Genomic DNA, 114,311 nt, shown 5'->3' on the forward strand with positions numbered 1-114,311 from the left:
CGCTGCACATCGTCTGGTGTGCTTGGTTGCGGGGGTAGGATTTGAACCTACGACCTTCGGGTTATGAGCCCGACGAGCTGCCAGACTGCTCCACCCCGCGTCAGAGAAATAAATTATAGGGTGAGGGAGTACTTACGTCAACACTTTTGTCACAATTTCTTCTCCCCTCCCCGATCCAGCGATGCGCGACACCTTCGCCGCGTCGCGCATCGCGCGCGTTCGCGCCGCGTGCTCGCGGTAAGATGGCGGCCTTCGCATTCACCCCGCAGGCCCATTCCCGTTCATGAAAATCGCCACCTGGAACGTCAACTCGCTCAACGTCCGCAAGCAGCACGTGCTCGACTGGCTCGCGCAAAGCGGCACCGACGTGCTGTGCCTGCAGGAACTGAAGCTGCCGGACGAGAAATTTCCGCGCGCCGATCTCGAAGCAATCGGCTACCGCAGCTGGTTCACGGGCCAGAGGACCTACAACGGCGTCGCGATCCTCGCGCGCGACACGCTGTCCGTCGACGAATCGGACATCGTGCGCAACATCCCCGGCTTCGACGATCCGCAGCAGCGCGTGGTCGCCGCGACGATCGACGGCGTGCGCATCGTGTCCGCCTATTTTCCGAACGGCCAGGCGCCCGACTCCGACAAGTTCGTCTACAAGATGCAGTGGCTCGACGCGCTGCACGCATGGCTGAGCACCGAGCTGCAGCGCCACCCGAAGCTCGCGCTGCTCGGCGACTACAACATCGCGCCGGAAGACCGCGACGTGCACGATCCCGCGAAATGGGAAGGCCAGAACCTCGTGTCGCCGCAGGAACGCGCGCACTTCGCGAAGCTGATCGAGCTCGGCTTCGTCGATGCGTTCCGCCGCTTCGAACAGCCCGAGAAGACCTTCACGTGGTGGGACTACCGGATGATGGCGTTCCGCCGCAACGCAGGGCTGCGCATCGATCACATCCTGCTGTCGCCGGCGCTCGCCGCAACCTGCACGTCCTGCGAGGTCGACCGCACGCCGCGCACGTGGGAACAGCCGTCCGACCACACGCCCGTCGTCGCGGTCGTCGGCTGATCGCGCAATAGCCCGCGCGCGTTCAGCGCCGCGCGGGCGCCGGCCCGAGATGGGCCCACAGGAACCCGAATTCGGCCGCGTCGGATTCGGCGCGTTCCAGATCGTCGGCGCTGCCGTGGCCGCCGTCGGTGTTCTCCCAGTACCACACCCGTTCGTGACCGAGCGCATGCATGCGCGCGGCCATCTTGCGCGCATGCGCGGGATGCACGCGATCGTCGCGCGTCGACGTCGTCAACAGCAGCGGTGGATACGCGACACCTTCGCGCACGCGGTGATACGGCGAATACGCGGCCAGCGCCGCGCCCTCGCGCGGATCGTCCGGGTCGCCGTATTCGTCGAGCCACGCGGCGCCCGCGTGCAGCTTCGGATAGCGGCGCATGTCGAGCAGCGGCACGCGACACAGCACCGCGCCGAATAGCTCCGGCCGCTGCGCCATGCACGCGGCGACCAGCAGCCCGCCGTTGCTGCCGCCCTCGATCCCGAGCTGCGCGGCGGTCGTCACGCCGGTGGCAGCCAGATCCTCGGCCACCGCGATGAAGTCGTCGAACGAACGCTGCCGGTGTTCGCGCTGCGCGTCGACGTGCCAGCGCGGCCCGAACTCGCCGCCGCCGCGGATGTGCGCGAACGCCAAAACGCCGCCGCGCTCGAGCCACCCGATGCCGAACGCATCGCTATAGCCCGGCAGGTTCGGGATCGCGAAGCCGCCATAACCCGACAGCAGGCACGGCCGCGCGACGCGCGCGGCGCCGCCGGGTGCATCGAGTGCGTCCAGCGCATCGCGCGGCCCGATCAGCGTGTACGGCACCAGCGTGCCGTCGCGCGAGCGCGCGCTTGCACGACGCACGACGAGCCCGGCCGCATCGAACTGCACCGGCGGCCGGTCGAGCAGCACGCGGCGCGACGGCGCATCGGCCGCACGATCGGCAAGATCGGCCAGCCAGCATTCGGGCGGATCGAGATAGGTGTCGACGTCCACGTAGACCTCGTCGTTCAGCGTCGACTCGACGGGCTCGACGTCGATCTGCGCGTCGCCCGGCCAGTCGAACGGCCGCGCGTCCCACGTCCACGTGCCGTCGTCGGCCTGCCGCGGCTGCCACAGCATCGTGCGGTTGTGCACGTCGTCGAGCCAGCTCGCGATCAGCATCGTGCGCGTGTGCGTCCACGTGCAGGCGGACGTCGACGGTTGCGGCGCGAACAGCGTCGTGAGCTCGCGCGACCCGGCCAGGAACGCCTGCTCGCGGATCGCGAGCAGCGAGCCGCCCACATGGCGCACGCCGCCGCAATCCCAGTCAAGGCGCGGCTCCAGCACGAGCCAGCCTTCCCAGAACCCGACCTCGACATGCGTCGGCACGTCGTAGCGCGCCCACTCGCCCGCGTCCGTCAGCCGGTACGCATGCGCATCGAAGAAATCGACGCTGCGCCACGCGACGTGGCGATTGTCGATCGGATCGAACCCCGCGCCCGCGCTGATATCGTCGGGTTCGCCGCGGAATACGACGGGCGCGTCGGAAAGCGGCGTGCCGCGCACCCAACGCCGCGCTTCATACGGATAACCGGCCGCGGTCGCATGCGCTTCGCCGCGATCCCAGCTCACGTAGACGGTATCGCGGTCGATCCAGCCGATCGTGTGATGCCCCGGCTCGTCGATCGTGAAACCGCCGTCGACGAAACGGCGCTCGACGAGATCGAATTCGCGCACGACGACCGCGTCGGCGCCGCCCGGCGACAGCGACAGCAGCGCGCGATCGCCGTCCGGATACAGGATCGCGTCCTGCTCGAACACCCACGACTCGCCCTCCTCGGCACCGAGCGCGTCGACGTCGAGCAGCGTTTCCCACGCCGGCCGGCCGGCGCGCCAGTCGTCCCAGCGCGTGCGGCGCCACAGCCCCTTCGGATGGAGATCGTCCTGCCACAGGTCGTAGGCCCAGTCGCGCCAGCGGGTCGGAATCACCGGGCGTTCGCGCGGCAGATACGCTTTCGCGAGACGCGCCGTGAGCGCGCGAAACGCGTCGTCGTCGCGCAGCGCGGCGCGCGTGCGCGCATTCTGCTCGTCGACCCACGTGCGGGCGCGCTTGCTGTCGAGCGCTTCGAGGAAACGGAACGGGTCGGCCCCGGCGGGCCAGCGGAAGGAATCGGACATTGCGGATCGGCGGATTGGGAAACTGCGTACAAACCGCGATTATGTCCGATCGCGGCATGCGCGACGCCCGCGCATGCCGCGAATCGTGCTCAGGGCTCCAGGTGCAGTTCCTGGATCTTGCGCGTGATCGTGTTGCGGCCGATGCCGAGCCGCTCCGCGGCCTCGACCTTGCGGCCGCGCGTGAAGTCGAGCGCCTCGCGGATCACGGCCGCCTCGAAGCGGCGCGCGAGCTCGTCCATCACGTCGGCCGAGTTCTCGCGCAACAGCCGCGCGACTTCTGTGCGCAGGCCATGCTCCCACACCGGATAGCCCGCCGGCGCGCCGCCGCTGGGCGCGGCCGCGACAGGCGCGGACACCACCGGCGCCGCACCGAGCATCGGTTGCGCGAGCGCGGCATCGCCGCCGCTGCCGCGCGCATCCGCGCCGTCGCCCGTCGCGACGACCGGAGCACCGGCCGGCACGAGGTCGGGCGGCAGGTCCTTGATCTCGACCGTCTGCGCGGGCGCCATCACGGTGAGCCAGTTCGCGAGGTTCTCGAGCTGCCGCACGTTGCCGGGAAACGCCAGCGACGTCAGGTACGCGAGCGCATCGTCGGACACGCGCTTCGGCTCGACGCCGAGATCGCGCGCGCTCTTCTGCAGGAAGTGGCGCGTGAGCAGCGCGATGTCCTCGCTGCGTTCGCGCAGCGGCGGCAGGCGCAGCCGGATCACGTTGAGCCGGTGGTAAAGATCCTCGCGGAACAGCCCCTGCCGCACGCGCGATTCGAGATTCTGGTGCGTCGCGGCGATCACGCGCACGTTCGCGCGCAGCGGATTGTGCCCGCCGACCCGATAGAACTGCCCGTCCGACAGCACGCGCAGCAGGCGCGTCTGCAGGTCGAACGGCATGTCGCCGATTTCGTCGAGGAACAGCGTGCCGTTCTCGGCCTGCTCGAAGCGGCCCTGCCGCGTCGTCTGCGCGCCGGTGAACGCGCCGCGCTCATGGCCGAACAGTTCGGATTCGAGCAGGTCCTTCGGAATCGCCGCGGTGTTCAGCGCGATGAACGGCCCGTTCGCGCGCGGGCTGTGACGGTGCAGCGCACGCGCGACGAGCTCCTTGCCGGTGCCCGACTCGCCGGTGATCAGCACGGTCGCGGCCGAATGCGACAGGCGGCCGATCGCGCGGAACATGTCCTGCATCGCGGGCGCCTGGCCGAGCATCTCGGGCGCCTCGGCGACGCGCTCGTCCTGCGGCGCGCCGCCGCGCAGGCTTTCCTCGACCGCGCGGCGAATCAGCTCGACCGCCTTGTCGACGTCGAACGGCTTCGCGAGATATTCGAACGCGCCGCCCTGGAACGCCGCGACGGCACTGTCGAGATCGGAGAACGCCGTCATGATGATGACGGGCAGGCCCGGCAGCCGCTCGTGCATCGCCTGCAGCAGCTCGAGGCCCGAGCCGCCCGGCATCCGGATGTCGGACACGAGCACTTGCGGCGTCTCGTGGTCGAGCGCGGCCAGCGCGTCGCGCACGTTCGCGAAGCTCTTCGTCGCGAAGCTGTCCCGGGCGAGTGCCTTTTCAAGCACCCAGCGGATAGATTGGTCGTCGTCTACTATCCAGATCGGCTTCATAGGTCGGTCAGGTATGGGTGAATCCGGTGAATCGTGCTGTCGCCGCTCAATGATCGAGCGGCAGCAGAATCTGAAATTCGGTACGTCCGGGCCGGCTCTCGACCTCGATCATCCCGTCGTGCTGCTGCACGAACGTCTGCGCGAGCGTGAGGCCGAGGCCGCTGCCGTCGTCGCGCCCGGACACGAGCGGGTAGAAGATCCGGTCGCGGATCTCTTCCGGAATGCCGGGCCCGTTGTCGATCACGTGCAAGTCCAGTGCCAGCTTGTACAGGCGCTTGGCGATCGTGATCTTGCGCGCGATGCGGGTGCGCAGCTCGATCTTCGCGTCGCCCTGCGCGATCCGTTCGCGCAGCGCCTGCGCGGCGTTGCGCACGATGTTGAGCAGCGCCTGGATCAGTTGCTCCTTGTCGCCGCGCAGATCCGGCACGCTCACGTCGTAGTCGCGCTCGATCGTGAGCCCGCGCGGGAATTCCGCGAGCATCACCGCGCGCACGCGTTCGCACACTTCATGAATGTTCACGTCGCCGACGATGTGCGGATGCCGGTGCGGCTCCAGCAACCGGTCGACGAGCGTCTGCAGGCGGTCGGACTCCTTGATGATCACCTGCGTGTATTCGCGCAGCTCGCCGCGCTCGCGCTCGCCGAGCTCGAATTCGAGCAGCTGGGCTGCGCCGCGAATTCCGCCGAGCGGGTTCTTGATCTCGTGCGCGAGGTTGCGGATCAACTGCTTGTTGACCGCGGTCAGGTCGTGAATGCGCTCCTCGCGATCGGTGCGCGACTGCCGCTCGTTCTCGAACAGCTCGACGAGCACGAAATCGGGCGCGGTCTCGAGGAAGCCGACGATCGCGTGCACGTGCAGCGGTTCGCGGCCGGGCCGGTCGAGCACGGTATCGAGGTGCGTCGCGTGAAAGCGCTCCTCGCCGATCGCGGTGATCGTCGACGCGAGCTCGTTCGCGTTCGGAAAAATCTCGCCCCACGGCCGCTGCGCGAGCTGCCTGCGCGAGATGTCGAGCATCGCCTCCGCCGACGGGTTCGCGAACGCAATCCGCAGCGTCTTGCGGTCGAGCACGATCACGACCGTCGGCAGCGCTTCCAGCCCCGCAAGCAGGCCCGAACGCGCAAGCCGCTCGTCGTCCGTCAGCCGCTCGGGCTGCCCCGTCTTCGCCTTGATCAGATTCTTCAGAACCATCTGCGTGCTTGTCGCGCCTCAACGGGCCAGAAAATGAAAATCGTCGGAACAAAAAAGGGACGGCTGGATGCCGCCCCTTTCAGACTCCGCCGTTCCCGCCGCAGGCTGCGCGACGGGAACGAACCGGCGTGACGGCGCTGAATCGAAGCGCCATCGCCGATTACAGCGAGTAGTACATCTCGAACTCGATCGGGTGCGTCGTCATGCGGAACTTCGCCAGCTCCTGCTCCTTCAGCGCGAGGTACGCATCGATCATGCCGTCCGTGAACACGCCGCCGCGCGTCAGGAACTCGCGGTCCTTGTCGAGCGCTTCGAGTGCCTGGTCGAGGCCCGCGCAGACGGTCGGGATCTTTGCATCCTCTTCCGGCGGCAGGTCGTACAGGTTCTTGTCCGCTGCTTCGCCCGGATGGATCTTGTTCTGGATCCCGTCGAGGCCGGCCATCATCAGCGCCGTGAAGCACAGGTACGGGTTCGCCATCGGATCCGGGAAGCGCGTTTCGATGCGGCGGCCCTTCGGGTTCGACACGTGCGGAATGCGGATCGATGCCGAACGGTTGCGTGCCGAGTAGGCCAGCTTGACCGGTGCCTCGAAGTGCGGGACCAGACGCTTGTACGAGTTCGTCGTCGGGTTCGTGATCGCGTTCAGCGCACGGGCGTGCTTGATGATGCCGCCGATGTAGAACAGCGCCAGTTCCGACAGGCCGGCGTAGCCGTTGCCCGCGAACAGGTTCTGGCCGTCCTTCCAGATCGACTGGTGAACGTGCATGCCCGAACCGTTGTCGCCGACGACCGGCTTCGGCATGAACGTCGCCGTCTTGCCGTACGAGTGCGCGACGTTATGGATGATGTACTTCGACCATTGCGTCCAGTCCGCACGCTGCACGAGCGTCGAGAACTTCGTGCCGATTTCGTTCTGGCCCTGGCCCGCCACTTCGTGGTGGTGCACTTCGACCGGGATGCCGAGCTGTTCGAGCAGCAGGCACATTTCCGAACGCATGTCCTGGAACGTGTCGACCGGCGCGACCGGGAAGTAGCCGCCCTTCGTGCCCGGACGGTGGCCCGTGTTGCCGCCTTCGAATTCCTTGCCCGACGACCACGGCGCTTCTTCCGAGTTGATCTTCACGAAGCAGCCCGACATGTCCGTGTTCCACTGGACCGAGTCGAAAATGAAGAATTCCGGTTCCGGACCGAAGTAGGCCGTGTCGCCGATGCCCGTGCTCTTCAGGTACGCTTCGCCGCGCTTCGCGAGCGAACGCGGATCGCGCTCGTAGCCCTTGCCGTCGGCCGGCTCGACCACGTCGCAGGTCAGCACGAGGGTCGACTCTTCATAGAACGGGTCGACGAATGCGGCGCTCGGGTCCGGCATGAGCAGCATGTCCGACGCCTCGATGCCCTTCCAGCCCGCGATCGACGAACCGTCGAATGCATGACCGCTTTCGAACTTGTCTTCGTCAAACGCCGAAACCGGCACCGACACGTGCTGTTCCTTGCCGCGCGTATCCGTGAAGCGGAAATCGACAAACTTGACGTCCTCGTCCTTCACGAGCTGCATGACGTCGGCGACGGTTTTACTCATAACCTCTTCTCCTGATTGAACAATTCCGGCGGACTGGGAACCGCCTCGTTTATCGAGCTGATCGGGGTCTTGCTTTGGCGCAGCGCGCCCCGATTCGACCGAATTCTATAAAGCAGCTTCCGTGCCACCCATGCGCAAGACTGGCACCAATCGCGCCGGCGCTCGCCGCGACGGGGCTGCGCTGCGCGATTCCGGGGCCTGGCGCCGCACCGGCCATCAACCGGAAGCACCCGGATGGTGCAATCGCCGCGATGCGCCGCTCCCGCCGAATCATTCTGGTGCATGCGCGCCATTCTGCACTCTTTTGGTGAACACGTGTGCGGTGCGTCCACCTTACCGCATACGGCCGTGCGGGCTGCGTCGCCGCGCTAAAATGTTCGTTTGACCGATCAGGAGACTCCCACCATGAGTACGCTCGACCAGCTTTACGCGAAGGCCGACGAACGCCGCGCACAAGGCGCGCTCAACTACGCCGGCGCGCTGCTGCCGGTCGAGGCATTCGAACTGCTGCAGCTCGACCCGTCGGCGCGCCTCGTCGACGTGCGCACCCGTGCCGAGCTCGACTGGATCGGCCGTCCGCTCGTCGGCGACGGCCAGTACCTGCACCTCGAATGGACGCGCTACCCGGGCGGCGTGCCGAACGCCGAGTTCGTCAACGAACTGAAGGCGGCCATCGCGCCCGATACGCCCGTGCTGTTCCTGTGCCGCAGCGCCACGCGCTCGAAGCTCGCCGCGGTCGCGTCGTCGCAGGCCGGCTTCACGAAGGCGTTCGACCTGCTCGAAGGCTTCGAGGGTGCCAAGGACGCCGAAGGCCACCGCAAGACGGTCGACGGCTGGTGCTTCCGCAAACTGCCGTGGATCGGCGCCTGACGGCGCGCGTGCCCGACCGGTTGCGACAGCCTCATCGTCGAGCCGGGCGATGACATGCCGATGACGGGCCGCGTTGCGCGGCCCGTCGCCTTTTGTACGCGCGCTCCCGATCAGGCGCGCGACGCGTCGGGCTCGACGACGTCGCCGCCGAGCAGGTGCACGCCTTCGCGCAGCTTCACGAACGCGGCCGCGACCGCTTCCGGCTCCCCTTTCACGCCGAGGTCGATGTGACGGCGCGCGTAGATGCCGCCGCGCTCCGCATCGCCGACGCTCGGCAGGCTGAACACGCGCACGCCCGGGAAGTCGCGCTCGATGCGCTCCATCAGCGGCGTGAGCGTCGATTCCGGCAGCTCGAACACGTACAGCGAGCGCTCCGCGTGCGGCGTCGCGTGATGCAGGTGCGCGTATTTCGTATCGAGCACCCATTCGATCATCGGCCAGGCCATCACCGGGAAGCCCGGCACGAAATGCAGATCGCCGACCGAGAAGCCGGGAATCCGGTTATAGCCGTTCGGGATGATCGTCGCACCCACCGGAAACACGCCCATGTTGAAGCGGTGCTGGTTCTCCGGCGAGTCGAAGTCGACCGGTTTGGCCGGATCGCCATGCGTTTCCCGGATCCGCTCCGAGATCAGCACCTTCGCTTCCGGATGCAGTTCGAGCGGCACGCCGAGCGCGGCGGCCGCGCACTGGCGCGTGTGGTCGTCCGGCGTCGCGCCGATGCCGCCCGTCGAGAATACGATGTCGCCCGACGCGATCGCGCGTGCGAGCGTCGCCGTGATCCGCGCCGGATCGTCGCCGACATATTCGGCCCAGTCGAGCGCGAGGCCACGCGAGCCGAGCAGCTCGATGACCTTCGCCAGATGCTTGTCCTGCCGTCGGCCCGAAAGGATTTCGTCGCCGATGATGATGATGCCGATGCTCATGCCTGCCCCATGTCGATTGCGGTGGCGCGCGCGCTCGCGCGCAGGTCCTCCAGCGCGCGCAGGCAATAGTGCCCGAACCACAGCGCCGAGAAGACGAGGATGAAAGCGTAAACCCAGATCATGGCCGCCGCGACGAACGGGAACAGCACCATCATCCAGACCGACGATACCCACACGAAGGTCGGCACGGTGCCGAGCAGCCCGGTCGCGACGCCGATGCCGATCAGCGGCCAGCGATGCTGCCGCACGAGCGCGCGGCGCTCGTCGCGGCTCGCGTGCAGCGCGAGCGCGTCGTAGGTCATCACGCGGTACGTGAGCCAGCCCCAGATCACCGGCGGCAGCAGCGCGAAGAACGGCGGGATCAGCCACAGCGGGATCGTGACGACGAGCACGACGACGCCGGCCAGCGCCGCCCACAGCGAATTGAACACGCTGCCGAAGAAGGTGCCGCCCCGCTTCGGCTCGAGCGCCGCGAACTGCCGGTTCGACAGGTGCTTGATCACGACCGGCATCGAAATCGTCGCGATCAGCAGCAGCACGGTCAGCACGATCAGCGGGATCGCAAGCGATACGACCACGAACGGCGCGACGACCGCATGCAGCTGCGACATGCCGATCATGTCGAACGCGCGATACAGCGCGGCCGTCAGCACGAAGCCGTCGAGCGCGCCGCGCGCGAGGTCCAGCAGCGTCTGCCACGAGAACCACAACAAGACGCCCCACAGGACGGCGGAGACGAGAAACGGCATCAGGGTGAGCCAGAGCATGCGCGGGTGCAATGCGCTCGCCAATGCCCGGACGAAGGAACGCAGCAAATCGTTCATGCGAGCCTGTATCGACGGAGAAAAACGGGGAAAGGATAAACCACGCGGCCCGCATGCGCCAAAGCGCATGCGGGCCGCGTGGGAGAGCCGCTCAACGGGAGTGTGGCCGGATCAGGCCGACGCCGCGCCGCGCTTCGCGGGGAACAGGCGCCGGAAGATCCGCACGAACGCGAGGCCGTGCTGCGCCCAGAAGCCTTCGCCGTAGGACACGCCGTCGACCTGTTCGCGAATGCCGGTCGGTTCGACCGTGCGGTTCCACGACGCGGTGCCGAACATCATGTCCCACCACGGGAACAGCACGCCGAAGTTGCAGCCGTACTTGGTGCCTTCGTGGCCGTAGCCGACCGCATGGTGGCGCCGGTGGAAAATCGGGCTCACGAGCAGGCGCTCGCCGAGCCGGCCGAACGACAGCCGCGCATTCGTATGCTGGATGCTCTGCATGAAGTTCGTCAACGCGGTCAGCACGACGAACTGCGACGGCGTCACGCCGATCACGAGCGCGATCGCCGCGAAAAAGCACGACTGGATCACGTCGTCGAGCAGGTGGTTGCGGTCGTCGCACCACAGCGACATCTGCCGCTGGCTGTGGTGCACGGCGTGCAGCTCCCACCAGATGCCGAACTTGTGCTGCCAGCGGTGATACCAGTAGCCGGCGAAGTCGAGCACGACGAGATAGATCGCGAATGCGACGATCGGCTGCGAGGTCACGCCCGGCCACAGATAGTCGAGGTTGATGTTCGCGACGCCGTGCAGGCGCAGCCATGCCTGGAAGCTGTCGAATACCGGCTGCAGCGCGAAGAAGAAGAACAGCGTGTAGATGCCGAGCTTCGAGATCGCCGTGTAGATCACGTCGACCCGCACGGCGCGGCGGTTCTTCCAGCGTTCGACCGGCAGCAGCGCCTCGAGCGGGCGCAGCAGCGCGAACATCAGCACCATCTGCAGCGCGCCGATGATCACCCAGTACAGCGCGTCGTAGGTGTCCTCGTCATAGTCCATCAGGTTGAACTTGAAGAGGAGCGGCTGCACGACGTCGACGTACAGCCAGGTCTGGATGTCCGACACGAACGCATCGATCAGGTGCAGCATCGTTCGCCCCCGCCCGTTACGCGCCGTTCGCCGCCTTCCACGGCGCGCGGTCGTAGAAGTAGATGCCGTGCGGCGAGCGGCCGACGGCGATCGTCTGCACCAGCTTGCGCGACGCCAGGTCGATGATCCCGACCTTCTTCGCGAAGCGGAACGTCACCCACAGCGTTTTCTTGTCAGCGGACAGCTCCATGTCGTCGGGGCCCGGCAGCAGGCCGGTGATGTCGCCGACGTTGGTGAGCGTGTTCTCGTCGATGATGCTGATCGTGTTCGCGACCCGGTTCGTCACCGCGACGTGCGTGCCGTCGGCGAGCGAGCGGAAGTTGTGCGCGCCCTTGCCGGTGTAGATCTGCTTGACGACCTTCTGGTTGCGCCAGTCGACCACCGCGACGTAATCCGCACCGGTCATCCCGACGAGCAGGAATTTGTCGTCCGGCGTGAGCCACAGGCCGGCCGGCACGTTGCCGACCTTCATCTTCCACTTGACCGTCTGGGTCGGCAGGTCGATCGCCGCGATCTCGCCGGACACCTGCAGCGACACGAGCAGCGTCTTGCTGTCCTTCGTGAACGCGAGGTGGCTCGGCATCACCGCGAGCGGCACGCGCTTCGCGAGGTGCAGGTTCTGGCCGTCGTAGCCGTAGATGTCGACACGGTCGAGCCGCAGACCTGCCGCCGCGAACCACTTGCGGTCGGGCGAGAAGCCGAGCTGGTAAGGATCGTCGATCCCTTCGACGGTGCGCTGCAGCTTGCCCGTCTTCGGATCGAGGAACATCAGGCTGTTCGAGATCGAATTCGCGACGATCAGCGACGAATTGTCGGGCGCCGCCATCAGGTGGTGCGGCTCCTTGCCGGTCGGCATCGTGCCGACGACCTCGCGGGTCTGCTGATCGATCAGGGAAAGCGTCGCTTCGGCCGAATTGAGGACGATCACGTTATTCGCGTGTGCGGCGGGCGCCAGTACGGCGGCGGCCAGCGCGAGCGTGCGGCCGAGGGAAAGGAAAGTGGGCATGAAGACTCACGTCGTGGAACAACCGTCATTGTAAAACGCTCAACCGGCCTCGCCGGTTGACGGAAATCGGCGTTGCGCCACTTCGACGCATGCCGCGGCGGCCAGACAGGCCGGCGCGGCATGCTCCGTACGGGCGGCCGGGGCCGGCCGCCGGTGCGGGCCCGGAAAACCGATGTTGCACTAGCGCTGCATCGACTCCCAGACCTTGTGCAGACGCTTGACAGAGACCGGCATCGGCGTGCGCAGTTCCTGCGCGAACAGCGAAATTCGCAGTTCCTCGAGCAGCCAGCGGAATTCCGCGAGCCGTGGATCGGCGACGCCGCCGCGCTGCGACACCGCGCGCTGGTACTGCTGGGCGAGCGGCAGCAGGTCGGCTGACTGCTTCGCGTCGCGCGCCGGATCGGCCTTCAGCTTGTCGATCCGCAGCGCGATGCCCTTCAGGTAGCGCGGGAAGTGCGCAAGCTGCACGTAAGGCGTGTCGATCACGAAGCGCTTGCCGACCAGCGCGGCGAGCTGCTGCTGCAGATCCGCGTGGGCCTGCGCGAACGGCTTCGCCTGCGCGAGTTTCTTCACGAGCCCCGCATATTCGGCGAGGATCTGCCCGACGAGCCGCGCGATTTCCTGCGCGAGCAGGTTCAGGCGGCTGCGGCCTTCGTCGCGCCGCGCGTGGAAGCTCGCGTCGTCATCGGGCAGCGGATCCTGCAGGCACGCGCGGTCGAGCGCCGTGTCGATCAGCTGGTCGCGCAGCTCGTCCTGCGTGCCGAGCGACATGTACTGCATCGCCATCTCGCGCAGGCCCGGCAGGTTCTTCTCCAGGAACTTGATCGGCTCCTTCAGCTGCAGCGCGAACAGCCGCCGCAAGCCGGCCCGGTGGATGCGCGCGGCCTCCTCCGGCGAATCGAACACCTCGACGTCGCAATGCGTGCCGCGATCGACGAGCGCCGGGTAGCCGTACAGCGTCTGGCCGCGCCGGCGGATCTCCAGCAGCTCGGGGAGCTTGCCGAAATTCCACGTCGTCAGGTTCTCGTACAGCGCCGTCGCGCCGGCTTCCGCCGCAGCCGCCGTCTGCGGCGCCGCGGTCTGGCCGGCCTTCGCGCCGCGGCCAGCGGCACCGGCCGTGGCGGCAGGCGCCGCGGTCTGGCCGGCTGCCGGACCGGCATCGGCCTCGCCGCCGGTCGAGATCGTCGACGCCGCGGCGATCTTCTGGAACTGCTGCTGCGCCTGCGCACCGAGCTCCTGGCGAAGCTGCGCGAGATTGCGCCCCATCGCGAGCTGACGGCCGTGCTCGTCGATCACCTTGAAGTTCATGAACAGGTGCGCGGGCAGCGTTTCGAGCTTGAAGTCGGCCGTCTTCATCGCGACCTGCGTCTCGCCGCGCACGTCGGCGATCAGTGCATCGACGAGCCCGCCCGCGCCGAAGCGCTCGCGGCCCATCCGCTCGACGAAACCGGCCGCGTACTCGGGCAGCGGCACGCAATGCCGGCGCAGCTTCTGCGGCAGCGACTTCAGCAGCAACTGCACCTTTTCCTTCAGCATCCCCGGCACGAGCCACTCGCAGCGGCGCGCGTCGACCTGGTTCAGCGCATACAGCGGCACCGCCAGCGTCACGCCGTCGCGCGGCGTGCCGGGTTCGAAGTGGTACGTGAGCGCCATCTCGACGCCGGCCATCGTCGCGCGCTTCGGGAACAGCTCGGTCGTCACGCCGGCCGCCTCGTGGCGCATCAGGTCGTCGCGCGACAGGTACAGCAGCCGCAGCTTGTCCTCGGGCTGGCCGCCCTGCTTCACCTCGTCGCGATACCAGCGCTCGAACGCGACGCCCGTGTGGATCCCTTCCGGGATCGCCTGGTCGTAGAACGCGTAGATCAGCTCGTCGTCGACCAGCACGTCCTGCCGGCGCGACTTGTGCTCGAGCTGCTCGATGTCGGCGAGCAGCTTGCGGTTGTGCGCGAAGAACGCGAGCTTCGTGTCGAACTCGCCTTCGACCAGCGCGCCGCGGATGAACAGCTCGCGCGCGCGCGCCGGATCCTGCCTGCCGAACGCGACGCGCCGGCGGTGGTAGATCGGCAGCCCGTACAGCGTCGCGCGCTCGTACGCGCTGACCTGCGCCGGGCGCTTTTCCCAGTGCGGCTCCGACAGCGATTTCTTCAGCAGGTGCGCGCCGATCTTCTCGACCCATTCGGGCTCGATCTTCGCGAGGCAGCGCGCGTACAGCCGGCTCGTCTCGACGAGCTCGGCCGCCATCACCCAGCGGCCGGCCTTCTTCGCGAGCACGGAGCCCGGCCACAGGTAGAACTTGATCCCGCGCGCGCCGAGATAGTGCGGATCGTCGTCGGCCTTCAGGCCGAGGTTGCCGAGCAGGCCCGTCAACAGGGCCAGATGAACCTGTTCGTAGGTCGCCTCGACTTCGTTGAGCCGCCAGCCGTGCTCGCGCACGACGGTCAGCAACTGCGAATGGACGTCGCGCCACTCGCGCAGCCGCAGGTGCGACAGGAAGTTCTGCCGGCACGCGTCGACCAGTTGGCGGTTCGACTTCTTGTGCGCGACGGCCTCTTCGAACCACGCCCAGATCTTCAGCCACTGCAGGAATTCGGAACGCTCGTCGGCAAACCGGCGGTGCGCCTGGTCCGCCTGCTCCTGCGCTTCGATCGGCCGATCGCGCGGATCCTGCACGGACAGCGCGCTCGCGATGATCAGCACCTCGCGCAGCGATTGCTGGTCGCGCGCGGCGAGAATCATCCGGCCGACGCGCGGGTCGAGCGGCAGCCGCGCGAGTTCGCGGCCGAGCGGCGTCAGCGCGTTGTCGTCGTCGACCGCGCCGAGCTCGTTGAGCAACTGGTAGCCGTCCGCGATCGCGCGGCCGGGCGGCGGCTCGAGAAACGGGAACGATTCGATCGCCGTCAGGTGCAGCGATTTCATCCGCAGGATCACCGACGCGAGCGACGAGCGCAGGATTTCCGGATCGGTGAAGCGCGCACGCGCCTGGTAGTCGCTTTCCTCGTACAAGCGGATGCAGACGCCGTCGGCCACGCGGCCGCAGCGGCCCGCGCGCTGGTTCGCGGCGGCCTGCGAGATCGACTCGACCTGCAGCTGCTCGACCTTGTTCCGGTACGAATAGCGCTTTACACGTGCAAGACCGGTGTCGACGACGTAGCGGATGCCCGGCACCGTCAGCGACGTTTCGGCGACGTTGGTCGCGAGCACGATGCGGCGCGCGTTCGACGCCTTGAACACCTTGTCCTGGTCGGCCGCCGAGAGCCGCGCGAACAGCGGCAGGATCTCGGTGTGCGGCGGATGGTGCTTGCGCAGCGCCTCGGCCGCCTCGCGGATCTCGCGCTCGCCGGGCAGGAACACCAGCACGTCGCCTGGGCCTTCGCGACACAACTCGTCGACCGCGTCGACGATCGCGTCCATCAGGTCGCGCTCGGCCTCGCGCGCGGTCTTCACGCGGTCGCGGCCGGCCGTGCCTTCGGCATGCTTCACGGCCGGGCGATCCTCGGCCACCGGGCGGTAGCGCATCTCGACCGGATACAGCCGCCCGCTCACCTCGATCACGGGCGCCGGGCGCTCGTCGGTGCCGAAATGGCGCGCGAAGCGATCGGCGTCGATCGTCGCGGACGTGACGATCAGCTTCAGGTCCGGCCGCCTCGGCAGGATTTCCTTCAGGTAGCCGAGCAGGAAGTCGATGTTCAGGCTGCGCTCGTGCGCCTCGTCGATGATCAGCGTGTCGTACGCCTTCAGCAGCGGGTCGGTCTGCGTCTCCGCGAGCAGGATGCCGTCCGTCATCAGCTTCACGGATGCGCCCGGCGCGAGGTTGTCGGTAAAGCGCACCTTGTAGCCGACCACCTCGCCGAACGGCGTGCCGAGTTCCTCGGCGATCCGGCGGCCGGTCGACGACGCGGCGAGCCGGCGCGGCTGCGTATGGCCGATCAGGCCCGTGCCGCCGGCGCCGAGGCCGCGGCCGAGATCGAGACAGATCTTCGGCAACTGCGTGGTCTTGCCCGAGCCCGTTTCGCCGCAGACGATGACGACCTGATGACCGGCGATCGCGCGTGCGATTTCGTCGCGCTTGCCCGACACGGGCAGGCTTTCGGGGTAGGTGATCGGCGGGACGGGATTGGGCGCGACGGCGGCGCGCGGCGGACGCTCGCGGCGCGGGGAGCGAGCATCCGCTGCGCGGGGCGCATCCGCCGCCGCGGCCGGCTGGCGCGCATCGCCGCGGCGTTCGTCGCCGCGCGGCCCGCGCGACGGTTGGCCCGCCTGCTTTTCCTGCTGCTGGCGCGGCGGCCGGCCCTGCTGCTCGCGCGCATCGGCCGCACCATCCGGGTGCCGGGCCGACGGCGCTTTGGCCCGCGTCGGCGCGGGACTTTTAGGTACATTCGACATGGGGGCGCATTATAATCCCGCCCATGAATTCCCAAACCGACCTCCCTCCCGCCCAGACCGGCGCCGCGACGCCGCCGGCCGCCGACGATTCGGCCGCCAGCCACGCGCAGTTCGTCGACTGGATGCGCTCCGTCGCGCCCTATATCCACAAGTTCCGCAACAGCACGTTCGTCGTGGGGTTCGGCGGCGAGGTGGTGCAGCAGGGGCTGCTGAACGCGCTCGTGTCCGACATCGCGCTGCTGCAGGCGATGGGCATCCAGATCGTGCTCGTGCACGGCTCGCGCCCGCAGGTCGAGGAGCAGTTGAGCCTGCACGGTGTCGAATCCGAGTTTTCGCACGGCCTGCGCATCACCGATGCGCGCGCGCTCGAATCCGCGAAGGAAGCGGCCGGCGAAGTGCGTCTCGACATCGAGGCCGCGATCAGCCAGGGTCTGCCGAACTCGCCGATGGCACACGCGCACATCAGCGTCGTGTCGGGCAACTTCGTGACCGCGCGGCCGGTGGGGATTCTCGACGGGGTCGATTTCGCGCATACGGGCATCGTGCGCAAGATCGACGCCGAATCGATCCGCCATTCGCTCGCGAGCCGCAAGCTCGTGCTGCTGTCGCCGCTTGGTTTCTCGCCGACCGGCGAGGCGTTCAACCTGTCGATGGAAGACGTCGCGTCGGCCGCCGCGATCGCGCTGCGCGCCGACAAGATCGTGTTCCTGACCGACGGCCCCGGCATCGTCGACGACGAAGGCGGGCTGATCCGCGAAATGTCGCTCGACGCGGCGGCCGAGCTGCTCGACTCCGGCAACATCCAGGGCGACGACGCGTTCTTCCTGAAGCACTCGATCCGCGCGTGCCGCGGCGGCGTGACGCGTGCGCACCTGATTCCGCAATCGCTCGACGGCAGCATGCTGCTCGAACTGTTCCTGCACGACGGCGTCGGCACGATGATCTCGTACGAGAACCTCGAAAGCCTGCGCGAAGCGACGCCGGACGACGTCGGCGGCATCCTGTCGCTGATCGAGCCGCTCGAGACGGACGGCACGCTGGTGCGGCGCGGCCGCCACCAGATCGAACGCGACATCGACCACTTCTCGGTGATCGAGCACGATGGCGTGCTGTTCGGCTGCGCGGCGCTGTATCCGTATCAGCAGGAGAAGATCGGCGAGATGGCGTGCCTGACGGTCGCGCCGGAAGCGCAGGGCTCGGGCGACGGCGAACGCCTGCTCAAGCGCATCGAGCAGCGCGCACGCGCGCGCGGCCTCACGCACATCTTCGTGCTCACGACGCGCACCGAGCACTGGTTTCTCAAGCGCGGCTTCGTCAAGGTCAGCGTCGACGACCTGCCGGAAGACCGCCGCAAACTCTATAACTGGCAGCGCAAGTCGCTCGTGCTGATGAAACAGCTCTGAGCGGCGCAAGACGCCCGCCCTCCCCCAGTCCGATTACAGGAGAAGTACACGATGGCCCGTATGATTCAATGCGCGAAGCTCGGCAAGGAAGCCGAAGGTCTCGATTTCCCGCCGCTGCCGGGCGAACTCGGCAAGCGCATCTATGAAAGCGTCTCGAAGGAAGCCTGGCAGGGCTGGCTCAAGCAGCAGACGATGCTGATCAACGAAAACCGCCTGAACATGGCCGACCCGCGGGCACGCCAGTACCTGATGAAGCAGACCGAGAAGTACTTCTTCGGCGACGGCGCGGACCAGGCGTCCGGCTACGTGCCGCCGACGGAAGGCTGACGGCGTGACACGCGGAATCGGCAGCCTGCCGGCCGCCTGATCCGAAAAAAAGACGGCACCGTGTATCGCACGGTGCCGTTTTCCTTTTGGGGTTACGCGATCGACGCGACTCAACCGGCCGGTTTCAGCGCGCCGCCATCTCCCGGCTGCTGCGGCCCGCCGCTCGCGCTTTCGGCGCTTCCGCCTTCGGTACCCCATTCGGCCGCATCGCTGCGCTCGGCGGTCGACAGCTCGTCGGCGCGATACCCGGTGCGGTTCAGCAGCGCCAGCATGCAGGCGAGCGACACGAGCGCGTAAAGACCCGACGCGACCGCGACGCCGACGATGCTGCCCGTCGCGTTGAGAATCGCCTGCGCGAGCACGGGCGTGCCGCCGCCGACGACGAGCGCGCTCAGTTGATACGCGAGCGACAGGCCCGTGTAGCGGATGTTCGCCGGAAATATGCGCGCGAGCACGCCGCCGACCGCGCCGTAGAACATCGCGGACGGAATCGTCGAGATGCACATGCCCGCGACCGCCACCCAGTACGAGCGCGTCGCGAGCGCATGGAACATCACGGGCATCAGCACGATTTCCGGAATCAGGATCCAGCACATCGCACGACGCATGTCGATCTTCGACACGAACCACGCGCCGACCGGCTGCATCAGGAACTGCACGACGAGCGAGATCGACAGGATGCCGAGGAACGTGCCCTGCGCGTAGCCGAGTTCCTTGGTCGCCCACGACAGCGCGAACGTGCTGCGGAAATACGTGACGTTGATCACCGGCAGCGTGCCGGCCGCGAGCAGCACGACCACCCAGTGATCGCGCACGACGTCGCGCAGCGGCAGCTTCACCGTGCGCTTGCGCGCGAGCACGCGCTGCATGTCGGCCGATTCCTCGAGCTTCAGCCGGATCACCATGCCGATGATCACGAGCACCGCCGACAGCAGGAACGGAATGCGCCAGCCCCACATCAGGAAGGACGGCGTCGGCAGCGCGCTCAGCGCGAAGAACGCGGCCGTCGCGAGCAGGTTGCCGGTGGGCGAGCCCTGCTGCGCGAACGCCGCGTACAGGATGCTGCGGTGCTTCGGCGCGTTCTCGCTCGCGATCAGCACCGCGCCGCCCCACTCGCCGCCGACCGCGATGCCCTGCAGCACGCGCAGCACGACGAGGCCGGCCGGTGCCCATACGCCGACCTGCGCATAGCCGGGCAGCAGGCCGATGCCGGTCGTCGCGAGGCCCATCATCACCAGCGTGATCACGAGCGCGGTCTTGCGGCCGACGCGATCGCCGAGATGCCCGAACACGATCCCGCCGAGCGGCCGCGCGGCGAAGCCGGCCCAGAACGTGACGAACGCGAGGAGCGTCGCGACGCCGGGGTCCATCGTGCTCGAAAAGAACACCTTGCCGAACACGAGCGCCGCGGCCGTGCCGTAGATGTAGAAGTCGTACCACTCGATCGTGGTGCCGACGAACGCCGCGAAGGCGGCGCGGCCGGGCCGCGGCTGCGGCCGAACGGCGGGCGGGGATTGCGGACGGCTCATCGATGTCTCCAGGTTTGGGTTCGGGGGCGCGACTGTCGCGCGCCTTTCCCGGGTGGCCGGCATTGCGCCGCCGGCCGGCAGCGTTGTGTCGGTCGGGGGCGCCTAGTCGCGTGCCTGGTCGGGTGTCGTTTTCAGCACGCCGGCCTCGAGCAGTTGCTGCTGCAGCGCGCGATCGACGCCGAGCCGATCGAGCACCGCGCGCGTGTCGCGGCCGAGCGCGGGCGGCGGCGTTCGATAGGTGGCCGGCGTGCGCGACAGCTTCACCGGCGACGCGGTGCCGCGATACGCGCCGATCTCGACGAACAGGTTCCGGTGCAGCGCATGCGGATCGTGCGCGACGTCGGCCACCGTTCGCACCGGCCCGCACGGCACGCCGGCCGCCATCAGGTCGCGCGCGAGCGGCTCGCACGCGTGCGCGGCGAGCCGGGCTTCCAGTTCGGCCTTCAGCTCGGGCCGGTGCGCGCAGCGGCTGCGGTTGTCGACGAAGCGCGGATCGCCCGCGAGTGCCGGCGCGCCGAGATGCGCGACGAGCCGCGCGAACTGCCGGTCGTTGCCGACCGCGAGAAAGATCGGCACGGTCGCCGTGCGATAGCTGTCGTACGGCGCGATGTTCGGATGCGCGTTGCCGCTGCGCGCCGGCACGCGCCCCGAGCCGAAGAAGTTCGGCAGGTGCGGATGCAGCAGCGACACGCCGCAGTCGTACAGCGCGATGTCGATCGACTGCCCGCGCCCGCTCTTCTCGCGCTCCGCGAGCGCCAGCAGGATGCCCGCGAGCGCGTTGAGCCCCGTGACCATGTCGACGATCGGCAAGCCGATGCGCGTCGCGTCGCCGTCGCGCTCGCCGTTGACGCTCATCAGCCCCGCCATCGCCTGGATCACCGCGTCGTAGCCGGGCAGCCCGCCGAGCGGACCGTCCGCGCCGAAGCCCGTCACCGCGCAATGGATCAGGCGCGGAAAGCGCGGCTGCAGGTCGCGCGCATAGTCCATCCCCCAGCGCGCGAGCGTGCCGGGCTTGAAGTTCTCGACGAGCACGTCGGCGTCTTCGAGCAGGCGCCACAGGATCGCGCGCCCTTCGTCGCGCGACAGGTCGAGCGCGAGCCCTTCCTTGTTCCGGTTGACGCCCATGAAATACCACGCGGTATCGCCGAGGAACGGCGGCCCCCAGCCGCGCGTCTCGTCGCCGTCCGGCGGCTCGATCTTGACCACCGTCGCACCGTGGTCGGCCAGCGCCTGCGTGCAGTACGGGCCGCCGAGCACGCGGCTCAGGTCGACGACCTTCAGGCCGTCCAGTGCGCCTCTCGTCGCGCTCATCGCTCGACCTCCGGCAGCAGGTCGAGCGCCGTGTCGAGCGCGATCGGCGTGCCGCGCAGCAGCGCGTCGAATGCGGCCGATTCGTCGTCGCGCGACGCCGGCGCGAACGGATCGACCGGCAGCAACTTGTGGCGCACGACCAGGTGCGCGAGCGCGAGGCGCCGGAAATCCGGCGCGAGCCGCACGCCCTCGCAGGCCATCAGCACGGCCGCGCTCGTGTAGTACAGCGCGGATGCGGCCTGCCGCACGCGCGAATCGTCGCCTTCGGCCGCGACCCGCGCGAGCGCATCGCATGCGCGCGCGAGAACGCGCCGCAGCGCCTCGCGGCTCGCGTCCGGCAGCGGCGCCGCGCCGAGCCGGTCGCCGAGGAACGCGCGCAGCGCGTCGAGCGCGTGCTCGCGCTGCGCGGCCCGCGCGACGTCGAGCGCGACGATGTTGCTCGTGCCCTCCCAGATCGAGCCGAGGTGCGCATCGCGCACGATCCGCGCGTCGCTCCATTCCTCGATGTAGCCGGTGCCGCCGCGCACTTCCATCGCATCGCCCGCCACGCGGCGCGCATCGCGGCACGCACGGAACTTGATCAGCGGCGTCAGGATCCGCACGCAGCGCGCGGCCTGCTCGTCGCCCGCATCGGCCTGCGGCAGCAGCAGCGCGATCTGCATGAACATTGCGCGCGCGGCCTCGGCCGACAGCAGCATCTTCATCAACTGGCGCTGCATCAGCGGCATCTCGATCAGCTTGCGACCGAACGCTTCGCGATGCGCGGCGACGTGCAGCGCCTCGTTCAGCGCGCGCCGCATCAGCCCGGCCGCGCGCACGCCGTTCGACAATCGCGACATGTTGATCATGTCGGCCATCTGGTGGAAACCGCGGCCGATCTCGCCGATCAGGTAGGCCTGCGCGCCTTCGAGCGCGATCTCGCCGCTCGCCATCGACCGGCTGCCGAGCTTGTCCTTCAAGCGCACGATCCGGTAGCAGTTGCGCGTGCCGTCCGGCAGCGTCTTCGGCAGCAGGAACAGCGCGAGACCCTTGATGCCGTCCGGTGCGCCGTCGGGCCGCGCGAGCACCATCGCGAGATCGGCATCCGCGTTCGAGCAGAACCACTTGTCGCCGGTCAGGCGCCAGACGGTCTCGCCGTGCGCGTCGGTCTCGCGCGCCGCGCGCGTCGCGATGCGACCGACGTCGGAGCCGGCCGCCTGCTCGGTCATGAACATCGCGCCCTGGTACAGCGTGTCGAAGTCGCGCGACGCGAGCATCGGCAGGTAACGCGCGACGAGCGCCGGATCGCCGAAGCGGCGCAGCGTGCGCGTCAGCGAATCGGTCATGCTGACCGGGCAGCACAGCCCGAATTCCGCCTGCACGAACAGGAACGTCAGCGCGTACTTGACGAGCGGCGGCACGGATTCGGACCGGTGGCTCAGCGACGCGAGCCCGAGCTCCGAATACGCGACGCGTTCGAGCGCGACATACGCGGGATCCTTGTCGATCCGCTGCACGGCCTCGCCGCGCCGGTTGCGGTGCTCGAGCACGGGCGGGTGCTTGTCCGCGCGCGACGCCCATTCGTCGAGTTCGCCCGACACGCGCGCGCCGAGCGCACGGAGCTGCGGTTCGAGTTCGGCATAGTGCGCTTCGCCGAGATGCAGCTTCAGCAACGCGCCGAGATCGGGATCGGCGGTGAAGAAATCGATGCCCCGGCTGTCGGGGATGTTGGATGCGCCGGTATCCGGCGTGCGGGCGGTGTCGTTCATGCATGCGTCTCCTGGGTTGCCTGCGCGCCGGCCGGTGCGGGCGCCGCGGCGCCCGGCCAGCCTTGTGCAAAGGCTTCCGCAGAGCGTAGGCGCGCGATCGATAAGCGTCCAATACAGGATTTATCCGGTACGATAGATATCGCTTATCGATGCCGACGCCGGGAGGAGACACCATGGAACTGAGGCAGTTGCGTTACTTCGTGGCGGTCGCCGAGGAGCTGCATTTCGGGCGCGCGGCAAAACGCCTGTTCATCTCGCAGCCGGCGCTGAGTTTCGACATCCGCAAGTTCGAGGACGCCCTCGGCGTGCAGCTTTTCTCGCGCACCAACAAGACCGTCGCGCTGACCAACGCGGGCGAGGTGCTGCTCGGCGAAGCGCGCCGGCTGCTGCTGCAGGCGGCCGAGGCCGAGCGCCTGACGGTGCGCTCCGCGTCGGGCCTCGCGGGCCGGCTGCGGATCGGCTTCGTCCATTCGATGCTGTATCGCGGGCTGCCCGATGCGGTGCGGCGCTTCGAGGCCGACTACCCAGGCGTCGAGGTCGTGCTGAGCGAGATGAACACGCACGCGCAGGTGCAGGCGATCCAGCGCGGCCAGATCGATCTCGGTTATGCGCACTGGGGTCACTTCCCGCCCGAGGTCGAATCGGCGCCCGTCTATGCGGAGCCGTTCGTATGCTGCCTGCCGGCCGCGCATCCGCTCGCGCGCCGCAGGCAGGTCGCGCTCGCCGCGCTCGCGGCGGAACCGTTCATCCTGTTTCCGCGCGACGCCGCGCCGCATTATCACGACCTGATCATCGCGCAGTGCGTGAACGCCGGATTCAGCCCGCTGATCCGCCACGAGGCGCGGCTGTGGCAGACGATCCTGTCGATGATCGAGTTCGGGATGGGCATCGCGCTGGTGCCGCGCGTGCTGCAGCAGGTGAAGAGCGACCGGCTCGCGTTCCGGCCGCTGAAGGACGCGTCGCTCGAATCGCGCACGCTCGCGCTGAAGCGCAGCGGCACCGCCGAGCCGGTGGCGTTGCGCTTCGCCGACTACGTGCGCGCATCGATCGACGCGCTGCCCGCGCTCGCGGGTTGAGCGGGAGCACGGCTCCGCTACTTCACTGCTTCGCTACTTCGCTTCAGGCCGCAGCACCGGCTGCGCACGCCGATACCAAACCGCGTACACGACCGACAGCGCGATCAGGAACGGAATGCCGAAGATCAGCGTCATGTGGAATTCGGCCGTGAAGTAGGTCGTCACCATCACCGCGAGCATCAGCCCCGCGCCGAGCAACGTCAGCAGCGGAAAGCCGCGCATCCGGAATGCGGCCGCAGGCAGGCCGAGCGCCGCGCGGCGCCGCCGGAAGCAGTAATGCGTGACGAAGATCATCATCCACGTGAACAGCGCGCCGAACATCGACACCGCCATCATGATCGTGAACGACGCGTCCGGATACAGCACGCTCAGCACCGCCGCGAGCGCGATGCCGAGCGTCGACAGCATCAGTGCGCCGAACGGCACGCCGCGCGCGTTCACTTCGCCGAGCGCCTTCGGCGCATGCCCCGCGCGCGACAGGCTGAACATCATCCGCGTCGTGATGTAGAGCTGGCTGTTCATCGCGGACAGCGCGGCAACCAGCACGACGAAGTTGATCAGCCCGGCCGCGCCCGGCAGGTGGATCGCCTCCATCACCTTCACGAACGGGCTTTCGTCACGCCCCGCCGCCGTCCACGGAACGATCGCGAGCATCAACGCGAGCGTGACGAGATAGAACAGCACGAGCCGCACGATCGTCGAACGGAACGCTCGCGTGACCGCGTGCTCGGGATCCTCCGCTTCGCCGGCCGCGACCGCGATCATCTCGATGCTCAGGTAGCTGAAGATCGACACGATCACCGCAACCCACATCCCCCACAGGCCCTTCGGGAAGAAGCCGCCGTGATCCGTGTAATGGTGGAAGCCCGCGCGTGCCGCGCCGTCGCCGACCAGCCCCGGATTGCCGAACACGACATACGCGCCGAGCACGATGAAGCCGGTGATCGCCGCGATCTTCACGACCGAGAAGCCGTATTCGACCGCGCCGAACACGTCGACGCTGCGCGCGTTGACGAACACCAGCAGCGCCGAGAAACCGACGATCCACAGCCATCCCGGCACACCGGGGAACCAGTACTTCATGTACAGCGCGATCGCGGTGACTTCGGTGCCGACCGCGAGCACGATGCACGCCCAGTACGCGTAGCGCACGAGGAACCCGGCCCACGGGCTCACGTAATGTTCGGCGTACGCGCCGAACGAACCGGATGTCGGGTGCGCGACCGTCATCTCGGCGAGACAGCCCATCAGCAGCAGCGAGATGAACGCGCCGATCGCGTAGCTGACGAGCACGCTCGGGCCCGCGAAGCCGATCGCGAAGCCACTGCCGAGAAAAAGACCGGTGCCGATCGCGCCGCCGATCGCGATCATCGCCATCTGCCGTGCGGAAAGCGTACGGCGCAGGCCTTGCTCGCGCGCCACGATGTGCTGGAATTGCCCTTCAGGTTGCATTGAATGACCTCGTTCGAAAGCGATTGTCTGGTCGAAGCGCCGATGGCGCGCGGCACGGCGCCGGTCCAGCCGGCCGCCGCGCGCCGCGCGCTCAGAACATGTGGCGCACACCGGCCGCGATGCCCGTCTGGTTGCCGCGACCCGGCATCTCGGTGAACGCGCCGCCCGTGACGCGGTTGTAGTCGACCGTCGCATAAACCTGCGTCGCCTTCGACAGCGCGTACTCGGCCTCGATCACGCCCGTATAGCGCTTGCCGCCGTTGCCGGCGATGCCGTTGACGTTGCGGATGTCGTCGTAATACGCGACGCCCGTCACCGACACGGCCGGCGCGACCTTGACGCTCGCGCCCGTGTAGAAGATCGCGTCGCGGCGCGGGTTGTCCGCGAATGACCCGTAGCTCACCTGACGGCCCGGCGCGTTCAGCAGCGCCTCGTCGAGCACGCCCGAACGGTCGATGCCGCCGAGATAACCGGCATACAGCGTCGCCGCGCCGAACGCGTAGCGCGCGCCCGCACCCCACGCCCGCTGCGCGCGGCTCTTCAGGTCGCGCACCTGCTGGTACGTCGCGCCGACCATCAATCCTCCCTGCGTGTACGACACGTGCGTGCCCCAGTATGCATTCGCGCCCAGGCTGCCCGCGACGCCGCCGATGCCGTAGCTCGCGCCGACGTTCAGCCCGCCGAACGTGCCGTCGTAGCTGACGACGTTGCTCGCGCGACCTTGCGTGAGGAAGTACGGCCACATGTTGGCCGTGTAGTTGCCAACCGTCAGCGGATCGAGGTCGCCGAACAGGTTGAACGCCTCGGTCGCCTGGCGGCCGAGCTTCACGGTACCCCAGTCGCTCGCGAGGCCGACATACGCATAGCGGCCGAACAGCGCGCCGTCGAGCTGCCCGTTCTGCGGCTCGAAGCCGCTCTCGAGCCGGAAGATCGCCTGCAGCCCGCCGCCGAGCGCTTCGCTGCCCTTCAGCCCCCAGCGGCTGTTCGTGATCGCCCCGTTGGTCATCTGCACGCTCGCGTCGTTCGACGCGTCGGCATGCGTCGTGTAGCGGATGCTCTGGTCGACGATGCCGTACAGCGTCACGCTGCTCTGCGCCATCGCGCTGCTCGCGGCGAGCGTTCCCGCCATCATTGGCAGTGCGAATTGATAAATCCTCTTCATGTTCTCCTCCAGTCCTGTTCTCGTTTCTCGATGATTGTGGTAACTGCCCACCGCGCAACGCGGTGTTCCTGCTAGGTGCGCGCCGCGGGCAGCGCGACGTACGCGACGAGCTCGACGCGCATCGCCGGATGCGCGAAACCCTGCACGCCGACACACGTACGGTTCGGATACGGTTCGCGGAAGTGACGCCGGTATTCGGCGTCGAATTCGGGCATCGCCTTCACGTCGGACAGGTAGACGAGCACCTGCGCGACATCGTCCATCGTCGCGCCGGCCGCCGCGACGGCCTTCGCGAGATTCGCGAGCGTGATGCGCGCCTGCTCGGCCATCGTATCGCCGACGATCGTGCCGGACGCATCGACCGGCCCGTGACCGGTAAACATCAGCCCGCCCGCGCGGGTTGCCCACGAGAACGGTTGCGCAAGCTGCGGCAAGTCGACCGGAATCGTTTCAGCCATCGTGTCCTCCTTCGGATCGGGATCGGGAAGCTCAAGCGGCCCGGCGCGACGCGCCACCGAGCACGTCGGCGATCGCGTTCGCGACATGGTCGACGTTCGCGTCGTTCAGGCCCGCGATGCACATGCGGCCCGAGCGCAGCAGATAGACGCCGTGCGATGCCCGCAGCCGGTCGACGTCGGCCGCGCCGATGCCCGTGTAGCTGAACATGCCGCGCTGCGTGACGAGCGCGTCGAACGCGCGTGCCGGCAGGCGCGTATCGAGCCGCGCCTTCAGTTCGCCGCGCATCCGCTTGATGCGCGTGCGCACCTGCGCGACTTCGTCTTCCCAGCACGCGCGCAGCGCGTCGTCGTTCAGCACCGTCGACACGAGCTGCGCACCGAACAGCGGCGGGCTCGAATAGGTGCGGCGCACGCCCGCCTGCAACTGGCTCAGCACCGTCGCGGCCTCGCCCGCGTTCGCGCAGACGATCGACAACCCGCCGACGCGCTCGCCGTACAGCGAGAAGTTCTTCGAGAACGAGTTGCCGACGATCGCGGGCAGCCCCGCATCGACGATCGCGCGCACGGCCCAAGCGTCGTCGGCGAGACCGTCGCCGAAACCCTGGTACGCCATGTCGAGGAACGGAATCAGCCCGCGCCGCGCGAGCACGTCGATCACCGCGCGCCATGCATCGCGATCGAGGTCGAGTCCCGTCGGGTTGTGACAGCACGGCTGCAGCAGCACGACGCTGCGCGCGGGCAACGCGTCGAGCGTCGCGAGCATCGCGTCGACGCGGATGTCGTTGCGCGCTTCGTCGTAATACGGATACGTGTGCACGTCGAGGCCGGCCGCCGAGAAGATCACGCGGTGGTTGTCCCACGTCGGGTCGCTGATCCAGATCGCGCTGTCGGGGAAATAGCGCTTCACGAATTCCGCACCGAGCCGGATCGCACCCGATCCGCCGAGCGTCTGCAGCGTCGCGATGCGCCCTTCCGCGAGCGCCGCGCAATCGTCGCCAAACACGAGACGCTGCACGCCCTGCCGGTAGGCGGCGAGCCCTTCCATCGGCAGATACGTATGCGGCGCACCGGCTTCGCGCACGCGCCCGGCCGCGATGCGCGTGCTGTCGAGCACCGGAATCCGGCCCGCGTCGTCGTAGTAGAGGCCGATGCTCAGGTTGACCTTGTGCGGATGCGCATCCTGCTGGAACGCCTGGAACAGCGACAGGATCGGATCGCCCGGATAGGCGGGAATGTGTTCGTACATGGCGGAATGACGGTAAAGGTTGAAGGCGGCGGCACGACCGGCGGCATCGCGTTGCGTCAGGCCGTGCGATCGAGACATGGGGCGCATGTTATCGAGGACGAAATAGAATGAGCTTCATTTTTCGATGACGAACCGGCTCGATTGCAGTAGAGTCTGCGATTCCTATCTCCAAATTCACCGGATTCTGCGAAATGGCTCTGGATCGAACCGACATGCGGATCCTCCGACACCTCGAACGTGACGGACGCATCAGCAATCAGGACCTCGCGAACGCGGTCGCGCTGTCGCCGTCGGCATGCCTGCGGCGCGTGAAGCTACTCGAGGAGCGCGGCGCCATTTCGGGGTATCGCTGCGCGATCGAGCCGAAGAAGGTCGGCGTCGCGTTCGAGGCGCTCGTGCATGTATCGATGCGGCCGGACGTGCCCGAGTGGCACGACCGGTTCGTTGAGGCGATCCAGCAGTGGCCGGAAGTCATCGCGGCGCAGATCGTCACGGGCGGATCGAACTACGTGCTGACGGTTCGCGCGCGCGACCTCGATCACTATTCGGACTTCGTGATCAACCGGCTGCACCGCGCGGCAGGCGTGATGTCGATCAACTCGAGCATCGTGCTCGCGACGCTCAAGCGCGACGGGTCGATCCTCGATCTCGTCGAGCCGTCGACGGCCGGCTGACGGATCGTTGCGCGAGTCTGAAAAAAATTTGCAGAAAGGGCTTTACGAACCCCAAAAGCTCTGACATAATTTCAGCTTCTTTGGGCGGTTAGCTCAGCGGTAGAGCACTGCCTTCACACGGCAGGGGTCACTGGTTCGATCCCAGTACCGCCCACCAAAGAATTCAAGGGCCTGCGTCTCACGACGCAGGCCCTTTTCGTTTTGGCGCCCGGCATACGCTGCCCGCCCATCTCGACAGGCGGCATACCGCCGACACGCATCCGTTACTTCGAACTCGACCAGCAGGCTCGCTGCAGTTGCCGGCGCCTTCATGTGACCTGCAGGATATCAATGCCGGCCCGGCAAACTCGTTGAAGCCGTGCGATTTCCCGACAATAGCGAGATACCGCCAATCGAAATCCTCCTCAAGAACAACCTTGCGCAAATGTTGCCTGACAACTGATGCGGAGCAATTCGCCAAACAAGCACCGCAGGACCGGCGCCATCCACCTTCCGGCATCCGCACAATGCTCAGATATTTCATTCAACCCATCACCCTGCTTTCGGCACGAAAGAACGAAAATTGCCAGCGTAATTTTTGGTAATTTATATGTAACATCTGCCGAAATACGGATGCATAGAATCGTTGCGCCGTATAACAGCCGGCCGAATCGGCATCGCATTCAGGGCACGGAATCACGACTTGCGATGGTGAACTGGCGATAGAGATTGCACATCCATGTCATCAGAGAAGAACGACTACACCCTGTGGCTTACCGGACTGAGCGGCGCCGGCAAGTCAACCCTCTCGCGCGAAATTGCCGGGAAGTTGCTCGCGCGCAATATTCCGACCTGCATACTCGACGGAGACGAATTGCGGGCGGGCGTTTCTCCCGATCTCGGCTTCACGCGGGAAGATCGCACCGAAAACTGTCGTCGCACCGCCGAAATCGCGAAATTGCTCAATACCCAGGGCTTTACCGTAATCGTCGCCCTGATCTCGCCTTACGAAGCCGACCGGCAGCGGGCACGGCAAATTGTCGGTGAAGACCGGTTCGTCGAGGTCTACTTGAAAACCGATATCGCGACCTGTTCCGCACGTGATCCGAAGAAGCTTTACGCAAAAGCGATCACCGGCCAGACGACGCAATTTACCGGCGTCTCGGATCCATACGAAGTACCAACCGCTCCCGATCTCATCGTTGAAACGGGAACGATGGATATCGCCTCTTCGGTAGCGCTCGTCATGGATTTCGAGCGGCGGCGATTCACGCACGCGTAATCCCGGTCCGCCGTCATTGCACATCCCGGCGGCGCCCTGTTCACTTCCCGTCGATCGGACCGGCTTCAGAGGCCGGCCCGGTGCCGGGAACCCCAGACAGCATCGCCCAGAACCGCCCCCCTGGTCCGGCCCGGCAGAAATCATCGAATCCCCGTCGAAAAAGACGCAATCTGCCGCCGCATGATTGCGGCCGCGCGAGCGCCGGGCCTATCGTCGCGCGACTACCCCACCCGCTCCGCCGTCGCGTCGAACGCGCGCGTCGCCTTGCCGACGATCTCGTCGACCTCCGCCTCGCGGATCACAAGCGGCGGCGACAGCAGCATCCGGTCGCCCGTCGCGCGCATGATCAGGTTGCCGTTGAAGCAGAAGTCGCGGCAGATCGTGCCGATATCGACGTCCGCGCCGAATCGCTCGCGCCGGCCGCGGTCGCGCGCAAGCTGAACGCCCGCTACCAGCCCCGTTCCCGCAATCTCCCCGACGATCGGATGGTCGCCCAGCGCGTCGCGCAGCCGGCGCTGGAAATACGGACCGATGTCGTTCTTCACGCGTTCGACGATCCCTTCGTCGCGCAGCAGCTTCAGGTTCGCGACCGCGACGGCCGCGGCGACCGGGTGGCCCGAGTACGTGAGGCCGTGATTGAATTCGCCGTTGTCGATGATCGGGCGTGCAACCCGCTCGTGGATCCCGACCGCGCCCATCGGCACATAACCCGACGTGAGGCCCTTCGCCATCGTGATCAGGTCCGGCTCGAAGCCGAAGTGCTGGTGTGCGAACCATTCGCCGGTGCGGCCGAAGCCGCCGATCACTTCGTCGGCGACCAGCAGGATGTCGTACTTGCGGCAAATCCGCTGGATTTCCGGCCAGTACGTCGACGGCGGGAAGATCACGCCGCCCGCGCCCTGGAACGGCTCGCCGATGAACACGGCGACGTTCTCCGCGCCGAGTTCGAGAATCTTCGCTTCGAGCTGCTGCGCGCGCGCGAGGCCGAACGCTTCGGGCGTTTCGCCCGGCTGCGCTTCGCCGAAGAAATATGGCTGGTCGATATGCACGATGTGCTCGACCTTCGACGGCATCTGCTCGTGCATGTAGCCCATCCCGCCGAGCGTGCCGCCCGCGATCGTCGAGCCGTGGTAGCCGTTCTTGCGCGAGATCACGTATTTCTTCTGCGGCTTGCCCTGCACGCGCCAGTATTGGTGCACGAGGCGCAGCACGGTGTCGTTGCCTTCCGAGCCGCTGTTGCAATAGAAGAAGTGGTTGAAGCCGGCGGGCGTCACTTCCGCGAGCATCGCGGAAAGCTCGATCACCGGCGGGTGCGTCGTCTTGAAGAAGGTGTTGTAGAACGGCAGTTCCTGCAGCTGGCGATACGCGGCATCGGCGAGTTCCTTGCGGCCGTAGCCGACGTTCACGCACCAGAGGCCGGCCATCCCGTCGATGATCTTGTTGCCGTCCGAGTCCCACAGGTAGACGCCGTCGGCCTTCACGATCACGCGGCTGCCCGCGCGGTTCAGCGCGCCCATGTCCGAGAACGGGTGGATGTGGTGCGCGGCGTCGAGCGCGCGGTATTCGGCGGTCGAGCATGCGGCCGGTCGCGGTGAAACGGCTTCGTTTCGGTCGGTCATGTTTCCTCCGTAAGCAGTGCCGCACGCTCATACGTGCAGCAGCAGATGCCGGCGCTCCCACGAGCTGATCACGCGGAAGAACGCTTCGTATTCGGTTTCCTTCAACGCCAGGTAGGCCTTCACGAACTTGTCGCCGAGGATGCCGGCGAGCGGCTCGCACGCGGCCATCAACGAGATGCCCTCCTCGAGATTGCGCGGCAGCTGGTACGGCAGGTCGTAGCCGTCCGATGCGATCGGCTCGGTCGGCGCGAGCTGCTGCGTCATGCCGAGATAACCGGCGGCGAGCGTCGCCGCGAACGCAAGGTACGGGTTGCAGTCGACGCCCGGAATCCGGTTCTCGATGCGTCGCGCCACCGGGCTCGACTGCGGGATGCGGAAGCCGACCGTGCGGTTGTCGTAACCCCACTGCACGTTGATCGGCGCGGCCATGAAGCGCGACAGGCGGCGATACGAGTTGATGTACGGCGCGAAGATCGGCATCAGCGCCGGCGTGTATTTCTGCAGACCCGCGAGATAGCTGCGGAACAGCGGCGACACGGCGCCGTCTTCGTCGGCAAACAGGTTGCGCCCCGTGCGCGCGTCCGCAAGGCTCTGGTGGATGTGCATCGCGGAACCGGGCTCGCCCTCCATCGGCTTGGCCATGAACGTCGCGTACATGTTGTGCCGCAGCGCGGCCTCGCGCACCGTGCGCTTGAACAGGAACACCTGGTCGGCCAGCGGCAGCGCGTCGCCATGCACGAAGTTGATCTCCATCTGCGCAGCGCCGACTTCGTGGATCAGCGTCTCGATATCGAGGCCCTGCATCTCGCAGTACTCGTAGATGTCCTCGAACAGCGGATCGAACTCGTTGACGGCCTCGATCGAATACGACTGACGGCCGGTCTCCGCACGCCCCGTGCGGCCGACGGGCGGACGCAGCGGCAGGTCGGGATCGGCGTTCATGTCGACGAGATAGAACTCGAGTTCCGGTGCGACCACGGGCTTCCAGCCCTTCGCGTTGTACAGGTCGAGCACGCGGCGCAGCACGTAGCGCGGCGAGATCTCGACCGGCGAGCCGTCGAAATGCACGCAGTCGTGGATCACCTGCGCGGTCGGATCGACAGCCCACGGAATCAGGCAGATCGTCGACGGATCGGGCACGCACACCATGTCGGGGTCGGTCACGCCGGTCAGCGAGCCGTCCTCCGGATAGTCGCCGGTGACGGTCTGCACCATCACGGCCTGCGGCAGCCGCATCGATTCGCCGGATTCGAATTTGTTGCGCGGGATGATCTTGCCGCGCGCGATGCCGGCCATGTCGGGAATGATCGCCTCGACCTCGGTGATGCGGTGTTGTCGCAGGAATTCGCTCAGTTCGGGTTGCATGATCGGCCTCTTTCAGTCGACGTCGGATGCGGCCGGCGACGGCGTCGCGCCGCCGGCCGCATGAATGCGATGCGTCATGCGCGCGCGGCACGCCGCACCGAATGCCGCGAAGATGTCGCGCGACAGCGGCTGTTCCGCGAAACGCCATTCGGGATGCCACTGCACGCCGAGCGCGAACGCGCGCGCGCCGCGCACGCTGACGGCCTCGACCAGTCCGTCGGGCGCGCTCGCTTCGACGACGAGCCCCGCGCCGAGGCGCGCGATCCCCTGGTCGTGCAGCGAATTGACCGTCGCCTCGTGCGCGCCGCGCGCGACCCGCTGCAGCAGGCCGCCCGGCGCGAGCTGCACGACGTGCGCGGGGCCATACTGCCGTTCGAGCGGATCGGCCGCCCGCTCGCGATGGTCGTCGAAGCCGGTCGTCGCGTGCAGCCGCTGATGCAGCGTGCCGCCGTACGCGACGTTCAGCTCCTGCATGCCGCGGCAGATCGCGAGCACCGGCACGCCGGCGTCGATCGCCGCGCGGATCAGCGGCAGCGCGGTCGCATCGCGCGCGGGATCGTGCAGCGTGTCGGGCGTGCTCGCAGTGCCGCCGTAATGATGCGGCTCGACGTTCGAATAGCTGCCGGTAAACAGCAGCCCGTCGACCGCCGCGACAATCGCATCGGCCGGCTGGCGCGCGCCGAGCGCGGGCAGCACGAACGCAAGCGCGCCTGCGCCGTCGACGAGCGCGGCAAGGTATTTCTCGCCAGCCGTGTGATTCGGATGCGCACCGCGCAGGATACGGTCGGCGGTGACGGCTACGATCGGGCGAGCACGCATGGGCGCTTCTCCGGTGATCGCGCGCAACTCGTTCGCGCGCGGGACGACAAGGGTCCGCGGTTGCGCCGCACGCGCGCACCACGACGCGACGCATGGGCATGCGCGATCCCGCCGCGCGGACGATGCGGCAACAGGCGATGCAGCCCGGGACGAAAGCGGCAAAGGACGCTAGGGCAACAACGATGCGCTGCCGTCGCACTGCACCGCGCTGAACACGTGCGCGGTCACGAGGTTGTAGCGGCGCAGCACGCGATGGGAAACAGCGAAGAAACGAGGCTCGCGTAAAGGGGCGGCACGCGTGCCGCGATCAGCATGCCGGATCGGCCCGGCCTGAGGCGGCGCGCCCGCCGACGGACTTCGGGTCCGGCGTATCGAAGGGCTGGCGGCTTTCACGATCGTACTCGACTGACTGACGGATGCAGGACACGTGTCGCGATGAAGCGCATGCGGCAATGCCGCGCGGCGACACGTCGGCAAGGTGTCTCGCAACGGATTCCGGCGCGGTACGGCCATGATCAATGGCTCCGCCGCCGTTGCGCGCGCGAGACGACTTCCTGACATTCAGCTTATATCACCTAAAAATTGCGTCAAATTTTCAGGTCCCGATGACGATATCGATCAGACAAAAAAAACGGCATCGATCGCCGGGATCGATGCCGTGTTGTGCGTTGCGTCGGCGCACACACTGCGCGCCGGCGGGCTGCCGCGCGCTGCTCCGCCGCGCCGCCGCAAGTGGGCGGCCCGTGCTCAGCGATACGCGAGCGCGGTTTCGACGAGCGTCTGCAGCAGCGGCACAATCCGCGCTGCACGCGCTTCGTCGTACGCGTAGGGGCGCGTCTCTTCCATGTAGGTGATCTGCGACAGCTCGAGCTGCACGGCTTCGACGCCGGTGTCGGGCACGCCGTAGTGACGCGTGATGTAGCCGCCCTTGAAGCGCCCGTTCGCGACGGCCGTATAACCGCCATGTGCGAGCACGCGCTCGGCCAGTGCCTCCGCGAGGCCCGGCGCTGCGCTCGCGCCGCCCGACGTGCCGAAGTTGAAGTCCGGCAGGCGGCCTTCGAAGAAGCGCGGCACGTGCGAGCGGATCGAATGCGCCTCCCACACGAGCACGCGGCCGTGCTCGCGCTTCAGGCGCGCGACCTCGCCCTGCAGCGCGTCGTGATACGGACGCCAGTAGCGGTCGCGGCGACGCATGATCTCGTCGTTGCCGGGCAGCGCGTTCGCCGGATACAGCGGCGCCTTGTCGAACGTATCGACCGGCACGAGCCCCGTCGTGTCCTGCCCCGGGTACAGGTTCTCGTTGTCGGGCGGACGGTTCAGGTCGACGACGTAGCGCGCATGCGACGGCACGAGGATCGATGCGCCGAGGCCCGCCGCGAAGCCGTACAGCCGCTCGAGATGCCAGTCGCAATCGTCGACGAAACGCGCGGCGGGCGTCATCGTCGCGGCGATGTCGTCGGGGATGTGCGTGCCTGCGTGCGGAATCGAGATCAGCAGCGGCAGCGTGCCCTGCTTCAGCGTAATTACAGCCGGTTGTTCAGTCATGTCGCATCACCGTTAGAGTCTGCCGGCGCACGCGTACGGCGCGCGCCGGTTGCCGCGCGTCAGCGCAGCAGTTGCGCCAGCGCGGCGCGGTAGTCGGCATACGCGACGGCTTCGTCGCGATGGCGGCGGCCGCTCACGACGCGCTCGCCGCCCGTGTAGACGTCGAGCACGGGCGTCTCGCCGTGCTCGGCAAACACGATGCCCGACAGCCAGGACGCGCTGCCGTGTTCGGCGATCGCCGGATGATCGGGATCGAGCACGAGCCAGTCGGCGCGGCAGCCTTCGCGCAGCGCACCGATGCGCCGCCCGCTGGCCTGCGCGCCACCCGCGAGCGATGCATCGAACAGGCGATCGGCGACATGCGCCTGCGTGTCGCTCGCCAGCACGTTGCGCGCGCGGTGCACGAGCCGCTGCCCGTATTCGAGCAGGCGCAGCTCGGCGCGCCAGTCGACCGATGCGTGGCTGTCCGAGCCGACGCCGATCACGCCGCCCTGCGCGAGATAGTCGACCGCCGGGAACACACCGTCGCCGAGGTTGGCTTCGGTCGTCAGGCACAGGCCGGCGACCGCGCGACGCTTCGCGAGCGCTGCGGTTTCGGCCGCGTCGATGTGCGTCGCATGCACGAGGCACCAGCGCGCATCGACGTCGAAGCGATCGAGCAGCCATTGCACGGGGCGCGCCCCGTATGTACGAACGCAGTCGTCGACTTCGGCCGTCTGCTCGGCGATATGGATATGCACCGGTGCGTCGTCGGGCAGCCCGTCGAGCAGCGCGCGCAGCCCGTTCTCGGACACCGCGCGCAGCGAGTGCGGCGCGACGCCGTAGCGCAGCCCGCCGTGCTCGGGCGCGGCGCGACGCATGACGTCGAGCAGTTCGAGCAGGCCTTCGGGCGTGTTGATGAAGCGGCGCTGGTCGTCGCGCGGCGGCTTGTTGCCGAAGCCCGCGAACTGGTACGACACGGGCAGCATCGTGATGCCGATGCCGGCCGAGCGCGCGGCGTCGACCACGCGCGTGCCGAGTTCCGCGATCTGCGGATAGCGCGAACCGTCCTGGGCGTGATGCACGTAGTGGAATTCGCACACCGACGTGTAGCCGCACTTGAGCATCTCGACGTACAGCCAGCGCGCGACCGCCGCGAGCGCGTCGGGCGTGATCTTCAACGCGAAGCGGTACATCAGGTCGCGCCAGCTCCAGAAGCTGTCGGCGGGATTCGCGCGGTATTCGGTGAGCCCTGCCATCGCGCGCTGGAACGCGTGCGAATGCAGGTTCGGCATGCCGGGCAGCACCGGCCCGGCCGCGCGCGCGACGCCTGCCGGTGCATCGGTGTCGGGCGTCACTTCAGTCAGCGTGCCGGCTGCATCCCAGCGCAGCAGCACGTTGCGGCGCCAGCCATCGGGCAGGTAGGCATGGTCCGCGAACAACATGGTGTCGGTCATTGCGAGTCCTCATTGACCGGAATCGACGCTCCAGCGTTCGATCCGATCCCATTCCACGGTTGGCAGGTGCCGGCGCATCGGCGCTGGCTCGTGCCCCGTTGCAGTCGACCAGACCGAAATACGCTTCAGCGCTTGGTCCGGTCCCATGCAAATCTATCCGTCCATCCGGCGAAACGCGGTCGCGCCGCCGCGCACGACCTGCTCGCACAGCGGCCGGCCGATCCAGTAGGCGAGCTCCGACAGCGAGCCGACCGACCATGCGGCGAAGTCGGCCTGACGGCCGACCTCGAGCGCGCCGTGTCGGTCCGCGCGGCCGAGCGCTGCGGCCGCATGGCGCGTGACGCCCTGCAGCACCTCGGGCACCGTCATGCGGAACAGCGTGCAGCCCATGTTCAACGTCAGCAGCAGCGATTCGAGCGGAGACGTGCCGGGGTTGTGATCGGTGGCGAGCGCGATCGGCACGCCGTGCTTGCGCAGCAGCTCGATCGGCGGCATTTGCGTTTCGCGGATGAAGTAGTACGCGCCGGGCAGCAGCACGGCGACCGTACCGGCCGCCTTCATCGCCTCGATGCCGGCTTCGTCGAGAAATTCGAGGTGGTCGGCGGACAACGCGCGGTAGCGCGCGGCGAGTGCCGTGCCGCCCGCGTTCGACAGTTGCTCGGCATGCAGCTTCACCGGCAGTCCGCGCCGCGTCGCGGCCTCGAACACGCGCTCGGTCTGCGCGAGCGAAAAGCCGATGCGTTCGCAGAACACGTCCACCGCGTCGACGAGCCCCTCGTCTGCCAGCGCCGGCAGCATCCGTTCGCACACTTCGTCGATGTACGCATCCGCACGGCCCGCGTATTCGGGCGGCAGCGCATGCGCGCCGAGGAAGGTCGTGTAGACGGTGACCGGGAAGCGCTCGCCGAGCTGGCGCGCGACGCGCAGCATCTTGCGTTCGGTCGCGAGGTCGAGCCCGTAGCCCGACTTGATCTCGATCGCGGTCACGCCTTCGGCGAGCAGCGGCTGCAGGCGCGCGGCGGCCTGCACGAACAGCGTCGTCTCGTCGGCCGCGCGCGTCGCGCGCACCGTCGACACGATCCCGCCGCCCTGTCGCGCGATTTCCTCGTAGCTGACGCCCGCGAGGCGCTGCGCGAATTCGTCGGCGCGCGTGCCGCCATATACGAGGTGCGTATGGCAGTCGACGAGGCCCGGCGTCACCCACGCGCCGTGCAGATTCTCGCGCTGCCAGTGCGCATGACCGTGCGGCAGCGCGGACAACGCGCCGAGCCAGACAATCGTGCCGGTTTCGTCGACGGCGATCGCCGCGTCGTCGATCGTCTCGTCGGGATGGCCGTGCGGACACAGCCTCAGGTGATGCCAGACAGTCGGTTTCATGCGTTCAGCCTCGTTCGCCGACGGCGAGCGAGACGGCAAGCAGCGCGCCGCCCCCGCTCACGACGACGTCAAACGCACGCCGCGGCCCGTCGAGCCGCAGCGTGTCCATTTCTTCCAGTGCGTGGCGCGTGCCGTCGATTTCGACGCCGACCGCACCGGCCGCGCAAAACAGCAGCACCGTATCGGCACGCTCGATGCGGTGCGCGCCTGCGCGCCATACGTCGAGCGCGCCGCGCGCGGCCGAACGGCGCGTCATCAGGTTGAAGTCGCGCGTCGCGCCGTCGTGCAGCGTCGCATCGATCGCCGTCTCGCCCGCGAAATCCGCGCGCGCCAGCGGCATATCGAGCACGTGGCGTGCACCGCCCGCTTCGGCGAGCGTCATGCCCGCGCCGGACAGCAGCACCAGCGTGCGGTCGATCCCGTCGAAACGCGAGAACGGCCCGGCCGCGCCGACATCCGCGACGCTCACGCGCCACGCGAACGTGTCGAGCGCGGCGCCGGGCGGGAATGCACCGATCTCGCGCGTCACGCCGCCGCCGTTCTTCCACGGCGACGCGACGAGATCCGCGGCGCGAATCATCGCGGCGGCCAGCGTCACGTCTGCCGGCGCCTGGTCGAGCGCCGTCATGCTCAGCGGCCGAGCATCGGCAGCTTCAGGCCGGCTTCGCGGGCCGTCTGCTGCGCGAGTTCGTAGCCGGCGTCCGCATGGCGCATCACGCCCGTCGCCGGATCGTTCAGCAGCACGCGACCGAGACGCTCGTGCGCTTCAGCCGTACCGTCGGCGACGATCACGACGCCCGAGTGCTGCGAGAAGCCCATGCCGACACCGCCGCCATGGTGCAGCGACACCCACGATGCGCCGCCTGCCGTGTTCAGCAGTGCGTTCAGCAGCGGCCAGTCGCTGACCGCGTCCGAACCGTCCTTCATCGATTCCGTCTCGCGGTTCGGGCTTGCGACCGAACCCGTGTCGAGGTGGTCGCGGCCGATCACGATCGGCGCCTTCAGTTCGCCGTTCTTCACCATCTCGTTGAACGCCTGGCCGAGGCGATAGCGATCCTTCACGCCGACCCAGCAGATCCGTGCCGGCAGGCCCTGGAACGCAATGCGCTCGCGTGCCATGTCGAGCCAGTTGTGCAGGTGCGGATCGTCGGGGATCAGCTCCTTCACCTTCTGGTCGGTCTTGTAGATGTCCTCCGGATCGCCCGACAGCGCGACCCAGCGGAACGGGCCCTTGCCTTCGCAGAACAGCGGGCGGATGTACGCCGGCACGAAGCCCGGGAAGTCGAACGCGTTCTCGACGCCCATTTCCAGCGCCATCTGGCGGATGTTGTTGCCGTAGTCGAGCGTCGCCGCGCCGCGGTCCTGTAGCGCCAGCATCGCGCGCACCTGAACGGCCATCGACTGCTTCGCGACCTTCACGATGCTCTGCGGATCGACCTTCTGCGCCTCGCGCCATTGCGCGACGGTCCAGCCCTGCGGCAGGTAGCCGTTGATCGGATCGTGCGCGCTCGTCTGGTCGGTCACGCAGTCCGGCGTGATGCCGCGCTCGACGAGTTCCGCGAACACGTCGGCCGCGTTGCCGAGCAGGCCGATCGACACGGGCTTGCCCGTGCGCTTCGCTTCGTCGATCATGCCGAGCGCCTCGTCGAGCGTCGTCGCCTTCTTGTCGACATAGCGGGTCTTCAGGCGGAAGTCGATGCGCGTCTCGTCGCATTCGACCGCGATCATCGAGAAGCCGGCCATCGTCGCGGCGAGCGGCTGCGCGCCGCCCATCCCGCCCAGGCCGCCCGTCAGGATCCAGCGGCCCGACGGATCGCCGTTGAAGTGCTGGTTCGCGACCGAGAAGAACGTTTCATAGGTGCCCTGCACGATGCCCTGGCTGCCGATGTAGATCCAGCTGCCGGCCGTCATCTGGCCGTACATCATCAGGCCCTTGCGGTCGAGCTCGTGGAAGTGATCCCACGTCGCCCAGTGCGGCACGAGGTTCGAGTTCGCGAGCAGCACGCGCGGCGCATCCTTGTGCGTGCGGAACACGCCGACCGGCTTGCCCGATTGAATCAGCAGCGTCTCGTTCTCCTCGAGATCCTTCAGCGACGCGAGGATCTGGTCGTAGCATTCCCAGTTGCGCGCCGCGCGGCCGATGCCGCCGTACACCACGAGCGCGTGCGGGTGCTCGGCGACTTCCGGATCCAGGTTGTTCTGGATCATCCGGTACGCCGCCTCGGCCAGCCAGGTCTTGCAGGTCTTCTCGCTGCCGCGCGGCGCGCGGATCGTGCGCGTCGGATCGAGACGGGGATCGATGTGTTTCGGATGGTTCATGACGACTGCTCCCGAAGGAAAATGAATATCAAATAGGAATCAGAAATGCCCGGTGAAGCGATAACGGCTGCCGGGATGCCACAGATTCGCCACCGAGGCGACGACGCCCTGCGACCAGGTGCGCCGATGTAAAACCAGACACGGCTCGACGTCGTCCATCCGCAGCTGCTCGCGCCGCTCCGGCGCCGGGGCCGCCGCTTCGATCCGGTACTCGACGCGCTGCAGCGGAGCCGCGCGCATCAGGTACAGGTTCGGCGTCGTGTTCGTGAAATCCTGCTCGGCGTAATCCGGCGCGACCGCCGGATTCACCCATCGTTCTTCGAGTTGCACCGGCTCGTCGTTCTCGAAGTGCAGCACCTGCGAATGAAACAGCTTCGTGCGCACGGCCACCTGCATCTCGTCGGCGAGCGCGTCGTCGGCGCGGATCGTCTCGAGGCCGAGCACGCTGGCGCGATACGCATGCCCGCGCGCGCCGACCTCCTCCGAGATGCTGCGGATCGCCACCAGCGTCGACTCGTACTTCGGCCGCGCAACGTAGGTGCCCGCGCCCTTCATGCGCGTGAGCACCTGCTCGGCCGTCAACTCGCGCAGCGCGCGGTTGACGGTCATGCGCGCAACCTTGAACTCGCGTGCCAGCTCGTTCTCGGACGGCACCTGGTCGCCCTCCTCCCACTCGCCGGCGTGGATGCGGCCCAGGATGAAATCCTTGATCTCCTGGTAGACCGGCGCGCTCATCGGCTTACTGTTCCGATGCGAACGAGAACGGGCTGATCTTCGCGAACGCGCGCTCGCCGACCAGCTTCGCGATCGCCGCGATGTCCGGCGCGAAGTAGTGGTCCAGCTCGTAGTGCGCGACGTGCGCGCGGATCGTTTCCATCGCCGGTGCCAGCTTCGGGCTCGTGTGATACGGCGCGCGCAGGTCGACGCCCTGGGCGGCGGCCAGCAGTTCGATCGCGAGGATGTGCTTCGTGTTGTCCGCGATGTCGGCGAGCTTGCGCGCGGCGAACGTCGCCATCGACACGTGGTCTTCCTGGTTCGCCGAAGTCGGCAGCGAGTCGACCGACGCCGGGTGTGCGAGCGTCTTGTTTTCCGACGCCAGCGCGGCAGCCGTCACGTGCGCGATCATGAAGCCCGAGTTCACGCCGCCGTCCCTCACGAGGAACGGGGGCAGGCCCGACAGCGTCGCGTCGATCAGCAGCGCGATGCGGCGTTCGGCCAGCGCACCGATTTCCGCTGCGGCGAGCGCGAGGTTGTCGGCCGCGAACGCGACGGGCTCGGCGTGGAAGTTGCCGCCCGACAGCACTTCGCCGGTGTCCGGGAAGATCAGCGGGTTGTCCGACACGGCGTTCGCTTCGATCAGCAGCACGTCGGCCGCATGGCGCATCTGGTCCAGGCACGCGCCCATCACCTGCGGCTGGCAGCGCAGGCTGTACGGATCCTGCACCTTGTCGCAGTCGCGGTGCGACTGGTTGATCGGCGAGCCTTCGAGCAGGTCGCGGTAGGACGCGGCTGCGTCGATCTGGCCTTGATGGCCGCGCAGCTCGTGGATGCGCGCGTCGAACGGCTTCACCGAGCCGGCTGCCGCGTCGACCGACAGCGCGCCCGCGACGAGCGCGGTGCGATACAGGTCTTCGATCGAGAACATGTTGTCGAGCGCCAGCGCCGTCGAGGCCTGCGTGCCGTTCAGCAGCGCGAGGCCTTCTTTCGCCTGCAGCGTCAGCGGCGCGAGGCCCGCGACGCGCAGACCGTCGAGCGCGCTGGCACGCTCGCCGCGGATGAACACTTCGCCGACGCCGAGCAGCACGGCCGACATGTGCGCGAGCGGCGCGAGGTCGCCCGATGCACCGACCGAGCCCTTCACCGGGATCAGCGGCAGCACGTCCGCGTTGAACAGCTTGATCAGCGCGTCCATCACTTCGCGGCGGATGCCCGAGTGGCCGCGGCCGAGGCTCGACAGCTTCAGCGCCATCAGCAGGCGCACCGACGAACGCGCCATCGGCTCGCCGACGCCGACCGCGTGCGACAGCACGAGGTTCTTCTGCAGCAGTTCGAGCTGGTCGTGCGGGATGTGCGTGCTGGCCAGGCGGCCGAAGCCCGTGTTGATGCCATAGGCCGGCTCGCCTTTCGCGGCGATGTCGGCGACGGCCTTTGCGCCGGCGTCGATCTTCGCGAAGCTGGCCGGGTCGAGCGCCAGTTGCACGGACTCGCGTGCGATCCGGCGCAGTTGCGGAAGGGTCAGGTGGCCGGGGGTCAACGTAATCATGTGAGCAATCCTGTCTAGACAAGTTCGGAATGGATTGAAGTGTAGCCAGCCAAACTTGTCTAGACAACCCGTTTTTCACCGATTTCGGCTTGGGAGTTTCCCTGATGTCCGGCGCGGCCCGCCGGACCGGCCGGCGGGATCCGGCCATTAACATATGTTGCGATTATTTTTTCTTTGGCAACATACGGATCATCATTCGCCAAGGAGACCCGTCATGAACATCCCGCCGCGGTTCGCCGCCCTGTACGGCCGCAGCCTGCTCGTCGCCGCGTGCACGCTCGCGTGCGGCGCGTCGCTCGCCGCCGAACCGCTGTCGGGCACGCTCGAGAAGATCCGGCAGAGCAACCTGATCTCGATCGGCCATCGCGAAACGTCGGTGCCGTTCTCCTATGTCGACACGGGCGGCAAGGTAATCGGCTTCTCGCAGGACCTGTGCGACCGCGTGATCGCCGCGGTGAAGGCGCGCACCGGCAAGCCCGACCTGCAGGTGCGCTTCATCCCGGTCACGTCGCAGAACCGCATCCCGCTCGTGCAGAACGGCACCGTCGACCTCGAATGCGGCGTGACCACGAACCTGGCCGCGCGCCACGCGCAGGTCGCGTTCTCGACCACCTTCTTCGTCGCGACGACGCGCCTGCTCACGCGCACGAGCTCGGGCATCCGCGACTTCCCCGACCTCGCCGGCAAGACGGTCGTGACGAACCAGGGCACGACGTCCGAACGCCTGCTGCGCAAGATGAACGAGGAAAAGAAGATGAACATGCAGATCATCAGCGCGAAGGACTACGGCGAAGGACGCCTCACGCTCGAATCGGGTCGCGCGGCCGCGTACATGATGGACGACGTGCTGCTCGCGGGCGTGCGCCAGCTCGCCGCGAAGCCGGCCGACTGGCAGATCGTCGGCACGCCGCAGTCGTCGGAGGCCTACGGGTTCATGCTGCGCAAGGACGATCCGCAGTTCAAGGCGCTCGTCGACGGCGTGCTCGTGCAACTGATGAAACGCGGCGAGATCGACGCGCTCTACGACAAGTGGTTCATGAAGCCGGTGCCGCCGAAGGGGCTGTCGTTCGACTTCCCGATGAGCGACGTGATCAGGGCGCGCTACGCGGCGCCGAACGACACGCCGCTCGAATGAACGCCGCTCGTTGACGCCGGTTCACGCGCGCGTCCACGCGACGCATGCCGCGTAGCCGGGCGCCGCGTCGACCCACGCCGCGTCGAACGCCGCGACGCCGGCGGCGGGCGCGGCCGGCTCGACGACCGTCGTCGCCGGTGTCGCCGCATCGCGCGGCGGCACGACCGCGAACGCGCGCAGCCCGCCGCCGATACCGGTGCCGAGCGCCTTGAGCAGCGCCTCCTTCGCGGACCAGACTCGCATGAATTCGCGTGCGCGCGCGTCGGGCGGCAGGCCGTCGAGATACGCGGCCTCGGCCGGCGCACAGACTTCGCTCGTCAGCGCACGCCAGTCGGTCGTGCGGCTGCAGGATTCGATGTCGACGCCGACACGGCCCGCGGGCACCCACGCGAGCAGCGCATGATCGCCCGCGTGCGACACGTTGAAATCGAGCGTCGTGCCATGCGCGGGATCCGGCGACGGCCGCCCCGCTTCGTCGACGACGATCGTGACCGCGTGCGGCGCGACACCGAGGGCCGCGCCGAGCACGTCGCGCAGCGCGGCGCGCGTCGCGGCGCTGCGCACCGCATCCTCGTGCCGCATGAAGCGTGCGGCCCGTGCACGCTCGTCATCGCGGAGCGCCGCATACGCGGGCGACGCCAGCGGCACGCGCCAGTCGAAATCGATGCGCGCGATCCGCACGCCGGCGCGGGACGCGGCGGCCGGCACGTCGAGCGCATGCATGCGCCACGCACGGGGTATGTCGACCGGGGAAGCGGAATCGGACGGAATGGACATCGGCACGCGGCAGCCTGTGCTGTGGAATGAAACGTCAGATGTTAATCGATCGCGCCGGCGCACGAACCGGCGTGTGCGCGGATTGCCGCGCCCGCATCGAACGACGGATGCTTCATGAACGACATTCGAAGGCCGCGCGCGGCAACGTGCGCGGCCGCCCCGCGTCACCCATTCGCGGCAACGCCCGGCACGCCGCTACCCGTCACCCGCGCACGCGACGCCGGATGCAGCGCGTGCACGCTGCCCGGCGCATCGGCCGGCAGCACGCCGTGTTGCAGCCAGTGCAGCGCGACGGGCCACAGCGTGTCGGTGAAGCGGCTGTGGAAAAACGCGAAATGGCCGATCGCGTCGACGCCGATGTCGGCCGGCGCAATCCGCAGGTGCGTGACATCGCTGCCCGTGTAGTAACCGACCAGCCGCTCGATCGCGCCGATCGTGCCGAACGCGTCGTCGTCGACGCCGATCGCGAGCATCGGTGCCGACAGCCCCGCGAAGCGCGTCGGCAGCGCCGCACGGCTCACGGCACCTTCCTCGAACAGGCCGCCGACGTAGCCGTCCTCGAAACGCGGCCGCGAACGCGCCCACGACAGCGCGATGCCGCGCGGCGTGTCCTCCATCCAGCCGAGCCGCTTCGCGGGCACGTAGCCGAACACGGCCGCGAGCGCCGGCATCGCGACATGCCACTTCCACCACATGCGCCGCCGTTCGGCCGGCAGGTAATCGCGCCAGTACGCATACTGCGCGCCGACGGTCACCGCATGCCGCACGTGCACGTTCGACGCCGCGAGCCCGAGCACGCAGCCGCCGATGCTGTGCGCGACGACGTCGATCGGCTGGCCCGGAAACGCGTCGCGTGCGTATTGCAGCGCGGCCTCGCAATCGAGCTGCCCCCAGTCGAGCCAGTTCGCGCGCAGCTTCGCGAGCCGCGCCGGGCGCGACCCGCCGATGCCGCGATAGTCGTAGACGAGCACGTCGCGCCCCTGCGCGAACAACCAGGCCGCGAAACGGAAGTAATAGTCGCAGCGCACCGACGTCGCGCAATTGACGACCGTCACGGGCCGCGCCGCACCGCCGCCGCGATGGCGCCACACATGGCCGCGCAATTCAAAGCCGTCGGCCGCACGCAGCGTCACGGGCTCGGGGGGCAACGCGCCCGCCGCGCGACTGCCCGGCGCCGCTCCGTCTCCTTCGTTCGAAATCGTCATCCTGTCTCCCGTCGATCGCAGTTAGCGCTACAGCGCTTACTCGGGCCACATGCTTTGCGGTCGGCCAGACAGCGCTTCAGCGCCCGCTCCGGCCCCGTGCTTCACGCTCCGAGCCACCGCCCGTGCCCATCGGGCAGCGTCCATTGAACTTGACGCGTGCCGCGTTCTCAACCAATCTTCCTGCTCCGTTCGCATGAGTCACGCGCATGTCAACGCCTCTCGTCCGTCTCCCGTCGCTCGACCTGGTCCGCGGTTTCGTCGCCGTCGGCCGCCGCATGAGCATCACGCTCGCCGCGCAGGACCTGTGCGTCACGCAGTCGGCGGTCAGCCGCCAGGTGCATGCGCTCGAAGCGCATCTCGGCGTCGCGTTGCTGCAGCGCGGCTACCGGAAGATCGCGTTCACGCCGGAAGGCGAACGGCTGTTCCGCGTCGCGGATGCGGCGCTGCACAGCCTGCAGGACACCGTCGCGTCGCTCGCCGCCGCGCGCGAACGCCAGCCCGTCACGATCACCGCGAGCATCGGCGTCACCGCGCTGTGGCTGCTGCCGCGGCTCGGGCGGCTGCAGGCGCGCCTGCCGGAGATCGACCTGCGCGTCGCCGCGAACGACAAGGTACTCGATTTGCGCGCCGAGGGCATCGACCTCGGCATCCGCTATTGCCCGCGCGATCGCGCGCCGACCGGCGCGCTGCGCCTGTTCGACGAGATCGTCGTGCCGGTCGCGCATCCCGCGCTCGCCGCGCGGCCGGTCACGAGCGCGGCCGCGATCGCCGACCACGTGCTGCTCGAATTCGACGGGCCGCCGCAACCGCAATTGCAGTGGCGCACGCACCTGCACGCGGCCGGGCTCGGCGACGCGCGCCCCAAAGGCGTGCTGCGCTTCAACCAGTACGACCAGGTGATCCAGGCCGCGATCGCGGGCCAGGGCGTCGCGCTCGGCCGGCTCGCGCTGGTCTCGCCGATGCTTGCGGACGGGCGGCTCGCGGTGCTCGGGCCGCACACGCAGGCGCTGTCGGATACGTACGGCTACTGGCTGTTCCAGCACGATCCGGCACCGCGCCGCGAAGTCGCCGACGTGCGCGACTGGATGCTCGCCGAAGCGGCCGAATGCGATACCGCGATGCACGCGCACGACATGGCGTCGACGTAAGCCGGCGCAGGCTTTTCGGCTACCCCGACCACGCACGGCCGGCCGCTGCCGCCCACCCGGCCGCCCCCCGTCACATTCCCCGCACGCATGCCAACCTGACCGAATGATCGCTTGAGCGACGCCGGGCCCGATCGTCTAATCGAATCGAGCGCGGCCGTTTCGCCGCGCGCCTGCATCCGGAGACACGCATGACCCCGATCGAGCAGGAAGTCCGACGCCGCTGGCTGCCCGTGCTGGCGGGCGGCCTGATCATGGGCGCCGCGCTCGGCATCCGCCATGTGCAGGGCCTGTTCCTCGCGCCCGTATCGCTCGACCATGGCTGGTCGCGCGAAGCATTCGGGCTCGCACTGGCGCTGCAGAACCTGATCTGGGGTGTCGCGCAGCCGTTCACGGGGATGGTCGCCGACCGCTTCGGGTCGGTGCGCGTGATCGTCGCCGGGATGCTGCTGTATGCGGCCGGGCTCGTCACGATGGCGCACGCGGCGTCGACCGGTATGTTCACGGTCGGCGCCGGGCTCGTGATCGGCATCGCACTGTCGGGATCGGCATTCGCATCGATCTACGGCGCGCTGAGCCGCCTGTTTCCGCCCGACCGGCGCGGCTGGGCGCTCGGCGTCGCCGGCGCGATCGGCGGGCTCGGCCAGTTCTGCATGGTGCCCGTCGCGCAGGAACTGATCGGCGGCATCGGCTGGCGGCACGCGTTCGTCGCGCTGGCGCTCGTCGCCGCGCTGCTCGCGCCGCTCGCCGTGCTGCTGCGCGACCAGCCCGCGCAAGCGTCCGGCGCCGCCGCCGGCCCCGACCAGTCGATCGGCGAAGCGGTGCGCGAGGCGTTCGCGCATCGCGGCTTCTGGCTGCTGAACGCGGGCTTCTTCGCGTGCGGCTTCCAGCTTGCGTTCATCGCGACGCACCTGCCCGCTTACCTGCTCGACCACGGGCTGCCGGCGCGCCACGCAAGCGTCGCGCTCGCGCTGATCGCGCTGACCAACGTGGCCGGCACCTATGCGTGCGGGCATCTCGGCGGGCTGCTGCGACGCAAGTACGTGCTGTCGGTGCTGTACCTCGTGCGCGCGCTCGCGATGGCCGCGTTCGTCGCCGCGCCGCTGTCGCCCGCGAGCGTCTATGTGTTCGCGGCGGTGATGGGGTTCACGTGGCTCGGCACGGTGCCGCTGACGAACGGCGTGATCTCGCAGGTGTTCGGCGTGCGCTACATCGCGACGCTGTTCGGCTTCGTGTTCTTCGGGCACCAGCTCGGCAGCTTCTTCGGCGTCTGGCTCGGTGCGATCGTGTACGACGCGACGCATTCGTACCTGCCGCTGTGGATCGGTTCGATCGCGCTCGGCGTGCTCGCGGCGCTTCTGCACCTGCCGATCGACGACGCGCGTGTCGCGCGCCCGGCATCGGGCAACGCGGCATGGGCATGATCCGCGCGGCGCTGGCGGCCGGCACGCTCGCGTTCGTCGCGTGGTGCGGCTCGGCCTACTTCGATTCGGGGGTCGCGTACGCGCTGCTCGAACACGTCGCGTTCTGCAACTGACGCGGCGAACCGTGCCGCGCGGGCAGACGGTCAGCGACGTTTCGGCAATGCGGCCAGCGCCTCGAGCGCGCGAGCGCGCGCGGCGGCGTGATCGACGAGCGGTGCCGGATAGTCGACGCCGAGCCGCACACCGGCCGCGTCGAGCTGCAGCGGCGACGCTTCCCACGGCGCGTGGATCGACGCGGTGTCGAGGCTCGCGAGTTCGGGCACCCAGCGCCGCACGTATGCGCCGTCCGGGTCGAACTTCCCGCCCTGCGCGACCGGATTGAAGATGCGGAAATACGGCGCGGCGTCGGCGCCGCAGCCGGCCACCCACTGCCAGCTCGCCGCGTTGTTCGCGGGATCGGCGTCGACCAGCGTGTCCCAGAACCACGCTTCGCCCGCGCGCCAGTCGATCAGCAGATGCTTGACGAGGAACGACGCGACGACCATCCGCACACGGTTGTGCATCCAGCCGGTGGTCCACAGCTCGCGCAGGCCCGCATCGACGAGCGGATAGCCGGTCCGGCCGCGCTGCCATGCGCGCAGCGCCGCGGCATCGTCACGCCACGGCATCGCATCGAACTGCGCGCGGAAGTTGTCGGTCGCGAGCGCCGGGAAGTGATACAGCAGCGCGTAGCTGAATTCGCGCCAGCCGAGCTCGCTCAGGAACTTGTCGGCGCCCGCAACGTACGCCGCGCCGCCTGCATTCGCGGCGCCCTGCACCGCGTGCCACACCTGTCGCGGCGATACGTTGCCGAAGCGCAGGAACGGCGACAGCCGGCTCGTCGCGGGCCGGTCGGGACGATCGCGCGCATCCGCATAACCGGCAAGCGACGCCGACAGGAACGCGTCGAGCCGTTCGTGCGCACCGACTTCGTCGGGTGCGGGCCACGCGTCGCGCAGGCCGCCGGCCCAGTCCGGCACGGGCGAACGCAACGCGAGCGCGTCGAGCGCCAGCGCACGGTCACGCACGGTTTCCGGCCACGGTTGAAACACGATCCGTTCCGGTTCTGGCAGCGGCGCGGCGACCGTGCGGTCGTGGCGCGCGGCGCGCCAGTACGCGGTGAACACCTGGTATGGCGCACCGCTGCCCGTCAGCACCTCCCATGGCTCGTTCAGCAGGCTGCCGTTGCTGCTCTCGACCTTGACGCCGCGCGCCTTGAGCGACGCCTTCAGCGCCGCGTCGGCGTCGCGCTGCGGCTGCGCGTAGCGGCGGTTCCAGTACACAGCCGCCGCGCCCGTGTCGCGTACGACGCGCTCGATCTCGCGCTGCGCGTCACCGCGCAACAGCAGCAAGCGCCCGCCGTGACGCGCGAGCGCGGCATCGAGCCCGGCCAGCGACCCGTGCAGCCACCAGCGCGCTGCGCCGCCCGGCGGGCGCCCCGAGCCGGCACCCGTATCGTCGACGAACACGCACACGAGCGGCCGGCCTGACTCGACCGCGCGCGTCAGCGCGGGCTGGTCGGTCACGCGCAGATCGTCGCGAAACCAGACGATCGCGGGAGCAACGGACGACTTGGCGGGCACGGGCACCTCGATGCGGAAAGCGGAACAGGATGCGTATTGTCGCGGCTGCGCCACACGGTGTCGACGCTCGACGTGCCAACGTGCCGATGACGGCCACGGCCATCGCACCGCGTCGCGCGCCCGGTGAAACGCCTTGGTCCATTCCGACGACTCTTCGCCGCGTCCGCCGGCCTATGCTCGATGTCGGGTGCATGTGCACCGCGATGCGCGGCACGTGCCGGCCGTGCTCGCGGGTGCGACCGGCTGATTCGGCTGACCTTGGCCACGACGCGCGCCGCGCAACGGCTGCACGGCGCGCGTCGCCGATCGCTTCGTCAATCGAGCCGGAACGCCGCCTCGAAACGCGCGGCGAATGCGTCGAACTCGGTTTCCGGCAGATGGTTGATGCCGCCCGCGCGCTTGCGCCCGCCGCCGGTCGCAAAGCCGCGGCAGAACTCGTCGGCGCCGAGCGGCCGGCCGTCGGGCACGCGCACGCTGACGACGAGCCCGCCATCGGCGCGCGGCGACAGCACCGCGAGCGCCGCATGCGGCGCGTTGCGCATTCGTTCGTTCGCGAGCATCCCGGTCGCGCGGCGCGCCCACGGTTGATCAGGCATCCGTACCAGCGTCGCGCCCGGCACCTCGCGCAGCGGCGCAAGCGCGCATGCGCGCGCCATGTCGTCGCGGTAGCCGTCGCGCAGTGCGGCGAACACGGCGGTCCCGCGCACGAAATCCAGCGGATCGACGCACGGCAGCATCGCGTCGGCGAGCGCCGCCGGATCGAAGTGCAGATCGCCGATGCAATCGCCGTACGCGTTGTAGTTCAGGTAGAGCCCGAGTTCGGCGAGCGTGCACCGTTCGGCGTCGTCGATCCCTTGCTCGCGCGCGAGCGCGCCGCCGAGCGCCGGCAGTTCGTCGCCGAATGCCGCGACGATCGCCCAGCGCACATGCCGGCCGCCGAGATGGCGGTTCACGAGCGCGCTCGTGCAGACATCTGCCGCCGTGTCGATATGTGCGTGGAAGCCCGGATCGGCGGGTAGCTCGCCTGCGAAGTGATGATCGAAATAGCGGACTGTCGCCCCTTCGCGCAGCAGTCGCGCGCACGCGTCGCGGTTCTGATCGTGCGACACGTCGAGCACGGTGACACGATCGCCGGCCCGCGCATCGATCCGCTCGAGCAGCCGGATGTCGCGCTTCACGCCTGTCACGAGCAGGCCGTGTGCGCCTTCCGCGAGCCGCAGTTGCTGAAGCGCGCACAGGCCGTCCGCATCGCCGTTGAACGCGAAGAAGTGCCGTCCATGGTGGTTGTCCTGCATGTTCCGTCGCTCCGTATTCAGCATGAAATCGCCGCCGTTCGCGCACATGCCATGTACACCGAGCGCGCGAGCCCGGTATTTTGCCGCAACCGCGCGCGCTCCTCGATACAGCGTAGCCGGATTCACCTGCAAATGGCTTGCAGCGCACACGCTCACAGTAGTTATACGTCATCAGACATGATCGAATATCCAATCGATCTCATGATATTTACCAATATCCGGGAATTTTCCGGGTAAACCCGTGACGTCTCCATTAACACTCAGGCGTACCATGTTATACGACGACATACTACATAAGCCACCACCCAGACGCCGACGCGGGCTGCCGCCCCGTCCGCCGCCCGACCGGAGACACCGTTGAACCCGCCCTCGCCCGCGCTACCCGGCCGCGACCCGCTCGCGTCCGCCGTCTCGAAAGTGAAGTGGCACGTGCTGCCGCTCGTGCTGATCATGTTCATCGCGAACTACATCGACCGCGTGAACGTCGGTTTCGTCGATCGCCACCTCGAAGCGTCGATCGGCATCGGCGCGGCCGCGTACGGGCTCGGCGCCGGGCTGTTCTTCGTCGGCTATGCGCTGTTCGAAGTGCCGTCGAACCTGCTGATGCAGCGCTACGGCGCACGCGTGTGGCTCGCGCGGATCATGGCGACGTGGGGCATCGTCGCGGCCGCGATGGCGTTCGTGTGGAACGACACGTCGTTCTACGTGCTGCGCTTCCTGCTCGGCGCGGCCGAGGCCGGCTTCTTCCCCGGCGTCGTGCTGTACCTGTCGCAATGGCTGCCGCCGCAGGAGCGCGGCAAGGCGATGGCGATCTTCCTCGGCGGCTCCGCGTTCGCGTCGGTGCTGTCCGGGCCCGTCACCGGCGCGCTGCTGTCGATCCGCGGCTTCGGCCTCGAAGGCTGGCAATGGATGTTCCTGATCGAAGGGCTGTTCTCGGTCGCGCTGTGCGGCGCGAGCTGGCTGCTGCTGAAATCGCACATCCGCGACGCGACGTGGCTCACCACCGACGAACGCGCGGCACTCGAAACGGCGCTCGACGCGGAGCGCGCAACGCGCGACGTACGCTCGAACGTGCCCGTGCGCGCCACCTCGCTGCTGCGCGATCCGCAGATCATGCTGTTCTGCTTCCTGTACTTCTCGATCCAGCTGACGATCTACGCGGCCACGTTCTGGCTGCCGACGATCATTCGCAAGATGGGCGGCCTCAGCGATTTCCAGGTCGGCCTGTACAACACGATTCCGTGGATGATCGCGATCGGCGCGATGTACGGTTTCGCGGTGTTGTCCGCGAAATGGAAGCATCCGCAGCGCTGGCTCGCGTTCGCGCTCGTGCTCGCCGCGTGCGGGCTGTTCGCGTCGACGTCGCACGATCCCGTGTGGTCGTTCGCGTCGATCTGCTTCGCCGCGCTCGGCTTCAAGGCTGCGGCGTCGCTGTTCTGGCCGATCCCGCAGGGTTACCTCGACACGCGCGTGGCCGCGGCCGTGATCGCGCTGATCAACTCGGTCGGCAATCTCGGCGGCTTCGTCGCGCCGACGGCATTCGGCTATCTGAAGCAACATACGGGTTCGATCACGGGCGGGCTGTATGCGCTCGCGATCGCGTCCCTCGTCGCCGCGGTCGCCGCGCTGTTCACGCGCACGCACCGGCGCAGCGATCCGCCGCGCGGCCTGCCGGCCGACGAGTCCTTCACGAACGCTACGATGCTCCGCCATGCCGAACACTGACCGCCTGACCGTCGTCGTCTCGAATGCCGCCGACGGCGACCTCGCCACGTTCTCCCTCGCGAGCGACGGCACGCTCGCGCCGCTCGCCCGCTATCCGGCCGCCGACGTCGCGATGCCGATCGCCGTGCAGGCCGACCGCGCGCGGCTCTACGTCGCGACGCGCGGTGAGCAGCCGACGATCGTCGCATTCCGCGTCGCCGCGGCCACGGGCGCGCTCGCACGCATCGGCGCGACCGCGATCGATGCGAGCCACGCGTACCTGTCGCTCGACCGCAGCGGCCGCTGGCTGCTCGGTGCGTCGTACGGCGGGAATTCGCTGAGCCTCTACGACGCCGCGCGCGTGCGCGACGGCGACGGCGCGCCGCTGCAGGTGGCCGGCGGCATCGCGAACGCGCATGCGGTGATCGTGTCGCCGGACAATCGTTTCGCGTACGTCAGTTCGCTCGGCTCGGATCGCGTGTTCAGCTTCGCGCTCGTCGAGGACGCAGCCGGCCTGCGTTTGGCCGAACACGGCGAAACGCGCGTGCCGGCCGGCTTCGGCCCGCGTCACCTGCGATTCGCGCGCGACGGCCGCGCGCTCGTCGTCGTCAGCGAATTCCAGGGCACGCTCGCGACGTTCGCGCGCGATCCCGACAGCGGCCGGCTCGGCGACGCGCACGTGAGCGCGCGCCACCCGGCCGTCGCCGAACTCGCGCAAGGCCATGCGCGGCCGCCCGCGCCTGCCGAACCGTCCGTGTGGGCCGCCGACCTGCACCTGACGCCCGACGAGCGTTTCGCGTATGTCAGCGAACGCACGTCGAGCCAACTGCTCTGTTATCGCCGCACCGCCGACGGCACGTTCGAGCCCGCGCACGCAACAACCACCGAAACGCAGCCGCGCGGGTTCGCGATCGATCCGTCGGGGCGCTGGCTCGTCGCGTGCGGCGAGCAGTCGGAATACGTGTCGGTATATGCGATCGCGCCGGACGACGGCGCGCTGTCGCTGCACGCGCGTGCAGCAGGCGGGCGCGGTGCAAACTGGGTCGAGATCGTCTGACCAAGCAATGCCTGGGCACGATCCGGCAGGTCCGCTGCGAACGCCGGTCCCCCGTGCTCTCGCTCAGCGCCGCTCGCTCGGCGCAACACCCGTCCAGCGCTTGAACGCACGCGTGAAATTGGCGCGGTCCGTATAACCGACGCGCGCCGCAATCTCGTCGACCGGCAGCCGCGTGCCCTCCAGCAGCCGCAGTGCATCGCGCAGCCTGATCTCGTCGAGCAGCGCCGAATAGGTCGCGCCGTACTCGGCGAGCTTGCGCTTGAGCGTGCGCGCCGATACGTGCAGCTCGCGCGCGACGTCGTCGACCGACGGATAACCGCCATCGCCGCAGATCAGCAGGTTGCGCACGCGCTCGACGATGCTCTCCGCATAACCGAGCCGCGCGAGTTCGGCCTCGCACTGCTGGACGATCATCTGCGCGGTCTGTGCGTTCGCGGTACCGATCGGCTCGTCGAGCAGTGCGGCGTCGCAGCGGATGCGGTTCGCGCTTGCATCGAAATGACAACGCGGCAGCCGCGCGCGATAACGCTCGAACCATGGCGGCTCGGGCCATTCGAAGTGCAGTTCGGCACGCGACTGCAGCGTACGCCCCGGCGCCGGATACAGCAGCGAATTGAACAGGATCGCGGTCTCGACCAGGAAGTTCCCCACTGCAAACTGGCGCAGCCGGCCGAGCGGAAACGCTTCGAGCACGTCGATGTCGACGATCCCGTCGAGTTGCGCGAGCCGCACCGAGAAGAACGGCACGCGCGTCGGCAGATAGCGGATGCCGAGCGCGATCGCCTCTCCAAGCGTCGCGCAGCTCATCAGCCCGAAACCGATCAGCCCCGCTTTCGTCAGGCTGCTGCGCAGGCCGATCTCGATCGCGATCGTCGGGTCGTCCGTCGCGTCGAGCAGGTTGAACACGATCGCCGCCTGCTGCAGCGGCGTGATGCGCGCATCGGGCTGCGCGAGCCGCTCGCGCTCGACGCCCGAGCCGGCGAGAATGCGGTCGTTATCGATCCCGCGCTCCTCGGCCAGCATCAGCATGAACAGCGCATATGCGGACGACACCGTCGCCTTGTTCAACTGGCGCGCGGCATCCGGGACGGACAGGGCCATGCGGCGGACTCCGAAGCGATTTCGGCGGATTGTAGCGCCGCTGGCCCGCAATGACACCGCGGCGGCACTCTAGCCTCGCGGCGCGCGATCGGGCACCCGCTCGCCGGCCATCGTGGCCCGAAATGACACCACCATTGGCACCGGCGGCCCTCGCGTGCGGTGCGGCGCCCGCCTATGCTTGTCACATCGGCATGACGCCCCACTCTTTCCGCACGGATTCCGGTCGATGAGCCAACCCGCACGAACCGTCTTTCGCAACGACGCAGACAAGGTCGCGTACGTCCGCCGCGAGGTCAACGCCGCGAGCGATGCGATCCGCGCGCGCTTTCCGCTGCTCGACAACCAGAACCTCGTCGGCGCGACCGTGATGGCCGTGTCGGTCGCTGCGATGCTCGCGATCGCGTGGCTGTATGCACGCGGCACGATCGCGTGGTACGTCGCGCTGCCGCTCGCCGCGTTCGTCACGTCGCTGATCCACGAACTCGAGCACGACCTGATCCACTTGATGTACTTCAAAAAGACGCCGTGGGCCTATCACCTGATGATGGCGCTGTGCTGGCTCACGCGGCCGGGAACGATCAACCCGTGGACGCGGCGGCGCATGCACCTGCATCACCACAAGGTGTCGGGCGGCGAATCGGATCTCGAGGAATTCGGCATCACCAACGGCGAGCGCTGGGGCGTGAAGCGCCTGCTGATGATCGCGGACGGGATGCTCGCCGTCGTGCTGCGGCCGGCCGCGATGCGCCGCAAGGTTAAGCAGTACGTTGCCGCGCAGCCGGTGCAGGATCCGGCCGAGCGCATGCAGTTGCGTGTCGAGCAGGTGTCGTCGTACATGCCGGTCGGTCACGTGTACTACGCGCTGTGGCACGCGTTCATCGTCTATCACGTCGGCCTGTTCGCACTGCACGCGTTCGGCTATGCGGTAACGGTGCCGGCCCTGGTCGAGCGTGTGATGGATATCGTCGATTTCCTGGCGGTCGTGTGGCTCGGGCCGAACTTCGTGCGCAGCTTCTGCATCAACTTCGTCAGCTCGAACATGCATTACTTCGGCGACATCGATTCGCGCAACGTGATCCAGCAGACGCAGGTACTCAACCCGTGGTGGATGCTGCCGTTCCAGTTGTTCTGCTTCAACTTCGGCAGCACGCACGCGATCCATCACTTCGTCGTACGCGACCCGTTCTACATCCGGCAACTGACCGCACGAACCGCGCATGCGGCGCTGCGCGAAGTGGGTGTGCGCTTCAACGACGTCGGCACGTTCGCGCGTGCGAATCGCTGGGGTGCTTATCGTCCTTCGCGCGGCACGCGTCACGTGCAGGTCGACGCGTAATACCGGCGTCGGCAGCGCGCCGTATCAATCGCCGATCGGCGGCATCGCTCCCTGCCCGCGGATCCACGACCAGTTCGCGAGTTCGGCCATTTCCTTGTCGCCGCGGCTGTCGCCGTACGCGAACAGTTGAGTCGGCGGCCGGTCGCCCCACCACCCGCGCAGCCGCACGACCTTCTGCGGCCCCCAGCAGTTCTCGCCGTCGAGCCGCCCGGCGAATGCGCCGCGCTCGAACGCAAGCCGCGTCGCGAGCACGGCGTCGAAACCGGCCGTCTTCGCCCACTTCTCCAGATACAGCGACGGCGACGCGCTGACCAGCACGACTTCATGCCCGCGCGCCCGATGCTCGCGAATCCGTTCGAGCATTTCCGGTCGCACGAAGCGCGGCAGGGTCGTACCGGCGAAAGTGCTTGCCAGCGCATCGAGCGCGTCCTCGCGCACCGGCCCGAACGCGAACGACGCGAACTTCGCCTTCGCGTCGCCGCGCGACAGCAACCCGGCCTTCATCGCGACGATCCACGGCAGCGCGCGCAGCCCGGCCCACGCGAAGCGCGGCGTGCCGACCGCATAGCGGACGAAATGGCGAAAGCTGTCGGTGGTCGTGATGGTGCCATCGAAATCGAATGCGGCGACGATGCGGTCAGTCATGGAGAATCGGCGGAAAAGCGATGAGATGCCCGGGAAGATAGCAGACTCGCGCCAGTGCGCGCGAAACGGCGTGACGAAGCATGGCCCGGGCAGCGACCACGCGCGCCGAAGCGCACGTGGCCGTCGTGCCGTTCGCTCAGCGCTGCGGTCGCGCCGCCAGTGCCGCGGGCAACACGACGTTCATCAGGTGATCGGCGCGCGACAGCAGGTCGGTCACGCGCTCGTCGAGCCCGCGCAGTTGCGCGGGCTGTATCCGGATCTGCTGGACGGCCTGCCCGACGATGTTGCGGCGGTCGAACAGCGTGCGCTCGACGCCTGCGTCGTCCGGCACGCGCACGACGTCCGCCACCGCGCTCAGCGCCGCGAGCACGACCACAAGGTTTTCTTCCGCATGGCGAACCTTCGCGGCAAGCTCCTCGGTGCGACGCGGGAAGAAGCCGAGCGATTGCTTGAGCGCGCCGAGCGCCGCGCGGTAGTCGACATGGCTCGACGCCGCGCCGAACCAGCGTTCGAACATGCCGGCCTTGCGCGTCGCCTGCGCGAGCAGGCCGGCCATCATGTCGGCCGCGCCGAATTCGTTGAATTCGCGCGTCGTCGCCGCGACGGCTTCGACGAGGTTGCCCGCCGTCTCCAGCGCACCGTCGCCGATCGTCGCTACCGTCGCAAGCTTGAGCGGCACCAGTTGCCGGATGTGCCGCTCGATGCGCGGCGCGAAGTCGGGATAGAGATTCGGGAAGCTCGCCTGCGCGGCGCGGAAGCACGCTTCGAGCAGCGGGTGGTTCGACTCGCCGAACAGCGCGCGGCCAATCGCATCGGCGGGCGCCGCGCGCACGGCCTTGTCGGACGCCGGCCCGAAGTCGAGCGCCTGCGGCGCCGGCCGGTCGGGCACACGCGCGGCCGGCACACCGGCCGTGGACGGCGCGTCGAACGCAAGACGCCCGGGCGTGCGCTCGGGCGTCGTATCGAACTCGAGCCGCTTCGGCTCGTCGGACGGATTCGTCATCGCTGCATCCCGCCCGGCGCTGCGGTTTCCCTTACGCCGGGCTGCCGCCAGTCAGACCGCGCCGCCGTACGCGCGCACGAAGTCGCCGAGGCCGCGGTTGTAGCCGGCGCCGACCGCCTTGAACATGAAGTGGCCGTCGCGGCGATAGAAGCTGCCGACCTGCACCGACGTCTCCATCGAGAAATCTTCCTCAAGCGCATACTTCGCGATCATCGTACCCGACACCTCGTCGGCGATCTGGATGTAGCTGTTGCGAACCTGTCCGAAATTCTGGCGGCGCGCTTCGGCCTGGTCGATCGTCACGACCACCGAGATTTCCTCGACGTCGGCAGCAAGCTTCGTCATGTCGATGAAGATCACTTCATCGTCGCCGCCGCCGCTGCCCGTGCGGTTGTCACCGCTATGCACGACGCCCATGCACTTCGACGCCGGCATCCCGCGCTTCGGGAAATCGTCACCCGGCTGGATGAAGGTTTCGTTACGGTCCATCGTACGCACTTCGCTGTTGTAGAACACGAAGTGCTGATCCGAGATCAGCTTCGGATTGGTCTGCGCATCGTACTTGCACAGGAACACCGACACGTCGAGATCGAAATCCGTGCCCGTGTCCGTCGCGTTTGCGTCCCAACCGAGACCGATGCGGAATTTCTGCGTGCCGGGCGCTTCCTTCGACAGGTTGACGCGACCGCCTTTCGACAAATTGATCATCTGAACCTCTTCTGCTGGAACCGCCGTTGCGCCGGCGGCAATGCCGGGCCGCCGTGCGCGGCCCCTCGTTGATGGTGTCCGTGCCGCGCGTATTACTTGCCCGCCACGGCGGTCCGGTCTTCCTTGCGTTGCACGACGATCGACGACCACACGGCCGCCGCGATCATCGCCGCACCGATCAGGCCCGTGACGACCTCGGGCACCTCGAACTTCACGCCGAGGAACATGATCGTTGCGAGCGCACCGATCGCCCAGAACGCGCCGTGTTCGAGAAAGCGATACTGCGCGAGCGTGCCCTTCTTCAGCAGCACGAGCGTCATCTCCCGGATGTAGGCCGCGCCGACGCCGAGGCCGAGCGCGATCAGGAAGATGTTGTTCGACAGCGCGAACGCGCCGATCACGCCGTCGAAGCTGAACGACGAATCGAGCACTTCGAGATACATGAAGCCCGCGACGCCTTCGCGCACCACGCGCGTGCCGGTGTCCTCGCCGCCGATCAGGTCGCCGATGCCGTGCGCAATCACGAAGCTGATCACGCCGAACGCGCCCGCGAGCAGGAAGCTGACCTGCTCGGCCGCCGGCACATAGAACGACGCGACGATCACGATCGCGAGCGTCAGCGCCACTTCCAGCGCCGTGATGCGGCCGAGATGGCGCATCGGGCCTTCGAGGAAACCGATCCAGTGCTCGTCCTTCTCGGTGTCGAGCATGAACTTGAAGAACACCATCAGCAGGAACGCGCCGCCGAACGCCGACACCTGGTGATGCGCGGAGGTCAGAATCGCAGCGTACTTCTCCGGCGATTCGATCGCGAGCGTCAGCGCATCCCACATTCCGATGTGGCCGATCACCGCGACGATCAGCAGCGGGAACACGAGCCGCATGCCGAACACGGCAACCGGCAGGCCGAACACCATGAAGCGGTTGCGCCACTTCTCCGACCAGTTCTTGAGCACCGATGCATTGACGACCGCGTTGTCGAGCGACAGCGAAATTTCGAGCACGCACAGGACCGCGACGATCAGCATGTCCTTTACGCCGCCGAGGAGATAGGCCGCGACCAGCGCGAGCACGGTGAGCGACAGCGGGATCTTGAAGTCTTTCAACATGATGGGGTAATCGAGTTTTGAAAAAGGGGCATGCGGGCCGCGCTTACTTCGCGCGCACCCAGTCGCAGAATTCCTGCGTGATCAACTGTTCGTAGATCTGTTCGTCGCTGAGATCGAGCGACTCGAGATGCAGGAAGCCGACGTTCGGCATTTCGTCCGCGACTTCCGCGAGGAAGCCGAATTCGTTCGGATCGCCGACGCCGACCAGCGACCAGTACAGCGGAAAGTGCTGAGACTCGGCCATCAACTGGCGCACGCGCTTGCGGTCGTTGTTCGGGTTCTGCCCGTCGGTGACGAACAGCACCCATGCGGGCAGGTGGCCGTTCACCGGTGCGGAGGCGGCCGGCGCGGGCGCTTCGTCCGCGCCGCCGAACAGCCGGCTCAGGAAGCCGCGCTTTTCTTCGCGCTTCGGCTCCGGCGCGCGGAAGAAGAAGTCGACGATGTCGTTCATCACCGGCGCGTACTGCGTGCCGCCCCACTTGTCGATCCGGGCTTCGAGCACGTGATCGGAGATATATGAGCCGTAGTTGTCCGGCGTCGCGGTCGGCAGGCGGTCGTAGCCTTCGGTGAAGGTCCACGTATCGACTTCGCCGTTGTCGTCGAACTTCAGTGCGATGCCGAGGATCCTGTCGTGCGTCTCCTGGATCACGCCCGACTGGTAAAGCGGCTTCGCGGAGCCCGAGATGTCGAGCGCCGCGCCGACACGCACGACGGGCGGCTTCAGGATCTGGCGTTTTTCGAGGACGATCGCGACCTTCGCCGCGCGTTTCTCAAGCGTAATCATGCGGTGTTCCTTAGTTATGCTTCGGAGCGAATCGGGTGATCAGGTCCTGTTCGAGCTGGCGCAGGCGCGGCGCGTCCTGCTCACGCTGGCGCTTGCCGTCGGCGATGATCTGCGTGACGTCGTCGAATGCGCCGAACAGCTGCTGCTGCGCGTATTCGAACGTGTCGGTCGAGATCACCGGGCGCTGGCCGAGCTTCGCGACTTCCTGCGCGTTCTGGCGATTCAGGTCGGCCTGCGCGCGGATCGCCTCGTCGGCCGCGTCGTATGTCGCGTTCGCGAGCGCCGCCGCGCGCTTCGTGCCGAGCTGCTCGAGGTAGAGCGCGAACGCGTTGGTCCACGCGGGGATCAGCACGGTCTTGATCGTCATGAACTTCGACGTCAGCGTGCGTTTCTGGTCCTGCTCCATCCGGATCTGCGGCGCGAGCTGCTTCGACATCAGCATCGCGCGGTCGAGGTCGTCGAGCTTGCTTTCGAGCGCGTCGACCTTGCGCTTCACGTCGAGCAGGCGCTGCGCGGCGAACGCGTCGTCCGCTGGCTGCTGGCCGGCCGCGAGATGCGCGCGCAGCGTCGCGAGCGCCGATTCGCCGTGCGCCTTCGACTGCGCGAGCTCCTGGTGCAGCGCGTAGTTGTCGTTGTACATCCGCTCGAGCTCGTCGATGCCGGCCTTCTGGCGCTGCGCATGGTTTTCGAGCTCGACGACGAGCGTATCCATCCGCTTGCTCACCGACTCGTATTGCGACAGCAGCTTTTCCTTCGTCGAGCGGAACAGCCGCGTGACTTGCGTGATGAAACCGCCCTTGTCGGCACCGCGCGGGTCGAGTCCTTTCGCGGTCGAGATCAGTTCGTTGAGCTTGTCGCCGAACTGGTCGGCGTCGGACGCACGGACGCTCGCGAGTATCTGCTGGGAGAAGGCGGCGATCCGCGTGCCCTGCGTCGCGCCGAGCTGGTCGATCTCGTCGACGGAGATCAGGCGCGCGTGCTCCGTCGGCTGCGCTGCCGGCACGACGGTGGCGGCGGGCACGGCGACGGGTGACAAAGACGGGGTGGAAGGACGATCGCTGACCGCATCGGATTTCTTGTCATCGAATAGCGGCTTCATGTGGCTACCACGTTTCCTTTTCTGCTTTTTGCTACGTGTTGTCGTGCGCGCGAGGCGCGCTTCCGCGATTGCCGTCGTGCTCTCTCACGGGCGGCAGACGGACAATAAATGGCGACGGTGCGATGCGTCAAGGGAGGTCAATCTTTCATTTTCAATACACATTGTAATGTGGACGATCGAAAATCTCGATGCGTGCTCCGGGAAGACGCGGGCAAACCCCTTGATGGAGTGAGAATCCGGATTTGACGGGTGGCCCGGAAAGCGCCAAATAGAAAGTGTTTTGAAAGAAATCGACTTGCGCTATTCCGCTGATTGTTACAGATTGCTTAATGCCGCACACTGTCGCGACTCATCAGGCGGCGTACCCGTCGATATGCGGACCTGCGGCCGTATCGCACCAATCACCCTGCGTCGGTCCTACTCTGAATAACCTTGCGTTGCCGGACCCGCATCGTGACGACGGCCACACCGCGGCAAGTACGCGTTGTTTCCGCCGCGTGCGCGGAACTAGTCCTTTGCTTGCGTCAATCGGTGTGAGTTTCGAAGGTGCAACGACCACCACTGCGGTCGGATGTTCGATGTCGGTCGTTCCGACAAGATTGTCGCCATGACGATTGAGACGAATCCAACGCGTCTGACAAGGGTGAAGCGGTGCATGGATGTTCCTGATCGAACCGGTCAATCACGCGGACCAGTCCGGCACTCCGTCGAACTGGAGCGCTGCTGTCGTGCAACGTAGTGAATTTCTCGAGGCGAGCGATCCGGCAATTCATTCCCGCCCGGACGACGCCAGACTCGAAATCAGCGTCGCGCCGCACGATGTCTTGTGACCGTCGAAAGCGGCGGGTTTTCCGTCGATGATGACCTGCGGATCGCCTTCGGCGATAAAGCACGCCTGATGCCCTGAGATCGGGCAGACGCACGTATCACCGAGTCGGGCGACCGGCCGCCCCATCACTTCACTGACCGCGCTGCCGGTCACGACCTGACCTCCGTGGCTCGTCGCATCGCCGACCCGAATGATTCCGCGCATGCGCGCTCCTTATTCCGAATAACCTTGCGACGCCGGCCGCGCATCGTGACGGCGCCCCCACCACGGCAAGTACGCGTTGTTTTCGCCACGTGCACGGAACCAGTCCTTGCCTGCGTCGATCGGCGTCAGCTTCGAAGGCGCGACGACCACCACCGCGGTCGGATGCTCGATGTCGGTTGTTCCGGCTACGAGCACGTTTCCGCCGAGGTGGTTCGCGCGGCCAATCGCCAGCGCCACATCGGTCAGCGCCGCACCGGCGCCCATGTCACCGAGCAACGCCGACGTATTGAAAGTCTGCGTACGGAAATCGTATTCCGGCAGCACTTCCGTCAGCGTCTGCGACAGTGCGGCAATTCGTGTCGATGCGACATCGCTACCCTTGCCCGCGTCGTGCACGATGTAATTTACCGACGACACCGGCATGCCTGCATTACTCGCCGCCGTATCGATCGTCGACTTCCATGCCTGTACCGCACGGCTCGCGCCTTGCTTCGCTTCGAAATCCTTGACGTTACTTCGTGCAGCCTTGCCGATCCATGCCAGCGGCTCGCGTTCGGTCTTCAGGTCGGGGCCAGCGAGGAACAGCACCACCATGTTCTCGTTGATCTGTTCGTCCTTCGGCGGGAAACTGGGTGCATCCCAGTTCATCACCCACGCGCTTTTGTCGGGGTGGGTGGCCAGATAGTCCAGTGCCGCGTTCAGCGATGTAAAGCCGGCATTCCCCTGCCCCGATGTCACGTGCACATCGGGCGGTGTGTCGTGGCTCCATAAATTTTTGGCGGACGGATTCCCTATTTCGAAAAAATTAACAATCTGATCTCGCAAATGTGATGCCGCCAATCCTGGATCGAGTCGACCAGAGGGAATTGCCAGCTCGACATGCATGCCAGCCAATTCTCGCCACTTCTTCTGACTATCCGAGCCAACCGTGTAAAAATAATCCTCATTCGTGAAATACCGAGTCCGAAAAAGTATCAGCAACTCATTGACATACTTCTTATAGAATCCGGAAAACGATTCACGCCCCCAGCGGCCATCGGCCACGATAGAAATCGGTTGCAATGTTGAATACTTTTTGGGACTAGTACGAACCATATCATCGTTGACATTCGGCTTTACCAGACCAAGCGTCCACAATATTTGCCACTCAGTGGGGTAATCCCTGCGTTGAAGGGGATTCATCCAACCAAGCCCTACAACCTGAGCAACGAAGGGCGCAGCAGACGCGCCCTCAGCAGATTGCGCCGATCTGGCGCTCGTCTCAGCCCGCAACGGCGGACCTGACAAGAGCGCCGCCATGACGATCGAGACGAACCCAGCGCGTCTGACAAGAGTGAAGCGGTGCATGGATGTTCCAGATCGAACCGGTCAATCACGCGGACCAGTCCGGCACTCCGTCGAACTGGAGCGCTGCTGTCGTGCAACGTAGTGAATTTCTCGAGGCGAGCGATCCGGCAATTCATTCCCGCCCGGACGACGCCAGACTCGAAATCAGCGTCGCGCCGCACGATGTCTTGTGACCGTCGAAAGCGGCGGGTTTTCCGTCGATGATGACCTGCGGATCGCCTTCGGCGATAAAGCACGCCTGATGCCCTGAGATCGGGCAGACGCACGTATCACCGAGTCGGGCGACCGGCCGCCCCATCACTTCACTGACCGCGCTGCCGGTCACGACCTGACCTCCGTGGCTCGTCGCATCGCCGACCCGAATGATTCCGCGCATGCGCGCTCCTTATTCCGAATAACCTTGCGACGCCGGCCGCGCATCGTGACGGCGCCCCCACCACGGCAAGTACGCGTTGTTTTCGCCACGTGCACGGAACCAGTCCTTGCCTGCGTCGATCGGCGTCAGCTTCGAAGGCGCGACGACCACCACCGCGGTCGGATGCTCGATGTCGGTTGTTCCGGCTACGAGCACGTTTCCGCCGAGATGATTCGCTCGGCCGATCGCCAGCGCCACATCGGTCAGCGCCGCACCGGCGCCCATGTCACCGAGCAACGCCGACGTATTGAAAGTCTGCATACGGAAATCGTATTCCGGCAGCACTTCCGTCAGCGTCTGCGACAGTGCGGCAATTCGTGTCGATGCGACATCGCTACCCTTGCCCGCGTCGTGCACGATGTAATTTACCGACGACACCGGCACACCTGCATTACTCGCCGCCGTATCGATCGTCGACTTCCATGCCTGCACCGCGCGGCTCGCGCCTTGCTTCGCCTCGAAATCCTTGACGTTGCTTCGTGCAGCTTTGCCGATCCATGCCAGCGGCTCACGCTCGGTCTTCAGATCCGGGCCAGCGAGGAACAGCACCACCATGTTCTCGTTGATTTGCCCATCCTTCGGAGGAAAACTCGGCGCGTCCCAGTTCATCACCCATACGCTCTTGTCCGGATGCGATGCGAGATAGTCCAGGGCCGCGTTCAACGATGTAAAACCGGCATTCCCTTGCCCCGACGTCACGTGCACATCGGGAGGCGTATCGCGGCTCCACAGATCTTTGGCCGAGGGGTTACCGATCTCATACGCATTGACCATGTTGTCGCGCACATACACCTTCGCACGCTCCGGATCCAGACGACCAGACGGGATCGCAAGCTCAACGCGAATACCGGCCAATTCACGCCACTTCTTTTTGTCGTCAGACTTGACTGTGTAAAAATAATTGGAATTCGTCACGTAACGCGTGCGAAACAAAACGAGCAGCTTATCGATATATTTTTCATAAAACCCCTCGAATGACTCGCTACCCCACTGGCCGTCCGCCACAATTGAAATCGGCTGTAGAGTCGAGTACTTTTTCGGATTTGTCCGAACCATATCGTCGCTACTATTTGGCTTAACCAACTCAAGCGTCCACAACAACTGCCACTCTGTCGGATAGTCTCGTCTCTGCAACGGGTTCATCCATTCAAGACCCACCACTTGCGCCACAAAGGGTCTTGACGACTCCGCAGCCACGCCAGCATTCACCTTGCCGACGGATGAAGCGGCTACCGCTTTCGGCGCCGACAGAGCCGTCGTCAACGCAAACGCCACGATTGCCAGCAGTCCCGGCAGCAACACTATTCGCTTCATCAACTCTCCCAAATTTGATAGCACGCTCGACGTATCGCCGGCGGCAATCGACAGCGCGAGCGAGACCGACGAGGCCAGGATCATCACAACGCACGCAAGTCCTGCGCGACGAGGCCACGTGGCGATGACCGCGCTCATAGAATACTCCCGATCTTCATGAAGAATCCCCCATCACGCTCGTCATGTATTTTCGATGGCATCGCAGCAGTCTTGTCTACTTTCACCCAATCTTGCAGAAATTTTTTCTCAAATTTTCCGAATGAAATGTACTCGGAAAATTTCCGACTCGAATTATCCTTATTCAACCCTTCAACGAATCTCCAATCGGCCTCGATCCTCAACCTGTAAAAATCAAGCTCTGTCAAATAACACAGCCCGATTGCCACATCATAAGCCAATGCCTTTTCAGCATGCTCCTTGTTGGTCATGATGGTCGAATGGTTGGTAGGGTTATTCTTGTCGCCCCCATTCAGAATGTCGAAGACTTCCTTGTTCCGCCATTCGGCGTAGTCTGCTGATGCGACTGATGGGTCATCCTCTCCGACCACCCTTCCTTCCTCGTCCACCCATTCGCGATTCTTCGACCTTCTCGCTTCCATACGAAGAATCGAATGATCCTCATACCGTTGCGCAGCCTCCGATTCAGCATCACCCTTCGCTTTCAGCGCGTCACCCTCGGTCTTGAACTTTTCCGACTTCGTGTCGAAGTTGTCGTACGGATCGTCGTCTCGCTTGTTTTCCTTACCAGCATCGCGTGCAGCCGACGGCGGATCGTAACCCTCGTTGAAGCGCCCTTCCTCGATCGGTTTCCCCTGCCCGTCGCAAGCGCCCGATGGTTTGCCGTAGCGCAACGCCTGCGGCTCGAAGCGTGTTTCTTTATCGAGCATCGGAGCCGTAATCGGGATTTCCCAATCTTTCGGCGGATCAGCATTGACCTTCATGTCCGTCAAATTGAACAGATAGAGGGCTGGGCTCGTTACAAGCGTGATGAATTTCGTGAACAACCCTTCATTTGAATGCATGCCTCGTCCAAGGCCATACCGTGCAGGCGGTGACGACGGATACCAGAAGCCTTCCTTTTCGTTCTTGTCCTTGCGCCAGTCATCCTGCCAATACCGGTACAGCTTGGTTTCACCGCCCACCTGGATATTCGATGCGAACACACGTTGCGAGAAAACGCCCCACCCGTTTGTCGCATTGATCTCGTCGATACACATGCCGCGCCAGCCGATTCCCTGGACGGTCAGTGCGGAAATCACCTGGTCATGCGGGCAGCAGTACAACGTCACTCTCCCGTAGGTGTTTTTCTGGTACAACCCGTGCGCCTCTCGGTCCTTGGCTGCGCTATACGGTTTCCCGCCATTCTTCGACGGTCGCGCGTTTTCCATCGCGCGATCGAGATCCTCCGCAGGCATCTCCAGATCGGCCCGGGCGCGAAGGATATCGAAGTACTCCCGTAGCGTTTCCTTGCGCGCGACATAGGTCTCGCGCCCCACGTGCCCGTCCTTGTCGCGGACCCCGCGCTGCGCCCAGGTGTCAGTCATGTTGCTTTCCACAAGGCTGTACGGGGGATTGGCGAGAACATAAGTGTCCGCAACGCAGCGCCCGCTCTTGCCCCACTGATCCGTTACCTCGGGCAAACGGTCGCCGAGAAATGCTGCGGCGAGACCAATCATGTTTCCCTGGCTATGGCACACGATCGTGATCGGCGCGTCGGCCTGTCTCTTGCGAATCGATTCGACCAGGCGCGCAAGCCGCAGTGCCCCAAGCACGCCGTAAATGCGCGGCGGAGTCGAGTAGATCTTGCGATTGCCGATGCCATTCATGTGCTGAACGGTCAACCACAGGAAGAGCCGGTCGTTCAGCCCATCGTTCCACAGATCCGGCAGGCTCGAACACCCTCCCGCGAAAGGGCCTCCGCCCCAGTAATTCTTCTCGTTGAGCATGATCTTGTCGCCATACTCCTTCAGCTCCTCCGCGTTCGCGGAATAGCCCCACCGAAAGTGAATGACGGGTGAAAAGGACGGATCGGGCTTGATGTACGTCTGCGATGACATATCCGGATTCAGGAATCCGTCAGGCGTCAGGCTGTCGATATAACTGACCGGCGTCATCTGCCCGGCCACCGGCCCGCAGTGAAACAACTGATCGTCATAACGCCCCATGCGCCGGTTCAATCCGTCGCACAGTCCTTTCTCGGCCTCCTTGAACCATTCGCCCTCCGAATTCACCCCGTGGACGAAAATGACGACGCCCGGCAGCGGCATCTGCATCACGCATTGAAGGTCGTTGCGGTTGAACAGCGTCGTCCCCACTCCACCGCCCACCGGCATCTGCGACGGATCGGTCGTCGGCGTCTGCCCGTTCGCGTCTTGCGCAAAGTTATAGTTGAACATGTTGTTTTTCTTGAAGACTCAGCTCAGGTTCTCGACTTGAAAAAGCGAACCGCCAATTGTTCGAACTGATCGCTGCTGACCGGCGACAGCTTGCCTTGCGCGTCGGTCTTCCCCTTGATCAACTCGCCCGACGCCTTCCGCACCTCGGCCTCCATGCCCTCGACCGGTTGCCCGTCGGTGGCCCTGACCAGCTTCGGCACCCGCCCCAGCGAGCCCTGATCGAACTTCGGAAAATCGGCGCTCATGCTCGCCGGCCCGGCCCACGTGTGCGATGCGGATTTGACGGTAAAACTCCCCGGACATCCGAGCTCGATATCCCCGCCATGCAGCTTCAGATACGCGCCGCCCGACGTCACGAACACGACCTGCTCGCTGGCCATGCCCGCGAGCTTCCCGCCTCCCGCCGTCATCTGAATGTTTTTCGCCGAATCGATCTGCGTATCGTCGTTCTGGCTCTGCAGCGCAACCTTCCCCCGATTGGCTATCGCAGAAACCCCTTCGCTGTGCGCGAACATCGCCACACCATGCCCGGCCTGCAGGTTGATCCGCTGCCCGCTCGTGTATTGCAGGTGGTTCTGCGCGACGACATCGACGTTACCGCCCGCATGGGTCGTGACGGTCTTCGGCGTCGCCATGCTGATCCCAGCGGGCGCGGTGATCCCGATCGCCGCCACCGACGCGCCTGACGACTCGCCGCCCCCGGACGCTTCCCCGTTCGGCCAGCCTTTCACCGTCGTCATGAGCGCATCGTGCGGCTGCGTATCCGGTGCAACACCCTGATGCTGGCCCGCATAGTCGCCGAGACTCTTGAACAATTCGACGCATTCCTGCATCAGTTGCAGATACTCATCCCGCGCGAGGTGACCGTCACTCGCACGCAGCCGTTCCCAGGCCGAGATCAGCATCGCCTTGCCGCTGCGAATCGCGACGTGCGCATCGCTGCGCAATTCGGCGCCTTCGCCACGCGCCGCGCCCTGGCCGTTATCGCGCGGCTGTGTCAGATAGCCGAGGTTCAACTGGCTGTACGCGTGCTCGCTCGCCAGCTGGCTGCTGATCTGCCCCGGCGTATCGTCGAAGCGGATCTGGTTGTATCGCTGCCCCTTGATTTCCTTCGTCTTCGTGCCGGACAGATAGCGGTTGCCCGGCAGCGCACCGGTATGGCTGAAGGTCGCCGGCATGTTCGGCCCGTTGGCCAGCACGCCCATTACGACGAGCCGGTCCGGATCGCCGCCGATATGGCCGATCAGCACCTCCATGCCGACGCGCGGCAAGGTATTCGCGCCGAAGCTCGGCCCGGCGAGCGCGCAGGCGACGCGTACCGGCGCGCTGTCGGACGGCGTGCCGCTCGTCCCGGCGCCCTGCGCGTGCGCGTGATCGTCTGCGTTCAGCCCCTGGATCCGCACACGGATGCGGCCCATTTCATCGCAAAACACCTCCTCTCCCTGCGGCCCGACGACGACGGCCGTCATCGGATGCACGGGCGGCAGGTCGACATGGGGATCGTAGGCAGGCGTCAGCGGCACGCCGCGCCGAACGCACGAGAACGTGTTCTCGTAGCGCGTGTCGCTTTCATCGCCCGGCTTGCTGCTCACATCGGTCGGCACGGCGTTGAACAGCACGCGGCTTGCCGCGAACAGCGACTGCGCGCGCTCGTTCAGTTCCTTCGGCAGGTTGTTCCGCACGCGATGATGAAGCGACGTGACGACGAACTGCCGCTGCTCGGCCGGCAACGTATCGAGTTGCGGATGCTCGGCGAGCGCAAACCAGTGACCCACGGCCAGATCGCGCACATTGCTCACGCCGTCGACGGATTCGGCGCGCAGCTCGTGCGCAAGCATCCGGTCCTTGCCGATCCGGTCGAGGTCCGACGACGAATTTCCAGCGTGCGGGATATCGATGACGGCGTCGGCCAGCAAATGCCCGAGGTCATTGCCGCCGTCGCCCTGGTCGACGATCGTCGCCTGCTCGGTTTGGGACATCCGGCCGCTCTTGTAATCCCACGTCGGCCGGACGATCTTGCCCGGAATCAACCTGCGGCTCGTCGCCCACAGCGTGATCGAATCGCGCTCTTCGGTGGCTGCATCGCGGTGGTAACGGACGGTGCCGGCAACCGTCTCCGGCAGCTTCATCGAGTCGTCGGCAAAGACAAGCGTATGCACCGGCGTGTCGTTCGCATTGCCGTTCGCCCGCTCGCCCGCCTTGCCCGCCTTGACGAATACGGTCGCACCGTCCCGCCGCAGCAGCCGCCGGATGAAGTGCGCATCCGACTCGTTGACCTGCCGCGTGAGTTCGCGTGCCGGGTAACGCTCGCCTTGCAGGCCGGACAGATCGAATTCGAATGCGCCGGCGAGCGCGGAGCTGCGCTGGCGCCACTCCTGAAGCAGCACCGCAAGGATGTCGGGCAGGCTCTTGGTGCGAAATAGTCGCGAGTTGGTCCGCCGCTCCATCACGGACAGCACGTCGCGAATCGTCAACTGGTAGCAGGTCAGGGACCCGTCCGACTGTCCGGTACGAACGTCGGTGACGATACCGTTGATGGTGTGGAGACGCCCGCGATCGGTCGTCATCTCGACGGAGACAGGTAGCCCGATGAAGCTGCGGATCGGGAGATCGGCACGTGCGGACACGCAGGTCAGATGCCCCTCGATGCCCGTCATCAATCCTTCCCGGACGTCGGCATACTGGAGAGCAAGCACCTGCTCGAGCGTCTTCTGGGCAGGCCCCCAGTTCATGCGAATCGGTCGATTATTCTGATCGACCACCCCGGACGCAAATGCGCGTAGCAATTCGGCTGTATTCACAGCGTGACTCTCAGGATTTTGTTTTACTTCGTTATTCATCGGGCAACCACGCCCGCTGGTCCGTCCTGGGAGTGCCGCCCGTCTCGTTTTCGGCGAGCATATCAAATTGTCAGGGCGATGACGAACTTTTGAAGGATTTTAGAATCCCTTGAGCAAACCGTCTGACAGGGTTTTAAAATTTACAATCTTTCAAAGCAGTCGTAGTCGGTAACGAGCAGATATGCGGCCGGCATCTCGAACTGGCGGAGCAGCATATAGCCGGAAATGGCGAGACCGGAGCGCACGCCATCCACGAGCACACGCGTGCGTGACGGCCACGATTCGTACGGACCATCATGCGTTTCGAGCGTAAAGCGATCGACCAGCTTCATCGCCGCGCCAGTGTCGGCGTGCCGCTTTCCAGATGCATCGCCGCGTCAGTTCGCGGTCTTGCGATACAGCGCGACATACCCCGCGAGCATAAGCAGCAGCGACCCGCTGACCCGGTTAAGCCACTTCTCCCCGGCAGCTTTCCATACGCGCACCGAATGCACGCCGAGCAGCGCGTAACCGGTCATCCCGATGACGTCGATCGCGACGATCGTCGCCGCAAGGATCGCGTATTGCGGCGCGATCGCGTGCGACCGGTCGACGAACTGCGGCAGCAGCGCGGACATGAACAGGTAGTACTTCGGGTTGCTCATCGCGACGAAAAAGCTCTTCAGGAACGCGGTCCGGCGATCGGGCGTCGGGTGCTCGGGTTCCTGCGCCGCGGTGGAATGGCCGCTCGACATCAGCATCCGGATGCCGACATACGCAAGCCACGCCGCGCCGAGCAGCTTCAGCGTCACGAACGCCGTTTCCGACGCGTCGAGCAGCACGCCAAGGCCGAGCCCGACCAGCGCGACGAGCACGACGTCGGCGGTGACGGCGCCGAGCATGCCGACCATCGCGTGACGCAAGCCGTATCGCGAACCGTTGCTCATCGCAAGCAACACCGTCGGGCCGGGCGTCGCGACGCCGACGGACAGGATCAGGGCAAATGCGAGCAAGGCGGAGAGCGACATGGCGTGGCATTCCTTCAAAGGGAGCGGAGCGAACGGGTCGCATCGTCGGCATCGGCCACACGGGTTGCAATCGGCTCAGCCGATTTGTTACGACGAATGCGAACCGGCCAATGATCGCACGTCCGTTCCGATGCCTGCGCGGCGACCGTCGATGACGACGGATTTCTGATGGGCGTGCAAGGGGGTGGCGAGCCGCCGCCAGAGTTTGCTATACTCTCGGTCTTCCGGAGAGATGGATGAGTGGTTTAAGTCGCACGCCTGGAAAGCGTGTATAGGTTAATCGCCTATCGGGGGTTCGAATCCCCCTCTCTCCGCCAGAATGCAAGAAGCCCCTTGATTTCCCGACAAATCAAGGGGCTTTTCGTTTTGGGCGTTTGGGGCGCCGACACCCTCCCCATCCGCCCGCCTCCCGCATCACGGATGCCTGATGTAATCCACCAACGCCCGCGTGTAATCATCCGGCCGCCGATCGCACAAACTCACCGCAATCGCCACCGCAAACCCCGCCGGCACGCCGAACACGCCCGAACTGATCGGCTCGATCCCGAACCACGTGTGCCCCGCGAACCCCGTCAACTGAGTGAAGTACGGATAGGTCGACACGATGTAGTACACGCACACCGCGAGCCCCGTCACCATCCCGGCGATCGCGCCGCGCGTCGTCGTGCGCTTCCAGAACACGCCGAGCACGAGCACCGGAAAGAAGCTCGATGCCGCCAGCGAGAACGCCGCGCCGACGAGAAACAAGATCTTCCCTGTATTGAGCGACGCGACATACGACGCGAACAGCGCGACGCCGAGCAGCAGCACCTTCGAGATCGTCACGCGCCGCTGGCTCGACGCGTCGGGTGCCACCATGCAGTAATAGACATCGTGCGACAGCGCGTTCGCGATCGTCAGCAGCAGCCCGTCCGCGGTCGACAGCGCGGCGGCAAGCGCGCCGGCCGCGATCAGCCCCGACACGACATACGGCAGCCCCGCGATCTCCGGCGCGGCCAGCACGACCATGTCCGGCTGCATCTGGATTTCCGACCAGTGCACGATGCCGTCGCGAATCACCTCGACGACGCTGATCAGGTCGGGTTCGAAGTGATGCCATTGCGTGACCCACGCCGGCAATTCGGCGAACGGCCGCCCGACAAGGTTCGCAAGGATCTCGTACTTGATCAGCACCGCGAGCACCGGCACGCTCAGGTAGAACAGCGCGATGAAGAACAGCGTCCAGCCGACCGAGCGGCGCGCCGACGCGACCGACGTGGTCGTGTTGTAGCGCGTCAGGATATGCGGCAGGCTCGCGGTGCCGAGCGACAGGCACATCAGCAGCGCGAGGAAATTCCGCTCGCGCGGCTTGCGTTCGTCGTCGCTCGCGGCGGGAAACGGCTCGTGCATCGGCACGGGCGGCTCTGCACGGGCCAGCAGATCGTCGCGGGCCTGCGTCCACGCGACGCGCGCCGCCGCCGGATCGCGGGGGAAGTCGGAGAGCTCGCGCTCGCGCTGGCTGATCTCGCGCAGCGGCCCGTTGTGGCGCCGCAAGTCGGCGAGCTGGTCGACGAGATGCCTGCGCGCGTCCGCATAGGACGCCGGCAACCGGTCGAGCCGCGTCTGGATGTCCGCGGCTTGCCGCCGATACGCGTCGCGCACCTGCTGCTCGTCGGCCGCATCCCGCACCTGCGCCTCGCGCGCCGCGACGCGCTCCATCAGCTTGCCGTAATTGAACTGCGGCACGGGGCCGAGCCCGTTCTTCATCGCGATCAGCGACACCGGAATCAGGATCGCGCTGATCAGGATGATGTACTGCGCGACCTGCGTCCACGTGACCGCGCGCATCCCGCCGAGAAACGAGCACACGAGAATGCCCGCGAGCCCGCAGAAGATCCCGATCGCGAAATCGACGCCGATGAAGCGCGTCGCGATCAACCCGATCCCCTGGATCTGCGCGACCAGGTACACGAACGAACACAGGATCGCCGCGCCGGCCGCCAGCGCGCGCACGGCCGTGCTCGAGAAGCGCGTGCCGAGAAAGTCGGGAATCGTATAGCGCGCGAGCTTGCGCACATAAGGCGCGAGCAGGAAGGCGACGAGGCAGAACCCGCCCGTCCAGCCCATCACGTACGCCAGCGCGTCGTAGCCGGTTGAGTACAGCGACCCGGCCAGGCCGATGAACGACGCGGCCGACAGCCAGTCGGCCGCCGTCGCCATCCCGTTGAATGCGGACGGCACGCGCCGCCCGGCCACGTAGTACTCGACGAGATCGGACGTGCGCGACAGCAGCCCGATCACCGCATACACGGCGATCGGCACGAACAGGAACACGTAGCCGATCCAGACACCGGAGCCGGTCGCGCGCTCGATCCGCCACATCAGCAGCACGAACCCGAGAAAACCCAGCGTGTAGAGCGCGTATGCGCGTATCAGCCGATGCGTCAGCATGAATCAGCGCCCGCCGTGCGCATTGCCGGTGCGCGCCGCATGGTCGTCGTACGCGCGGCGCAGCATGCGGTCCGCGCGCTGCATCAGCCCGATGTAGACGACGATCAGCACGAGGTACACGAGAATCGCGCCCTGCGCGCCGACATAGAACGGCAGGCTGAAGCCGGCGAACCGGACCCCGGCGAGCGCGGGCCCGAAGAACGGCACGATGAACGACACCGAGAAACCGATCGCCATCAGCACTGCGATCAACGCGACATTGAAGCGCCAGTAGCGCGCGTGGGCACGCGCAAGCGGCTCGGGAACGGGCGGCGGCGCGACAGGCGCCGGACGGGTCGGAACGGTCATGCCGTTATTTAGCAAAAAGCCCCTGCGCGGACAATCGGGATTGCCGCGCAGGGGCTCATGCGCGCGTGGCGCACGACAAGTGAGATCAGCGCACTTCGGCGAGCTGATCGAGGATGGCCGGATTCTCGAGCGTGGACGTGTCCTGCGTGATCGCCTCGCCCTTCGCAAGCGAGCGCAGCAGGCGGCGCATGATCTTGCCCGAGCGCGTCTTCGGCAGGTTGTCGCCGAAGCGGATGTCCTTCGGCTTCGCGATCGGCCCGATCTGCTTGCCAACCCAGTCGCGCAGCGTCTTCGCGAGCACCGCCGCTTCCTCGCCCTCCGGACGCGAACGCTTCAGCACCACGAATGCAACGACCGCCTCGCCCGTCGTGTCGTCCGGCCGGCCGACCACGGCCGCCTCGGCAACCAGCTCGTGCGACACCAGTGCCGACTCGATCTCCATCGTGCCGAGCCGGTGGCCCGACACGTTCAGCACGTCGTCGATCCGGCCCATGATCGTGAAGTAGCCGGTGTCCTTGTCGCGCACGGTGCCGTCGCCGGCGAGATAGAGCGTGCCGCCGAGTTCTTCCGGGTAATAACTCTTCTTGAAGCGTTCCGGATCGCCCCAGATCGTTCGGATCATCGCGGGCCACGGGCGCTTGACGACGAGGATGCCGCCCTGACCGTTCGGCACGTCCTGGCCCGTCTCGTCGACCACCGCGGCCATGATGCCCGGCAGCGGCAGCGTGCACGAACCGGGCACGGTCGGCGTCGCGCCCGGCAGCGGCGTGATCATGTGGCCGCCCGTCTCGGTCTGCCACCACGTATCGACGATCGGGCAGCGCTCCTGGCCGACGTGCTTGTGATACCACATCCACGCTTCCGGATTGATCGGCTCGCCGACCGTGCCGATGATGCGCAGGCTCGACAGGTCATAGCTCTTCGGGTGCACCTTGTCGTCGGCGTCGGCCGCCTTGATCAGCGAACGGATCGCGGTCGGCGCGGTGTAGAACACGCTGACCTTGTGGTCGCCGATCATCTTCCAGAAACGGCCGGCGTCCGGGTAGGTCGGCACGCCCTCGAACACGACCTGCGTGCCGCCGCACGCGAGCGGGCCGTACGTGATGTACGTGTGACCGGTGACCCAGCCGATGTCGGCCGTGCACCAGAACACGTCGGTCGGCTTCCAGTCGAAGGTCCACTTCATCGTCTGCGCGGCCCACAGCAGGTAGCCGCCGGTGCTGTGCTGCACGCCCTTCGGCTTGCCGGTCGAGCCCGACGTATACAGGATGAACAGCGGATGCTCGGCGCCGACCCATTCCGGCTCGCAGCGGTCGGCTTCGCCGTCCACGATCTCGTGCATCCACAAGTCGCGGCCCGCATGCCAGTCGATCTTGCCGCCGGTGCGGCGATAGACGATCACGCTCTTCACCGCTTCGCAGCCGCCCATCGCGATCGCCTCGTCGGCGATGCTCTTGAGCGGCAGCGTCTTGCCGCCGCGCGCCTGCTCGTCGGCCGTGACGAGCGCGACCGCGCCGACGTCGACGAGGCGCTCGTTCAGCGATTTCGCGGAGAAGCCGCCGAACACGACCGAGTGCGTCGCGCCGATGCGCGCGCAGGCCTGCATCGCGACGATGCCTTCGATCGACATCGGGATGTAGATGACGACACGATCGCCCTTGCCGATCCCGCGTTTCTTCAGCGCGTTCGCGAAGCGCGACACGCGTGCCAGCAGATCGGCATAAGTGACGCGCGTGACGGTGCCGTCGTCGGCTTCGAAGATCACCGCGACACGCTCGCCGTTGCCGGCTTCGACGTGGCGGTCGAGGCAGTTGTACGACGCGTTGAGCTCGCCGTCGTCGAACCACTTGTATAACGGCGCGTTGCTCTCGTCGAGCACCTTCGTAAACGGCTTGTGCCACGCGAGGCCCTCGCGCGCGAGACGCGCCCAGAAGCCTTCGTAATCGCGCTCGGCCTCGGCGACGAGCGCGCGATAGGCCGGCATGCCGGAAATGGCCGCCGCCTGCTCGAGCGCCGCAGGCGGCGCAAACTGGCGGGTTTCGTGAAGAACCGATTCAATCGCAGACATCGACAACCCCTTGGTGAACATGAATCCTCTGCATGGCGGCGCGATCGTGCGCGCCGCGCGTCTTGGCCGGCGCATGTGCGCCGCTGTCTCCCACCCATCCGCACGCGGCCGCGAAGGCTGCGCGCGATGCTGCACCGCACCACGTCACACGACGATGAACGTGCGGCGCGGCAATTTCCACGATAAGCGCTCCAACTTACCCGTCACTTACGCGGCATGGCCGTTTCGCACGCCGGGCGGCGCTTTGCGCTGTAACGACCGCGACCCTACAATCCTAACTGAACTCGCCCCCCGGATTCCAGCTTGAATCGCTACGCCCTCTTCCTCATCCTGTCGATGCTGTTCGTCGGCAGCAACGTCGGTATCGGTAAATCCATCGTTGCATTCGTCCCCGTCGCCATCCTCGCCACACTGCGCTTCGTGATCGCGATCGCCGTGCTGTGGCCGCTGTTCAGCCCCGTGAAGATGCGCGCGGTCAAGCGCGGCGAATGGCTGAACCTGTTCCTGCAGGCGTTCTTCGGCACCTTCATGTTTACGCTGCTGATGCTCAACGGCGTGCAGCGCACGAGCGCGGTGGCGGCCGGCGTCATCACGAGCACGATCCCGGCGATCGTCGCACTGTTCGCATGGCTGATCCTGCGCGAGAAACCGAACGGCCGTGCGCTCGTGTCGATCGCGCTCGCGATCGCCGGCGTCGTGACGATCAACCTCGCCAACGGCAGCGCGGCCGCACACGGCGCCCACGGCGACGCATCCGGCTCGCTGACCGGCAACCTGCTGATCCTCGGCGCGGTGTGCTGCGAATCGATCTACGTGATCCTGTCGCGCCGGCTCACGCAGACGCTCGCACCGATCGACATCTGTGCGTACACGCACCTGTTCGGCCTGTTCCTGATGCTGCCGCTCGGCGCGACGGCGCTGTGGCATTTCGATTACGCAAGCGTGCCGGCCGGGACGTGGGCGCTCGTCGTCTGGTATGGCCTGTCGGCCAGCATCTTCTCGTTCTGGTTGTGGATGAAAGGCATCCGGCACGTGCCGGGCAGCCTCGCCGGCGTGTTCAGCGCGGTACTGCCGATCGCCGCGGCCGCGTACGGGATCGCATTCCTCGGCGAGCGCCCGACGCTCGCGCACGGCATCGCGCTCGCGTGTGTCATCGCCGGCATCGTGCTCGCGAGCCTGCGCGCAAAACGCGTGCCGGCGGCCGCATCCTGATCGGTCCCCGCCAGTGCCGGCGCGTCGCTGCAGTCGCGCCGGCCGACGCGTTACAATAGCGCGCCTTTTCAAGATTACCCCCGATACCTGCGCACCGCGCCCGCACCGCCATCATGTCCGCCCCGCATTCGCCCGGCCACCCCGCCCGCCGCACGCTTCGCCCGCTTCCCGCGCTGATTTTCATGAGCCGCTGGCTCCAGGTTCCGCTTTACCTAGGCCTGATCGTCGCGCAGGCCGTCTACGTGTTCCTGTTCCTGAAGGAAGTCTGGCACCTGCTGTCGCATGCGGCCGGCCTCGACGAAGTCAGCGTGATGCTCGCCGTGCTCGGCCTGATCGACGTGGTGATGATCTCGAACCTGCTGATCATGGTGATCGTCGGCGGTTACGAAACGTTCGTGTCGCGCCTCGGCATCGAGGGTCACCCCGACGAGCCCGAATGGCTCGACCACGTGAACGCGGGCGTGCTGAAGGTCAAGCTGTCGATGGCGCTGATCAGCATTTCGTCGATCCACCTGCTGAAGACCTTCATCAACCCCGACCAGCACACGACGCACGCGATCATGTGGCAGGTGATCATCCACGTGTCGTTCCTCGTGTCGGCGCTCGTGATGGCGTGGGTCGACCGCCTGACGACCCACACGCACCCGGCCCATTTCCACGAGACGCATGCGCCCGCCGCGGCCGCGTCCCGCCAGCCGGCCGAAGCAGCCGTCAACGCATAAAACGCATTCCCCACTGTCCTCACAGAGTCTCAGCCATGACCGTCATCAAACAGGAAGACCTGATCCAGAGCATCGCGGATTCGCTGCAGTACATCAGCTACTACCACCCGCTCGACTACATCCAGGCACTCGGCCGCGCGTACGAGCTGGAAGAGAGCCCGGCCGCGAAGGACGCGATCGCGCAGATCCTCACGAACAGCCGCATGTGCGCGGAAGGCAAGCGCCCGATCTGCCAGGACACCGGCATCGTCACGATCTTCGTGAAGGTCGGCATGGACGTGCGCTGGGACGGCGCGACGATGGGCCTCACCGACATGATCAACGAAGGCGTGCGCCGTGGTTACACGCACCCGGACAACGTGCTGCGCGCGTCGATCGTCAATCCGCCGGAAGGTGCCCGCAAGAACACGAAGGACAACACGCCGGCCGTGATCCACTACGAGATCGTGCCGGGCGACAAGGTCGACGTGCAGGTCGCGGCGAAGGGCGGCGGCTCGGAGAACAAGTCGAAGTTCGTGATGCTGAACCCGTCCGACTCGATCGTCGACTGGGTGCTGAAGACGGTCCCGACGATGGGCGCGGGCTGGTGCCCGCCCGGCATGCTCGGGATCGGCATCGGCGGCACCGCCGAGAAGGCGATGCTGATGGCGAAGGAATCGCTGATGGAGCCGATCGACATCCAGGAAATCATCGCGCGCGGCCCGAAGGACTGGGTCGAGGAGCTGCGCGTCGAGCTGCACGAGAAGGTCAACGCGCTCGGCATCGGCGCGCAGGGCCTCGGTGGCCTGGCGACCGTGCTCGACGTGAAGATCATGGCCGCACCGACGCACGCGGCATCGAAGCCGGTCGCGCTGATCCCGAACTGCGCGGCCACGCGCCACGCGCACTTCGTGCTCGACGGCTCGGGCCCGGCCAAGCTCGAAGCACCGTCGCTCGACGCCTGGCCGAAGGTCCAGTGGGAACCGAACACGGAAACCAGCAAGCGCGTCGACCTGAACACGCTGACGCCGGAAGAAGTCGCGAGCTGGACGCCGGGCCAGACGCTGCTGCTGTCGGGCAAGATGCTCACCGGCCGCGACGCCGCGCACAAGCGCATCGCCGACATGCTCGCGAAGGGCGAGAAGCTGCCGGTCGACTTCACGAACCGCGTGATCTACTACGTCGGCCCGGTCGATCCGGTGCGCGACGAAGTGGTCGGTCCGGCCGGCCCGACGACGGCCACGCGCATGGACAAGTTCACCGAGACGATGCTCGCGCAAACGGGCCTGATCTCGATGGTCGGCAAGGCCGAGCGCGGCCCGGTCGCGATCGACGCGATCAAGAAGCACAAGGCGGCCTACCTGATGGCGGTCGGCGGTGCGGCCTACCTCGTGTCGAAGGCGATCCGCGGCGCGAAGGTGCTCGCATTCGAAGACCTCGGCATGGAAGCGATCTACGAATTCGACGTGCAGGACATGCCGGTGACGGTCGCCGTCGATTCGTCGGGCACGTCGGTGCACCAGACCGGTCCGAAGGAGTGGCAGGCGAAGATCGGCAAGATCCCGGTCGCAGCCGCTTAAGCGCGATCGCACGAAAGGCCGGACGGGAGTCCGGCCTTTTTGCTTCCCGTTCTCATTATCGTGTGCAGCCGGTTCTTCAAGGCTGATTCTCATTACACGCAAAAGGCAGGCCCGACAAGGCTTCGAGGCTTGGCTTTTCTCGTTCGAGCGATTATCGTTCGGTTTCTGAAGCCCCACTGAACAAGGAACAGCCATGCAAGGCGACAAGAAAGTCATCGAATATCTGAACGCCCAACTGAAGAATGAACTCACGGCGATCAACCAGTACTTCCTGCATGCGCGCATGTACAAGCATTGGGGCCTCGACAAGCTCGGCAAGCACGAGTACGACGAGTCGATCGGCGAAATGAAGCACGCCGACTGGCTGATCGAGCGCGTGTTCATGCTCGACGGCCTGCCGAACCTGCAGGACCTGCACAAGCTGCTCGTCGGCGAGGAAACCGAAGAAATCCTGAAGTGCGACCTGAAGCTCGAGCAGATCTCGCAGGCCACGTGCAAGGAAGCGATCGCCTACTGCGAATCGGTTCGCGACTATGTGTCGCGCGAGATCTTCGAAAAGATCCTCGACGACACCGAAGAGCACATCGACTGGCTGGAAACGCAGATCGACCTGATCGGCAAGGTCGGCCTGCAGAACTACCAGCAATCGATGATGGGTTCGGCCGAGTAATCGCCCCGCCCGCCACCGCGCCGCCCGCATGACGATGACGAACCAGCCAGCCGCTCCCGCGATGCACGCCGCCCCTGTCGGAATCTTCGATTCGGGGCTCGGCGGCCTGTCGGTGCTGCGCGCCGTGCGCGCGCACCTGCCCGGCGAATCGTTCGTCTATACGGCCGATACGCGCTACATCCCGTACGGCGAACGCGACGACGCATTCATCACCGAGCGCACGCTCGCGATCGGCGAATGGTTTGTCCGTCAGGGCGCGAAGGCGCTCGTCGTCGCCTGCAATACGGCGACCGCCCAGTCGATCGCGGCGGTACGCGAGCATCTCGCAATCCCGCTCGTCGGCGTCGAGCCGGGCATCAAGCCGGCCGTCCAGCAGTCCGCGAGCGGCGTCGCCGGCGTGCTCGCCACCCAGGCGACGCTGCGCAGCGCGCGCTTCCAGGCGCTGCTCGAACGTCACGGTGCCGGCTGCCGCTTCATCTGCCAGCCGGGCCACGGGCTCGTGCAGGCAATCGAGAACGGCGACACGGGTTCGCCCGCGCTGCGCGCGCTGCTCGACAGCTATCTGCAACCGATGCTGGACGACGGCGCCGACACGGTCGTCCTCGGCTGCACGCACTACCCGTTTCTCACCGCAACGATTCGTGACATTGTCGGCGACCGCATGGCGATCATCGACACGAGCGACGCGATCGCGCTCCAGCTCGCGCGCGTGCTCGACCAGCACGGCCTGCGTGCGCCCGACGGCACGCCCGTCGCCTCGCCCCGCTTCTGTTCGACCGGCGACGGCCGGCAATTGCAGGCACTCGCGTCGACGCTGCTCGGCCTCGATGCGCCGGTCGAATCCGTCACCATTTCCTCGCCGAACGCGCGCGCCTGCGCGACCGCCTGACGCGGGCCGGCACACCCTCTCCCGACGCGGCTGCGCCGCCCTCGCCGTTTCAAGGGTCCGATGACGTTAAAAAAAGCCCGACCCAGACTTGTCAACGTCAGCAAAATTAATGATAATAATTCGCATTACCGTTAGCTATCGCAACTCATCATGATCGTCTGCGTGTGCAAGTCTGTTTCCGATCGCAAGATTCGCGCGTCCCTCGCTGAGGGCGCGAACTCTTTCGACGAACTCCAGTTCGAGCTCGGCGTGGCCACGTGCTGCGGCAAGTGCGAGGAGTCCGTACGCGACCTCATGGCCGAGCAAGGCGTCTGCGCGAGCCGGTGCGGTGTCGAGCATCACGCTCACCCGATCCCGGTCACGTTCTACGAACGCAAGGCCGCCTGACCGGCGCCGAGTGTGCGCATGCGGCCCCGGCCGCATTTTTTGTTTTGACCGTCAGCAAGCCACCGTCTGCGCGAGCCAGCGGCTTACCTGCCAAGGAGCCTGTGATGGAATTGCTGATCGGATTCGTGACCACCGTTTGCATCTCGCTGCTGATCTTCCGCAAGTGATGCCGATTCACCCGCCGCGCCCCGGGTGCGACATCGTTCTTTCAAGCTAACATGCAGGCTTCGCATTCCGCTCCTGCCGGCGTCTTGCCGGCTGCACCACGTATGAATCCCCGAGTGATCGTCGTCGCGGTCGGTGTGCTTGCCGCACACGCGGTCATGCTAACGGCCGCCTGGCTGCATCGCAACGCGCCGCCGCCGAAATCGGTCGAGGTCCAGACGATCACCGCGCAACTCATCACACCCGCACCGATCGCCCAGCAGGTCGCGGCCGAATCGATCCCGCGGCCCGCGCCGCCGAAGCCGGTGCCGCGCGTCAAGCCGAAGGTCGAGCCGAAGCCGGTGCCGAAAGCGGCAAAGCCGACGCCTCAGCCGGTTACGCAATCGCCGGCCCCGTCGCCGACACCTGCGCCGGCAGCCGCCGATCCGACGCCCGCTCCGGCCGCGCCCGCTCCCGCAGCACCGGCCGCCGCGCCCGGCCCGGCTCGCGAGACGATGCAAGTCAGCGCGCCGAAGAACGTGCCGACGCTCCAATGCAACTTCGTGAAGCCTGACTACCCGTCGATGTCGCGCCGCCGCGGCGAGTCGGGTACGGCCTACGTTCACTTCGTCGTCGGCGTGACCGGCAAGATCGAAAGCATCGATCTGCAGAAGAGCAGCGGCTACCCGCGCCTCGACGATGCCGCACTCGACGCGATGCGTTCGACCACCTGCCGTCCGTACATCGAGAACGGCCAGGCGATCCGCGCCGCCCGCACACAGCCCTACAGCTTCGGGCTCACCGACTAACCTGCCTCATCCGGAAGATTCAAAGGAAACAAAAAATGCAAAGCTACGGTATCGCGCACGTCTGGGCGCAAGGTGATTTCGTCACGCGCGCCATCGCGATCACGCTGCTCGTGATGTCGGTCCTGTCGTGGATCGTGATCGTCATCAAGGGCTGGAACGTGATTCGCCTGAACCGCCTCACGAAGAACGCCGAACAGGCGTTCTGGCATTCGAACAATTTCGACGACGGCGTCAAGAAGCTCGGCCTCGCCGCATCGACGCCGAACGACAACCCGTTCCTCACACTCGCGCTGTCGGGCAAGGAAGCCGCCGATCACCACCACCAGACGCAACCGCACCTGCACGACCGCATGGACGTGTCGGACTGGGTCACGCGCTGCCTGAAGGACACGATGGACGAAGGCATCTCGCGCATGCAGAGCGGTCTCGCGATCCTCGCGTCGATCGGCAGCACGGCGCCGTTCGTCGGCCTGTTCGGCACGGTCTGGGGGATCTACCACGCACTGCTCGCGATCGGCGCAACCGGCCAGACGTCGATCGACCAGGTCGCGGGCCCGGTCGGCGAATCGCTGATCATGACGGCCTTCGGCCTGTTCGTCGCGATCCCGGCCGTGCTCGGCTACAACGCACTGACCCGCGCGAACAAGGGTGTCGTCAGCAAGCTGCGCCGCTTCGCGCACGGCCTGCACGCATACTTCGTGACGGGCGCGAGCCTCGCATCGTCGTCGACGCGCGACGGCCTGCGTCTCGCGACGCGCGCCAGCTGAGGCGAGGTGAACCATGGCAATGAACACCGGTTTCAGCGACGATGACGACGATGCCGTGATGAGCGAGATCAACATGACGCCGCTCGTCGACGTCATGCTCGTACTCCTTATCATTTTCCTCGTGACGATCCCGGCGATGCAGCATGCGGTGAAGATCGACCTGCCGCATGCCAGCAGCCAGCCCGTCGACGAAAAGCCGCAGACGGTCGACGTCGCGATCCAGGGCGACGGCACGATCCTGTGGGACGACCACACGGTCACGCGCGAACAGCTGCAGGTGCGCATCGCGGAAGCGGCGAAACGCACGCCGCAGCCGGAGTTGCACCTGCGTGCGGACCGCAAGGTTGCATACGAGCATGTGGCCGAAGTGATGTCGGATGCGCAGGCCGGCGGCCTGACGAAGCTCGGCTTCGTAACGGAGCCGGGCGCGAAAGCGAAGTAACGCACCTCGCGGGGCGCATCTAGCTAGCCGGCCGTCCCTAACCGGGCGTCCCTAACCGGGCGTCCCCAAAGTAAAAGGCCTTCATCGCCAGATGAAGGCCTTTTTTCATGCGCACGCGGGCGCCTTCGGGCGGCGGGCTCTTCGGCGGTATCGGTTGCGCCTCGAGCAACGCAAATGCGGCTACCGTGGTCTGCACGGACTGCGCGTTCTGCCCTATCTGGCTCGCAATATATGCGGCCACCTGATTTCGCTCAGAAACTTCCTTCACGAAATGGGATTTCAATATAGGCTCGCCCGCCCGCGCATTCAAGGTTCCGGCGATTGAAACTTGCGATTGCCGGCGACGCTTCAATGACAAAACAAATTTGCCTCGTCGTGCGCGTCGTGTTCAGGTCGCCGAAGCATCGGCCGCCGCTTCCTTCTTTGCGCGCTCGGGGCAACCCGGCTCCTTGTAGGCGCCGTGATCGAGCTTCTCGACCAGGTAGTCGACAAACGCACGCACTGCGGGCGGCATCCCCTGCCGCGACACGAACACCGCGTACAGTTGCGGCACCGGCAGCGTCCAGCCCGGCATCACGGGCGACAGTTGGCCCGCGCGCAGCGCGTTGCCGTACATCATCTCCGGCAGCGCCGCGATGCCGAGGCCGTCGAGCACGGCCTCGCGGATCGTCATCAGGTCGGCCGTCACGAGCCGCGGGTCGTGCTCGTGCACATGACGCGTACCGTCCGGCGCGATCAGGTTGAACACATGCCGCCCGTCGACGCTCGGCGTATCGAGCGTCTCGAAGTAAGTCAGGTCGTCCGGCACCAGCGGCGGCGCATTCTGGCTCAGCAGGCTCGGCGCGCCGACCAGCATCTGCTCGGTGCGCCACAGCGGCCGCACGACGATGTTGGCGTTCTGCGGCGGCTCCGAGCGAACTCGCAGCGCGACGTCGACCGAATCCTCGAACAGGTCGATCACGCGGTTCGTCACGCGGACGTGCACCTTCACCTCGGGATAGCGGCGCAGGAATTCGGGCAGGATGCGCGACAACATCGTCTGCGACAGCGTGACGGGCACGCTGACACGCACCGAGCCGCGCGGCGACGCGCGCAACTGCTGCACCGCGTTCATCGCGGCCCGCGCTTCGGCGAGCATCGCCTGGCAATGCTGGTAGAACAGCTCTCCCGCCTCGGTCAGCGCGAGCTTGCGCGTCGAGCGCTGCAGCAGGCGCACGCCGAGCGCCGCCTCGAGCTCGGTCAGGCGCCGCGACAGGCGCGATTTCGAGATGCCCAGCACGCGCTCCGCAGCCGAGAAACCGCCATGTTCGACGACCTGCGAAAAGTACATCAGGTCGTTCAGGTTATGCGCATCGATATTCATGTCATCGTTCCAATTTCAGAACAATCCATTGCGAACCGCCGCAAATCGAACGGTTAAACGCCCAATATAATAGCGCTATGTTTCAAAAATAACGCTATTCCGATGATTTCGAGGGCTTCCGTATGACGACCGCTCGCTCGCTTGACCGCACATACCCCGCGCTTCGCACGACCGAAGGCGGCGGCTTCGTGGTTCACCGCCCGTTCCCGACCCGGCTGCTGATGGATTTCGATCCGTTCCTGCTGCTCGACGAAATGGGGCCCGTCGATTACGCCCCCGGCGAAGCCGTGGGCGCGCCCGACCATCCGCATCGCGGCTTCGAAACCGTGACCTACGCACTCGACGGGCGTTTCCGCCATCGCGACTCGTCCGGCCATGCCGGCACGCTCGGCCCCGGCGACGTGCAGTGGATGACGGCCGGCTCGGGCGTCGTGCACAGCGAGATGCCCGATCCGGCGTTCGCGCAGGCGGGCGGCCGCTCCCACGGCTTCCAGCTATGGGTCAACCTGCCGCGCCGCGACAAGATGATCGCGCCGCGCTATCAGGAGATTCCGGCCGACCGCATTCCGAGCGCGACGTCGCCGGACGGCCGCGCGCGCGTGCGCGTCATCGCCGGCGAAGCGTTCGGCGTCCGGGCCGCGATCGAGACGCGCACGCCGATCCTCTACCAGCATTTCACGCTGGAACCCGGTGCGACGGTCACGCAGCCCGTGCCGGCCGGCTATCGCGTGTTTGCCTATCCGATCGACGGAACGGGCCTCTACGGGCCCGACAGGCAGTCTGTCGACGCACGGCACATGATCGTCTACGGCGACGACGGCGACACGGTCACGTTCACCGCCGGCGACGGGCCGCTCGATCTGCTGCTGATCGGCGGCGTGCCGCTCAACGAGCCGATCGTCCGCTACGGCCCGTTCGTGATGAATACCGAGGAAGAGATCCGGCAGGCCGTCGTCGACTACCAGACCGGCCGCATGGGTCGCATCGAAGCCTGACGCCCGATCGGGGGCGGCAGGTGCCGCGAAACGGATGGTTTTGCGTCACAATAACTTCTTGAACCATGTGGCCGCCCACCACCAGAAGGAATCCGTACCCTTGAACTTCGAACACCTGATCCAGATCAACTCCGACGATCCGGCCGTGCCGACCCTCACCCGCGACCAGCTCTGGGAAGGCCTCGTGCTGCGCGCCGAACAGCCGCAGCTGTTCGTGCTCGGCCTCGATAGCTGCGTCGTCCACGAACGGACGGAAACGACGCTCGAACGTGAACTGCACTACGGCCACGCGACCGTTCGCGACCACGTCACGTTCACGCCGAACCAGCAGGTCCGCTACGACATCCGCGCGGCCGATGGCGAGATCGGCGGCTCGCTGACGATGACGATCGAGGAGCGCGAAGACCACGAGCTGTTCCTGCGTTTCGAATACCGCACGACGCTGACCGTCTCGGACGACAGCGAAGAAGCTCGGCAGACGCACGGAATCGTCAAGGAAGCGTACCGCACGTCGGATATCGACACGGTCCGCCTGATCCGTGAGTACGCACAGGGCCGCAAGGACCCCGATCCACTGCATTGAACCCGGTGGCGGCCTGCCGGCCGCCCTTTGATTCAAGCTATCAAGTTCACCGTTCCGATCGATAAAGAGTTTTTGTAAATGGGAATAGTTATCATTTAGAATTCATTCCATCGTATCGACAGTCACCGATCAACCGAATGACCGACACCATGCGCCCGACCACGCTGACCTTGCGCCGCACGACCGGCACCACAGGCAGCAGCCGTCAAAAGACGGCAGCGGTCACGACGCCGGCGAAACCCGCCGGCAACCGCGATGCAGGCACGCGGGTCGTCAGCAGCGATGCGCTGCTGCAAGGCCACAGCCACATCAGCATCGCGCATAACGGAGAGACCTATCAGTTGCGTGCCACACGGCTCGGCAAACTGATCCTGACGAAGTAACGACCGAGTATTGTGGGGACCACCTCCCTGAGAGGTGTTGGGCATTAGCCAGCGTAACGGCTTGCACGCGAGATCTAGACCCCTTCGTGCAAACACACTCAAGCAGCCGTTGCAGCAAGCCAAGCCACTTTTTTGGTTCTCGCACAAGGAAGAAAAAAAGCGACACGTCGAAGGACGTGTCGCTTTTTTGTTTGAGCAGCCAATGCGTGAAGCAGGCCGCCCGCGTTCGTTGTCGCTCAATGCATGCTGAAAGCTGAACCGCGCTTGTTTCCTCGCGGCTTCGCACCGCAGCCGAAGCCGCACACAAGCCGCTTCAGAAACCCCAGAACATCAACCACCATGCGCTGTCGACGACCGCAAGCCCGACGGCGAACCACGCGAATGCCGCGAGCCGGCGCGGCCAGGCCGCATAACGCCCGGTCACTTTCCACGCGAGCCACGCACTCCATGCGTTGGCGCCGACCAGGATCGCGATGCGCACGTCGGTCGCCCAGCCGAGCGGTACGTGTTCGGCGCGCAGCAACGACAACGTCGTTGCCGACAACCCGAGGAACACGCCCGCGCCCGCGATCGGGATCAGCGCCTGCGCGAGATGATGCAGCCGCACGCGATCGAAACGGCCGAGCATCAGCGTGGCGCCGGCCAACAGCACCAGCAGCGCCGTGCCGTACACGAGCCCCGTGCCGACGATATAGCTGACGATCAGCCCGCCGTCGAGCCAGGAGAACACGTCGTTGCGATCCGGATAATGCGTGAGCAGGAACCAGGGCGCATTGGTTTCGAGCGGCCAGGTGATGTCACGGTCGATCAGCCAGCCCGCGAGCCATTGCTTGATCTGCACGAACCACGGACTGACGGTCCAGTGGAACGCGCCGATCGCGACGCCGAGCAGGCCGTACAGGATCAGCGCGGTATCCCACGGGTTCGCCTGCTGCGCGCCAAGGTTCACGACCTCGTCGGACGGCGAGCGCGACGACAGCGAGATCGCATCGCGGTGCCCGCTGCAGCGGCCGCACATATGGCACGCCGCGGCGCCCTTCATGCTGCGCAACGGCACGAGCGGCGCGCAGTTGATCGGAATCACGCGATGGCCATGCTCGCCATTCTTGTACGAACGGCGCCACGCATCCTCGTCGACCTTGTAGCGCATCGGCGCGAGCCGCGCGAGCAGCCCGAATACGCCGTTGACCGGACACAGGTACTTACACCACACGCGCTTCTCGCGGCCGTACAGCACACCGATCACGATCGCGCCGACGGTCGAGCCGCCGAGCACGAACAACACCGCGAGCGGGTACTGGTACACGCTCACCATCTGCCCGTAGATCGTCGTGATCCCGAACGCGACGAACGGCCAGCCGCCCCACCGTATCCAGCGCGGAATCGGGCCGCCGCGGCCGAACTTGCTCGCGTATTCGGTGAGGGCGCCTTCCGGGCACAGCACGCCGCACCAGACGCGGCCGAGCATCACCATCGACAGCAGCACGAACGGCCACCAGATGCCCCAGAACGCGAATTGCGCGATCAGCGTGAGGTTGTTCCATAGATGTGCGGAATCGTCCGGCAGCGGCAACACCGCCGGCACGATGATCAGGAACGCGTAGACGGCGACGACGCCCCACTGGATGCCGCGGATCAGCGCACCGTGGCGCTGCATCCACTGGCCGGCCTGCGCGAGCCAGCCCGGCTTGGCTGCGGCGACAACGCTCATGCCGTGCGGCCCGCTGCAACGGCCGGACGACGGCTCGCGCGCTTCATCAGCAGCCAGACAACCGCCCAGTACACCGCATAGGCGACCAGGTTGGTCAGTGCCGGGTGCGCGCGATAGCCGGTCAGCGTCGCGACGAGCGAGCCGAACGTGCCCGAATCATCGAGGATCGCGGACGTGTCCCACACCTGCGAGATGCCGAGCGGCAGGATTTCCTTGTCGATCAGCTTGTCGACGCCGGTCTGGAACAGGCCCGCGCCGAGGAACAGCAGCATCACTTCGGTGACGCGGAAGAAATGCCGCCACGAGAAGTATTTGCCGCCGAGCTGCAGCAAATAGAACGTGAAGAACGCGAGGCCGAGGCCGATCAGCACCGCGAGCATCTGGTTGCCGTCGACGTGGCCCGACTGGCCGAACCCGAGACCGTACAGGAAGATCACCGTCTCGCTGCCTTCGCGTGCGATCGCGAGCGCGACCAGCACGGCGACGCCCCACCAGTTCGAATCGCGCGTGCTCTGCTGCAGCGATTGCTCCATGTCGCGCTTCAGCGTGCGGCCGTGTCGGCGCATCCACAGCACCATCTGCACGATCAGCACGCATGCGATCAGCACCATCGCAGTCTGGAAGTAGTCCTGCGCGTCGCCGGACAGCACTTCGGTGAAACCGACCAGCGCGGCACCAAGGCCGACCGCCATCAGCAAGCCGACACCGACGCCGGCCCAGAGAAAAGGCAAGCCGCGGCGCGCGTCGTCGTCGCCGTTTTTCAGCCATGCATAGAGAATGCCGACGACGAGCAGCGCTTCGACGCTCTCCCGCCAGACGATGAACAAGATCTGACCCATCGATACCTCCTGACGCGCGGGGCAACGGACTGCTATGCCCGCGCGCAGATAAAACGCGTTACTTCGCGACGATCACGCCCTGCGCCTGCTGGTGGAAATCGTCGAAAAACTTGTATTCGCCCGGCGGCAGCGGAGCGACGACCACGAACGAATCAGCGCCCGGCGCGAGCACCTTCTCCTTGCGCAGTTGCACGCTCTCGAATTCGGCGGCACCCTTGCCGGTGTTCTTGATCTCGATCTTGAAACGCTGGCCGGCCGGCACTTCGATGCGAGCGGGATTCAGCTTGCCATCCGCCATCTCGAGCTTGAACGTCGGCAGATCGGCGGCGTGCGCCGCGCCGGCGAGCCACAACGCAGCGGCTGCAGCGATGATTTTCTGGGGAATTTTCATTCTGGGTTCTCTACGCCGACGGCGCGCGGAAGCGCGCCGTTCGTGATGCCGCCGATCAGTAACCGCCCTTCTTGCCGATACCGGCGAACGGGAAGTCGTACTCGAGCGTAACGGGCTTGAACCATGCGCCCACGCCCGTTTCCTTGTCGACGTGACGGCCGAACGCCATGTGGCCCGACTGCATCGGCGGCTTGACGACCATCGTCAGGTGGTACTTGCCCGGGCCGTTCAGCTTCACATTGTCGCCATAGTGCGGACCGTCGCTCGCGACCATGCCCATCAGGTCGCCTTCAGACTTCCACTTCGTGTCGCCCTGCTTCGTCAGCTTGTACGTGACCTGCAGATACGGCATCCAGTCGCCTTCGGCGAAACCCGTCGGGTTGTTCTTGACCGCATGGATGTCGGCCTCGAGGTGGATATCGGAATCCGACGCCTTGCGCATCATCCCTTCCGGGTCCATCGTGATCGGCTGCAGGTACACCGCGCCGATTTCCATGCCGCCCTGGATCTGCTGCTTGCCGATCGGATATTCGGCCGCCGAGGCCGACATCGCGGCAAGCGCCGCTGCTACCGCAACCGTCGTGCGGATGAACGAAGAACCCAACATGGACACTCCTTGTTATTTGTCTGACTATCTTGACGACATGCGGGCCGCCGCCGGGGCGGCTCGCTGAAAACACTAACGCAATGAAGAACGTTAATGCGAACAATTCTCAATAATTGTGGAGTTTAGCACCGAACCTGTTTCGGAACAAACCGGATACCGCGTAAACCCCTGATTCGACAAGGCTTACAGACCGGTTACTGACAGGTTTTGGTGACGTTTGGAAAGATTTACCGGCCGCCGCTGATGTGGTCGCCGACGTTCGCGCCGAACACGCGCTCGCGCAACAGCGCAAGCTGGTCGCGCGTCGCGGCGGCCTTCTCGAATTCGAGGTTCTTCGCGTAGTCGGCCATCTGCTTCTCGAGACGCTTGATTTCCTTCGCGAGCTGCTTTTCCGACATGTCCTCGAATTTCGCGCGTTGCTGCGCTTCCTTCAGCTCCGCGCGCGCCTCGTCCGCGTTGTAGACGCCGTCGATGATGTCCTTGATGCGCTTCACGACGCCGCGCGGCGTGATGCCCATTTTTTCGTTGTGCGCGATCTGCTTCGCGCGGCGGCGCTCGGTCTCGCCGATCGCGCGCTTCATCGACTCGGTCATCGTGTCGGCATAGAGAATCGCCTTGCCGTTCACGTTCCGCGCGGCGCGGCCGATCGTCTGGATCAGCGAGCGCTCGGCGCGCAGGAAGCCTTCCTTGTCCGCATCGAGGATCGCGACGAGCGACACTTCCGGGATGTCGAGGCCCTCGCGCAGCAGGTTGATCCCGACCAGCACGTCGAACGTGCCGAGCCGCAGGTCGCGGATGATCTCGACACGCTCGACCGTGTCGATGTCGCTGTGCAGGTAGCGCACCTTGACACCATGGTCGGCCAGAAATTCGGTGAGCTGTTCGGCCATGCGCTTCGTCAGCACGGTGATCAGCACGCGCTCGCCGGCCTTCACGCGCGCGTTGATCTCGGTCAGCACGTCGTCGACCTGCGAGCTCGCCGGCCGCACTTCGATTTCCGGATCGACAAGCCCCGTCGGCCGCACGACCTGTTCGGCGACCTGCCCCGTCACGCGCTTCTCGTAGTCGGCCGGCGTGGCCGACACGAACACGACCTGACGCATCTTGCGTTCGAACTCGGGGAACTTGAGCGGCCGGTTGTCGAGCGCCGACGGCAGGCGAAACCCGTAATTGACGAGGTTTTCCTTGCGCGCGCGGTCGCCGTTGTACATGCCGTTCAACTGGCCGATCAGCACGTGCGACTCGTCGAGCAGCATCAGCGCATCGGGCGGCAGGTAGTCGACGAGCGTCGGCGGCGGCTCGCCGGGCGCCGCGCCCGAGAAATGCCGCGAGTAGTTCTCGATGCCCTTGCAGAAGCCGAGCTCCTGCAGCATCTCGAGATCGAAGCGCGTGCGCTGCTCGAGGCGCTGCGCCTCGACGAGCTTGCCGTCGCGGTGGAAGAACTCGAGGCGTTCGCGCAATTCGTCCTTGATCGTCTCGACCGCGCGCATCACGGTATCGCGCGGCGTCACGTAGTGCGACGACGGATACACGGTGAAGCGCGGAATCTTCTGCCGCACGCGCCCGGTCAGCGGGTCGAACAGATGCAGCGTCTCGACCTCGTCGTCGAACAGCTCGACGCGCACGGCCATTTCCGCATGTTCGGCCGGGAAGATGTCGATCGTGTCGCCGCGCACGCGGAACGTGCCGCGCTGGAAATCCTGCTCGTTGCGCGTGTATTGCATCGCGATCAGCCGCGCGATCACGTCGCGCTGGCCGAGCTTGTCGCCGGTGCGCAGCGTCAGGATCATCTGGTGATATTCGGACGGGTTGCCGATACCGTAGATCGCCGACACCGTCGCGACGATCACCACGTCGCGGCGCTCCATCAGGCTCTTCGTCGCCGACAGCCGCATCTGCTCGATGTGCTCGTTGATCGACGAATCCTTCTCGATGAACAGGTCGCGCTGCGGCACGTAGGCCTCAGGCTGGTAGTAGTCGTAGTACGAGACGAAGTACTCGACCGCGTTGCGCGGGAAGAACTCGCGGAACTCGGCATAGAGCTGGGCCGCGAGCGTCTTGTTCGGCGCGAACACGATCGCCGGGCGGCCGAGCCGCGCGATCGTATTCGCCATCGTGAAGGTCTTGCCCGACCCCGTCACGCCGAGCAGCGTCTGGAAGGCAAGGCCGTCGCCGATGCCTTCGACGAGCGTGTCGATCGCGGTCGGCTGGTCGCCTGCGGGCGGATACGGTTGATACAGCTGGAACGGCGACCCTTCGAAGGTGACGAATTTGGATTCGTCGAGCGCGTCGCCGACTTCGGCATGATGTTCGGACATGGAATGCGGCCGGAGCGAGGGCAAAGAAAGCATTCTAGCGCTTCGCGGCCGCGCGAACTGCTGTCGGCTCCTGACGCGCGACGGCCGCCCGAAATCGCGATTCACCGCCGAATCGCCCGCCCCCGCCAGCGCGAATTCGCTACAATGGCAGGCTGCTGCGCTTTCCGGCGTCGCGCCCGTTGGCGCGCGGTTCGCTGCGCCCGCCCCGCCGGCTGAAAGCCTGACCCTCTTTTCACTACTGCCGAATCATCATGTCGCTCTTCTCCGCTGTCCAGCTTGCTCCCCGCGACCCGATCCTGGGCCTGAACGAAGCCTTCAACGCCGATGCGCGTCCGACCAAGGTCAACCTCGGCGTCGGTGTGTACACGAACGAAGAAGGCAAGATTCCGCTGCTGCGCGCGGTTCGCGAAGCAGAGAAGGTGCGTGTCGAGGCCGGCCTGCCGCGCGGCTACCTGCCGATCGACGGGATCGCCGCCTACGATGCGGCCGTGCAGAAGCTGCTGCTCGGCAACGATTCGCCGCTGATCGCAGCGGGCCGCGTGGTCACGGCCCAGGCACTGGGCGGCACGGGCGCACTGAAGATCGGCGCCGATTTCCTGCGCACCGTGAACCCGAACGTGAAAGTCGCAATCAGCGATCCGAGCTGGGAAAACCACCGCGCGCTGTTCGAAGCGGCCGGCTTCGAAGTCGTCGCGTACCCGTATTACGACGCCGCCACCAACGGCGTGAACTTCGAAGGCATGCTGTCGGCGCTGAACGGCTATGCGGCAGGCACGGTCGTCGTGCTGCACGCGTGCTGCCACAACCCGACCGGCGTGGATCTGACCGAAGCGCAATGGCAACAAGTCGTCGACGTCGTGAAGGCGCGCAACCTCGTACCGTTCCTCGACATGGCGTACCAGGGCTTCGGCGAGAACATCGAGGCCGATGCGGCCGCCGTGCGCCTGTTTGCTGCGGCCGACCTGAACGCGTTCGTGTCGTCGTCGTTCTCGAAGTCGTTCTCGCTGTACGGCGAGCGCGTCGGCGCGCTGTCGATCATCACGTCGAGCAAGGAAGAAGCCACGCGCGTGCTGTCGCAACTGAAGCGCGTGATCCGCACGAACTACTCGAACCCGCCGACCCATGGCGGTGCGGTCGTCGCCGCGGTGCTCGCATCGCCGGAACTGCACGCTTCGTGGGTGCAGGAGCTCGGTGAAATGCGCGATCGCATCCGCGCGATGCGCAACGGCCTCGTCGAGCGCCTGAAGGCGAGCGGCGTCGATCGCGACTTCAGCTTCATCAACGCGCAGCGCGGGATGTTCTCGTATTCGGGCCTGACCTCGGCGCAAGTCGATCGCCTGCGCGACGAGTTCGGCATCTATGCGGTCGGCACGGGCCGGATCTGCGTCGCAGCGCTGAACACGCGCAACCTCGACGTGGTCGCCAATGCAATCGCAGCCGTGCTGAAGTAACTCGGCACCAGCAGGCTGCAGCCGTCGCCGGCCCCGCCCTGCCCCGCCGAAATGAAAAACGCGCTCCCCGGAGCGCGTTTTTTTTACCGTTCGACGCAGCGGGCGACTACGCCGCTCGCGCCCGCGTTACTGCATGAACCAGCCGTGACTGACGACGAACGACTGGCCCGTCAACGCAGCGCTCGGGAACGCCGACAGGAACAGCACCGTCTGCGCGACGTCCTGCACCGTCGTGAACACGCCGTCGACCGTGTTGCCGAGCATCACCTTCTTCACCACTTCCTCTTCGCTGATCCCGAGCTCCTTCGCCTGCTCCGGAATCTGCTTGTCGACCAGCGGCGTGCGCACGAAGCCCGGACACACGACGTGCGAGCGCACGTTGTGCTTCGCGCCTTCCTTCGCGAGCACGCGTGCGAGGCCGAGCAGGCCGTGCTTGGCCGTCACGTATGCCGACTTCAGCGGCGACGCTTCGTGCGAGTGCACCGAACCCATGTAGATCACGACGCCACCGCGATCGTCCTTGTACATGTGCTTGAGCGCAGCCTTCGTCGTCAGGAATGCGCCGTCGACGTGGATCGCCTGCATCTTCTTCCAGTCGGAGAACGCGTAGTTCTCGATCGGGTTGACGATCTGGATGCCCGCGTTCGACACGAGGATGTCGACCGAGCCGAACGTTTCGGCGACCTTGTCGATGCCGCTGTTCACGGCTTCCTCGTTCGTCACGTCCATTGCAACGCCGATCGCCTTGCCGCCTGCCTTGTTGATCTCGTCGGCGACCGCATTGGCGCCGTCCTGGTTCAGGTCGGCGATCGCGACAGCCGCGCCCGCTTTCGCGAGTTCCAGTGCGATTTCCTTGCCGATGCCGCTCGCGGCGCCCGTGACGACTGCGGTCTTGCCATTCAGATCTGCTGCCATGTCCGTCTCCTCCCGTTATCGGATCGATAAAACACGCGCCGGCCGCATCCGCTTTCATCGCGCGACGTACCGGCGGGCCAGCCGTCATTGTGCACGATCGGCCCCGCCGTTCGCGCGCAAAACGTCTAAGCTTAAGGTCGGTTCTGTCACGCAGGAGGTTCGCATGCACTATCGACGGCTAGGCCGTTCCGGCCTGCAGATCAGCGCGCTCTCGCTCGGCTCGTGGGTCACGTACGGCAACCAGGTCGACCAGCGGGTCGCGCGGGAATGCCTCGCCGCGGCACGCGACGCGGGTGTCAATTTCTTCGACAACGCCGAGGTTTACGCCGGCGGCAAATCCGAGGAAATCATGGGCCACGCGCTCAAATCGCTCGACTGGCCACGCATCAGCTATATCGTGTCCACGAAGTTCTTCTGGGGGCTCGCGGAAGCACCGAACCAGTATCACACGCTGAACCGGAAATACCTGCTGAACGCGATCGACGGCTCGCTGCGCCGGCTACAGCTCGATTATGTCGACCTCGTCTATTGCCATCGGCCCGATCCGAACACACCGATCGAGGAAACCGTCTGGGCGATGAGCGACATGATCGTGCGCGGCAAGGCGTTGTACTGGGGCACGTCGGAATGGAGCGCCGACGAGATCCGCGCCGCGTGCGAGATCGCCGAACGGCATCACCTGCACAAGCCGGTCGTCGAGCAACCCCAGTACAACCTGTTCCACCGCACGCGGGTCGAACTGGAATATGCGCGACTCTACGACGACTACGGCCTCGGCCTCACGACCTGGAGCCCGCTGGCATCGGGCCTGCTCACCGGCAAGTATCGCAACGGCGTGCCGCCGGGCAGCCGCGCACAACTGCAGGGTTACGATTGGATGCGCGACCGCCTGACCGATCAGGCCAGCAACGACATCGTCGAACGGCTCGGCGGGATCGCGGTCGACCTCGGCTGCAGCACGGGCCAGCTCGCGATCGCGTGGGTGCTCGCGAATCCGCGCGTGAGCTCGGTGATCACCGGCGCATCGCGAATCGAGCAGATCGGCGAGAACATGCGCGCGCTCGACGTCGCCGCGAAGTTGACGCCGGATGTGAAGCAACGCATCGAGGAGGTGGTCGGCAACGCATACGAGTAAGGCGACTCACCGCCACTCGCGTACAATACGCGGCCGCATCGGCGCCCGGCCTGACAGCCGCGCCCGATCGACCGCTTTCATCGATTCACCTTCTGTTTCAGGCAGCCCGCCATGCTCAGTTATCGTCACGGTTTTCACGCAGGCAATCACGCGGACGTGCTCAAGCACGCCGTCGTCGTCCAACTGCTGCGCTACCTGAACAAGAAAGACAAGTCGTACTGGTACATCGACACGCATGCCGGTGCCGGCGTGTACTCGCTGCGCGACGGCTACGCGGCAAAGACGGCGGAATTCGACACCGGCATCGGCAGGCTGTGGAACGACAAGAACCTGCCGGAAGCGCTGGGCGATTACGTGGACGAAGTACGCGCACTGAACGACGACGGCGAACTGCGCTTCTACCCTGGTTCCCCGTATATCGCATGGCGATCGATGCGCGAACAGGACCGGATGCGCCTGTTTGAAATGCACACGACGGAAATCGACGTGCTGCGCCACAACTTCCGCGACGCCGGGCGACGCGCGATGATCTTCGCCGGCGACGGCTTCGAAGGCATCAAGGCGCTGCTGCCGCCGCCGCCGCGACGCGCACTCGTGCTGATCGATCCGTCCTACGAGGACAAGAAGGACTACGCGCGCACGGTAAGCTGCGTGACGGAATGCCTGAAGCGTTTCGCGACGGGCTGCTACGCGATCTGGTATCCGCAGGTCATGCGGACGGAATCGCAGCGCTTTCCCGAGCAGTTGAAGCGCCTGCAACCGAACAACTGGCTGCATCTGACGCTGACGGTATCGAATCCGCCTGCCGATGGACTAGGCCTCTACGGCAGCGGGATGTTCATCCTGAATCCGCCGTATACGCTTGCGCAAAGCATGAACGAGGCACTGCCCTATCTGGTCGAGGTGCTGGGACAGGATAGCGGCGCCCGTTGTCAGATCGAGCACCGCGGAAACTGACCGGGCGACCGGCCGTTACGGCTGCGGCCTCGGTGCGAGTCTCGGTTGGTTGGCCGGCGGTACGCCCCAGCCTGGCACATTGATATAAGGTGCGACGAACAGCGGCACCGACGTGTTCGGCACTTGCCCGGCCGGAGCCCGCATGCCCGCCGGCTCGACGATCGGCTCGGAAGACAACGGCGCTGTCTGCAGCACCAGCCCGCCCTTGCCGTCCTGGATACCGCGCTGCGTATCGAGAATCAGCGGTTTGGACGAAGTCGCGGCACCGGCCGCGAAGCCATGGACAAGCATGGCCGCGCCCAGAACGAGACGCGCGCGGGCACTGCGACGCACATCGAGACGCAAACGCATGATCGTGTCCTTCACGGTGAAAAGCAGGTCCATACCATAGCGCCGCATCGTCGATTTCGCCAGATCCGGCGCACAAAAAACAAAGCCCCGTCAACACGGGGCCTGCTTATCGATCGGTGCCATACGGCACCTGGCGGTGACTCGGATTACAGCGAGTAGCCATTGGTCTCGAGCGAGCGGATGCGGTGCTCGAGCTGGACGATGTCCGACGACGTGGCGAGGTAAGCCTCACGGCGCTCACGTTCTGCAGATTCGAACCAGTTGCTCAGCTTTTCGACGATGTAGGCGATCATGATGTTCTCCAAGGAAGGGGGACCCCTGGCGAATCGAGATTCAGGGATTTCCCGTATAGGGTATTCCCGAATTATAGCGACGCCGCACCAAGATGCCAGTGAAATACTTGCATGGAAACCATTCCAATTCGGAATGGGCGCGCGCTCACCAAAGCTAACTCATTGATTTTTATAGAGGTTGAGTCGAGCGCCTATTTCGGACCCTGAACACACGCACTAATCTGGTTCGCTGACGGGATCGGCCAGGCGCGCCAAAATCGGGCATTCGGGCCGTCCGTCACCATGGCAGTGCGCGGCCAGGTCGGCCAGCGTATCGCGCATGTCGCTCAGTTCCGCGATGCGCCTGTCGAGTTCGGCCACGTGCTCGAGGGCGATCGACTTCACCTCGGCGCTGGCGCGGGAGCGGTCTTGCCAGAGCATCAGCAGCTTGCGGATGTCCTCGACGAGAAAACCAAGCCGTCGCGCCTGACGGATGAAGCGCAGGACGTGGATTTCGTCCGCGCCGTAGATTCGGTAGCCAGCGTCGGTACGCTTGCTCGGCGCAAGAAGGCCGACCTGCTCGTAGTACCGGATCATTTTTGCGCTGACTCCGGATGCGCGCGACGCGTCACCGATATTCATTCCCCGCCCTCTCCATCAAGCCCCGGTTTCGAACGTGAACGTCGACGTATGCAATCGCCGACGACATTTCGATCGTACCAAATCACGCGGCTTCGTTCCGCGGTGCGCGCAGGTAGATGGAAGACGGCTGATCTCCGGCGGATGCCGACAGGATGCGATGATGGAGCACGCTACTCTTGCCCGGCGCGCCCGGCATTTTGGCCGCGCCAATGCAAAAACCCCCGCCTGGTCGGGCGGGGGTTTCTGGCTAAGGGAGCCTGACGATTACCTACTTTCACACGGGAATCCGCACTATCATCGGCGTAGAGTCGTTTCACGGTCCTGTTCGGGATGGGAAGGGGTGGGACCGACTCGCTATGGTCATCAGGCAAAGGGGGTTGTTGCGTTGCTTCGCAGCGCAACCAATCTTGGAAGAAGCAGTAATTTTGAGTTGTGTGTATCACACACGAGAATCCAACCAATCCGACGCGCTGTAATCAGCGCGAGACAGACTTGTTATAGGATCAAGCCTTACGGGCAATTAGTATCAGTTAGCTGAACGCATTACTGCGCTTACACACCTGACCTATCAACGTCCTGGTCTCGAACGACCCTTCAAGGGGATCTAGTCCCCAGGGATATCTCATCTTAAGGCGAGTTTCCCGCTTAGATGCTTTCAGCGGTTATCTCTTCCGAACATAGCTACCCGGCGATGCCACTGGCGTGACAACCGGTACACCAGAGGTTCGTCCACTCCGGTCCTCTCGTACTAGGAGCAGCCCCCTTCAAATATCCAACGCCCACGGCAGATAGGGACCAAACTGTCTCACGACGTTTTAAACCCAGCTCACGTACCTCTTTAAATGGCGAACAGCCATACCCTTGGGACCGGCTACAGCCCCAGGATGAGATGAGCCGACATCGAGGTGCCAAACACCGCCGTCGATATGAACTCTTGGGCGGTATCAGCCTGTTATCCCCAGAGTACCTTTTATCCGTTGAGCGATGGCCCTTCCATACAGAACCACCGGATCACTATGACCTGCTTTCGCACCTGCTCGACTTGTCGGTCTCGCAGTTAAGCACGCTTATGCCATTGCACTATCAGCACGATTTCCGACCGTACCTAGCGTACCTTCGTACTCCTCCGTTACGCTTTGGGAGGAGACCGCCCCAGTCAAACTGCCTACCATGCACTGTCCCCGACCCGGATCACGGGCCAAGGTTAGAACCTCAAACAAACCAGGGTGGTATTTCAAGGACGGCTCCACCGAAACTAGCGTTCCGGTTTCATAGCCTCCCACCTATCCTACACAGATCGGTTCAAAGTCCAATGCAAAGCTACAGTAAAGGTTCATGGGGTCTTTCCGTCTAGCCGCGGGTAGATTGCATCATCACAAACACTTCAACTTCGCTGAGTCTCGGGAGGAGACAGTGTGGCCATCGTTACGCCATTCGTGCAGGTCGGAACTTACCCGACAAGGAATTTCGCTACCTTAGGACCGTTATAGTTACGGCCGCCGTTTACCGGGACTTCAATCAAGAGCTTGCACCCCATCATTTAATCTTCCGGCACCGGGCAGGCGTCACACCCTATACGTCCACTTTCGTGTTTGCAGAGTGCTGTGTTTTTATTAAACAGTCGCAGCCACCAGTTTATTGCAACCCCTTCACCCTTTGCGCGCAGGCGCATCAAGCTACAAGGGCGTACCTTATCCCGAAGTTACGGTACCAATTTGCCGAGTTCCTTCTCCCGAGTTCTCTCAAGCGCCTTAGAATACTCATCTCGCCCACCTGTGTCGGTTTGCGGTACGGTCATCGTTAGACTGAAGCTTAGAGGCTTTTCTTGGAACCACTTCCAATTGCTTCGCTCCCTAAGGAGCTCGCGCCACACCCTTGAATCCCGCGCCCGGATTTGCCTAAGCGCCTTCTCCAATGCAGCGACCGGGACTTCCAACACCCGGACAACCTTCCGCGATCCGTCCCCCCATCGCATCTAACAATGGTGCAGGAATATTGACCTGCTTCCCATCAGCTACGCATTTCTGCCTCGCCTTAGGGGCCGACTCACCCTACGCCGATGAACGTTGCGTAGGAAACCTTGGGCTTACGGCGAGGGGGCCTTTCACCCCCTTTATCGCTACTCATGTCAGCATTCGCACTTCCGATACCTCCAGCACGCTTTTCAACGCACCTTCGCAGGCTTACGGAACGCTCTCCTACCATGCGAGCATAGCTCGCATCCGCAGCTTCGGTATATAGCTTAGCCCCGTTACATCTTCCGCGCAGGACGACTCGATCAGTGAGCTATTACGCTTTCTTTAAAGGGTGGCTGCTTCTAAGCCAACCTCCTGACTGTTTTAGCCTTCCCACTTCGTTTCCCACTTAGCTATATTTGGGGACCTTAGCTGGCGGTCTGGGTTGTTTCCCTCTTGACACCGGACGTTAGCACCCGATGTCTGTCTCCCGTGATTGCACTCTTCGGTATTCGGAGTTTGCTATGGTGGGGTAATCTGCAATAGACCCCCCAACCATGACAGTGCTCTACCCCCGAAGGTGAGACACGAGGCACTACCTAAATAGTTTTCGGAGAGAACCAGCTATTTCCAAGTTTGTTTAGCCTTTCACCCCTATCCACAGCTCATCCCCTAACTTTTCAACGTTAGTGGGTTCGGACCTCCAGTACGTGTTACCGCACCTTCATCCTGGCCATGGATAGATCACTTGGTTTCGGGTCTACGCCCAGCAACTGAACGCCCTATTCGGACTCGCTTTCGCTACGCCTGCCCTATACGGTTAAGCTTGCTACTGAACGTAAGTCGCTGACCCATTATACAAAAGGTACGCCGTCACCCCTTACGAGGCTCCGACTGTTTGTATGCATGCGGTTTCAGGATCTATTTCACTCCCCTCCCGGGGTTCTTTTCGCCTTTCCCTCACGGTACTGGTTCACTATCGGTCGATCACGAGTATTTAGCCTTGGAGGATGGTCCCCCCATCTTCAGACAGGATTTCACGTGTCCCGCCCTACTTGTCGCACACCTAGTTCTTTCATACTGTTTTCGCCTACAGGGCTATCACCTGCTATGGCCGCACTTTCCAGAGCGTTCGGCTAACAATACAAATAAAGAGTGCAAGGCTCATCCCATTTCGCTCGCCACTACTTTGGGAATCTCGGTTGATTTCTTTTCCTGCGGTTACTTAGATGTTTCAGTTCACCGCGTTCGCTTCACTGGACCTATGTATTCAGTCCAGGATGACCCAAAAGGGCCGGGTTTCCCCATTCGGACATCTACGGATCAAAGCTCGTTTGCCAGCTCCCCGTAGCTTTTCGCAGGCTACCGCGTCCTTCATCGCCTGTGATCGCCAAGGCATCCACCACATGCACTTGTTCGCTTGACCCTATAACGAGTCTGTCTCATCGACAGTCGCTACAGGTTGAGTTCTCGCGTTGTGCCGTATTCCAATTGAGCCGAACAATGAAGTTCGAATCATCTTGAGATACATCGATACAATCACAACCCGGATAGTTTTCACGTCCATCTCGAGACGCTTCCGCTATCCAAATTACTTGCTTCTTCCAGATTGTTAAAGAACGACAGCCGATATGGTGTTACTCATATCACTCTGACTGGCTCAATCGCCAATGGCAAATGCTCGTCTCACACGTCACTTTCGTGTGATCCAAACGCTTCCCATTGAAGATTGGTGGAGGCAGACGGGATCGAACCGACGACCCCCTGCTTGCAAAGCAGGTGCTCTCCCAGCTGAGCTATGCCCCCATGTACAGAGACCTCAGGTACTAGCCTGTCGGCTTGGGGTACTCGTAAGCGCTAAAGCGCCAACGATCACCGACACGTCAGACAATGGTGGGTCTGGTTGGATTCGAACCAACGACCCCCGCCTTATCAAGACGGTGCTCTAACCGACTGAGCTACAGACCCCTGAGTCTGTCTTTAATTTACAGCCGATAAGCGTGAGCGCTCAACTTCGCGAGATAGCTCTGGAAAGGAGGTGATCCAGCCGCACCTTCCGATACGGCTACCTTGTTACGACTTCACCCCAGTCATGAATCCTACCGTGGTGACCGTCCTCCTTGCGGTTAGACTAGCCACTTCTGGTAAAACCCACTCCCATGGTGTGACGGGCGGTGTGTACAAGACCCGGGAACGTATTCACCGCGGCATGCTGATCCGCGATTACTAGCGATTCCAGCTTCATGCACTCGAGTTGCAGAGTGCAATCCGGACTACGATCGGTTTTCTGGGATTAGCTCCCCCTCGCGGGTTGGCAACCCTCTGTTCCGACCATTGTATGACGTGTGAAGCCCTACCCATAAGGGCCATGAGGACTTGACGTCATCCCCACCTTCCTCCGGTTTGTCACCGGCAGTCTCCTTAGAGTGCTCTTGCGTAGCAACTAAGGACAAGGGTTGCGCTCGTTGCGGGACTTAACCCAACATCTCACGACACGAGCTGACGACAGCCATGCAGCACCTGTGCGCCGGTTCTCTTTCGAGCACTCCCACCTCTCAGCAGGATTCCGACCATGTCAAGGGTAGGTAAGGTTTTTCGCGTTGCATCGAATTAATCCACATCATCCACCGCTTGTGCGGGTCCCCGTCAATTCCTTTGAGTTTTAATCTTGCGACCGTACTCCCCAGGCGGTCAACTTCACGCGTTAGCTACGTTACTAAGGAAATGAATCCCCAACAACTAGTTGACATCGTTTAGGGCGTGGACTACCAGGGTATCTAATCCTGTTTGCTCCCCACGCTTTCGTGCATGAGCGTCAGTATTGGCCCAGGGGGCTGCCTTCGCCATCGGTATTCCTCCACATCTCTACGCATTTCACTGCTACACGTGGAATTCTACCCCCCTCTGCCATACTCTAGCCTGCCAGTCACCAATGCAGTTCCCAGGTTGAGCCCGGGGATTTCACATCGGTCTTAGCAAACCGCCTGCGCACGCTTTACGCCCAGTAATTCCGATTAACGCTCGCACCCTACGTATTACCGCGGCTGCTGGCACGTAGTTAGCCGGTGCTTATTCTTCCGGTACCGTCATCCCCCGGCTATATTAGAACCAAGGATTTCTTTCCGGACAAAAGTGCTTTACAACCCGAAGGCCTTCTTCACACACGCGGCATTGCTGGATCAGGCTTTCGCCCATTGTCCAAAATTCCCCACTGCTGCCTCCCGTAGGAGTCTGGGCCGTGTCTCAGTCCCAGTGTGGCTGGTCGTCCTCTCAGACCAGCTACTGATCGTCGCCTTGGTAGGCCTTTACCCCACCAACTAGCTAATCAGCCATCGGCCAACCCTATAGCGCGAGGCCCGAAGGTCCCCCGCTTTCATCCGTAGATCGTATGCGGTATTAATCCGGCTTTCGCCGGGCTATCCCCCACTACAGGACATGTTCCGATGTATTACTCACCCGTTCGCCACTCGCCACCAGGTGCAAGCACCCGTGCTGCCGTTCGACTTGCATGTGTAAGGCATGCCGCCAGCGTTCAATCTGAGCCAGGATCAAACTCTTCAGTTTAAACCTGTTACTGTTTTCGGTTCTTTCGAACCGGTCGCTCACTCAAAGCTGACAGGAATATGAATCACTTCATAAACCTGACTTACTTTAGTGTGAGACTCTTGATACTTTCGCTATCTGACCCGAAGATCAGCTCGCTTCCATCAAGCGCCCACACTTATCGGCTGTTAATTTTTAAAGAGCATTCTGCGAGAAACCTCGTGTTTCTCAGCAGCGCTGCGTTTTCAGCAGCAGAGAAACGAGATTATGAACCGTGTTTCGCAGCTCGTCAACAACTTTTTAACTGCTTCGTTGCGACTGCGGGGTTCATCTTCCTGCGCCAGCCGTGCGCCCAACCCGCTGCACACCACCGACTTCGCTTCCCCTCTCCCGCGCCGCGTTTCCGTTAGCGCGAAAGAGGCGTGATTCTATGCACCTCGCGTCGATCGCGCAAGGGGTTCGATGCAACTTTTTTACAAAAGCCGCAATTCGGCCGTCCGGCCATGCCAGGGCACAAGACCGCTTATGGTGCAAAGAACGGACTAGAATGTGAGGTTCTTCGCCTCTTTCTATATACGTCTTTAATATGCGCCAGCGAATCGCCAAACGCCTCCCCCCCGATGCCGACAAACTGGTCGGTCTGTCGCTTGCGCTCTTCGCCTCGGGCAGCCGCATCGAGGATCGCTTCTGGGAAGCGAAGCTCGACGCGCTGCTCGCCAAGATAGTCCGCAACGGCAACCAGACCACGCTCGACGCAGCCCTCGACCATCTGCAGCAGAATCATCCCGACGCCTACGGCGCACTCGCCGACATGGCCGAGACCCACAGCGAGTCGATGGTGATCGAGCACGACGGCCAGCCGTACGATGCGCTGCTGGTCGCCGTCCCGGTTCTCGCATGGACGCGCTACATGATTCCATCGGGCCCGCTCAAGGGCGACGTGGCCGACGCGCTGCGAACGCACCTGCAGGCTCATGTCCTTGCGAACGGCACGCTCGTCGGGCTTGCCCCGTTCCTCTACAGCATCGACCAGTTGCCGCGGCATCACGTCGAGACCTACCGTCTTGCCCAGCAGCTCGCGCATGCGGCGATCGGCCAGCACACACCCAAGCTCAGCTTCGGCGACCTGCCCGAGACCTCGCCGATCCTGGCCGACCCGCGCTTCCTGCTCGCCGTCGTCGCCGCGCCCGCCGGGGCGCCGCTGTTCCGCTGGCAGGAAGAAGAAGGCGGTAGCCGGATCGAGCGCGGTCAGTGCCTCGAACAATGGACGGCCCAAGGCGGCCCGAATCTGTCGATCGCACTGCCCGGATGCGAGTTCGAGTGCCTACTTCCGGACGCGTACTACTCGGCCTGCCGCGACGCGGACGAACGCATTCGTCCACACACGGTGCGAACCGCCATTCGTTATCTTTTCGACACACTTGGTACGGCGCCGCAGGAGCTGCGCGCAGTGGTCGCCGGCTTCGGCGAACGCCGTATCGACGAATATCGTGTCGGCTTCACTCGGCGTGCGAGCAACGACGTAATCTACGGCGTCGTGTGGCCGCTCTACGGCCGTGAAAACGGCGACGTGTCGATCGACAGCGCGACGCTCGAAGGCGAGGCGCCGATCGAAGGGCCGCTCGAGGAAATCGTGAGCCTGTTGAAGGAATGCGGTGTAACCGACGTCCGACGGCACGCGGGCCGCTTCGAACCCGAATACTGCGACGACTGCGGCGTGCCGCTTTACGCAGATCCGCTCGGCGAAATCGTCCATGCGGAAATGCCGGAAGACGCCTCGCCCGCCCAGCCGCACTTCCACTAATCTCTCGCAGCAGGCCCGAACGGCCTGCCCTCCCGAAGCCGCTCCCGGTTCCCGCCGGAGCGGCTTTTTTCTTGTCCTATATTCCGTCGCCCAAAATTTCAGACTTTTCCTAAGCCTTTCAGCCAAGCAGACATCGTGTAAGGTCTTTGTCATTATCGGGGCCAACGCATGCCCGACAGCAGATCAATGACCCACCCTTACGGAGGTTGAATATGCGGTTCCTGGTGCTTTACTCAGACGCCGAACGGCGTGACGGACTGAAGGCCCTGTTGCGACAGATCGACCGCCACGCCAGCATCAACGATGCACCCGACAGCTTCCAGGCGCGCCGGCTGCTGCGCACCCAGCGTTTCGACCTCGTCGCGATCGACTGGCTGGACGTCGGCCGGCTAAGCGAACTGCAGGCACTCTGCAGCGCCTGCTCGCCGACGCCCGCGGCCGTAATGATCGACGAAGCCTCGCCGGAGGCCATCCAGCGCTTCTTCAACTATGGCGTAGCAGGCGTGATCCCGCATTCCACGCGGCCGCACCTGATCGTGCGTGCGCTCGAGATGGTGCTGCTGGGCGGGCACTACATCCCGCCGATCGCCCTCCGCCTGCTGCCCTCCGCCGCCGGAGCGCGCCACGAGGCCCATTTCCAGACGCTCGCCGGATCGCTGCCCCGCCGCGCGCCGAGCGGCCTGTTGTCGCCCAGGCAAGCGCAGATCATGCGCTTCGTCCACATGGGCAGCACGAACAAGATGATTGCCCGCACGCTCGGTATCAGCGAAGGCACCGTGAAAATCCACCTTGCCAGCATCTTCCAGCAACTTGGCGCCGTCAACCGCGCCGCCGCGGTCGCGATCTACAACGGCTGGCTGTCGCCGCACCTCGAAGTGCTGCTGGCGAATCGCAACCGCACCCGCAAGCCGGCCATCGGCGAACGCGGCACCGTTCCACTACGCACGCCACGGAACGATCATCGGTACCCGTTGCCAGCCGCGCATGCCGGCACGCAGGACCTGCCGCTCGCCGCCGAGCCGCGGGCACGGTTCCGGCGCGAGCGCTAGCAGACAGTCTCGATATTGCGACGGTCGACATGTGCGGATTCCCACCTTTGATGCTCAACGAGTAATATGAACGCATGGGTTTTCTTTTCACACCGCTTCCGCTCTGGGTTGGCATCGGTGGCTGGATCGCCGCCGTGGCCCTGCTCGCGCTCGCGATCTGGAATCGCCCCTTCGTGCGCCTTCAGGACGCCACGCTCCAGCACGTGTGGCTTGCGCTCGTCACCGCAATCGCGGTCCTCTGGGCCTCGAATGCGTGGTTCGATGATGGCATCGTCATGCATCTGCTGGGCGCAACGCTACTCGTCACGCTGTTCGACTGGACGCTCGCGCTGATTGCAATGGGCGCCGTCACGGCGGTGGCTGCGATCATCTTCGACGCGCCGTGGCAGGGCATTGGCCTGACCTATCTGATCTACGGCGCGCTGCCTGTCGCCGTGTCGGCGTTGCTGCAGCGCGCCGCGCTCGCATGGCTGCCGCACAACCTCGCGTCGTTCATCACCGGCCAGGGATTCCTGTCGCCGGCCATCGCGATCATCGCGGTCGCCGCCGCAGCAGCGGGCGTCCAGCTCGCCCTCGCGGACGGCGTGCCTGTCGTGATTCCTGCCGGTTATCTGTTGAACACCGCACTGCTCGCGCTCGGCGAAGCGTGGTTCACCGGCATGGCGACTGCGCTCATCGCCGTCTATCGCCCTGCGTGGGTCACGACCTTCGACGTCCGGCGCTATCGCCTCGGCGGCCCGCGCGCCTGAAACTCCTTCGGATCGGGGCACCGTCAGCACGTGCCGGCGACATTTTCCGCAGCGCGGGAGAATAGGCCATCTACTGCCGCACAACTTTTTTACGCTAAGATTGAACTCCTGTTCTCCATCGGGCATCTATACGTGCCCGATGTCTCCTTCGCTCCTCACCAATAACCAGATGGACAGCTCACCTGCCTCGCTCCGGATTCTCCGGGCGCTCGGCAAGCTGGCAGCCTGTGTCGCGGGCCTGTCGCTTGCGCTTCCGACACCGGTATTCGCCGACCTGCTCGATCAGCGCTCCGAACTGATCAACAAATTCGTCAACGAAATGCATGCCGATCCGCTCGCGGCCGATTGTGCGGCGCACGGCAGCTTCATCGCCAGCACGTCGTCGGCCTTCGACCGCGTCGACTTCGCGCCGAACGCATTCGACAGCGGCAACGCGACGATCACGCCGTGGAACGACTCGTTCGACCAGGGCAAGCAGCGCGTGAAGGTCGACAACATGGTCACGGTCGACGGACTCGGCGTCCACAGCGACGGCAGCGACCCGACGCCGTTGAAATTCCGTTGCGGCTACGTCGGCCAGCAAATGCTCGCGTTCAGCTGGAACGACCCCGTTCCGCCGCTGAAGCCGCGCGTCGAGCGCTCCACGTCCTCGACGAAGAAGTTCAAGGGCAAATCGCACCGGGGTAATGCAAAGGCGAAGGCATCGGGCCGCACCGGCAAGAAGGCCGTCGCAACGAAGAAATCAGGCGGCCAAAAGAAAGCCGTGAAGAAGAAAACCGCGAAGAAGTCCTGATACGACGGAGCGGCAACGACAGAAGCAAAAAAGCCGGGGCATCTCAGGATGCCCCGGCTTTTTTGATGCGACGACGATACGCTTACGCGAACGTGTCGACGTGTACCAGGATCGCGGCCAGCATCGCGGCGCCAAGCGCCGCGCTGCGCTCACCGTTCCAGCCGACACGCTCGTCGGGCAGGTTCGCGTTGTCCTTGAACGGCATCTCGAGCGTCAGCGACAGGCAGCCGAACTGATGGCCGATGTACTTCGACGCGAGCTTGAGCGCGTCCTCCTTGTACTTGCTCGCCGCATAACCATGCTCGGTCTGAAAGTCGGGGCTCGCGACCTTGAACGCGTCGATGAACGCGGCCTGCTCCTTGCCCTGCTGCTCGGTAAAGCTCGGCAGCATCTCCGAACCGGCGACGAACACGTACGGCAGATCCTCGTCGCCGTGAATGTCGAAGAACATGTCGCAGCCGATCGCGTGGATCGCGTCGCGCACGGCCAGCACCTCGGGGCTGCGCTCGGCATCGGGCATCATCCATTCGCGGTTCAGGTTCGCACCTGCCGCATTGGTGCGCAGGTTGCCATGCACGCTGCCGTCCGGATTCATGTTCGGGACGACGTAGAACGTCGCGCAATCGTAGAGCTTGCGCGCGACCGGATCGCCGGCCCAATCGCCCCATCCGGCCAGCCGCTTGACGAGGCCTTCGACAAACCACTCGGCCATCGTCTCGCCCGGATGCTGACGCGCGATGATCCACACTTTCTTCTTCGGCGCGCCGTCGGTTTCCGGCGTGCCGAGCGTCAGCAGCGACATCGGGCGGCCTTCGACCGTGCGGCCGAGCTCGACGACGCTCGCCTGCGGCAACTGCTGGACGGCGCCGAGAAATGCCGCGTGACGCTCTTCCGAGTACGGTTCGAAATACGCGTAGTAGATGCTGTCGAACTCCGGCGTATGGTCGATGGTCATCGTCTTGCCGTCGAACGTCGTCGGCACGCGGAACCAGTCGACCCGGTCGTAGCTCGCCACCGCGCAGTAGTTGCGCCAGCCGGACGGATACGCGCATTCGGCGGCATTCTCGAACGTCATCACGCACCGCTCGCCGCGCGCGCCCGTCAAGCGGTAGTAAAACCATTGCGCGAATTCCGAGCGGCTGTCGCCGCGCACGCGCAGCCGAATCGCAGCGGGGCTGTCGCACGACACGACGTCGATTGCGCCTGCGTCGAAATTGCTGGTGATCGAAAGGGTCATCTGTTTCTCCAGTGTCGACCTGAGTTAGTGCTTCAGCACTTGCTCCGGTCCCATGCAAAGCTGTCGACCGGAACGGGCGGTGTACCGCTTGCCCGGCCTCATGCATGCGCCGGCCATCTCGTGAACGGCCGGCATGGTCACTCGCCGACTCGCCGGCGATATACGTAAGTCGAATCGTTCGACGCAGCCGCGTCGAACGCATAGCCTTCCGTCGCGAACTCCTTCAGCGCCTTCGGCTCGGTAATACGGTTCTCGACGATAAAACGCGCCATCAGGCCGCGCGCGCGCTTCGCATGGAAGCTGATGATCTTGTAGCGGCCGCCCTTCCAGTCCTCGAACACCGGCGTGATGACAGGCGCGGCCAGCAGTTTCGGCTTGACCGACTTGAAGTATTCGGTCGACGCGCAGTTGACCAGCACGCGCGCCGAGCCGCTGCGCGTCTCGAGCTGCTCGTTCAGCGCCCGCGTGATGCGGTCGCCCCAGAACGCGTACAGATCCTTGCCGCGCGCGTTCGCGAAGCGCGTACCCATTTCGAGCCGGTACGGCTGCAGCAGGTCGAGCGGGCGCAGCAGCCCGTACAGGCCCGACAGCACGCGCACGTGTTGCTGCGCATAGTCGAGATCGGCGGACGACAGCGATTTCGCATCGAATCCTTCGTAGACGTCGCCGTTGAACGCCAGCACGGCCTGCTTCGCATTGGCCGGCGTAAAGGTCGGCGACCAGTCCGCGTAGCGCTGGAAGTTCAGGCGCGCGAGCGGATCGGAGATATCCATCAGCGTTGCGATGTCCTGCGGCGAAAGCTTGCGCAGGCCGTCGATCAGCTCGGACGCGTCGTCGACAAATGCAGGCTTCGTGTAAGACTGGACGTGCGCGGGCGTATCGTAGTCGAGGGATTTGGCGGGAGAGAGAACGATTATCATAGAGGCTCGCTGGCACGCCGTGCCTTGCGGTCAGACGAAAACCACCGATTGTAACGAATGACCAGCTCCCTCGCCCCGCACGTCGCGCACCGCGTCGTGCTCGACTCGAACGTCTGGATCGATATCCTCGTATTCGACGACCCCGTTACGCGCCCGATCCGGGCCGCGCTGGAACGCGGCGCGCTTGCCGCCGTGATCGACGGCCGCTGCCTGACCGAACTCGAGTACGTGCTCGATTATCCGCAGTTCCAGGCGCGTGCGATCGACAAGGCCGCCGCGCTCGCGACCGTCGCCCGCCTCGCGAGCCTCGTCGAGCCGCCGCCCGTCGACGCCGACGCGCCGCCGCTGCCGAAGTGCAAGGACCGCGACGACCAGAAGTTTCTCGAACTCGCCCGCGCCGCGCGGGCCGAGTGGCTCGTGTCGAAAGACCGTGCGCTGCTGAAGCTCGCGAAGCGCACTGCACGCGACTTCGGTTTCCGGATCGCGCAACCCGCGCCGTTTGCCGAAGCCTGCGCGCTCGACGCCGCACCGACCACTTCTGCCACGCCGACCTGACGCACGCGGCGGCACCCGATTTCGACCGTATCGATGAACGCTCCTTCAGACATGCCAACGACTCCCGTTTTCCCCTCGCGCCTGCCGAACGTCGGCACGACGATCTTCACGGTCATGAGCGCGCTTGCCGCCGAAAAAGGCGCCGTGAACCTCGGCCAGGGCTTCCCGGATTTCGATTGCGATCCGCGCATCGTCGATGCGGTCGCGACCGCGATGCGCAACGGGCACAACCAGTATCCGCCGATGGCCGGTGTCGCACCGCTGCGCGACGCGATCGCCGACAAGATCGCGCACGTCTACGGCCGGCGCTACGATCCGGCCACCGAGATCACGGTGACGGCCGGCGCGACGCAGGCACTGCTGACGGCAATCCTGTGCGCGGTGCATCCGGGCGACGAAGTGATCGTCGTCGAACCGACCTATGACAGCTACCTGCCGTCGATCGAACTCGCAGGAGGCAAGCCGGTATTCGTCACGCTGGAGGCGCCCGACTACGCGATCCCGTTCGACCGTCTCGCGGCCGCGATCACGCCGAAAACGCGCATGATCCTGATCAACACGCCGCATAACCCGACGGGTACCGTGTGGCGCGAGGCGGACATGCGCAAGCTCGAGGAGATCGTACGCGGCACCAACGTACTGATCCTGTCGGACGAGGTCTACGAGCACATGGTCTACGACGGCGCGCGCCACGAGAGCGTCGCGCGCTATCCGGAACTCGCCGCACGCAGCTTCATCGTGTCGAGCTTCGGCAAGACCTATCACGTGACGGGCTGGAAGGTCGGCTATGTCGCGGCGCCTGCCGCGCTGACCGCGGAATTCCGCAAGGTCCACCAGTTCAACGTATTCACGGTGAATACGCCGATGCAGATCGGGCTCGCCGATTACCTGCGCGACCCGGCACCGTACCTGACACTCGCCGGCTTCTATCAGGAGAAGCGCGACTTCTTCCGCACAGGCCTCGAGCGCACGCGCTTCAAGCTGCTGCCATGCACGGGCACGTACTTCCAGTGCGTCGATTACTCGGCGATCAGCGACCTGCCCGAAGCGGAATTCTCGAAGTGGCTCACGTCGGAGATCGGCGTGGCTGCCATTCCGGTGTCGGCGTTCTATCACGAGCCGCACGAATCGGGTGTCGTGCGTTTCTGCTTCGCGAAGCAGGAAAGCACGCTCGCATCCGCACTCGAACGGCTCGCCCGACTGTAAGTCCCGCGCGGGCGGCCACGCGCCGCCCCGCCGGAGAAGCCGGAGAATCGCGCTTACGAACGCGCGCCGCTCGTCGCCTCGACATACGCCTTGCGATCGGCTGCCACGCGCTGCGCGGCGGCACGCTCACCGACCTTCTTCGCGTGAGCCTTCCAGTCGATGCCCGCATCGAGCAGGAAGTCGTGTCCGAACACGGCCTTCGTCGCCATCCCGATGACCGGCAGATGGATCGATGCCGCGATGTCCGCGAGACTGAACGACTCGCCGAGCACATACGGCGAAAACTGCGTCATCTGCTTGAACGCATCGATCGCGCGCGGCAGGCGCTTCTCGACGTGCGCCTTCATCCCGTCGCTGACCTTGCCGCCGAAAAACGCTTCCGTATAGATCTCGCGCGCCATCCATTCGAGATACAGCTCGAGCGTCTCGACCAGCTCGCGCACCTTCGCAGCCGCAAACGGCCCCGACGGAAAAATGGCTTTCTCGGGATAGCGCGCCGCCAGGTACTCGATGATCACCTGCGACTCGAACAGCGCGCCCTCTTCGGTCTTCAGGAACGGGATCTTGCCGAGCGGCGAATCG

Annotated in this window: 97 protein-coding genes, 5 tRNA genes, 3 rRNA genes and 1 pseudogene (1 of these 106 cut by a window edge); 37 read left to right on the forward strand and 69 right to left on the reverse strand. The window is 65.5% G+C overall.

The features are described 5' to 3' along the window. Nucleotides 1-23 precede the first annotated feature (23 nt). Nucleotides 24-100: transfer RNA gene (locus FPJ27_RS30065), tRNA-Met, on the reverse strand. A 183-nt stretch (nt 101-283) separates the two neighbouring features. Between FPJ27_RS30065 and xth the strand changes: the two genes are divergently transcribed. Beyond that, nucleotides 284-1,060, forward strand: a complete 777-nt coding sequence (xth, locus tag FPJ27_RS30070; protein WP_072436986.1) for an exodeoxyribonuclease III — start codon at nt 284-286, stop codon at nt 1,058-1,060. A gap of 22 nt (nt 1,061-1,082) precedes the next feature. On the opposite strand, the gene FPJ27_RS30075 is transcribed toward xth, so the two are convergent. The 4 genes from FPJ27_RS30075 to glnA all read right to left on the reverse strand — a co-directional run bounded on the left by FPJ27_RS30075 (nt 1,083) and on the right by glnA (nt 7,572). Next, entirely contained in the window at nt 1,083-3,200 is a 2,118-nt protein-coding gene (locus FPJ27_RS30075) for a prolyl oligopeptidase family serine peptidase (protein WP_204423786.1), read from the reverse strand. 89 nt (nt 3,201-3,289) lie between these two features. Then, a complete protein-coding gene (ntrC, locus tag FPJ27_RS30080) occupies nt 3,290-4,807 on the reverse strand; it encodes a nitrogen regulation protein NR(I) (protein ID WP_204423788.1) in 1,518 nt (505 codons plus the stop codon). 46 nt (nt 4,808-4,853) lie between these two features. Next, nucleotides 4,854-5,996, reverse strand: a complete 1,143-nt coding sequence (gene glnL / locus FPJ27_RS30085; protein WP_034183539.1) for a nitrogen regulation protein NR(II) — start codon at nt 5,994-5,996, stop codon at nt 4,854-4,856. 160 nt (nt 5,997-6,156) lie between these two features. Further along, the gene (gene glnA / locus FPJ27_RS30090; RefSeq protein ID WP_034183538.1) at nt 6,157-7,572 is read right to left on the reverse strand and encodes a type I glutamate--ammonia ligase; all 1,416 of its coding nucleotides are present in this window, start codon (nt 7,570-7,572) and stop codon (nt 6,157-6,159) included. Between the two features lie 405 nt (nt 7,573-7,977). Between glnA and FPJ27_RS30095 the strand changes: the two genes are divergently transcribed. Continuing rightward, the gene (locus FPJ27_RS30095; RefSeq protein WP_204423791.1) at nt 7,978-8,442 is read left to right on the forward strand and encodes a rhodanese-like domain-containing protein; all 465 of its coding nucleotides are present in this window, start codon (nt 7,978-7,980) and stop codon (nt 8,440-8,442) included. Between the two features lie 110 nt (nt 8,443-8,552). On the opposite strand, the gene FPJ27_RS30100 is transcribed toward FPJ27_RS30095, so the two are convergent. The 5 genes from FPJ27_RS30100 to hrpA all read right to left on the reverse strand — a co-directional run bounded on the left by FPJ27_RS30100 (nt 8,553) and on the right by hrpA (nt 16,667). Continuing rightward, entirely contained in the window at nt 8,553-9,368 is an 816-nt protein-coding gene (locus FPJ27_RS30100) for a molybdopterin-binding protein (protein WP_204423793.1), read from the reverse strand. Then, the gene (locus tag FPJ27_RS30105) at nt 9,365-10,192 is read right to left on the reverse strand and encodes an EI24 domain-containing protein (RefSeq protein ID WP_072436982.1); all 828 of its coding nucleotides are present in this window, start codon (nt 10,190-10,192) and stop codon (nt 9,365-9,367) included. The genes FPJ27_RS30100 and FPJ27_RS30105 overlap by 4 nt, the downstream gene beginning before the upstream one ends. Nucleotides 10,193-10,303: 111 nt before the next feature. After that, complete coding sequence (locus FPJ27_RS30110; protein ID WP_204423795.1) at nt 10,304-11,278, reverse strand: sterol desaturase family protein; 975 nt, start codon at nt 11,276-11,278, stop codon at nt 10,304-10,306. Nucleotides 11,279-11,294: 16 nt separating this feature from the next. After that, nucleotides 11,295-12,284, reverse strand: coding sequence for a beta-propeller fold lactonase family protein (locus FPJ27_RS30115; RefSeq protein ID WP_072436980.1), 990 nt, complete (start codon nt 12,282-12,284; stop codon nt 11,295-11,297). Nucleotides 12,285-12,464: 180 nt separating this feature from the next. Then, a complete protein-coding gene (hrpA, locus tag FPJ27_RS30120) occupies nt 12,465-16,667 on the reverse strand; it encodes an ATP-dependent RNA helicase HrpA (RefSeq protein WP_204423797.1) in 4,203 nt (1,400 codons plus the stop codon). Nucleotides 16,668-16,690: 23 nt separating this feature from the next. On the opposite strand from hrpA, the gene argA reads away from it, so the two are divergent. Further along, the gene (argA, locus tag FPJ27_RS30125) at nt 16,691-18,070 is read left to right on the forward strand and encodes an amino-acid N-acetyltransferase (protein WP_072436978.1); all 1,380 of its coding nucleotides are present in this window, start codon (nt 16,691-16,693) and stop codon (nt 18,068-18,070) included. A gap of 51 nt (nt 18,071-18,121) precedes the next feature. Further along, a complete protein-coding gene (locus tag FPJ27_RS30130; RefSeq protein ID WP_006478357.1) occupies nt 18,122-18,397 on the forward strand; it encodes an oxidative damage protection protein in 276 nt (91 codons plus the stop codon). Between the two features lie 110 nt (nt 18,398-18,507). On the opposite strand, the gene FPJ27_RS30135 is transcribed toward FPJ27_RS30130, so the two are convergent. The 3 genes from FPJ27_RS30135 to FPJ27_RS30145 all read right to left on the reverse strand — a co-directional run bounded on the left by FPJ27_RS30135 (nt 18,508) and on the right by FPJ27_RS30145 (nt 22,985). Further along, nucleotides 18,508-19,926 carry an MFS transporter gene (locus tag FPJ27_RS30135; protein ID WP_204423799.1) on the reverse strand — a complete coding sequence of 473 codons (1,419 nt, stop codon included), beginning with the start codon at nt 19,924-19,926 and terminating at the stop codon, nt 18,508-18,510. Between the two features lie 102 nt (nt 19,927-20,028). Beyond that, a complete protein-coding gene (locus FPJ27_RS30140) occupies nt 20,029-21,237 on the reverse strand; it encodes a CoA transferase (RefSeq protein WP_204423802.1) in 1,209 nt (402 codons plus the stop codon). Then, nucleotides 21,234-22,985 (reverse strand): acyl-CoA dehydrogenase family protein, encoded by a 1,752-nt coding sequence (locus FPJ27_RS30145; RefSeq protein WP_204423805.1) that lies wholly within the window; start codon nt 22,983-22,985, stop codon nt 21,234-21,236. The genes FPJ27_RS30140 and FPJ27_RS30145 overlap by 4 nt, the downstream gene beginning before the upstream one ends. A gap of 173 nt (nt 22,986-23,158) precedes the next feature. Between FPJ27_RS30145 and FPJ27_RS30150 the strand changes: the two genes are divergently transcribed. After that, the gene (locus tag FPJ27_RS30150; RefSeq protein WP_204423808.1) at nt 23,159-24,061 is read left to right on the forward strand and encodes a LysR family transcriptional regulator; all 903 of its coding nucleotides are present in this window, start codon (nt 23,159-23,161) and stop codon (nt 24,059-24,061) included. Nucleotides 24,062-24,094: 33 nt separating this feature from the next. On the opposite strand, the gene FPJ27_RS30155 is transcribed toward FPJ27_RS30150, so the two are convergent. From FPJ27_RS30155 to FPJ27_RS30170, 4 genes are all read right to left on the reverse strand, one after another. Further along, nucleotides 24,095-25,513 carry an amino acid permease gene (locus FPJ27_RS30155; RefSeq protein ID WP_204423811.1) on the reverse strand — a complete coding sequence of 473 codons (1,419 nt, stop codon included), beginning with the start codon at nt 25,511-25,513 and terminating at the stop codon, nt 24,095-24,097. Nucleotides 25,514-25,604: 91 nt separating this feature from the next. Beyond that, a complete protein-coding gene (locus tag FPJ27_RS30160) occupies nt 25,605-26,642 on the reverse strand; it encodes a porin (RefSeq protein ID WP_204426375.1) in 1,038 nt (345 codons plus the stop codon). Nucleotides 26,643-26,746: 104 nt separating this feature from the next. Continuing rightward, complete coding sequence (locus FPJ27_RS30165) at nt 26,747-27,133, reverse strand: RidA family protein (protein WP_072437246.1); 387 nt, start codon at nt 27,131-27,133, stop codon at nt 26,747-26,749. A gap of 31 nt (nt 27,134-27,164) precedes the next feature. Continuing rightward, on the reverse strand, nt 27,165-28,379 hold the full coding sequence (locus FPJ27_RS30170) for an amino acid aminotransferase (protein ID WP_175941534.1): 1,215 nt from the start codon (nt 28,377-28,379) through the stop codon (nt 27,165-27,167). A gap of 191 nt (nt 28,380-28,570) precedes the next feature. On the opposite strand from FPJ27_RS30170, the gene FPJ27_RS30175 reads away from it, so the two are divergent. The 3 genes from FPJ27_RS30175 to cysC all read left to right on the forward strand — a co-directional run bounded on the left by FPJ27_RS30175 (nt 28,571) and on the right by cysC (nt 30,314). Beyond that, on the forward strand, nt 28,571-29,053 hold the full coding sequence (locus FPJ27_RS30175) for an Lrp/AsnC family transcriptional regulator (protein ID WP_072436970.1): 483 nt from the start codon (nt 28,571-28,573) through the stop codon (nt 29,051-29,053). Nucleotides 29,054-29,135: 82 nt separating this feature from the next. Beyond that, nucleotides 29,136-29,210 (forward strand) — tRNA-Val (locus tag FPJ27_RS30180). Between the two features lie 561 nt (nt 29,211-29,771). Then, entirely contained in the window at nt 29,772-30,314 is a 543-nt protein-coding gene (gene cysC / locus FPJ27_RS30185; RefSeq protein ID WP_204423814.1) for an adenylyl-sulfate kinase, read from the forward strand. A gap of 221 nt (nt 30,315-30,535) precedes the next feature. Here cysC and FPJ27_RS30190 read toward each other — a convergent pair whose 3' ends face one another. The 10 genes from FPJ27_RS30190 to hutH all read right to left on the reverse strand — a co-directional run bounded on the left by FPJ27_RS30190 (nt 30,536) and on the right by hutH (nt 43,057). Beyond that, entirely contained in the window at nt 30,536-31,933 is a 1,398-nt protein-coding gene (locus FPJ27_RS30190) for an aspartate aminotransferase family protein (RefSeq protein WP_204423817.1), read from the reverse strand. 27 nt (nt 31,934-31,960) lie between these two features. After that, on the reverse strand, nt 31,961-33,298 hold the full coding sequence (locus FPJ27_RS30195) for a glutamine synthetase family protein (RefSeq protein WP_204423819.1): 1,338 nt from the start codon (nt 33,296-33,298) through the stop codon (nt 31,961-31,963). A 12-nt stretch (nt 33,299-33,310) separates the two neighbouring features. After that, on the reverse strand, nt 33,311-34,117 hold the full coding sequence (locus FPJ27_RS30200; protein ID WP_204423821.1) for a gamma-glutamyl-gamma-aminobutyrate hydrolase family protein: 807 nt from the start codon (nt 34,115-34,117) through the stop codon (nt 33,311-33,313). 747 nt (nt 34,118-34,864) lie between these two features. Further along, a complete protein-coding gene (gene hutG, locus FPJ27_RS30205; protein ID WP_204423823.1) occupies nt 34,865-35,662 on the reverse strand; it encodes an N-formylglutamate deformylase in 798 nt (265 codons plus the stop codon). A gap of 59 nt (nt 35,663-35,721) precedes the next feature. Beyond that, nucleotides 35,722-37,098, reverse strand: a complete 1,377-nt coding sequence (locus FPJ27_RS30210; RefSeq protein ID WP_204423825.1) for a formimidoylglutamate deiminase — start codon at nt 37,096-37,098, stop codon at nt 35,722-35,724. Nucleotides 37,099-37,251: 153 nt separating this feature from the next. Further along, nucleotides 37,252-38,475 (reverse strand): imidazolonepropionase, encoded by a 1,224-nt coding sequence (gene hutI / locus FPJ27_RS30215; protein ID WP_204423827.1) that lies wholly within the window; start codon nt 38,473-38,475, stop codon nt 37,252-37,254. A gap of 4 nt (nt 38,476-38,479) precedes the next feature. Next, a complete protein-coding gene (locus tag FPJ27_RS30220) occupies nt 38,480-39,103 on the reverse strand; it encodes a HutD family protein (RefSeq protein ID WP_204423829.1) in 624 nt (207 codons plus the stop codon). Between the two features lie 2 nt (nt 39,104-39,105). Beyond that, a complete protein-coding gene (gene hutU, locus FPJ27_RS30225; protein ID WP_034183520.1) occupies nt 39,106-40,794 on the reverse strand; it encodes a urocanate hydratase in 1,689 nt (562 codons plus the stop codon). A gap of 39 nt (nt 40,795-40,833) precedes the next feature. Further along, nucleotides 40,834-41,529 (reverse strand): histidine utilization repressor, encoded by a 696-nt coding sequence (hutC, locus tag FPJ27_RS30230; RefSeq protein ID WP_072436960.1) that lies wholly within the window; start codon nt 41,527-41,529, stop codon nt 40,834-40,836. A 4-nt stretch (nt 41,530-41,533) separates the two neighbouring features. Further along, a complete protein-coding gene (gene hutH / locus FPJ27_RS30235; protein ID WP_072436959.1) occupies nt 41,534-43,057 on the reverse strand; it encodes a histidine ammonia-lyase in 1,524 nt (507 codons plus the stop codon). 214 nt (nt 43,058-43,271) lie between these two features. On the opposite strand from hutH, the gene FPJ27_RS30240 reads away from it, so the two are divergent. Beyond that, nucleotides 43,272-44,192: a glutamate/aspartate ABC transporter substrate-binding protein gene (locus tag FPJ27_RS30240; RefSeq protein WP_204423831.1), complete on the forward strand. Its 921-nt coding sequence runs from the start codon at nt 43,272-43,274 to the stop codon at nt 44,190-44,192. Between the two features lie 21 nt (nt 44,193-44,213). Here FPJ27_RS30240 and FPJ27_RS30245 read toward each other — a convergent pair whose 3' ends face one another. Together FPJ27_RS30245 and FPJ27_RS30250 are read right to left on the reverse strand one after the other, a co-directional pair. Next, nucleotides 44,214-44,969: a 4'-phosphopantetheinyl transferase superfamily protein gene (locus FPJ27_RS30245; RefSeq protein ID WP_204423833.1), complete on the reverse strand. Its 756-nt coding sequence runs from the start codon at nt 44,967-44,969 to the stop codon at nt 44,214-44,216. A gap of 164 nt (nt 44,970-45,133) precedes the next feature. Continuing rightward, complete coding sequence (locus FPJ27_RS30250; protein WP_204423835.1) at nt 45,134-46,174, reverse strand: alpha/beta fold hydrolase; 1,041 nt, start codon at nt 46,172-46,174, stop codon at nt 45,134-45,136. Between the two features lie 206 nt (nt 46,175-46,380). Here FPJ27_RS30250 and FPJ27_RS30255 point away from each other — a divergent pair, with 206 nt between their 5' ends. The 3 genes from FPJ27_RS30255 to FPJ27_RS36850 all read left to right on the forward strand — a co-directional run bounded on the left by FPJ27_RS30255 (nt 46,381) and on the right by FPJ27_RS36850 (nt 48,856). Continuing rightward, nucleotides 46,381-47,322, forward strand: a complete 942-nt coding sequence (locus FPJ27_RS30255; RefSeq protein WP_204423837.1) for a LysR substrate-binding domain-containing protein — start codon at nt 46,381-46,383, stop codon at nt 47,320-47,322. A 188-nt stretch (nt 47,323-47,510) separates the two neighbouring features. Then, a complete protein-coding gene (locus FPJ27_RS30260; protein WP_239483334.1) occupies nt 47,511-48,743 on the forward strand; it encodes an MFS transporter in 1,233 nt (410 codons plus the stop codon). After that, nucleotides 48,734-48,856: a hypothetical protein gene (locus FPJ27_RS36850; RefSeq protein ID WP_275557394.1), complete on the forward strand. Its 123-nt coding sequence runs from the start codon at nt 48,734-48,736 to the stop codon at nt 48,854-48,856. Before FPJ27_RS30260 ends, FPJ27_RS36850 begins: the two co-directional genes overlap by 10 nt. Nucleotides 48,857-48,886: 30 nt before the next feature. Here the strand turns inward: FPJ27_RS36850 and FPJ27_RS30265 are convergent, their stop codons facing one another. After that, on the reverse strand, nt 48,887-50,365 hold the full coding sequence (locus FPJ27_RS30265; RefSeq protein ID WP_204423839.1) for a deoxyribodipyrimidine photo-lyase: 1,479 nt from the start codon (nt 50,363-50,365) through the stop codon (nt 48,887-48,889). 314 nt (nt 50,366-50,679) lie between these two features. Then, nucleotides 50,680-51,660, reverse strand: a complete 981-nt coding sequence (locus FPJ27_RS30270; protein WP_204423842.1) for an acetyltransferase — start codon at nt 51,658-51,660, stop codon at nt 50,680-50,682. 357 nt (nt 51,661-52,017) lie between these two features. Here FPJ27_RS30270 and FPJ27_RS30275 point away from each other — a divergent pair, with 357 nt between their 5' ends. Both FPJ27_RS30275 and FPJ27_RS30280 read left to right on the forward strand, forming a co-directional pair. Continuing rightward, a complete protein-coding gene (locus FPJ27_RS30275; protein WP_204423844.1) occupies nt 52,018-53,385 on the forward strand; it encodes an MFS transporter in 1,368 nt (455 codons plus the stop codon). Then, complete coding sequence (locus FPJ27_RS30280; RefSeq protein WP_072436952.1) at nt 53,372-54,421, forward strand: beta-propeller fold lactonase family protein; 1,050 nt, start codon at nt 53,372-53,374, stop codon at nt 54,419-54,421. Before FPJ27_RS30275 ends, FPJ27_RS30280 begins: the two co-directional genes overlap by 14 nt. 63 nt (nt 54,422-54,484) lie before the next feature. On the opposite strand, the gene FPJ27_RS30285 is transcribed toward FPJ27_RS30280, so the two are convergent. Further along, a complete protein-coding gene (locus FPJ27_RS30285) occupies nt 54,485-55,522 on the reverse strand; it encodes an AraC family transcriptional regulator (RefSeq protein ID WP_204423846.1) in 1,038 nt (345 codons plus the stop codon). 226 nt (nt 55,523-55,748) lie between these two features. Between FPJ27_RS30285 and FPJ27_RS30290 the strand changes: the two genes are divergently transcribed. Next, entirely contained in the window at nt 55,749-56,858 is a 1,110-nt protein-coding gene (locus FPJ27_RS30290; protein ID WP_204423848.1) for a fatty acid desaturase, read from the forward strand. A gap of 24 nt (nt 56,859-56,882) precedes the next feature. On the opposite strand, the gene FPJ27_RS30295 is transcribed toward FPJ27_RS30290, so the two are convergent. The 15 genes and pseudogenes from FPJ27_RS30295 to FPJ27_RS30360 all read right to left on the reverse strand — a co-directional run bounded on the left by FPJ27_RS30295 (nt 56,883) and on the right by FPJ27_RS30360 (nt 72,558). Further along, the gene (locus FPJ27_RS30295) at nt 56,883-57,503 is read right to left on the reverse strand and encodes an HAD family hydrolase (protein WP_072436949.1); all 621 of its coding nucleotides are present in this window, start codon (nt 57,501-57,503) and stop codon (nt 56,883-56,885) included. Between the two features lie 136 nt (nt 57,504-57,639). Continuing rightward, the gene (locus tag FPJ27_RS30300) at nt 57,640-58,506 is read right to left on the reverse strand and encodes a hypothetical protein (protein ID WP_204423850.1); all 867 of its coding nucleotides are present in this window, start codon (nt 58,504-58,506) and stop codon (nt 57,640-57,642) included. A 51-nt stretch (nt 58,507-58,557) separates the two neighbouring features. Next, nucleotides 58,558-59,214 carry a TerD family protein gene (locus FPJ27_RS30305; protein ID WP_072436947.1) on the reverse strand — a complete coding sequence of 219 codons (657 nt, stop codon included), beginning with the start codon at nt 59,212-59,214 and terminating at the stop codon, nt 58,558-58,560. 92 nt (nt 59,215-59,306) lie between these two features. After that, nucleotides 59,307-60,323, reverse strand: coding sequence for a DUF475 domain-containing protein (locus FPJ27_RS30310; RefSeq protein WP_072436946.1), 1,017 nt, complete (start codon nt 60,321-60,323; stop codon nt 59,307-59,309). Between the two features lie 43 nt (nt 60,324-60,366). Next, nucleotides 60,367-61,107 carry a VWA domain-containing protein gene (locus FPJ27_RS30315; protein WP_204423853.1) on the reverse strand — a complete coding sequence of 247 codons (741 nt, stop codon included), beginning with the start codon at nt 61,105-61,107 and terminating at the stop codon, nt 60,367-60,369. 10 nt (nt 61,108-61,117) lie between these two features. Next, the gene (locus tag FPJ27_RS30320; protein ID WP_204423855.1) at nt 61,118-62,206 is read right to left on the reverse strand and encodes a toxic anion resistance protein; all 1,089 of its coding nucleotides are present in this window, start codon (nt 62,204-62,206) and stop codon (nt 61,118-61,120) included. 417 nt (nt 62,207-62,623) lie between these two features. Continuing rightward, a pseudogene (locus FPJ27_RS36675) lies at nt 62,624-62,813 on the reverse strand (virulence factor); the annotation flags it as partial. A 162-nt stretch (nt 62,814-62,975) separates the two neighbouring features. After that, entirely contained in the window at nt 62,976-63,239 is a 264-nt protein-coding gene (locus FPJ27_RS30325) for a PAAR domain-containing protein (protein ID WP_072436943.1), read from the reverse strand. A 9-nt stretch (nt 63,240-63,248) separates the two neighbouring features. Then, nucleotides 63,249-64,586, reverse strand: coding sequence for a virulence factor (locus FPJ27_RS30330; RefSeq protein WP_204423857.1), 1,338 nt, complete (start codon nt 64,584-64,586; stop codon nt 63,249-63,251). Between the two features lie 112 nt (nt 64,587-64,698). Continuing rightward, a complete protein-coding gene (locus tag FPJ27_RS30335; protein ID WP_072436943.1) occupies nt 64,699-64,962 on the reverse strand; it encodes a PAAR domain-containing protein in 264 nt (87 codons plus the stop codon). Nucleotides 64,963-64,971: 9 nt separating this feature from the next. Next, nucleotides 64,972-66,453, reverse strand: a complete 1,482-nt coding sequence (locus FPJ27_RS30340; RefSeq protein WP_204423860.1) for a virulence factor — start codon at nt 66,451-66,453, stop codon at nt 64,972-64,974. After that, a complete protein-coding gene (locus FPJ27_RS30345; protein WP_204423862.1) occupies nt 66,450-68,711 on the reverse strand; it encodes a hypothetical protein in 2,262 nt (753 codons plus the stop codon). The genes FPJ27_RS30340 and FPJ27_RS30345 overlap by 4 nt, the downstream gene beginning before the upstream one ends. 23 nt (nt 68,712-68,734) lie before the next feature. Further along, nucleotides 68,735-71,512, reverse strand: coding sequence for a type VI secretion system Vgr family protein (locus tag FPJ27_RS30350; RefSeq protein WP_204423864.1), 2,778 nt, complete (start codon nt 71,510-71,512; stop codon nt 68,735-68,737). 179 nt (nt 71,513-71,691) lie between these two features. Beyond that, entirely contained in the window at nt 71,692-71,883 is a 192-nt protein-coding gene (locus tag FPJ27_RS30355; protein WP_239483335.1) for a hypothetical protein, read from the reverse strand. A 45-nt stretch (nt 71,884-71,928) separates the two neighbouring features. Then, nucleotides 71,929-72,558 (reverse strand): LysE family translocator, encoded by a 630-nt coding sequence (locus FPJ27_RS30360; protein ID WP_072436940.1) that lies wholly within the window; start codon nt 72,556-72,558, stop codon nt 71,929-71,931. A gap of 226 nt (nt 72,559-72,784) precedes the next feature. Between FPJ27_RS30360 and FPJ27_RS30365 the strand changes: the two genes are divergently transcribed. Then, nucleotides 72,785-72,875: transfer RNA gene (locus FPJ27_RS30365), tRNA-Ser, on the forward strand. A gap of 97 nt (nt 72,876-72,972) precedes the next feature. Here the strand turns inward: FPJ27_RS30365 and FPJ27_RS30370 are convergent. The 3 genes from FPJ27_RS30370 to acs all read right to left on the reverse strand — a co-directional run bounded on the left by FPJ27_RS30370 (nt 72,973) and on the right by acs (nt 77,404). After that, entirely contained in the window at nt 72,973-74,988 is a 2,016-nt protein-coding gene (locus tag FPJ27_RS30370) for a sodium:solute symporter family protein (protein WP_204423866.1), read from the reverse strand. A gap of 3 nt (nt 74,989-74,991) precedes the next feature. Then, nucleotides 74,992-75,336, reverse strand: a complete 345-nt coding sequence (locus tag FPJ27_RS30375; protein ID WP_204423869.1) for a DUF4212 domain-containing protein — start codon at nt 75,334-75,336, stop codon at nt 74,992-74,994. A gap of 85 nt (nt 75,337-75,421) precedes the next feature. Continuing rightward, complete coding sequence (gene acs, locus FPJ27_RS30380; RefSeq protein ID WP_204423871.1) at nt 75,422-77,404, reverse strand: acetate--CoA ligase; 1,983 nt, start codon at nt 77,402-77,404, stop codon at nt 75,422-75,424. 303 nt (nt 77,405-77,707) lie between these two features. Between acs and FPJ27_RS30385 the strand changes: the two genes are divergently transcribed. The 9 genes from FPJ27_RS30385 (at nt 77,708) to FPJ27_RS30425 (ending at nt 85,005) form a co-directional block, all read left to right on the forward strand. Next, a complete protein-coding gene (locus FPJ27_RS30385) occupies nt 77,708-78,616 on the forward strand; it encodes a DMT family transporter (protein ID WP_204423873.1) in 909 nt (302 codons plus the stop codon). Between the two features lie 113 nt (nt 78,617-78,729). Beyond that, on the forward strand, nt 78,730-79,338 hold the full coding sequence (locus FPJ27_RS30390) for a TIGR00645 family protein (RefSeq protein WP_204423875.1): 609 nt from the start codon (nt 78,730-78,732) through the stop codon (nt 79,336-79,338). Nucleotides 79,339-79,373: 35 nt separating this feature from the next. After that, nucleotides 79,374-80,897, forward strand: coding sequence for a fumarate hydratase (locus FPJ27_RS30395; RefSeq protein ID WP_034183495.1), 1,524 nt, complete (start codon nt 79,374-79,376; stop codon nt 80,895-80,897). A 193-nt stretch (nt 80,898-81,090) separates the two neighbouring features. After that, on the forward strand, nt 81,091-81,567 hold the full coding sequence (bfr, locus tag FPJ27_RS30400) for a bacterioferritin (protein WP_174382342.1): 477 nt from the start codon (nt 81,091-81,093) through the stop codon (nt 81,565-81,567). Nucleotides 81,568-81,595: 28 nt separating this feature from the next. Further along, a complete protein-coding gene (murI, locus tag FPJ27_RS30405) occupies nt 81,596-82,456 on the forward strand; it encodes a glutamate racemase (RefSeq protein ID WP_204423877.1) in 861 nt (286 codons plus the stop codon). A 150-nt stretch (nt 82,457-82,606) separates the two neighbouring features. Then, nucleotides 82,607-82,843 (forward strand): (2Fe-2S)-binding protein, encoded by a 237-nt coding sequence (locus FPJ27_RS30410; RefSeq protein WP_034183493.1) that lies wholly within the window; start codon nt 82,607-82,609, stop codon nt 82,841-82,843. Nucleotides 82,844-83,061: 218 nt separating this feature from the next. Beyond that, the gene (locus tag FPJ27_RS30415) at nt 83,062-83,796 is read left to right on the forward strand and encodes an energy transducer TonB (protein WP_204423879.1); all 735 of its coding nucleotides are present in this window, start codon (nt 83,062-83,064) and stop codon (nt 83,794-83,796) included. 35 nt (nt 83,797-83,831) lie between these two features. Beyond that, nucleotides 83,832-84,563: a MotA/TolQ/ExbB proton channel family protein gene (locus FPJ27_RS30420; protein WP_204423881.1), complete on the forward strand. Its 732-nt coding sequence runs from the start codon at nt 83,832-83,834 to the stop codon at nt 84,561-84,563. Nucleotides 84,564-84,576: 13 nt separating this feature from the next. Then, the gene (locus tag FPJ27_RS30425; RefSeq protein WP_204423884.1) at nt 84,577-85,005 is read left to right on the forward strand and encodes a biopolymer transporter ExbD; all 429 of its coding nucleotides are present in this window, start codon (nt 84,577-84,579) and stop codon (nt 85,003-85,005) included. 37 nt (nt 85,006-85,042) lie between these two features. Here FPJ27_RS30425 and FPJ27_RS30430 read toward each other — a convergent pair whose 3' ends face one another. Together FPJ27_RS30430 and FPJ27_RS30435 are read right to left on the reverse strand one after the other, a co-directional pair. Beyond that, nucleotides 85,043-85,288 (reverse strand): hypothetical protein, encoded by a 246-nt coding sequence (locus tag FPJ27_RS30430; protein ID WP_204423887.1) that lies wholly within the window; start codon nt 85,286-85,288, stop codon nt 85,043-85,045. Nucleotides 85,289-85,393: 105 nt separating this feature from the next. Next, on the reverse strand, nt 85,394-86,368 hold the full coding sequence (locus FPJ27_RS30435; protein ID WP_072445370.1) for a LysR substrate-binding domain-containing protein: 975 nt from the start codon (nt 86,366-86,368) through the stop codon (nt 85,394-85,396). 122 nt (nt 86,369-86,490) lie between these two features. Between FPJ27_RS30435 and FPJ27_RS30440 the strand changes: the two genes are divergently transcribed. The 3 genes from FPJ27_RS30440 to FPJ27_RS30450 all read left to right on the forward strand — a co-directional run bounded on the left by FPJ27_RS30440 (nt 86,491) and on the right by FPJ27_RS30450 (nt 88,329). Beyond that, nucleotides 86,491-87,363: a pirin family protein gene (locus FPJ27_RS30440; protein ID WP_204423889.1), complete on the forward strand. Its 873-nt coding sequence runs from the start codon at nt 86,491-86,493 to the stop codon at nt 87,361-87,363. Between the two features lie 100 nt (nt 87,364-87,463). Continuing rightward, on the forward strand, nt 87,464-87,946 hold the full coding sequence (locus FPJ27_RS30445; RefSeq protein ID WP_034183488.1) for an SRPBCC family protein: 483 nt from the start codon (nt 87,464-87,466) through the stop codon (nt 87,944-87,946). A gap of 137 nt (nt 87,947-88,083) precedes the next feature. Beyond that, nucleotides 88,084-88,329 carry a hemin uptake protein HemP gene (locus FPJ27_RS30450; RefSeq protein WP_072445372.1) on the forward strand — a complete coding sequence of 82 codons (246 nt, stop codon included), beginning with the start codon at nt 88,084-88,086 and terminating at the stop codon, nt 88,327-88,329. A 313-nt stretch (nt 88,330-88,642) separates the two neighbouring features. Here FPJ27_RS30450 and FPJ27_RS30455 read toward each other — a convergent pair whose 3' ends face one another. The 5 genes from FPJ27_RS30455 to uvrB all read right to left on the reverse strand — a co-directional run bounded on the left by FPJ27_RS30455 (nt 88,643) and on the right by uvrB (nt 94,195). Then, nucleotides 88,643-90,040 (reverse strand): 4Fe-4S binding protein, encoded by a 1,398-nt coding sequence (locus FPJ27_RS30455; protein ID WP_034183486.1) that lies wholly within the window; start codon nt 90,038-90,040, stop codon nt 88,643-88,645. Continuing rightward, nucleotides 90,037-90,879 carry an FTR1 family protein gene (locus FPJ27_RS30460; RefSeq protein WP_072445374.1) on the reverse strand — a complete coding sequence of 281 codons (843 nt, stop codon included), beginning with the start codon at nt 90,877-90,879 and terminating at the stop codon, nt 90,037-90,039. Before FPJ27_RS30460 ends, FPJ27_RS30455 begins: the two co-directional genes overlap by 4 nt. A 58-nt stretch (nt 90,880-90,937) precedes the next feature. After that, nucleotides 90,938-91,270 (reverse strand): cupredoxin domain-containing protein, encoded by a 333-nt coding sequence (locus FPJ27_RS30465; RefSeq protein ID WP_204423891.1) that lies wholly within the window; start codon nt 91,268-91,270, stop codon nt 90,938-90,940. A gap of 55 nt (nt 91,271-91,325) precedes the next feature. Continuing rightward, on the reverse strand, nt 91,326-91,877 hold the full coding sequence (locus FPJ27_RS30470) for an iron transporter (protein WP_072445376.1): 552 nt from the start codon (nt 91,875-91,877) through the stop codon (nt 91,326-91,328). Between the two features lie 227 nt (nt 91,878-92,104). Beyond that, nucleotides 92,105-94,195 (reverse strand): excinuclease ABC subunit UvrB, encoded by a 2,091-nt coding sequence (uvrB, locus tag FPJ27_RS30475; protein ID WP_034183483.1) that lies wholly within the window; start codon nt 94,193-94,195, stop codon nt 92,105-92,107. A gap of 251 nt (nt 94,196-94,446) precedes the next feature. On the opposite strand from uvrB, the gene FPJ27_RS30480 reads away from it, so the two are divergent. After that, nucleotides 94,447-95,646, forward strand: coding sequence for an amino acid aminotransferase (locus tag FPJ27_RS30480; protein WP_204423894.1), 1,200 nt, complete (start codon nt 94,447-94,449; stop codon nt 95,644-95,646). Between the two features lie 126 nt (nt 95,647-95,772). Here the strand turns inward: FPJ27_RS30480 and FPJ27_RS30485 are convergent, their stop codons facing one another. Continuing rightward, complete coding sequence (locus FPJ27_RS30485; RefSeq protein WP_204423897.1) at nt 95,773-96,561, reverse strand: 3-hydroxybutyrate dehydrogenase; 789 nt, start codon at nt 96,559-96,561, stop codon at nt 95,773-95,775. Between the two features lie 163 nt (nt 96,562-96,724). Here FPJ27_RS30485 and FPJ27_RS30490 point away from each other — a divergent pair, with 163 nt between their 5' ends. Together FPJ27_RS30490 and rlmJ are read left to right on the forward strand one after the other, a co-directional pair. Further along, on the forward strand, nt 96,725-97,696 hold the full coding sequence (locus FPJ27_RS30490) for an aldo/keto reductase (protein ID WP_204423900.1): 972 nt from the start codon (nt 96,725-96,727) through the stop codon (nt 97,694-97,696). Nucleotides 97,697-97,807: 111 nt separating this feature from the next. Next, nucleotides 97,808-98,653, forward strand: a complete 846-nt coding sequence (gene rlmJ / locus FPJ27_RS30495) for a 23S rRNA (adenine(2030)-N(6))-methyltransferase RlmJ (protein WP_204423902.1) — start codon at nt 97,808-97,810, stop codon at nt 98,651-98,653. Between the two features lie 15 nt (nt 98,654-98,668). Here the strand turns inward: rlmJ and FPJ27_RS30500 are convergent, their stop codons facing one another. The 8 genes from FPJ27_RS30500 to FPJ27_RS30535 all read right to left on the reverse strand — a co-directional run bounded on the left by FPJ27_RS30500 (nt 98,669) and on the right by FPJ27_RS30535 (nt 105,437). Then, nucleotides 98,669-99,037, reverse strand: a complete 369-nt coding sequence (locus FPJ27_RS30500) for a hypothetical protein (protein ID WP_072445470.1) — start codon at nt 99,035-99,037, stop codon at nt 98,669-98,671. A 113-nt stretch (nt 99,038-99,150) separates the two neighbouring features. Next, nucleotides 99,151-99,297, reverse strand: coding sequence for a DUF3563 family protein (locus FPJ27_RS30505; protein WP_072445473.1), 147 nt, complete (start codon nt 99,295-99,297; stop codon nt 99,151-99,153). Nucleotides 99,298-99,513: 216 nt separating this feature from the next. Then, nucleotides 99,514-99,918 carry a Cu(I)-responsive transcriptional regulator gene (cueR, locus tag FPJ27_RS30510; protein ID WP_072445469.1) on the reverse strand — a complete coding sequence of 135 codons (405 nt, stop codon included), beginning with the start codon at nt 99,916-99,918 and terminating at the stop codon, nt 99,514-99,516. A 255-nt stretch (nt 99,919-100,173) separates the two neighbouring features. Next, nucleotides 100,174-100,286 (reverse strand): 5S ribosomal RNA (gene rrf, locus FPJ27_RS30515). A gap of 131 nt (nt 100,287-100,417) precedes the next feature. Beyond that, nucleotides 100,418-103,299 (reverse strand): 23S ribosomal RNA (locus FPJ27_RS30520). A 304-nt stretch (nt 103,300-103,603) separates the two neighbouring features. Beyond that, nucleotides 103,604-103,679: transfer RNA gene (locus tag FPJ27_RS30525), tRNA-Ala, on the reverse strand. Between the two features lie 85 nt (nt 103,680-103,764). Beyond that, nucleotides 103,765-103,841 (reverse strand) — tRNA-Ile (locus FPJ27_RS30530). A gap of 63 nt (nt 103,842-103,904) precedes the next feature. After that, a 16S ribosomal RNA gene (locus tag FPJ27_RS30535) occupies nt 103,905-105,437 on the reverse strand. Together the 16S, 23S and 5S rRNA genes with 2 tRNA genes alongside form the textbook arrangement of a ribosomal RNA operon. A gap of 565 nt (nt 105,438-106,002) precedes the next feature. Here FPJ27_RS30535 and FPJ27_RS30540 point away from each other — a divergent pair. From FPJ27_RS30540 to FPJ27_RS30555, 4 genes are all read left to right on the forward strand, one after another. Further along, nucleotides 106,003-107,220: a DUF2863 family protein gene (locus tag FPJ27_RS30540; RefSeq protein ID WP_072440672.1), complete on the forward strand. Its 1,218-nt coding sequence runs from the start codon at nt 106,003-106,005 to the stop codon at nt 107,218-107,220. A gap of 212 nt (nt 107,221-107,432) precedes the next feature. After that, on the forward strand, nt 107,433-108,269 hold the full coding sequence (locus FPJ27_RS30545; protein WP_072440674.1) for a response regulator transcription factor: 837 nt from the start codon (nt 107,433-107,435) through the stop codon (nt 108,267-108,269). A 74-nt stretch (nt 108,270-108,343) separates the two neighbouring features. Continuing rightward, nucleotides 108,344-109,018, forward strand: coding sequence for an energy-coupling factor ABC transporter permease (locus FPJ27_RS30550; protein WP_204423905.1), 675 nt, complete (start codon nt 108,344-108,346; stop codon nt 109,016-109,018). 139 nt (nt 109,019-109,157) lie between these two features. Next, entirely contained in the window at nt 109,158-109,811 is a 654-nt protein-coding gene (locus tag FPJ27_RS30555; RefSeq protein WP_175962907.1) for a hypothetical protein, read from the forward strand. Between the two features lie 82 nt (nt 109,812-109,893). On the opposite strand, the gene FPJ27_RS30560 is transcribed toward FPJ27_RS30555, so the two are convergent. Both FPJ27_RS30560 and yaaA read right to left on the reverse strand, forming a co-directional pair. Beyond that, nucleotides 109,894-111,048: a M14-type cytosolic carboxypeptidase gene (locus tag FPJ27_RS30560; RefSeq protein WP_204423907.1), complete on the reverse strand. Its 1,155-nt coding sequence runs from the start codon at nt 111,046-111,048 to the stop codon at nt 109,894-109,896. Nucleotides 111,049-111,185: 137 nt separating this feature from the next. Further along, nucleotides 111,186-111,968, reverse strand: coding sequence for a peroxide stress protein YaaA (yaaA, locus tag FPJ27_RS30565; RefSeq protein ID WP_072440678.1), 783 nt, complete (start codon nt 111,966-111,968; stop codon nt 111,186-111,188). A gap of 57 nt (nt 111,969-112,025) precedes the next feature. Here yaaA and FPJ27_RS30570 point away from each other — a divergent pair, with 57 nt between their 5' ends. After that, nucleotides 112,026-112,523: a putative toxin-antitoxin system toxin component, PIN family gene (locus tag FPJ27_RS30570; protein ID WP_204423910.1), complete on the forward strand. Its 498-nt coding sequence runs from the start codon at nt 112,026-112,028 to the stop codon at nt 112,521-112,523. A gap of 33 nt (nt 112,524-112,556) precedes the next feature. Then, on the forward strand, nt 112,557-113,729 hold the full coding sequence (locus tag FPJ27_RS30575; RefSeq protein WP_204423912.1) for a pyridoxal phosphate-dependent aminotransferase: 1,173 nt from the start codon (nt 112,557-112,559) through the stop codon (nt 113,727-113,729). A 53-nt stretch (nt 113,730-113,782) separates the two neighbouring features. Here FPJ27_RS30575 and FPJ27_RS30580 read toward each other — a convergent pair whose 3' ends face one another. Beyond that, nucleotides 113,783-114,311, reverse strand: the 3' portion of a protein-coding gene (locus tag FPJ27_RS30580; RefSeq protein ID WP_204423914.1) for a glutathione S-transferase. Its footprint extends 128 nt past the window's final position; only the last 529 of its 657 coding nucleotides appear in the window; the start codon falls outside the window, past its right edge; it ends in the stop codon at nt 113,783-113,785.

It is taken from the genome of Burkholderia sp. MS455 (assembly GCF_016899445.1).
Classification (GTDB): Bacteria; Pseudomonadota; Gammaproteobacteria; order Burkholderiales; family Burkholderiaceae; genus Burkholderia; species Burkholderia pyrrocinia_C.

Coding starts and splice junctions, on each gene's coding strand:
- FPJ27_RS30305 (WP_072436947.1), bottom strand. CDS start 59,214: ATGATCAATTTGTCGAAAGGCGGTCGCGTCAACCTGTCGAAGGAAGCG.
- FPJ27_RS30485 (WP_204423897.1), bottom strand. CDS start 96,561: ATGGCAGCAGATCTGAATGGCAAGACCGCAGTCGTCACGGGCGCCGCG.
- murI (WP_204423877.1), top strand. CDS start 81,596: ATGACGATGACGAACCAGCCAGCCGCTCCCGCGATGCACGCCGCCCCT.
- FPJ27_RS30110 (WP_204423795.1), bottom strand. CDS start 11,278: ATGCTGCACCTGATCGATGCGTTCGTGTCGGACATCCAGACCTGGCTG.
- FPJ27_RS30290 (WP_204423848.1), top strand. CDS start 55,749: ATGAGCCAACCCGCACGAACCGTCTTTCGCAACGACGCAGACAAGGTC.
- FPJ27_RS30320 (WP_204423855.1), bottom strand. CDS start 62,206: ATGAAGCCGCTATTCGATGACAAGAAATCCGATGCGGTCAGCGATCGT.
- FPJ27_RS30355 (WP_239483335.1), bottom strand. CDS start 71,883: ATGAAGCTGGTCGATCGCTTTACGCTCGAAACGCATGATGGTCCGTAC.
- rlmJ (WP_204423902.1), top strand. CDS start 97,808: ATGCTCAGTTATCGTCACGGTTTTCACGCAGGCAATCACGCGGACGTG.
- FPJ27_RS30360 (WP_072436940.1), bottom strand. CDS start 72,558: ATGTCGCTCTCCGCCTTGCTCGCATTTGCCCTGATCCTGTCCGTCGGC.
- FPJ27_RS30210 (WP_204423825.1), bottom strand. CDS start 37,098: ATGACCGACACCATGTTGTTCGCGGACCATGCCTACCTGCCCGATGGC.
- FPJ27_RS30105 (WP_072436982.1), bottom strand. CDS start 10,192: ATGAACGATTTGCTGCGTTCCTTCGTCCGGGCATTGGCGAGCGCATTG.
- hutC (WP_072436960.1), bottom strand. CDS start 41,529: ATGAGCGCGCCGGTCTACCAGGAGATCAAGGATTTCATCCTGGGCCGC.
- FPJ27_RS30170 (WP_175941534.1), bottom strand. CDS start 28,379: ATGTACGAACACATTCCCGCCTATCCGGGCGATCCGATCCTGTCGCTG.
- FPJ27_RS30220 (WP_204423829.1), bottom strand. CDS start 39,103: ATGACGGCGCTCGACCAGGCGCCGGCAGACGTGACGCTGGCCGCCGCG.
- FPJ27_RS30285 (WP_204423846.1), bottom strand. CDS start 55,522: ATGGCCCTGTCCGTCCCGGATGCCGCGCGCCAGTTGAACAAGGCGACG.
- FPJ27_RS30315 (WP_204423853.1), bottom strand. CDS start 61,107: ATGATTACGCTTGAGAAACGCGCGGCGAAGGTCGCGATCGTCCTCGAA.
- FPJ27_RS30415 (WP_204423879.1), top strand. CDS start 83,062: ATGCAGGCTTCGCATTCCGCTCCTGCCGGCGTCTTGCCGGCTGCACCA.
- FPJ27_RS30150 (WP_204423808.1), top strand. CDS start 23,159: ATGGAACTGAGGCAGTTGCGTTACTTCGTGGCGGTCGCCGAGGAGCTG.
- yaaA (WP_072440678.1), bottom strand. CDS start 111,968: ATGATAATCGTTCTCTCTCCCGCCAAATCCCTCGACTACGATACGCCC.
- FPJ27_RS30245 (WP_204423833.1), bottom strand. CDS start 44,969: ATGTCCATTCCGTCCGATTCCGCTTCCCCGGTCGACATACCCCGTGCG.
- FPJ27_RS30260 (WP_239483334.1), top strand. CDS start 47,511: ATGACCCCGATCGAGCAGGAAGTCCGACGCCGCTGGCTGCCCGTGCTG.
- FPJ27_RS30115 (WP_072436980.1), bottom strand. CDS start 12,284: ATGCCCACTTTCCTTTCCCTCGGCCGCACGCTCGCGCTGGCCGCCGCC.
- FPJ27_RS30300 (WP_204423850.1), bottom strand. CDS start 58,506: ATGACGAATCCGTCCGACGAGCCGAAGCGGCTCGAGTTCGATACGACG.
- FPJ27_RS30270 (WP_204423842.1), bottom strand. CDS start 51,660: ATGCAGGACAACCACCATGGACGGCACTTCTTCGCGTTCAACGGCGAT.
- FPJ27_RS30330 (WP_204423857.1), bottom strand. CDS start 64,586: ATGCACCGCTTCACTCTTGTCAGACGCGCTGGGTTCGTCTCGATCGTC.
- FPJ27_RS30165 (WP_072437246.1), bottom strand. CDS start 27,133: ATGGCTGAAACGATTCCGGTCGACTTGCCGCAGCTTGCGCAACCGTTC.
- FPJ27_RS30160 (WP_204426375.1), bottom strand. CDS start 26,642: ATGGCGGGAACGCTCGCCGCGAGCAGCGCGATGGCGCAGAGCAGCGTG.
- hutI (WP_204423827.1), bottom strand. CDS start 38,475: ATGAAACCGACTGTCTGGCATCACCTGAGGCTGTGTCCGCACGGCCAT.
- FPJ27_RS36850 (WP_275557394.1), top strand. CDS start 48,734: ATGGGCATGATCCGCGCGGCGCTGGCGGCCGGCACGCTCGCGTTCGTC.
- FPJ27_RS30175 (WP_072436970.1), top strand. CDS start 28,571: ATGGCTCTGGATCGAACCGACATGCGGATCCTCCGACACCTCGAACGT.
- FPJ27_RS30440 (WP_204423889.1), top strand. CDS start 86,491: ATGACGACCGCTCGCTCGCTTGACCGCACATACCCCGCGCTTCGCACG.
- FPJ27_RS30130 (WP_006478357.1), top strand. CDS start 18,122: ATGGCCCGTATGATTCAATGCGCGAAGCTCGGCAAGGAAGCCGAAGGT.
- FPJ27_RS30370 (WP_204423866.1), bottom strand. CDS start 74,988: ATGCTGACGCATCGGCTGATACGCGCATACGCGCTCTACACGCTGGGT.
- FPJ27_RS30550 (WP_204423905.1), top strand. CDS start 108,344: ATGGGTTTTCTTTTCACACCGCTTCCGCTCTGGGTTGGCATCGGTGGC.
- FPJ27_RS30480 (WP_204423894.1), top strand. CDS start 94,447: ATGTCGCTCTTCTCCGCTGTCCAGCTTGCTCCCCGCGACCCGATCCTG.
- FPJ27_RS30560 (WP_204423907.1), bottom strand. CDS start 111,048: ATGACCCTTTCGATCACCAGCAATTTCGACGCAGGCGCAATCGACGTC.
- FPJ27_RS30195 (WP_204423819.1), bottom strand. CDS start 33,298: ATGCAACCCGAACTGAGCGAATTCCTGCGACAACACCGCATCACCGAG.
- FPJ27_RS30095 (WP_204423791.1), top strand. CDS start 7,978: ATGAGTACGCTCGACCAGCTTTACGCGAAGGCCGACGAACGCCGCGCA.
- hutH (WP_072436959.1), bottom strand. CDS start 43,057: ATGATTACGTTGACCCCCGGCCACCTGACCCTTCCGCAACTGCGCCGG.
- FPJ27_RS30435 (WP_072445370.1), bottom strand. CDS start 86,368: ATGAATATCGATGCGCATAACCTGAACGACCTGATGTACTTTTCGCAG.
- FPJ27_RS30390 (WP_204423875.1), top strand. CDS start 78,730: ATGTCCGCCCCGCATTCGCCCGGCCACCCCGCCCGCCGCACGCTTCGC.
- FPJ27_RS30570 (WP_204423910.1), top strand. CDS start 112,026: ATGACCAGCTCCCTCGCCCCGCACGTCGCGCACCGCGTCGTGCTCGAC.
- FPJ27_RS30140 (WP_204423802.1), bottom strand. CDS start 21,237: ATGAGCGCGACGAGAGGCGCACTGGACGGCCTGAAGGTCGTCGACCTG.
- acs (WP_204423871.1), bottom strand. CDS start 77,404: ATGTCTGCGATTGAATCGGTTCTTCACGAAACCCGCCAGTTTGCGCCG.
- glnL (WP_034183539.1), bottom strand. CDS start 5,996: ATGGTTCTGAAGAATCTGATCAAGGCGAAGACGGGGCAGCCCGAGCGG.
- FPJ27_RS30505 (WP_072445473.1), bottom strand. CDS start 99,297: ATGATCGCCTACATCGTCGAAAAGCTGAGCAACTGGTTCGAATCTGCA.
- ntrC (WP_204423788.1), bottom strand. CDS start 4,807: ATGAAGCCGATCTGGATAGTAGACGACGACCAATCTATCCGCTGGGTG.
- FPJ27_RS30135 (WP_204423799.1), bottom strand. CDS start 19,926: ATGAGCCGTCCGCAATCCCCGCCCGCCGTTCGGCCGCAGCCGCGGCCC.
- FPJ27_RS30250 (WP_204423835.1), bottom strand. CDS start 46,174: ATGACGATTTCGAACGAAGGAGACGGAGCGGCGCCGGGCAGTCGCGCG.
- FPJ27_RS30460 (WP_072445374.1), bottom strand. CDS start 90,879: ATGGGTCAGATCTTGTTCATCGTCTGGCGGGAGAGCGTCGAAGCGCTG.
- FPJ27_RS30200 (WP_204423821.1), bottom strand. CDS start 34,117: ATGCGTGCTCGCCCGATCGTAGCCGTCACCGCCGACCGTATCCTGCGC.
- FPJ27_RS30310 (WP_072436946.1), bottom strand. CDS start 60,323: ATGTTGAAAGACTTCAAGATCCCGCTGTCGCTCACCGTGCTCGCGCTG.
- FPJ27_RS30465 (WP_204423891.1), bottom strand. CDS start 91,270: ATGAAAATTCCCCAGAAAATCATCGCTGCAGCCGCTGCGTTGTGGCTC.
- FPJ27_RS30555 (WP_175962907.1), top strand. CDS start 109,158: ATGTCTCCTTCGCTCCTCACCAATAACCAGATGGACAGCTCACCTGCC.
- FPJ27_RS30340 (WP_204423860.1), bottom strand. CDS start 66,453: ATGAGCGCGGTCATCGCCACGTGGCCTCGTCGCGCAGGACTTGCGTGC.
- FPJ27_RS30425 (WP_204423884.1), top strand. CDS start 84,577: ATGGCAATGAACACCGGTTTCAGCGACGATGACGACGATGCCGTGATG.
- FPJ27_RS30255 (WP_204423837.1), top strand. CDS start 46,381: ATGTCAACGCCTCTCGTCCGTCTCCCGTCGCTCGACCTGGTCCGCGGT.
- FPJ27_RS30450 (WP_072445372.1), top strand. CDS start 88,084: ATGACCGACACCATGCGCCCGACCACGCTGACCTTGCGCCGCACGACC.
- bfr (WP_174382342.1), top strand. CDS start 81,091: ATGCAAGGCGACAAGAAAGTCATCGAATATCTGAACGCCCAACTGAAG.
- FPJ27_RS30540 (WP_072440672.1), top strand. CDS start 106,003: ATGCGCCAGCGAATCGCCAAACGCCTCCCCCCCGATGCCGACAAACTG.
- FPJ27_RS30295 (WP_072436949.1), bottom strand. CDS start 57,503: ATGACTGACCGCATCGTCGCCGCATTCGATTTCGATGGCACCATCACG.
- argA (WP_072436978.1), top strand. CDS start 16,691: ATGAATTCCCAAACCGACCTCCCTCCCGCCCAGACCGGCGCCGCGACG.
- FPJ27_RS30375 (WP_204423869.1), bottom strand. CDS start 75,336: ATGACCGTTCCGACCCGTCCGGCGCCTGTCGCGCCGCCGCCCGTTCCC.
- FPJ27_RS30335 (WP_072436943.1), bottom strand. CDS start 64,962: ATGCGCGGAATCATTCGGGTCGGCGATGCGACGAGCCACGGAGGTCAG.
- FPJ27_RS30575 (WP_204423912.1), top strand. CDS start 112,557: ATGAACGCTCCTTCAGACATGCCAACGACTCCCGTTTTCCCCTCGCGC.
- hrpA (WP_204423797.1), bottom strand. CDS start 16,667: ATGTCGAATGTACCTAAAAGTCCCGCGCCGACGCGGGCCAAAGCGCCG.
- cueR (WP_072445469.1), bottom strand. CDS start 99,918: ATGAATATCGGTGACGCGTCGCGCGCATCCGGAGTCAGCGCAAAAATG.
- FPJ27_RS30145 (WP_204423805.1), bottom strand. CDS start 22,985: ATGAACGACACCGCCCGCACGCCGGATACCGGCGCATCCAACATCCCC.
- FPJ27_RS30345 (WP_204423862.1), bottom strand. CDS start 68,711: ATGTTCAACTATAACTTTGCGCAAGACGCGAACGGGCAGACGCCGACG.
- FPJ27_RS30395 (WP_034183495.1), top strand. CDS start 79,374: ATGACCGTCATCAAACAGGAAGACCTGATCCAGAGCATCGCGGATTCG.
- hutG (WP_204423823.1), bottom strand. CDS start 35,662: ATGACTGAACAACCGGCTGTAATTACGCTGAAGCAGGGCACGCTGCCG.
- FPJ27_RS30470 (WP_072445376.1), bottom strand. CDS start 91,877: ATGTTGGGTTCTTCGTTCATCCGCACGACGGTTGCGGTAGCAGCGGCG.
- FPJ27_RS30280 (WP_072436952.1), top strand. CDS start 53,372: ATGCCGAACACTGACCGCCTGACCGTCGTCGTCTCGAATGCCGCCGAC.
- xth (WP_072436986.1), top strand. CDS start 284: ATGAAAATCGCCACCTGGAACGTCAACTCGCTCAACGTCCGCAAGCAG.
- FPJ27_RS30500 (WP_072445470.1), bottom strand. CDS start 99,037: ATGGACCTGCTTTTCACCGTGAAGGACACGATCATGCGTTTGCGTCTC.
- uvrB (WP_034183483.1), bottom strand. CDS start 94,195: ATGTCCGAACATCATGCCGAAGTCGGCGACGCGCTCGACGAATCCAAA.
- FPJ27_RS30240 (WP_204423831.1), top strand. CDS start 43,272: ATGAACATCCCGCCGCGGTTCGCCGCCCTGTACGGCCGCAGCCTGCTC.
- FPJ27_RS30155 (WP_204423811.1), bottom strand. CDS start 25,513: ATGCAACCTGAAGGGCAATTCCAGCACATCGTGGCGCGCGAGCAAGGC.
- FPJ27_RS30100 (WP_204423793.1), bottom strand. CDS start 9,368: ATGAGCATCGGCATCATCATCATCGGCGACGAAATCCTTTCGGGCCGA.
- FPJ27_RS30455 (WP_034183486.1), bottom strand. CDS start 90,040: ATGAGCGTTGTCGCCGCAGCCAAGCCGGGCTGGCTCGCGCAGGCCGGC.
- FPJ27_RS30420 (WP_204423881.1), top strand. CDS start 83,832: ATGCAAAGCTACGGTATCGCGCACGTCTGGGCGCAAGGTGATTTCGTC.
- FPJ27_RS30075 (WP_204423786.1), bottom strand. CDS start 3,200: ATGTCCGATTCCTTCCGCTGGCCCGCCGGGGCCGACCCGTTCCGTTTC.
- FPJ27_RS30410 (WP_034183493.1), top strand. CDS start 82,607: ATGATCGTCTGCGTGTGCAAGTCTGTTTCCGATCGCAAGATTCGCGCG.
- FPJ27_RS30325 (WP_072436943.1), bottom strand. CDS start 63,239: ATGCGCGGAATCATTCGGGTCGGCGATGCGACGAGCCACGGAGGTCAG.
- hutU (WP_034183520.1), bottom strand. CDS start 40,794: ATGAACCATCCGAAACACATCGATCCCCGTCTCGATCCGACGCGCACG.
- FPJ27_RS30190 (WP_204423817.1), bottom strand. CDS start 31,933: ATGACCGACCGAAACGAAGCCGTTTCACCGCGACCGGCCGCATGCTCG.
- FPJ27_RS30490 (WP_204423900.1), top strand. CDS start 96,725: ATGCACTATCGACGGCTAGGCCGTTCCGGCCTGCAGATCAGCGCGCTC.
- FPJ27_RS30545 (WP_072440674.1), top strand. CDS start 107,433: ATGCGGTTCCTGGTGCTTTACTCAGACGCCGAACGGCGTGACGGACTG.
- cysC (WP_204423814.1), top strand. CDS start 29,772: ATGTCATCAGAGAAGAACGACTACACCCTGTGGCTTACCGGACTGAGC.
- glnA (WP_034183538.1), bottom strand. CDS start 7,572: ATGAGTAAAACCGTCGCCGACGTCATGCAGCTCGTGAAGGACGAGGAC.